This window comes from Micromonospora sp. CA-263727, from assembly GCF_050942455.1.
Lineage (GTDB): Bacteria > Actinomycetota > Actinomycetes > Mycobacteriales > Micromonosporaceae > Micromonospora.
Genome location: NZ_CP192031.1, coordinates 6157080 through 6272158 on the forward strand (window position 1 = coordinate 6157080; position 115079 = coordinate 6272158).

Here is a 115079-nt window from a genome sequence, read left to right on the forward strand (position 1 = left end):
GTTGTTAGTCACCTTGAGTGACGACTTGTGGAGCTCGACACAGCAAGTCCGGACGCCCGGGCACGAAGAGCCACAATCCGACGATCTTGCTCCGCACCCCCGAGACGGGACCACAGCCGCCGGAGCCGACCCAATAGACCCAAGTTTTACCAGGCCAGGACCGATATTTTCGGGTCGCATAGCACGGGCGAGCAGGCCCAACAAGGAGCAGGGCCCCGTTCTGTTACGCCTTCGCAACCGCTACGTTGCCGAGTCTCGGCACACGACCTACCGTTGCCGATCGTTGCGCAGAGTTACCCATCACCGGGCCCTGATCGCGCAGCGTAAGGAGATGAGGAGGCTCAATGCGTGTTCGTAGGCTCGCCGCCTGGACCGCCCTCCCGCTCGCGGTGACGCTGGGCCTGGTGGCCTGCGGCTCGGGCGGCAGCGGCGGATCCGGCGAGAGCGACCCCGACGCGGCGGTACGGATCGAGATCGCCGAGCCGCAGCACCTGGTGCCGACCAACACCACCGAGACGAGCGGCTCCCAGGTGCTGTCCGCCCTGTTCAGCCCGCTGGTCGACTACGACGAGGCGAACAAGCCGCACGAGGTCGCGGCCGAGTCGGTCACGTCCGAGGACAACACCACCTGGACGATCAAGCTCAAGGACGGCTACACCTTCCACAACGGCGAGCAGGTGACCGCCGACAACTACCTCGACGCCTGGAACTACGGCGCGTACGCCCCCAACGGCCAGAACTCCAGCTACTTCTTCGAGAAGATCGCCGGGTACGACGACCTCCAGGGCGAGAACCCGACGGCCAAGACGCTGGGCGGCCTGAAGAAGGTCGACGACCTGACCTTCACCGTGCGGCTCTCCGAGCCGTACAGCGAGTTCAAGTCGATGCTCGGCTACACCGCCTTCTACCCGCTGCCGAAGGCCGCCTTCTCCGCGCCCGGCGTGCTGGCCGAGGGGTACGAGCAGGCGCCGATCGGCCAGGGCCCGTTCAAGATGAAGGGCACCTGGCAGCACGACGCCAAGGTCGAGGTCGAGAAGTACGACGCCTTCCCCGGCGAGCAGCCGAAGGTGGCCGGCGTCGAGTTCCGCATCTACCAGCAGCTGACCGCGGCGTACGCGGACGTGCTGTCGGACAACCTCGACGTGATCAAGACCATTCCGAGCGAGAACCTCTCGACGGCCGCCACCGATCTGGGTGACCGGTTCCAGCAGAGCCCCGCGTCGACGTTGCAGGTGCTGGCCTTCCCGACGTTCCAGAAGGAGTTCAGCAACCCGGACGTACGCAAGGCCATCTCGATGGCGATCGACCGGGATGAGATCACCCGCTCGATCTTCAAGGACTCGCAGCAGCCGGCCCGCTCCTTCGTCTCGCCGGTGGTCGCCGGCTACCGGGAGAACACCATCGGCGCCGCGGGCGAGTTCGACCCGGCCAGGGCCAAGGCGCTGTACCAGGCCGCGGGTGGCCCGTCGAAGATCACTCTGTCCTACAACGGCGACGGCGGCCACAAGGACTGGGTCGACGCCACCTGCAACCAGCTCAAGGCCAACCTGGGCGTGGACTGCATCGGCAACGCCGAGCCGAAGTTCGCCGACCTGCTGACCAAGGTCAAGGCCAAGCAGCCGGTCGGCCTGTTCCGGATGGGCTGGGTCATGGACTACCCGTCCATGGAGAACTACCTGGGCCCGCTGTACAGCAGCAACGGTTCGTCGAACTACTACGGCTACCGCAACCCGGACTTCGACAAGCTGCTCGCCGAGGGCGCCAGCGCCCCCAGCGAGGACGAGGCGATCAAGAAGTACCAGGCCGCCGAGGACCTGCTGGCGGAGGACCTGCCGGTGATCCCGCTGCGGTTCGGCCAGAACAACTTCGGGCACTCGACCAAGGTCAAGAACGTCGAGGTGGACCTCTTCGACCGGGTCAACCTGCTCAAGATCGAGGCCGTCAAGTAACACCCACGCCAGCGGGTCGGGTCATCGCGAGGGTGACCCGACCCGCCACGTGGTTCGCCCCTTTTCAGAGAGACTGCCAAGTATGTTCCGCTTCATCGTGCGGCGCCTGCTCCAGATGGTCGTGGCCTTCTTCGGGACCACACTGATCGTCTATGCGCTGATGTTCGCCGGCCAGGGTGACCCCATCCAGGCTCTCGCCGGAGAGCGCCCGGTCACCGCCGCGCAGCGGGCCTACCTCACCGAGAAGTACCATCTCGACGCGACCGGGGTCGGCGGCTTCTTCTACCGGTACTTCGACTACATCGCCAACCTGCTCCGGGGCAACCTCGGCGAGTCGCTCACCGGGCGGTCGATCGGCGACATCCTCGCCGCCGCCTGGCCGGTCACCATCAAGCTGGCGCTGATCGCCATCGCGGTCGCCGTCATCTTCGGCGTCACCGCGGGCGTGCTCGCCGGCATCCGGCGGGGCAGCATCTTCGACAACTCGACCCTGCTGCTGACCCTGCTGGTGCTCGGCATCCCGACCATCGTGCTCGCCCCGCTGGCGCAGTACCTCCTGGGCGTCAAGTGGCAGCTCTTCCCGCCCACCGCCGGCGCCGACCCCGACCTCTACGCGCTGCTGCTGCCCGGCATCGTGCTCGGCTCACTCTCCCTGGCCACCGCGCTGCGGCTGACCCGTACCTCGGTGGCCGAGAACCTGCGCGCCGACTACGTGCGTACCGCCCGGTCCAAGGGCCTGCCGCGGCGGCGGGTGGTCAGCGTGCACGTGCTGCGCAACTCGCTCATCCCGGTGATCACCTTCCTCGGCGTCGAGGTGGGCAACCTGATGAGCGGCGCGATCATCACCGAGGGTGTGTTCAACATCCCCGGCGTCGGCTTCAACCTCTTCCGCGGCATCCGCACCGAGGACGGCCCACTGGTGGTGGGCATCGTCAGCGTGCTCGTCGTGGTCTACCTCGTCTCCAACCTGGTGGTGGACATCCTGTACGCCGTACTCGACCCGAGGATCCGCTATGAGTGAGAAGGCGGAAGCATGAGCGACTTCGAGACCGTGGCGGCCACCGAGAACCAGGCCGCGCGGCGCGGGCCGTCGGGCGAGCCAGGGACACCAAACCAGGTGGGCCGGCCCGGCAAGCCACGCAGCCTGGCCGGGGACGCCTGGCGGGACCTGCGCCGCAAGCCGATCTTCTGGATCAGCCTGACGCTGGTGCTGCTGGTCACCGCGATGGCCGCCCTGCCCGGCCTGTTCACCAGCAACGACCCGGCCGACTGCGTCCTCTCCCGGCAGCACGCCGCGCCCTCCGGCGGGGCCATCTTCGGGTACGACTTCCAGGGCTGCGACACGTACGCCCGCGCGGTCTACGGAGCTCACGCGTCGCTGCTGGTCGGCGCCTTATCGGCGCTGTTCACCGGCGTGATCGCGCTGGTCGTGGGGATGCTCGCCGGATACTTCGGCGGCTGGGTCGACTCGGTGCTGTCCCGGGTGATCGACGTCGTCCTCGGCATCCCGCTGCTGCTGGCCGCCATCGTCCTGCTCAAGCGGGTCGCCAGCGACAGCGCCACGGTACGCGTCGGCGCGGTCATCTTCGTGCTGGCGGTGCTCGGCTGGACGACCGCCGCCCGGGTGGTCCGCTCCTCGGTGATCACCGCCCGGGAGCAGGACTACGTCGCCGCGGCCCGGATGCTGGGCGCCGGCAACGGCCGGATCATGTGGCGGCACATCCTGCCGAACGCGCTCGCCCCGGCGATCGTGGTGCTGACCATCGCGCTCGGCTCGTTCATCGCCGCCGAGGCGACCCTGTCGTTCCTCGGCATCGGGCTGAAGGAGCCGACCATCTCCTGGGGCATCGACATCAACAACGGGCGGGTGCACATGCGGGAGGCGGCCACCCCGCTGGTGGTCCCGTCGACCTTCCTCGCGTTGACCGTGCTGGCGTTCATCATGCTCGGCGACGCGATCCGTGACGCCTTCGACCCGAAGCTCCGGTGAGCCACCCATGCGAGTGCGAGGAGTGAGCGCAGCGAGCCCCGCAGTCGCGAGCGAAAAGCAGACACCGCGAGCGCGAGGAGTGAGCGCCGCGGAGCCCCGCAGTCGCGAGCGAAAGGCAGGCACCGTGACCAGAGACGCCGGCCGGCCCACGCCGGCCTCCGCCACCCCGCCCGGCGGGCACCTGCTCGACCTGCGCGACCTGCACATCGAGTTCCGCACCGGCGAGGGGGTGGCCAAGGTGATCAACGGGGTCAGCTACCACCTCGACCCGGGCGAGACGCTCGCCGTGCTGGGCGAATCCGGCTCGGGCAAGTCCGTCACCGCCCAGGCCATCATGGGCATCCTGGACACCCCGCCGGCCCACATCAGCGCCGGCCAGATCCTCTACCAGGGCCGGGATCTGCTGGGCCAGTCGGAGGAGCAGCGCCGGCAGGTGCGCGGCAAGGAGATCGCAATGATCTTCCAGGACGCCCTCTCCGCGCTGAACCCCGTCTTCCCGGTCGGCTGGCAGATCGGCGAGACGCTGCGTCAGCGACTCGGGATGTCCCGCGCCGACGCCCGCCGCCGTGCCGTGGAGTTGATGGACCTGGTGCAGATTCCGGGCGCGGGCAAGCGCCTCGGTGACTACCCGCACCAGTTCTCCGGCGGGATGCGCCAGCGCGTGATGATCGCCATGGCGCTGGCCATGGAGCCGAAGGTGCTCATCGCCGACGAGCCGACCACCGCGCTCGACGTCACCGTGCAGGCCCAGATCATGGACCTCCTCGCCGAGCTGCGGCGCGACCTGAACATGGCGATGATCCTGATCACCCACGACCTCGGCGTGGTCGCCGACGTCGCGGACCGGATCGCGGTCATGTACGCGGGTCGGATCGTCGAGCACGCCGACGTCCGCTCGCTGTACCGGGCGCCCGCCCACCCGTACACCAAGGGGCTGCTGGCCTCGATCCCGCGCCTGGACCAGCGGGGCGGGAAGCTGTCCACGATCCAGGGCCTGCCCCCCAACCTGATGCGGATTCCCAGCGGCTGCCCCTTCCACCCCCGGTGCCCGTACGCGCAGCAGGTCTGCGTGGACGTGGTGCCGCACGACCTGGTCCTCGGCGACGGCCGGACCAGCGCGTGCCACTTCGCGCAGGAGGTACGTGATGACCGCACCCGCTAGCTCCACCAAGGTGCGCGGCGAGACGATCCTCTCGGTCAACCACCTGGTCAAGCACTTCCCGATCATGCAGGGGGTGCTGTTCCAGAAGCAGGTCGGCGCGGTGAAGGCCGTCGACGGGGTGAGCTTCGAGCTGCGCCGGGGCGAGACGCTGGGCATCGTCGGCGAGTCCGGCTGCGGCAAGTCGACCCTGGCCCGGCTGCTGATGCGGCTGGAGAAGCCGACCGCCGGGCGGGCCACCCTCGGCGCGCAGGACCTCTTCGCCGCCTCGGGCGCGCAGCTACGTCGGATCCGGCGCAACATGCAGATGGTCATGCAGGACCCGTACACCTCGCTGAACCCGCGGATGACCGTCGGCGACATCATCGGCGAGCCGTTCGAGATCCACCCCGAGGTGGCCCCGAAGGGCAGCCGCCAGCGCCGGATCCAGGAACTGCTCGACGTGGTCGGGCTCAACCCGGAGCACGTCAACCGCTACCCGCACCAGTTCTCCGGCGGCCAGCGGCAGCGCATCGGCATCGCCCGGGCGCTCGCGCTGCGCCCCGAGGTGATCGTCTGCGACGAGCCGGTCTCCGCGCTGGACGTCTCCATCCAGGCTCAGGTGATCAACCTGCTGGAGCAGCTCCAGGACGAGTTCGGCCTGTCGTACATCTTCATCGCCCACGACCTGTCGGTGGTCCGGCACATCTCGGACCGGATCGCGGTCATGTACCTGGGCCGGATCGTGGAGATCGGCACCGAGGACGAGATCTACCAGCGGGCCACCCACCCGTACACCCAGGCGCTGCTCTCCGCCGCGCCGGTGCCCGACCCGGACGCCCGCGGGCACCGCGCCGTTATCCGGCTCACCGGCGACGTGCCCAGCCCGGCCGACCCGCCGAGCGGCTGCCACTTCCGCACCCGCTGCTGGAAGGCCCAGGACATCTGCGCCACCCAGGACCCGCAGACCGTCCTGCGGGCCGCCGACCCCCACCCCTCCGCCTGCCACTTCGCCGAGCTACGCCCCAGGCTGTAAGGAGGGGCCCCTTCTTAACGCCTCAGGTAGTAAAGGGGCCCCCTTTTAACACCTAGTGGAAGAAGTGGCGGGTGCCGGTGAGGTACATGGTGACGCCGGCCTGCTTGCAGGCAGCGATCACTTCCTCGTCGCGGATCGAGCCGCCGGGCTGGACGATCGCCCGGATGCCGGCGTCAACGAGGATCTGCGGCCCGTCGGCGAAGGGGAAGAAGGCGTCCGAGGCGGCGACCGCGTCCCGGGCCCGGTCAGCGCCGGCCCGGCTGACCGCCAGCCGGGCCGAGTCGACCCGGTTGACCTGGCCCATGCCGACGCCGACGGTCGCGCCGTCCGCCGCCAGCAGGATCGCGTTGCTCTTCACCGCGCGTACCGCCCGCCAGGCGAAGGCCAGGTCGGCGAGGGTGGCGGGGTCGGCCGCCTCGCCGGTGGCCAGCCGCCAGGTCGCCGGGTCGTCGCCCGGGGCGTCGATCGCGTCCCGCAGCTGCACCAGTACGCCGCCGGTGACCTGCCGCCACTCGGCCGGGCGTGGACGATACTCCGGCGCCCGCAGCAGCCGGATGTTCTTCTTGGCCTGGAGCGCCTCGGCTGCACCGGGCTCGTAGCCGGGCGCCACCACGACCTCGGTGAAGATCTCGGCGATCTGCCCGGCCAGCTCGACCGTGACCGGCCGGTTCACCGCGATGACGCCGCCGAAGGCGGAGACCGGGTCGCAGGCGTGCGCCTTGCGGTGCGCCTCCGCCACATCCGCGCCGACCGCGATACCGCACGGGTTGGCGTGCTTGATGATGGCCACCGCCGGCTGGCCGGCGAAGTCGTTGGCGGCCCGCCAGGCGGCGTCCGCGTCGACGTAGTTGTTGTAGGACATCTCCTTGCCGTGCAACTGCTCGGCCTGCGCCAGGCCGGGCGGGCTGGCCGGGTCGGCGTAGAGCGCGGCATCCTGGTGCGGGTTCTCGCCGTAGCGCAGCACCGCCTGCCGGCGCAGCGCCAGCCCGGCGAACTCCGGCCAGCCGTCGGCGGCCGGCGCGAGGGACGCGGCGAACCAGTCGGCGACCGCCACGTCGTACTCGGCGATGTCGGCGAAGGCGCGAGCGGCGAGGGCCTGACGCTGCGCCAGCGTGAAGCCACCGTCGAGCGCGGCCAGCAGCATCGGGTACGCGGCCGGGTCGGTCACCACCGCCACCGAGGCGTGGTTCTTGGCGGCGGCCCGCACCATCGCCGGCCCGCCGATGTCGATCTGCTCGACGCACTCGTCCTGGCTCGCCCCGGAGGCGACCGTCTGCTGGAACGGGTACAGGTTGGAGACCAGCAGGTCGATGCCGGCGATGCCGTGCTCGGCGAGCTGGCCGGCGTGGGCGTCCTTGCGCAGGTCGGCGAGGAGCCCGCCGTGGATCTTCGGGTGCAGGGTCTTCACCCGGCCGTCCAGGATCTCCGGGAAGCCGGTCACCTGCTCCACGGCGGTCACCGGCACGCCGGCGCCGGCGATCGTCGAGGCGGTGCTGCCGGTGGAAACGATCTCCACACCGGCGGCGTCCAGGGCGCGGGCCAGCTCGACCAGGCCGGTCTTGTCGTAGACGCTGACCAGTGCCCGCCGGATCGGGCGACGCCCGTCCTGAGTGGAACTCACGGAACTGTGACCTTTCTCCCGGTGACCGTCCAGCCTTCGCGGACCAGCCGGCCCACCTGCTCGACGAGTTGCTGCCGCTCGGCTTCCTTGATGCGCTCGGTGAGCGTGTCGACATCGTCGTCGTCGCGGACCGGCACCGCCACCTGCGCGACGATCGGGCCGGTGTCCATCCCGGCGTCCACGAAGAAGAGGGTCGCCCCGGTGATCTTCACCCCGTAGGCGAGGGCGTCATGCGGGCCGTGGATGCCGGGGAACGCCGGCAGCAGGGTGTTGTGCGTGTTGAGGTAGCGGTCGCCGAACGCGGCGAGGAAGTGCGGGCCGACCAGCTTCAGGAAGCCGGCGGAGATGACCAGGTCGGGCCGGTGCTCGGCGACCCGCGCGGTGAGCGCGGCGTCCCACTGCCCGCGGTCCGGATGGTCCTTCACCCGCTCCACGAAGGTCGGCACGCCCGCGGCGCCGGCCCGCTCCAGGCCGGCGATGCCGTCCCGGTCCGCGCCCACCGCGACCACCCGTGCCCCGTACGCCGGGTCGACGGTCGCGTCCAGCAGGGCCTGCAGGTTGCTCCCGGAGCCGGAGACGAGTACGACGATGCGGGCTGGCTCGGTCACCGGCACACCCTATCCGGCAGCAGGTCGACGCCGGTCCGGTGCCCACCCGCTGGACGGCACGCGGTTCGGCGACTGCCGGAGTCGCACGAACCGGGTACGCTGCCGGTCGCTTGGGACCGGCGCATACCCGGCCCCGCACCCATCAGCGAAACGTACGTGAGGAGCACAAAACCATGCAGCCCGACTTCCCGCCCCAGCAGCCCCAGCAGATCGACAACAACATGACAATGTCGATCGTCGCGATCTTCCTCTTCTGGCCGCTGGCGATCCCCGCGATCATCAACGCGTCGAAGGTCAACCCGCTGCTCCAGCAGGGCGACTTCGCCGGTGCCCAGGCCGCGGCGGCCGAGTCGAAGAAGTGGTCCAAGTGGGCCCTGATCGTCGGCATCGCCTGGATCGCCATCGTCCTGGTGTGCTGCGTGGGCGGCAGCCTGCTCGGCGCGCTCAGCAACAACACCGCGCTGAGCTACTGAGCCGGATGCAGCCCGGCAACCCTGGTCAGGACCCGTACGGCGAGCAACCGCCGTACGGGGACCCGACCGCTCCGCCTGCGGCCAACCCGTACGCGCCGCCTCCGGCCAACCCGTACGCCCCGCCACCGGCCAACCCGTACGCCCCGCCGGCAGATCCGTACGCACCGGCAGCCGATCCGTACGCACAAACGGCCGACCCGAACACGCCACCGGCTGACCCGTACGGCCAGCCGCCGCCCACCTCGGCGCAGCCGCACGCCCAGCCCCCGACGTACGACCAGCCGGCCTACGGGCAACCGGCATACGGACAGCCAACGTACGGACAGCCGGCCTACGGGCAGCCACCGACGTCGGGCCAGCCGTACGGCCAGCCCTACCCGGACCCGTACGCCCCGGCGCAGCCATACGGCGGCACGCCGATGTACCCGAACGCGGGCTTCACCGGCGCGCCGGCACCGCAGAACACGCTTGCCCTGGTGGCAATGATCCTCGGGATCGCGTCGATCCCGCTGGGCTGCTGCCACCTCGGCATCCCGCTGGGTGTGGCCGCGGTCATCACCGGCTGGCTGGGCAAGCAGAAGGCCGACCAGGGCCTCGCCGGCAACTCCGGTCAGGCGCTGGCGGGCCTGATCTGCGGCGCGATCGGCGCGCTGCTGGGCCTGCTCTACCTCGTGCTGCTGGTGGTGAGCAGCCAGTACCCCTGAGCAAGGCCGGCACGAGGGGCGTTCCCGGAGCACCGGGACGCCCCTCGACCATTCGCGAGACCGTTCGCGAGACCTGTCGGGAAATCGCGCGGGCCCCCGATGTTCTCTCAGCGGGGCAGGCCGATCAGGTCGGCCATCCGGCGCAGCTGGTGGTCGAAGAACTCCTCCCGCGCCTCGACCACGCCGTTGAGCTGGCCGAAAAGCTCGAAGCTGACGGCGCCGAAGCAGTGGATCCAGGCGGTGGCGCCCCGGGCCAGCAGGGCCTCGGGGAGCCCGGCGAACTCGGGGTGCCCGGCGAAGAGTTCGCGGAGGGCGGCGAGGTCGGCCTGGACCGGGCCGGGCAGTCCATCGGGGCCGGGATCGGTCAGGATGCCGGCGGCGAAGCCCTCGATGAGGATGCCGATCAGGGCCGTCGGGGTTCGGGCAGCCGCCACGGTGGTCTCCTGCGGGGCGGCGTAGCCGGGCACCGGGCTGCCGAAGAGCAGGGCGTACTCGGCGGGGTGGGCCAGCGCCCAGCGGCGTATGGCGTGGCAGACGGCGAGCCACCGACCGCGCAGGTCGGCGCGGTCGGTGACCTGCGCGTCGCCGGCCTCGACGGCGTCGCCGAGGGCGTGGTAGCCGTCCACGATCAGCGCGGTGAGCAGTTCGTCCCGGCTGGGGAAGTAGCGGTAGATCGCCGAGGAGACCATTCCCATGTCCCGGGCGACGGCGCGCAGCGAGAGGTTCGCCCCCTCCGCGGCGAGGTGGCGGCGGGCGATCGCCTTGATCTCGTTGATCATCTCGGCCCGGGCCCGGGCCCGGATGCTGGCGGCAGGCATGCCAGAGAGTGTTGCACACCTTCGAGAGCAGTGCTCTTGACAGCACGGCACCGGAGGGTGAGCATAGATCTCATAAGAGAGCGATGCTCTCGCCTCTGAGGGGAGACAACTCCGATGGCCGTACACCTCATCGTCGGCGCCGGCATGGTCGGCTCGACCACCGCGCGACTGCTCGCCGAGCGCGGCGAGCAGGTCCGGATCGTCAGCCGCTCCGGCCGCGGCCCGGCTCACCCCCGGGTCGAGCGGATCGCCGCCGACGCCACCGACGCCGACCGGCTCAGCGAACTCGGCCAGGGCACCGCCGCGATCTACAACTGCCTCAACCCGGCCTACCACCGCTGGCTCACCGACTGGCCGCCGATGGCCACCGCGCTGCTCACCGCCGCCGAGCGCGCCGGCGCGCCCCTGGTGATCGCCGGCTGCCTCTACGGGTACGGCGAGGTCACCGGCCCGATGACCGAGCAGAACCCGCTCGCCGCCACCCACCCCAAGCTGAAGATGCGCGCCGACATGTGGCGCGACGCTTACGCCGCGCAGCGCGCCGGCCGGATCCGCGCCGTCACCGAGGTACGCGGCAGCGACTACCTCCAGGCGCAATCGATCTTCAGCTTCTTCCTGGGAAAGCCGCTGCTCGCCGGGCGGCGCGCCGTCGTCCCCGCCCCGCTCGACGTGCCGCACACCTGGACCTCGATCAACGACATGGCCGCCATGCTGGTCACCGCCGCCACCGAGCAGCGGGCGTGGAACCGCGCCTGGCACGCGCCGAGCAACGCGCCGCTGACCATCCGGCAGCTCGCCACCCGCTTCACCGCAGCGAACGGAGCACCAGCGCCGAAGCTCGCCACCGTTCCCCGCCCGATCCTCCGCGCCATCCGCCCGCTCATCCCGATGCTGCGCGAGTTCCGGACCACGGCGTACCAGTTCGAGCGGCCGTTCGTGATGGACTCCAGGGCGGCCACCAGCACCTTCGACCTGCGTCCCCAACCGATCGACGAGGCGCTGCGCGAGACGGCCGCGCTACTCGGCCAGGGCAGCGCTCCGGAAGCCGCGGTCAGCCGGCAAGCTGGGTGAGCCAGCGGGTGGCCGCGGCGCCGAGCAGCGCCCCACCGCTGGTGACCAGGGTGGCCACCAGCGCCACCTGCCAGCCGACCGGGCCGACCTCCGCCAGCCGACCGGCGCCCAGCGGGCCACCGGAGGCCGCCGCGGCGACGCCCAGCAACAGCCCGGCGACCGGCCCGGCGAGCACCGCCGGGGCGAGCAACTGTCGCCAGGGCAGTGGCGTCCGCTCGGCGGCGGCCACCCCGCCCAGCCGGCGGGCGAGCAGCCAGCCGGCGGCCATCCCCACCAGGACCGGCACCGCCAGGACCGCCGCCGAGCCGAGCCCGTCGATCGGCCCGCTCGGCAGCCCGGCGAAGAGCGGTAGGGCCGGCAGCGCGCCGACGGAGACCTCGCTGGTGCGTACCGCCGTGTCGGTGCCGACGGCGAAGCCGGGGCCGAGTAGATAGCTGGTCGACCAGACGGTGGCGTTGGGCGCGTAGGCCAGGCTGACCAGGGTGATGCCGGCCTGTCCGGCGACCCCGGTGCGGTACGCGCCGATCAGGTCGGCCGCGTCGCCACCGCCGGTCGCCACCGCCAGTCCCGCCACGGCCGCCCCCGCGCCGAGCAGCACCAGCCCGGCCACCACGCCGGCCCGGACCCCTTCGCGCAGCGGCACCGGCGCCTGTGTGGTGAACACCTCGCCCAGTCCGGTGGTACGGGCCGCGCCCACGCCGGCGGCGAGCGTGCCGACGACGGCGAGCGTCAGCCCGGCGCGCACCGGCGACACGCCGGGACCACCGGCCCCGACCAGCAGCGCGGCGAGCACGCCCAGCAGGGCGTACACGATGCCGACCGCGGTGGCGGCGACGAGCGTACGCCCCGGCGACCGGCTGCCCCGGGCACCGATCGCGCGGCTGGCGTGCACGCCGGCCCGGGTGAGCCGCCAGATGGCCAGCGCCGTCACCGCGAGCGGGGCCAGGCCCAGCGGGCCGGCGGCGGTGGCCAGTGGCACCCCGTGCCCGAGCAGCCAACCGGCCGCCCCGGCACGTACGGCGCCGAGCAGGCTGGCGGCACCCTCGCTGAGCTGGAACAGCCAGAGCACGAACGCCACGGGCAGCCAGGAGGTGAGCGCGGCGCCACCGGCGGCGACCAGCGCGGCGACCGCGAGCGGCGGATGGCTGCGGTTCGGCGTCCCGGCCCGCGGCACCGGTGCCCGGCGCGGCGGGCCGGCACGGCCGGGTGGCCGGGCGCCCGCGCCGCGGGCATCGGTGGCCCGGCGAGGCTGGTCAGGGGTGACAAAGGACATCGGCTCTACTCTGGCATGCCGCGTCGCCGTCGGCTCTCCGACACCACCGTGCCCGGCCGCCCCACGGAGAGGAGATGTTTTCGCGATTCCCGGTGCGCCCGCATTTGTCCCGGCCTAGCCTCGGCACAGGGCCGCGTCCACGTCGCGGCAGCAAGCGCCGGGAGGGCAGCCGTGAACGCTCCTTATCCACCGCCTCCGCCGGCACCCGCCGGCCGGGACCGCAGCACCCTCTGGGGTGTGCTGGGCATCGTGACCGGCCTGCTCTGCTGCGGCATCCTCGGCATCGTCTTCGGCTGGCTGTCGATGCGCGACGCGAAGCGGTACGGCAAGTCACCGGTGCTCGGCTACGTGGCCATCGCCCTCGGCGTGCTCAACATCGTGGTCAGCCTGATCCTGCGCTCCACCGGGAACTACCCGTACTGGAACCGCTGAGACTGAGGGGCCGACCTTCCGGTCGGCCCCTCAGCGGCTTTCGGCGTCCGTTCAGCCGGCGGACATGATCTCCCGCATCAGCTTGGCGGTCTCGGTCGGCGTCTTGCCGACCTTGACACCGACCGCCTCCAGCGCCGCCTTCTTCGCGTCGGCGGTGCCCGCCGAGCCCGAGATGATCGCGCCAGCGTGTCCCATGGTCTTGCCGGGCGGCGCGGTGAAGCCGGCGATGTAGCCGACCACCGGCTTGGTGACGTTGGCCTTGATGAACTCCGCGGCCCGCTCCTCGGCGTCGCCGCCGATCTCACCGATCATGACGATGGCGTCGGTGTCCGGGTCGGCCTCGAACGCGGCCAGCGCGTCGATGTGGGTGGTCCCGATGATCGGGTCACCGCCGATGCCGACACAGGTCGAGAAGCCGATGTCACGCAGCTCGTACATCATCTGGTAGGTCAGCGTGCCGCTCTTGCTGACCAGGCCGATCCGGCCGGTGCCGGTGATGTCGGCCGGGATGATGCCGGCGTTGGAGGCGCCCGGCGAGGCGATGCCGGGACAGTTCGGCCCGACGATCCGGGTCCGCTCCCCCTTCGCCACGTTGTACGCCCAGAAGGCGGCGGTGTCGTGCACCGGCACCCCCTCGGTGATCACCACGGCCAGCGGGATCTCGGCGTCGATCGCCTCGATGACCGCGCCCTTGGTGAACTGCGGCGGCACGAAGATGACCGTGACGTCCGCGCCGGTGTCCTTCATCGCGTCCGCGACGCTGGCGAAGACCGGCAGCTCGCTGCCGTCGAAGTCGACCGTGGTGCCCGCCTTGCGCGGGTTCACGCCGCCCACCACGTTGGTGCCGGCGGCGAGCATCCGCCGGGTGTGCTTGGAACCCTCGGAACCGGTCATCCCCTGGACGATGACCTTCGAGTCCTTGGTGAGCCAGATAGCCATCGTCAGACCCCCGCAGCTGCCAGCTCGGCGGCCCGCTCGGCCGCGCCGTCCATGGTGTCGACCCGCTCGATCAGCGGGTTGTTCGCGCCGTCCAGGATCGCCCGTCCGGCCTCCGCGTTGTTGCCGTCGAGTCGGACGACGAGCGGCTTGCTGACCTGCTCGCCCCGCTGCTCCAGCAGCGCCAGCGCCTGCACGATGCCGTTGGCGACCGCGTCGCAGGCGGTGATGCCGCCGAAGACGTTGACGAAGACGCTCTTGACCGACGGGTCGGAGAGCACGATCTCCAGACCGTTGGCCATCACCGCGGCGCTCGCGCCACCGCCGATGTCGAGGAAGTTGGCCGGCTTGACGTTGCCGTGCCGCTCCCCGGCGTACGCGACCACGTCGAGCGTGGACATGACCAGGCCCGCGCCGTTGCCGATGATGCCGACCTCGCCGTCGAGCTTGACGTAGTTGAGGTCCTTCTCCTTGGCGGCCTGCTCCAGCGGGTCCACGGTCGCCTGGTCGACCAGGGCCTCGTGGTCCGGGTGCCGGAAGCCGGCGTTCTCGTCCAGCGAGATCTTGGCGTCCAGCAGCAGCAGCTTGCCGTCCTTGGTCTTGGCCAGCGGGTTCACCTCGACCAGGGTGGCGTCCTCGGCGACGAACGCCCGCCACAGCCCCACCGCGATGTCGACCACCTGGTCGGCGACCTCGGCCGGGAAGCCCGCGGCCTCGACGATCTCCCGCGCCTGGGCCTCGTCCACGCCCTTGACGGCGTCGATCGGGGCCTTGACGACCTTCTCCGGGGTCTCGGCGGCGACCTGCTCGATGTCCATGCCGCCGGCCACGCTGGCGATGCAGAGGAAGGTGCGGTTCGCCCGGTCGAGCAGGTACGAGAAGTAGTACTCCTCGGCCACGTCCGCGGTCACCGTGATCATGACCTTGTGGACCGTGTGACCCTTGATGTCCATGCCGAGGATGTCGGTGGCCCGGGCCACCGTCTCCTCCGCGCCCTCGGCGAGCTTGACGCCGCCGGCCTTGCCTCGCCCGCCGACCTTCACCTGCGCCTTGACGACCACCCGGCCGCCGAGGCGCTCGGCGATCGCGCGGGCCTCCTCCGGGGTCGTCGCGACGCCGCCGGCGAGCACGGGCAGGCCGTGCCGCTCGAACAGGTCCCGCCCCTGGTATTCGTACAGGTCCACGATTGCGCGTCCCGTCCCGTCTCCGCGGCGCACCGTCGCGCCGCCACCAGCGTATGGAAAGAAAACAGTGCGATGCCTGACATCAGTTGAAGTTGACGCAGGCCGTCGAACCCTTCACCACCTGCACCGCGCGGTGCTCGCGCCCCGCGTCCGCCCTCGCGACCCGACGGGCCGCGAGCGGAGGTGGTAGAGGGTTCATTGGGCGCAGCCTAGCGATGCCGGCACGGCGGGCAACCGAGCGGGCGCGCGGTGTGCGGTAATCCACAGCCGCGGCCGACGCTGCGTCACCGACCCGCCGCGCACCGGGCCGGTGTCACCCGTTCGGGCGATCTCGCCGTGCCGGCCCTGGAGTTCCGCGGTCGTGCGTAACCCCGCCGGAGGGACGTCGTTGAGTCAGATGTCGGAACGCTGGAGCGCGCGAAGACACAGGAACGGCCGATGCCCTGTCGGTCGAGGGGTGGCGGCGGGGCATCGTGCATAGAGGGGCCGGACGTGTGAGGGGTGCGTCCGGCCCCTCCCCCTGTGTCCCCAGGCACCGCCTGTCCCCAGACACCCGCCTGCCCCCTGGCGCTGCCGGCCGGCGGCCCGCTGTCCGCGTGGGTTGTCCGCGTGTGGCGGTCAGCCCACCGGCTGAGCGACGTTCTCCCGGACCCACTCCACGATGGACTGCGTGGTCGCACCCGGCGTGAAGATCTTGGCCACCCCGAGCTGCTCCAGCTCCGGAATGTCGCCGTCCGGGATGATGCCCCCGCCGAAGACCACGATGTCCCGGGCGTCGCGCTCGTCGAGCAGTTCGAGCACCCGACGGAAGAGCGTCATGTGCGCCCCGGAGAGCACCGAGAGGCCGACCGCGTCGGCGTCCTCCTGGATCGCGGTCTCCACGATCTGCTCCGGTGTCTGGTGCAGCCCGGTGTAGATGACCTCCATGCCGGCGTCCCGGAGGGCGCGGGCCACCACCTTCGCGCCCCGGTCGTGGCCATCCAGGCCCGGCTTGGCGACGACGACCCGAACACGAGAGCTCATCTGCGCATCCCTTTCACCGACTCCGCGGCATTCACCTGAACGAACGGTAACCCGCCCGACCAGGGCCGGGGAACCGGGGCCGGCGGAACCCACCGCCACCGCGACCTCACGCAATGGCGTAATCGTGCGGGCGGCGTCAAGGAGGACGACTCAGCCGATCGGTCACGGTACGCGACGAACGGACGATAACGAGGGCAGCTCTCCAGGGCCGCGAGGCATGACAATAATGGACGGATTGGGACAGAACGTGGCAACGAGTTCGGCGCTTCGGCTTGTGACTCGACTGACGGTTGGCTACCGTGTCCACGGTTGTCATCAGGTCTACGGACGGGTGACGACGCGAGCAGCCGACGTTCGGTCCCAATCCGGACGACGGTCAGACCGCATCGGAACCCCGACAACGGAGGGTATGCGTGCGCCAGCGCCTGTCGTCTGAGCCGGATCGATATCGCGGCCGCCGCCGCGTACCCACCCCTCCACGTAGCCGCTACGCCGCAGTCGTCACCACCGCCTTCGTCGGTGCCGGCGTGGTCGCGCTGGGCGCCGGCGCCCTGCCGGACGCCAAGAGCGTCAGCCCGACGGTGCTCGACGAGCTGAAGCAGGCGTCGATCAGCAGCCAGGGCGTCGCGGATCGCGCCGACGCCGCCGAGCGGACTTCCCGCGACAGCCGCGGCGGCGCGGAGAGCGCGACCGACAACGGAGTCTGGCTGCTGCCCCTACAGGGCTACGACTTCAACTTCCCGTACGGGATGCGCTGGGGCAAGCTGCACACCGGCATCGACCTGGTCGCCCCGGAGGGCACCCCGTACGTCGCGATCCACGAGGGCACGGTCACCAAGGCCGGCTGGTTCGGCGGGTACGGCTACGCCGTCATCGTGCAGCACGCCGACGGCAGCGAGGCGATCTACGGCCACTCCTCCGCGCTCAGCGTCCGCGAGGGCCAGCAGGTCAAGGCCGGCGACCAACTCGGCCTGGTCGGCAACACCGGCCACTCGTACGGCTCCCACCTGCACCTGGAGATCCATGTCAAGGGCGAGCCCCTCGACCCGGTGCCGTGGTTGCAGGACCGCGGAGTGGACATCAAGCTACAAGTCGAGGCAATCTACAGCGAGGTAGCGGAGTCCTGACGCCGCGTAAGGCCCGTTGACCGCCCGGATCGATCGATCCGGGCGGTTTTGCTTGCCGCACCGTCCAGAAAAGTATCCCAGCTCACAGCAGAGACTGTGACCGGCACCACACTCAGCCTCCGTCATCGGGCCGGTCAGTCGGCGGCAGCGACGGACAGACCCGGACAACGCGCTGGCTTCCCGCGGGCTGCCGCCGGACCCCCGGCACCCACCCTGAGCTGGACCGACACCAGGATTTCGAGGTCACGTGCCACTCGATCCAGTGAGGTCCGCCGTGCAGGACGACAGCTCCACCCCGTACCGGAAGATCCCCGACGCCCCGGCCCGACACCGGCGCCGGGTCGGCCGGCGCCGCCACCTGGCCATCGGTGCGGTCGCCCTGGTCGGGCTCGGCCTCGGCGGTGTCGCCCTGGCCACCCGCGACGACCGCCCCACCCGGAGCCCGGTCTCGCTCGAAGCGCAGTCCCGGGCCGAGGCCGCCGCCCGGGCCGACCGCGCGGCCCGCGAGCCGGTCGCCCTGGCGACCCCGGCCACGCCGACGCCGTCGACGACCCCGACCGCGAGCGCCAGCCCCACCGCTAAGCCCAGCCCGAAGGCCGCCAAGACCACACAGGCCACGAAGGCCGCCAAGGCCACGACCACGCCGACGCCGACCAGGAGCGCGACGCCGAAGTCGTCATGGGTGATCCCGATGGCCGGCGCCACCATCACCTCGTGCTACGGCCCGCGCGGGGGCACCCAGCACGCCGGCATCGACTTCGCGTTGCCCGCCGGCACCCCGGTCCACGCCGCCTTCGGCGGCACCGTGACGAAGGCCGGCGACGTCGGCGACGGCTACGGCATCTCCGTCTTCATCGACCACGGCAACGGCTACCTCACCCACTACGCCCACCTCAGCACGGCCAAGGTGAGCGTGGGCACGAAGGTCAGCACCGGGCAGACCATCGGCCTGGAGGGCTCCACCGGCGACTCGACCGGGCCGCACCTGCACTTCGAGGTGCACCAGGGCCAGATGTGGAACCAGATCGACCCGGCGCCCTTCCTCCGGGCCCGCGGCATCGACGTGGCCTGCTGAACGGAGTCGACCTTCAGATCTTCTCGATCGGGGCGTGCCGCAGCACCAGCCAGAGCGTCTGGTCGCCGAAGTCGATCTGTGCCCGGGCGCCGGGGCCATGCCCCTCCACCGCCACCACCCGGCCCAGACCGTAGCGCTGGTGGTTGACCCGGTCCCCCGTGCTGACCTTCGGCCCCTGCGGCAGCTCACTGGCGGTGGCCAGCCGGCGGCCGTCCACGCCGAGCTTCCGGGCCAACTGGACGGCTCGGGGCGTACCCCCGGCAAAGCCGCCGGTGACCCGCTCCGCGCGGCCACCCACCCCGCCGCCACCACCGCCCCACGAGGTGTACGCCCCCTCGGTCCGCTCCCAGCGGACCAGTTCGGTCGGCAACTCCTCGACGAACCGCGACGGCGGATTGTAAGCCGGTTGACCCCAGGCCGAGCGGGTCACCGCCCGGGACAGGTAGAGACGCTGCCGGGCCCGGGTGATGCCGACGTAGGCCAACCGCCGCTCCTCCTCCAACTCCCGGGTGTCGCCCAGCGAGCGCAGGTGCGGGAAGACGCCGTCCTCCAGGCCGGTCAGGAAGACCACCGGGAACTCCAGGCCCTTTGCGGTGTGCAGGGTCATCAGGGTGACCACGCCCTGGTGTTCCGGGTCGTCGGTGGGCACCTGGTCGGCGTCGGCGACCAGCGCGACCTGCTCCAGGAAGCCGGCCAGGCTGGCCCGCTCCCCCTCCGCTCCGGTCGCCTCGATCCGCTCGGTGTACTCGCGGGCGACGCTGACCAGCTCCTGGAGGTTGTCGACCCGGCCGGCGTCCTGCGGGTCGAGGCTCTCCTCCAGCTCGGTCAGGTAGCCCGAACGGGTCAGCACCGCCTCCAGCACCTCCTCGGGAGTGCCCTCGGCGGCCAACTCCCGGGCGGAGTCGAGCAGCGCGACGAACTCGGCGATGCCGTTGGCCGCCCGGGTGGAGATGCCCGGCGCCTCCCTGGCCCGGCGCAGCGCCGCGCCGAAGGAGATGCGGTCCCGGCTGGCCAGTGCCTCCACGCACGCCTCGGCGCGGTCCCCGATGCCCCGGCGCGGAGTGTTGAGGACCCGGCGGAGGCTGACCGTGTCGTCGTCGTTGACCACCGCGCGCAGGTAGGCCAGCGCGTCCCGGACCTCCTTGCGCTCGTAGAAGCGCACCCCGCCGACGACCTTGTACGGCAGGCCGACCCGGATGAACACCTCCTCGAAGACCCGGGACTGGGCGTTGGTGCGGTAGAAGACCGCCACGTCGCCCGGACGGGCATCGTCGGCGTCGACCAACCGGTCGATCTCCCGGGCCACCCAGTCCGCCTCGGCGTGCTCGGTGTCGGCGACGTAGGCGACGATCGGCTCGCCCGTCCCGGCGTCGCTCCACAGCCGCTTCGGCTTGCGAGAGGTGTTGCGGTCGATCACCGCGTTGGCGGCGTTCAGGATGGTCTGGGTGGAGCGGTAGTTCTGCTCCAGCAGGATGGTGCGGGCGTCGGTGAAGTCGCGCTCGAACTCCAGGATGTTGCGGATCGTCGCGCCCCGGAAGGCGTAGATCGACTGGTCCGCGTCGCCGACCACGCACAGCTCCGCTGGATCGAGGCCCTCGGTGCCGGCGACCAGCTCCTTGATCAGGACATACTGCGCGTGGTTGGTGTCCTGGTACTCGTCGACCAGGACGTGCCGGAACCGGCGGCGGTAGGTCTCCGCGACGTGCGGGTGCGACTGGAACAGGTGCACCGTCGTCATGATCAGGTCGTCGAAGTCGAGCGCGTGCGCCTCGCGCAGCCGCCGCTGGTAGAGCGTGTACGCCTCGGCCAGCGCGCGCTCGTTGGGCCCGCTGGCCCGGGCGGCGAAGGACTCCGGGTCGACCAGCTCGTTCTTCAGGTTGGAGACCTGGGCGGCCAGGCCCCGCGCCGGGTAGCGCTTCGGATCAAGATCCAGCTCGCGGGTGACCATCTGCATCAGCCGGCGGGAGTCGTCGGCGTCGTAGATCGAGAAGGTGGACTTCAGGCCGGCGTGCTCGTGCTCGGAGCGCAGGATCCGTACGCAGGCGGAGTGGAAGGTGGAGACCCACATCAGCCGGGCGCGCGGGCCGACCAGGGCGGTCACCCGCTCCTTCATCTCCCCGGCGGCCTTGTTGGTGAAGGTGATCGCGACGATCTCGCCGGGGTGCACGTCCCGCGCGGCAAGCAGGTACGCGATCCGGTGGGTCAGCACCCGGGTCTTGCCGGAGCCGGCACCGGCGACGATCAGCAGCGGCGAGCCGGCGTGGGTGACCGCGTCCCGCTGCGGGCCGTTGAGCCCCTCCACCAGCTGCGACGGGTCCAGCCGGCCGGCGGGCCGATGCGGCGACCGCACCCGGGCAGGCTCGGGTGCGGACGGGGACGCGGGGATATCGAAGAGAGGATGCATCGCCCAGCGAGTCTATGCCGCCCGCCGGACATCCCCGCCCACGGCTCGGCTACACCGTAAGGAGGGGTCCCTTCTTAACGCCTACGGTAGAGGAAGGGTCCCTTCTTAACACTTTCCCTTGCCCGCCGCCGGGTGGGGCAGGCATACTCGACGGCGTGTTCGACCAGCGCTTCTACTTTTACTACGGCACCGGGAGTCCGGCAGCCGTAGGTCGCGTCTGATCGATCAGACCTACGAAAAGCCCCGGGCTCTCGGAGCCCGGGGCTTTCGTCGTCCCGGGATCCGGGCACCGGGCACCACACCGTGAGAGGTACCCGAAGATGACAGACGTGATGGAACAGAACGGCGTCCCCGCCGACTCCGGCGTGACCTCGAACGGCACCGGCCCCGAGGCGGGCACCCCGGGCACCGGTACCGCGGAGCCGGGGGCCGCCGCCCGGATCGCCGAGATCCGGGTACGGATCGACGAGATCGACCGGGCGCTCGTCGAGCTGTGGCAGGAGCGGGCCGCCCTGTCCCGGGAGGTCGGCGCGACCCGGATGGCCTCTGGCGGCACCCGGCTCGTGCTCTCCCGCGAGCAGGAGATCCTGGAGCGGTTCCGGGCGGCCCTCGGTGCCGACGGCACCCAGCTCGCCCTGCTGCTGCTGCGGGCCGGGCGCGGGCCGCTCTGACCGGCGGACGACGCCCGCCGAACCGCTGGCCCCCGGCGAACGCTGAGGGCACCCGGACCCTGCCCCCACCCGAACGCTGGGGTCGCCCGAACCGGGACCGGGGCGCCGGCCGCTGGTGACGGCCGACGCCCCGGATCACTGAGGAGGCACTACCTTCACCGCCGCTCCCGGTGGATGGTCGGGCCCGGCGGCGTCTCTGCGGCTACTCCGTCGCGTGCACCACGTCGCGCACCTCGGCGAAGTGGCAGGCGCTCGGGTGGCCGGACTTGTCCCGGATTTGCAGCACCGGCTCCTGCTCGGCGCAGATGTCCTGGGCCTTCCAGCAACGGGTGCGGAACCGGCAACCCGACGGCGGGTTGGCCGGCGACGGCACGTCGCCGGTCAGCACGATCTGGTCCCGGTGCCCGCGCAGCTTCGGGTCCGGCACCGGCACCGCCGACAGCAGCGCCTGGGTGTAGGGGTGCGTCGGGCTCTCGTAGATCTCGTCCTCGGTGCCGATCTCGACGACCTTGCCGAGGTACATGACCGCGACCCGGTCGGCGATGTGCCGGACCACCGACAGGTCGTGGGCGATGAAGATGTACGACAGGCCCAGCTCGTTCTGGAGCTTCTCCAGCAGGTTGATCACCTGAGCCTGGATGGAGACGTCCAGCGCCGACACCGGCTCGTCACAGAGGATGATCTCCGGGTTGAGCGCCAGCGCCCGGGCGATGCCGATGCGCTGCCGCTGACCGCCCGAGAACTGGTGCGGGTAGCGGTTGATGTGGTCCGGGTTGAGACCGACCAGCTCCAGCAGCTCCTGCACCTTGGCCCGCCGGTTGCCCTTGGGCAGCACGTCCGGGTGCACCTCGAACGGCTCACCGATGATGTCGCCGACGGGCATCCGCGGGTTCAGCGAGGTGTACGGGTCCTGCATCACCAGCTGGATGTTGCGCCGGCCCCGCCGCCGCTCCTCGGCGCTGACCTTCGACATGTTCCTGCCCTGCACGAACAGGTCGCCGGAGGTCGGCGTCTCCAGCCCGACCAGCATCCGGGCCAGCGTCGACTTACCGCAGCCGGACTCACCCACCACGCCGAGCGTCTCGCCCCGGCGCAGTTCGAGGTCGACCCCGTCGACCGCCCGGACCGCACCGTACTGCCTCTTGAAGACGATGCCCCGGGTGAGCGGGAAGTGCTTGACCAGGTTCCGGGTCTCCAGCACGAGATCACTCATCGCCCTTGACCTCCTTCCAGAAGTGGCAGGCGGCCGTCCGACCCGGCGACACCTGGAACAGCGCCGGCACCGGGTCCTTCTTGCAGACGTCCTGCGTGTAGCGGCACCGCGGGTTGAAGGCGCAGCCCGGCGGAACGTTGGTCAGCGCCGGAGGTAGGCCCTTGATCGCGCTGAGTTCCTGGCCCTTGAGGTCCAGGCGCGGGATCGACTCCAGCAGGCCCTTGGTGTACGGGTGCGCCGGGCTGGCGTAGATGTCGTCCACGCCGGCTTCCTCGATGACCCGGCCGGCGTACATGACCGAGATCCGGTCCGCCACGTCGGCCACCACGCCCATGTCGTGCGTGATCAGCACCAAGGCCATGTTCCGTTCCCGCTGGAGCTCGGCGAGCAGCGCCATGATCTGGGCCTGCACGGTCACGTCGAGCGCGGTGGTCGGCTCGTCGGCGATCAGCACCTCGGGGTCGAGCGCCAGCGCCATGGCGATCATGACGCGCTGCCGCATGCCACCGGAGAACTGGTGCGGGTAGTCGTTCACCCGCTGCCGGGCAGCCGGGATCTTGACCAGGTCGAGCAGCTCGATGGCGCGCGCCTTGGCGTCCTGGCGGGACATGCCGCGATGCTTGCGGAACAGCTCGGCGAGCTGGAACCCGACGGTGAAGACCGGGTTCAGCGCGGAGAGCGCGTCCTGGAAGATCATCGCGATCCGGTTCGCCCGAACCTTGCGGCGCTCCGACTCCGGCAGCTTGAGCAGGTCGACGCCGCGGTAGAGGATCTTCCCACCGGTGACGAAGCCGGGCGGGGTGTCCAGGATGCCCATGATCGCCTGGGCGGTCACGCTCTTGCCGCAGCCCGACTCGCCGAGAATGGCCCGGGTCTCGCCCGGCCGCACCTCGAAGCTGACGCCGTTGACCGCGTGGGCGATGCCGTTGCGGGTGCGGAACTCGACATGCAGGTCCTTGACCTCGAGCGGCAACGCGTTCGAGTCGAGGCCGGGCAGCGCGTCCAACTTGACGTTCACATCAGTCATGGGACTCACCGGAACTTCGGGTCGAGGGCGTCACGCAGGGCGTCACCCATGAGGATGAAGGACAGCACCGTGCCGACCAGCAGACCGCAGGGGAAGAGCAGCAGCCACGGGTCCTCCAGGAAGTAGACCTGGTGGACCGAGATCATGATGCCCCAGGACTGCGCGGGCGGCTGGAGCCCGACGCCGAGGAAGGTCAGCGTGGCCTCCGCGGCGACGAAGGAACCGAGCACGATGGTCGCGTACACCAGCATCGGCGCGATCGCGTTCGGCAGGATGTGCCGGAACATGATCCGTCCGTTGCGGGCGCCGACCGCTCTTGCGGCGTGCACGTAGTCCAGGTCCTTCGAGGAGATCACGCTGCCCCGGATGATCCGGGCGATGACCGGCCAGGTCAGCAGGAACAGCACCAGCGCGATCGTCACGGGGTTCTGCCGCTTGATGACGGTGAGGAACACGATCGCGCCGAGCAGGAACGGCAGCGAGAGGAAGATGTCCATCACCCGGGAGATGATCGTGTCGACCCAGCCGCCGTAGTAGCCGGCGAGCAGGCCGAGACCGCCGCCGATCGCGATCATCGCACCGGTGGCCATGATCGCGATGATCATCGAGGGACGGGCCCCGTAGATGGCATGCGAGTAGTAGTCGCAGCCGAGGATGTCGAAGCCGAACGGGTGATCGCCACTCGGGGAGATCCGAGAACGGTCGGTGGTGCAGTCCCGGGGATCCTGGCTCGTCCACAGCCAGGGGAAGGCTGCCATCGAGCCCACGACGAGGATGTAGAGGGACGCGAGGACGAAGACCGGGTCGCGGACCAGCTGACGCCGCGCGTCCGCCCACAGGCTCGCGCTGCGCTCCTTGCCGCCGACGGCCGGCTGGTCCGCCATCGGGCCGTCACCGCCTACCGGGGCGCCGCCGACGGCGGCACCGGCACTGGTCAGGTCGCTCATGCCGACACTCCGCTTCGCTCCGTGCCACCATGAGGCACCACCGCGCTGAGCCTGATGACTCGCTCGCAACGCTCGCTCATGCCGACACTCCGCTTCGCTCCGTGCCACCATGAGGCACCACCGCACGGCGCTGGTGATTCGCTCGCTGGCGCTCGCTCATGTCCACACCTCGTTTCGCTCTACCCTGCCGCTGGCGGCGTGGATCTCCCGCCGCCGTTCGCTCACCACGATCCGGTCACTCATAGCGGATCCTCGGGTCGAGCACGGCGTACAGGATGTCGACCAGCAGGTTGGCGAGCAGGACGACCAGCACCAGCATGGTCACCACGCCGATGACCACAGAGGACTCGCCGCCACGGGCCGCGAGGGTCACCAGCCGGCCGATGCCGGGGACGTTGAAGATCGACTCGGTGACCACCGCGCCGGCCATCGCCGCGCCGATGTCGACGCCCAGGAAGGTGATCACGGGGATCAGCGAGTTGCGCAGCGTGTGTACGCCGATGACGCGCCGGTTGGTGAGGCCCTTGGCCCGCGCGGTCCGGACGTAGTCGGCCCGGATGTTCTCCATGATGCTGGTCCGGGTGAGGCGCGCCGTGGTGGCGAGCGAGACCGCGCCGAGCACCATGCCGGGAATGAGCAGGCTGGCGAAGGGATAGTCGGGCTTGAAGCCGGGCGTGAACACGCCAACCGAGATCACATCGGGGATCCAGTCCTGCCCCCGCAGCACGTTGCCGAACTTGACGCCGACGAACTCCCGCACCACCAGGCCGAGCACGAAGATCGGCACCGAGATGACGAAAACCGTGCTGATCTTGACGATGTAGTCAGCGATGCTGCCGCCCCGCAGTCCGGCCCAGACGCCGGCCGCGATGCCGATCACCGCCTCGAAGAGGATCGCGATCACCAGCAGCTTGAGGGTGAACGGGAGAGCATCGGCCACCAGCTCGGTGACCTCCCGCTGACGCAGGTTGATGCCGAAGTCGAAGTGGAAGAAGATGTTGCCCAGCCGGTCGAAGAACAGACCCGGCTCGAAGCCCGTACCCAGCCAGCCGCCGCCACTCTCGGCAGCCCGGAAGACGCAGGGGTCGAACTTGCGGCTGAGGCAGGGGTCGCCAAACCCGAGCCGCTCGGTGATCGCTTCCAGCAACGCGGGCGGCGGAGTCCGGTCTCCGAACAGCGCCCGGGCCGGATTTCCGCTGAACTGGATAGCCAGCGAGGTCATGTAGTGAAGCAGGAACATGGTGCCCAGCATGGTGGGAATGAACTGGAGCAACCGTCGGATGACGTAGCGCCCCATCTCGGGGTCTCCTCTCGGCGCTGACGTGGCGGCAACGATCACCCTGGTGGGGTGACCGTTGCCGCCACGTCGTGTTACGGCTGGATCAGGAGCCTGAAGCTCAGTTCTGCTTCAGAGAGGTCGCGCCGTAGTCGGCGTCCGCGACGGCGTTCCAGACGAACTGGTCCACGTTCTCGCTGTAGATCGCCGCCTCCTTCCGCCACCACATCGGGATGACCGGCAGCTCCTCGGCCAGGATGTCCTCCGCCTGCTGGTAGAACGGGATGGCGGCCTGCACCGAGTCGGCCGAGTCACCCTGCTTCAACAGCGCGTCGAATTCGGCGTTGCTGTACAGCGAGTTGTTGCTGCCCGCGCCCGTGCCGTAGAGCGGGTACAGGAAGGTCTCCAGGAACGGGTAGTCCGGGCCCCAGCCGAGACGGTACGGACCGGTGAACTTCTTCTTGTCCGCGGTCTCGAGGTACTCGGCGAACTGCAGGTTGACCTTCAGCTCGTAGTCGATGCCCAGCGCGGCCTTGATCTGGTCGCCGACCGCCTGGAGCCACTGGTCGTGACCGGCACCGGCGTTGGCCCACAGGGTCAGCTTCTTGCCGGCCGGCCAGCCGCCGGCCTCGGCGAGCAGCTGCTTGGCCTTCTCGACGTCCTTGGTGGCGTACGGGGTGACGTTCTCCCGGCCACCCTCGAAGCTCGGCGCGACGAAGCCGGAAGCCGGGGCGAACCGGCCGTCGAAGACGGCGTCGATGATGGACTGGCGGTCGATCGCCAGGGAGAGGGCTTGGCGGACCCTCTTGTCCTTGAACTCGTCCATGTACAGCGGGAAGCCGACGTAGGTGAAGCTGTCACCGGCCAGCTCGAACATCCGGTCGCCGTAGGTGGCCTTGGCCTCCTTGTAGCGGGCCGGCGGCACGGTGTACATCACGTCCAGCTCGCCGGCCTGGAAGGCGGCGTAGCCGGCGTCGACGTCGGCGAAGATGCGGTACTCGATCCGGTCCGGCTTGCCGGCGTCGCCCTTCCAGCTGTCGCTGCGGACCAGGTTGATGGCGACGTTGTGCTGCCAGCTGCCGTCGACCTTGTACGGGCCGTTGCCGATCGGCGTCTCGTTGCACTTCGCGATGTCGGCGACACACGCCTCGGCCATCGGGAAGAAGCCCGGGTAGCCGATCGTGGTCGGGAAGCCCGAGAACGGCGCCTCCAGCTCGACGGTGAAGGTGAGGTCGTCGACCTTCTTCAGGCCGGCGAGCTCCTTCGCCTTCGGCTCCGGGGCCTTCTGCGGGCCGTCGCCGTCCGGGTCCGAGGACTGGACGTCCGCGATGCCGGCGATCCGCTTCATGAAGTAGCCGTTGTTCTGGGCGTTCGGCGAGTAGGCGGCGAAGTTCCAGGACCGGATGAAGGAGTCGGCGTTGACCGGCTCGCCGTTGTCGAAGGTGTAGCCGCTCTTGATCTTGATCGTCCAGAGCTTCTGGTCGGTCGACTCGACCGACTCGGCCAGGTCGTTCTCGACCGCGGAGGTCTGGGCGTTGTACTTGACCAGGCCGCGATAGAGCTGACGGATCACGTAGAGCGACGGCTCGTCGTCACCGCCGGAGGGCGTCAGGAACGCCGGCTCCGCGTTGTAGACGCGCAGCGTGCCGCCGGACTTGCCGGCCGCATCGTCGTCGCCGCTGCCGCCACCGCAGGCGGTGGCCAGCATGGCGGTGGCGGTCGCCGCGACCGCCACCTTCAGGAATTTCCCGCGCATGGGAGTGCCTCCTCAGGGCGCTCGGCTCACGAGGGGGTTGTGAGGTGCCTGCCACTGTGACACCCGATGCGCCCAGGCGGGAAGGCGTGTTATCAACCCGATATCCGCCCGGGACGGTGCCGACACCGACCCAGAGCCGGATTCACTTCGCGCCGGATACGTGGTACGACCTGCCCGGCAACGGCTTTTTCGCGCCCGATTGGCCGATTGACGACACGGACACCGAGCGCTGCGGAACCGCACGGCGCCCTGGCGTGAATCCAGCCACTCAGGTCATGATGCTACCCGAAAGGACTATGTCGATTCCAGACGGGCAGCCACCCCGGCCAGTCGAGTTGGTCATACCAGCCGTCGGTCCGCAGCCCACCGGGACAACTCGTACCGATTGGACATTTGGAGCTTGCGCAACACGTTGGAAACGTGTGTCTCGACGGTCTTGATCGAGATGTAGAGCTCCCGGGCGATCTCCTTGTACGCGTAGCCCCGGGCCAGCAATCGAAGCACCTCTCGCTCACGGTTGGTGAGCTGATCCAGCTCCGGATCGGCGACCGGGGCGTCCGGCCGGGCCGCGAAGGCGTCCAGCACGAACCCGGCCAGCCGGGGGCTGAACACGGCGTCGCCGTCGGCCACCCGACGGATCGCCGCGGCCAACTCGTCCGGTGAGATGGTCTTGGTCACGTAGCCCCGGGCACCGGCCCGGATCAGCCCGATCACGTCCTCCGCCGCGTCGGAGACGCTGAGCGCCAGGAAGCGCACCTGGGGGTGGCTGCGCCGCATCGCCTCCAGCACCGCCCGGCCGCCGCCGTCGGGCATGTGCACGTCGAGCAGGACCACGTCCGGTTCGGTGGCCGCGATCCGGCTGACCGCCTCGGCCACCGTGCTCGCCTCGCCCACCACCTCGACGTGCGCGCCCAACTCGGCGCGTACGCCCGCGCGGAACATGGCGTGGTCGTCGACCAGGAACACCCGCAGCCGCTCGGGCCCGGCACCCGCCGGCTCGACCGGTCGCGTCGACTGCTCGGCCATCATCTGTCCCTCTCCGCCGTGGCCGAATCCCGGGAGATCGGCAGGATCAACCGGACCTCGGTCCCCTCTCCCGGCCGGGAGCGGATCTCCGCCCGGCCGCCGTGCCGCTTCATCCGCCCCACGATCGAGCCTCGGACACCATGCCGGTGATCCTCCACCGTATCCGGGTCGAACCCCACCCCCCGGTCCCGTACGAAGACACTGACCTGGTCGGGCTCGACCTCGGCGTAGAGCGAGACGGTCTGCACCCCGGCGTGGCGGGCGGCGTTCACCAGCGCCTCCCGGGCGGCGGCGACCAGCGCGCCGACCCGCTCGTCGGTCTCCCGGTCGCCGACCACCACGGGCTCCACGGTGATCGCGAAGGTGTCCTCGACCTCGGCCGCGGCCTGCTCCAGCGCGGCGGCGAAGCGCTCGGTGGGCGATGCGGTGGGCTTGTAGAGCCAGTTGCGCAGCGACCGCTCCTGGCCGCGGGCGAGCCGCTGCACGGTCTTGACGTCGCTGGCGTTGCGCTGGATCAACGCGAGGGTGTGCAGCACCTGGTCGTGCACCATGGCCGCCAACTCGGCCCGCTCCTGCTCCCGGATGCGGCCCTCCCGCTCCGAGCGGAGCTGGTTCCACGTCCGCCAGAGCACCGGCGCGGCCACCACCCCGACGCCCGCCAGCCCGACCAGCGCGAAGATCACCCCGTTCACTACGGCATCCAGGTTCTGCGCCGGGGAGTAGACCGCGGCGACCCCGATGATGCCGACCGCGACCAGCACCCCGCCGCCGACGAAACGGAGCACGAAGGCCCGCCGGTCGCTCTCCTCCACCACCGCGCCCAGCCAGGGCACCGGCAGCGACTCGCCCCACTGACGCCGCCGCTCCGGCCCCGACTGGTGCCAGATCACCCCGGCGCCCACCGCGATGATCGCCACCAGCCAGCCCGCCGTGCCGGCCGCGCCCACCGAGTCGAAGACCATCATCTGGATCAGCAGCACGCCGAGGCCGATGGCCACGAACGGCAGCAACTGGCCGACGTCGCGGCGGGGCGGTACGGCGCTGTCGCCGGGCCGCAGCGGCACGACGGCCCAGAAGGCCGCGTAGAGGAGCAGGCCGAGCCCGCTCAGCCCGAGCAGCACCATGAAGGCGACCCGGACCCGGACCACCGGGACGCCGAGATGCTCGGCGATGCCGGCGGCCACCCCGGCGGCCATCCGGTGCTCCGGGGCGCGGTAGAGGCGGGGTGGCTGGCTGACGGTGCTGATCACGGGCTCCCTGGTCAGGACGGGTCGGGCTGGTGGGTGGTCGAATTCCCGGCGCCGATCCGATCGTCACACGCGGCGTGGTGCTCCGACCACGGGGACGCCCCGGACATTGGGGGGTGACCGATCTCAGGGTGGGGTCAGGGTCGCCTCCGGAGGTCGCTCGGGCCTCCGGAGCAGCAGGATCGACGTATGACCGACGATCCTGCCCAGCCGCACCGGCCCGGGCCGACGGAGCCGGAGCCGACGACCTCGGCCGCCGCGGCCTCCGCCGGACCGGCCGCGCCCGAACCGCCCATCACGGGCGACCCCACGGCGACGCCGGCCGGGGGCCGGGCACCCGCCGGGGAGACCGCGTGGGACGGGACGGCACCGCCGATCGCCACACCACCACCCGCCGGGCCGGGGGGGCCGGGCGGGCCGTGGTACGGGGGTGGCCCCTCGGCCACCACCCCGCCGCCGGGCGGCGGCTCGCCACCACCGGAGGGCGGCCCGGGTACGCCCTTCAACGGGGCCGGCTTCACCTCGCGGTACGGACTGGTCCGCCCCCGCGACGGTCGCTACCTGGCCGGCGTCTGCGCCGCGGTCGGCCGGGCCACCAACACCGATCCGGTGCTCTGGCGGGTGCTGCTCGCGGTGCTCGGCTTCTTCGGCGGCATCGGCATCCTGGTCTATGTCACCGCCTGGTTGATCATCCCGGGCGAGGGTGACAGCGCGTCGCCGGTCGAATCGATGCTGGGCCGGGGCCGGTCCAGCATGTCCCCGGTGACCGTGATCGTGCTCAGCATCCTGGTGGCGGTGAGCTTCGGCTTCATCGTCACCGACGCGTTCCGCGCGGTGCTGCTCGGCGCGGCCATCCTGGTCGGCGGCGCGCTGCTGCTCAACCGCCAGCAACGCGGCCCGCAGCCCACCGTGCCGACCACGCCACCGCCGACGGCGCCTCCCGGCCCGGTGCCGCCGGTCAGCTATCCCGGCCCGGCCGGGTACCCGCCGCCCTCTCCGGGCTTCGGCCGCACCCCGCCGGCCACCGCCGCACCAGCCGCCTTCCACCCGTACGCGCCGGCCCCCGTCACCCCGGCGGCACCGCCGGGGACCCCGATCGTCGAGGAGCCCACCCTGAACCCGCCTCCCGGCCCGGCGTGGCCAACGGCCGGCGCCCCGGCCGCCCCGCTCGGCCCACCGGTCACCCCACCGACCTACCGTCCCCCGTTCGCCCCGCACGGCCCGTACGCCGGCCAGACGACGGTGACGCCGCCACCCCCGGCCCGGCCCAAGCCGCCGAAGAAGCCACGGGAGCGATCCGCCCTCGGCGCGGTGACCTTCTCGCTGATCTTCATCGCGCTGGGCGTGGTCTGCCTCCTCGACGTGCTGGGCGTCTTCGGCATCGGCGCCTCGGCCTACTTCGCGGCGGCGCTCGCCGTGATCGGCCTCGGCCTGCTGGTGGGCACCTGGTTCGGCCGGGCCCGCTGGCTGATCGCGCTCGGCCTGGTGACCGCCGCCGCGCTGGGCATGGCCACCATCGCCGAGTCGTACGACCGGGTGCGCGGGGTGGACGGCTCGGTCACCTGGGCACCCACCGACCACCGCGACCTCGCGGTCCGGTACGAGCAGAGCTTCGCCGACGCGGTGCTCGACCTGCGCGCGATCGACTTCAGCCAGCAGGACACCGAGATCACCGTGGTCATCAACTTCGGCGAGGCCACTGTGGTGGTACCGCCGAACGTGGACGTGACCGCCACGGCACAGCTCACCGCCGGTGACGCGAACATCTTCGGCACCCAGCGCGCCTGGGGCATGGACAACCAGCCCAGAGAGACCGTCGACCTCGGCGCGGACGGCCCGGGCGGCGGGAAGCTGCGCCTCAACCTGCACGTCAACGCCGGACACATGGAGGTGACCCGGTGAAGGCCCACCGCACCGACGTGGTCTCGTTCGCCTTCGGGCTGCTCTTTCTCGCGCTCACCGCCTGGTGGCTGCTCGCCCAGGTGCTCGGCCTCGTCCTGCCGCCGGTCGGTTGGTTCCTGGCCGGCGGGTTGATCCTGATCGGCGCGCTCGGCCTGATCGGCGCGCTGCGGTCCAGCCGGCACACCAGCAGGCCCGAACCCTCCGGCAGCCCGTGGACCGACCCGACCGAGGACGGGCGAACCATCGTGGACCCCACCTCCGGTCCGGGTGCCGCGGGTGAGGCCGGGCCGGGTGCCGCGGGTGAGCCTGCCGAGGAGCGTCCCGCCGACGGCGACCGTACGCTCGACCTTCCGTTCGAGGACGAACCGTCGCCGGGGAAACGCGGGTCGGCGGGCTGACCATGCAGCGCGGCTTCCGCGCCGCATATGCTGGCCGGTGTGCTCCCGCCGTCGCCGGCCAGCCCACGCCGCGGGGCATCCTTCGCGGGCCACCGGCCCGCGCGGGCCGTCCGCCGCCGGGCCGACCTCGCCGCCGAGCGGTGATCTCGCGCCCGTCGTCTCTACCCCGTCAGGAGCCCGTTCGACATGACCCAGTCCCCCGCCGTGGGTGCCACCGGCCAGTCCGGTCCGGCCCGCCTCGGCGAGCGTGCCGCCCGTACTCTCGTCTCCGAACTCGCCCGGATCAACGACCCCAAGGCCGCCCTGCTGGTCGGCGTGGCCCCGGAGTCCGCGGTGCTGGCCGCGGCGATCGACGCCCTGCTGCCCGGCGACACCCTCACGGTGGTACCAGCCGAGCGGGTCAGCACCACGGCGCTCCGGGAGCACGTCACCGCCCAGGGCCGCTGGGTCGCCGACCGGGTCCGGGTCGTGGAGAGCCTCGCCGAGGCCGAGCCGGCCGCGGTCGTCGTCGCCGGTGAGGCGTTCGTCGGCACTGCGGAGGAGACCCGTGCCGCCATCGAGGCGCTGACCAAGTACCTGACCGAGGGTGCGGTGCTCAGCCTGGCCACCGCCGTCGGCCGGACCGCCGGCGCGGCGGCCGAGTTGGACCGGCAGGGCGCGCTGTACGGCGTCGGCACCGACCTGGTGCTGCTCAACTCACCGCCGGTCCGGGTGTACCGGCTGCGCTTCACTCCGGCGGACGCCGCGACGGCGGAGCGGCTCGCCCCGGCCTACCGCCCGTCGAGCGTGCCGCTGACCCGCGACATGCACATCGACTCCAACGGGGTGGCCGCGGCCGGCATCGCCCTCGGGCTGGCCGCGCTGACCCGGCTGGCGCGGCCGAGGTCGAAGCTTTGGCTGCTGCCCGCGCTGGCCGCCGCGCCGGTGGCCGCCTTCTTCCGTGACCCGCAGCGGGACGTGCCGGAGGACCCGTCGGCCGTGGTGGCCGCCGCCGACGGTCAGGTGCTGTCGGTGCAGCGCCTGCACGACGAGCGCTTCGGTGACGGCGAGTTCCTGCGGATCGCGGTCTTCCTGTCGGTGCTCGACGTACACGTCAACCGCGCCCCGGTCGCCGGCAAGGTGGTCGACTACTTCGTCGCCGACGGCGGGTTCGTCAACGCGATGAAGCCGGACGCCGAGCACAACGTGGCCGCGTACACGGTGCTGGACACCACGCACGGCACGGTGGTGGTGGCGCAGCGGACCGGCCTGATCGCCCGGCGGATCGTGCAGCGTGCCCCGATCGGCGCGCTGCTGGCCCGGGGCGAACGGTTCGGGCTGATCCGTTTCGGCTCGCGTACCGACGTCTACCTGCCGGTGGAGGCCGCGGAGCCGCTGGTCGGGCCGGGCGACAAGGTCGTCGGCGGGTCGACCGTCATCGCCCGCTGGCGCTGATCGCAGACAGACAGCAGCACGGGCGCCGCGGAGAACCGCGGCGCCCGTGCTGCGTACGGGGATCAGATGGTGCGACGCTGGCGCAGCCAGAGCACCGGGCCGCTGATCAGGTATCCGACCACGATCAGGCCGAAGGTGAGCCGGACGTCGATCAGCGCGCCGACCACCGGGGCGAGCCAGACCCACGCCGGCAGCCTGACCAACCGGGCGAGCTTGGCGTACGGGAAGCTGCTGACCATCGTGAAGGCGAGCAGCGCCACCCCGGCGATCTGCACCGCCCCCGGCACCGGCAGGCCGATCACCACCATCAGGGCGAGTACGGCCGCCGCCATCGTGGTGGGCACCCCGCTGAAGAACCGGCCGTCCTGCGGCGAGACGTTGAACCGGGCCAGCCGGATCGCGGCGCAGGCCGCGACGAGCGCGGCAGCCACCCCGGCGGCGGCCGTCGGCACCTCGCCGGCCAGCGAGGCGTAGACCACCACGGGCGCGGCGAGGCCGAAGGAGCACATGTCGGCCAGCGAGTCCATCTGGGCACCGAACGGGCTGGCGACCCCGAGCTTGCGGGCCAGCGCGCCGTCCAGGCCGTCGAAGGCCACGCAGGCGATGAGGAGGAGGGCGGCGAGCCGCACGTCGCCCCGCATGGCGACGAAGATCGCGTTGATGCCGAGCAGCAGGCTGGCCAGGGTGCAGGCGTTGACCAGCGCGAACTTCATCCGCCGGGCCATTGTCCGCTCGCCGGGCAGCAGCGGGACGGGTGCCGTCGCCGGCTCGTCCGCCACCAGCGCCGGCCGGACTGTCACCGGGGTCGGTTGGTCTGTCGCCAGCGCCAGCTGGTCTGTCACCGGGGCCGGCGCGACCGCCGGGCTGACCGGGGCGATCGTCTCGATCCGGGCGCGGTTGAACCGCTGCAACCCGTACCGGCGGCGCGGGCGGTCCGGGTACCTCGGCTCGGGCAGCGTCTCCGTCGAACCGTGCAGCTCCGCACCTCGGCGTCCGACGCGGACCAGCAGGACCTGACGAGCGAGGGTGCCGCTGCGGCGCAGCGGGCCCGTCCAGCTTCGCCCTGCGGGACGCGGGCTGTCAGTCGTACGACGCCGGCGCCATGGGGCTCTCGGCACGTTCCCTCCATCACCGGCAGGCCGCCGTGATGGCGGCTGTCCGGCTGTCTCGTGCCGGACCCTTTCCGGCCCGGCAGCCGTTTTGCGGAGTACACCATCGCACAGGGGGATGGGGATTGGCGATAGCTACCGGCGGCACTTATATCTCCCTTAACCGCGCGAACCGCCGTCTTTACCCATCTCGGGCATCATCGCCCGTTTCACCATCAGCCCCGCCTCGACTGTACCGGAGCAGGGCACCACCAACCGGCGAGCGGGCGCCGGTCGACCCGGAGCCGGCCGATCGGGCCGGCACCTGCAACGTCGCGGCGGCGATCTCGGTCAGCGGAAGTTCTCGCAGCTCGACCGGGGTGAACCAGCTCGCGCGGGCGGTGGAGCCGCCGGCCAGTTCGGTCACTTCCGGCTCGGTCGGGACGTCGACCGCGACCCGGTAGACGACCCGGATGCCATGCCAGTCGAGGGGGCGGCCCTCCGGGCCGAGCGCCGCCGGATTGTGCAGATTGTCCACCCCGATCAGATCGATCACCCTGCCGAGTTGGCCGGACTCCTCGACCAGTTCCCGTAGCAGCGCGGTGACCGGCTGTTCACCATGATCCGTCCCGCCGCCGGGCAGGTGCCACCGCCCGGCGCCCGGGTAGCCCTCCGCGATCAACGACAGCAGGACCCGCCCGGCGGGATCGGTGACCAACCCGTACGCCCCGAAGCGCTGCCGCCGGTCGGTTCCGGGTTGGCCGAACGGCGTTCGGCGTCGCAGCGCACCGGAGGGCAACGGGACGACGGGCAGGCCGAGCGCCTCGGCGGTGAAGGCCAGCAGTGGCAGCCCGGCCGCCTCGGCAAGGGTCGACCAGCGGGCCAGGTCCGTGCTGCCGTGCCGCTCGGCGCGCAGCGCCCCGCCCACCGCCGCCACCTCGAACAGCACCCGGTCGGTGTGCAGGGCCACCCCCAGGTCCGGGTACGGCACCACGTCGGCGACCACCGCGCGCAGCCCGGTCAGCTCGACGGCCAGCCCGGTCTCCTCGGCGACCTCACGGACCACCGCGTCCGCGGGATGCTCGGCGTGCTCCAGGCCCCCGCCCGGCAGCGACCACACCCCCGGAAAGTCATCCCGTTCGGAGCCCCGCACCAGCAGCACCCGCTGCTCGCCATCGCGCAGGACCCCGTAGGCCCCGACCCGCCGCACCTGCCGCGCCACTTCCACTCCCCGTCCCACCCGACCCCGCCGCGTTGATCACGAAGTTGTCGCCCGCCACACGACTCGGGCCGTGTCTCGACAATAACTTCATGATCAACGCGGCAGGAGGGGTGCGGGTGGATCAGGTGAGGCGGGCGGCCTGCACGGCTTCGGCGGTGACCTCGGTGAGGCGGTCGGTGGGGAGAGCGCCGAGTTCCTCGCGGGCGAACCAGCGGGCCTCGCAGGTGGAGCCGCCGACGTCAGCGACGGTGGGTGGGGCGGGCTGGTCCACCACGACGCGGTAGAAGGCACGTACGCCGTGCCAGTCGATCGGGTAGCCCTCGGGGCCGAGCGAGGCGGCGTCCCGGTGGCTGGCGACCCCGAGCAGCTCGACGAGGCGTCCGGTCTGACCGGTCTCCTCGACCAGTTCCCGGATCAGCGCCGCGCCCGGCTGCTCGCCGTAGTCGGTGCCACCGCCGGGCAGGTGCCAGCAGCCCGCGCCCGGGTAGCCGTCGGAGACCCGGGTCAGCAGCACCCGCCCGGCCGGGTCGGTGACCACGGCGTACGCGGCGAAGCGCTGTGCCCGGTGCAGCCCGTCGGGACCGGGCACCGCGTAGAAGGAGGGGAACTCCGGGGGCTCGTCGGGCACGATGTCCGCCGAGGAGGCGGGCAGCCCGAGGGCCCGTGCGGTGAACGAGCGCAGCGGCAGCTGCCGCGCCTCGTCCAGGGTGAACCAGCGGGCCAGGTCGGTCGGCCGGTCGACCCGGTCGGTCAACGAACCACCCCGGATCGAGACCCGGTAGACCAAGCGGTCGGTGTGGATGGTGATGCCGCGCTCGGGCAACGCCCGCATGTCGGCCAGCACGTCGTGCAGGCCGGCGACGGCCACCGACAGGCCGGTCTCGGCGGCGGTCTCGCGGACGACGGTGTGGTTGGGATCCTCGCCGTGGTCGACCGCCCCGCCGGGCAGGGACCACGTCCCGGGTGTGCCGGAGCGCTCCGATGCGCGGACCAGCAACACTCGGTCTACCGAATCAGTACAGACTGCGTATGCCGCGATCCTGCGCAGCGGCTCCAGCATGGTGGTCACGGAGGCAAATTCTCCCTGTGCCCCGTTACCGACGCGGAAAAGAGTCGGATTCCTGACTGATCACTCCCCCCTGAGGGATAGGTCAGGGTATGGATCCGGGCGGTCACCGAGGTCGATGCGCGCCGGAACGAGGACCGTGGAGTCATGACTTCCACACCTCAGGCCCCGTACAAGCAGCTACGCCGCCCGACCACCGACCGGATGGTGGCCGGCGTGGCCAGCGGCATCGGCCGCTACTTCGCCGTCGACCCCACCCTGGTGCGGGTCGTGTTCGCGGTCACCACGCTGCTCACCGGCGGCATCGCCGCGCTCGCGTACCCGATCATGTGGTTCCTGATGCCCGAGGAGCCGGCCGGCACGCCGGCCTGGCCGCACGCGCCGGGCGCCGCGCCGTACGGGCCGGGCAGCGGCCCGCCGCCCACCGGCCCCACGGTCACCCCGCACCCCGCCTGGCCGTTCCCCGCACCAGGCGGCCCCGCGCCGCACTCCGGCCCGGTGGGCACGCCGCCGGCATCGGCTGCCCAGCCGGCTCCGGCCGCGCAGCCCGCACCGCCGGCGGCCGACGCCGCGTCCGAGCCGGTGACCGTGCCCCACACCGTGGGTACGCCGGAGCCCGGACCGCAGCCGGAGCCCGTGGCCACGCCGGAGCCGGAGAGCCGGCCGGCGCCTCAGCCGCTGGCCGGACCGGCGGCGTGAGTCGGGGTCACTCCCACTCGATGGTGCCCGGCGGCTTGCTGGTGACGTCCAGGACCACCCGGTTCACCTCGGCGACCTCGTTGGTGATCCGGGTGGAGATCTTGGCGATCACGTCGTAGGGCAGCCGGGACCAGTCGGCCGTCATCGCGTCCTCGCTGGAGACCGGGCGCAGCACCACGGGGTGACCGTAGCTGCGCCCGTCGCCCTGCACGCCGACGCTGCGCACGTCGGCGAGCAGCACCACCGGGAACTGCCACACGTCCCGGTCCAGACCGGCGGCGGTGAGCTCCTGGCGGGCGATGAAGTCGGCCCGGCGGAGCACGTCGAGCCGATCCCGGTCCACCGCGCCGATGATCCTGATGGCCAGCCCGGGGCCCGGGAACGGGTGCCGCCAGACCATCGCCTCGGGCAGGCCGAGCTGGAGACCGAGCGTACGGACCTCGTCCTTGAAGAGCGTGCGCAGCGGCTCGACCAGGGCGAACTTCAGGTCCTCGGGCAGCCCGCCGACGTTGTGGTGGCTCTTGATGTTGGCGGTGCCGGTGCCGCCGCCCGACTCGACCACGTCCGGGTAGAGGGTGCCCTGCACCAGGAACTCGACGTCACCGTGCGAGGCGATCTCCCGGGCGGCGGCCTCGAAGACCCGGATGAACTCCCGGCCGATGATCTTGCGCTTCTGCTCCGGGTCGGTCACCCCGGCCAGCGCGTCGAGGAACCGGTCGGCTGCGTCGACCACCTTCAGCTTGATGCCGGTGGCGGCGACGTAGTCCTTCTCCACCTGCTCGGCCTCGCCCGCGCGCAGCAGGCCGTGGTCGACGAAGACGCAGGTGAGCTGGTCGCCGACGGCCTTGTGGACGAGCGCGGCGGCGACCGCGGAGTCGACCCCGCCGCTGAGGCCGCAGATGACCTCCTTCTCGCCCACCTGCGCGCGGATCCGGGCCACCTGCTCGTCGATGATGTTCTCGGGCGTCCAGGTCGGCTCGATCTCGGCGATCTCGTACAGGAAGCGGGTCAGCATCTCCTGCCCGTACGCGGTGTGCCCCACCTCGGGGTGGAACTGCACGCCGGCCCGCCGGCCGGCCAGGTCCTCGAAGGCGGCGACCGGAGCGCCGGCCGACTCGGCGGTCACCGTGAAGCCCTCGGGGGCCTCGGTCACGCAGTCGCCGTGGCTCATCCAGACCGACAGGTCCGCCGGCAGGTCGCGGAGCAGCACGCCGGGGGCGAGCAGGCGGGGGCGCAGCGGGGTGCCGCCGTACTCGCGATTGCCGGTGTGGGCCACCGTGCCGCCGAGCGAGCGGGCCATCGCCTGGAACCCGTAACAGATGCCGAAGACCGGCACGCCCGTGGTGAACAGACCGTCGTCGACCTGCGGGGCGTCCGGCGCGTAGACGCTGGCCGGGCCGCCGGAGAGGATGATCGCGGCCGGATTCTTGGCCAGCATCTCGGCCACGGGCATGGTGTGCGGGACGATCTCGGAGTAGACCCGAGCCTCACGCACCCGGCGCGCGATCAGCTGGGCGTACTGGGCTCCGAAGTCGACCACGAGGACAGGACGCGGCAGGCTCATAATCGGCAATCCTACCCAGCGTGACGACGCCTCCCCGCGCGCACCGTCCCTCCCCCCACGCTCCGCCGATCATGCGCTTTCGGGCGCGCGTACGCGTCTCATGCACCTTTCACCCCCACCAGAACTGCAAGATCGGCGGGGGTCAGTGGGGTGGGCGGAGGGCGGCGGGGGCGTGCGGGGGCACGGCGGGGTGGAGTGGGGGGACGGGGGGTAGGGGGCGGTAGGGGGCGCCGAGGGGTGGGCGGGGGTCGGGGTGGCCCCGGTTGGGCCAGAGGGACATGGCCCGCTCGGCCTGGGCGGTGATGGTGAGGGAGGGGTTGACGCCGAGGTTGGCGGAGACCGCCGCGCCGTCGACAACGTGCAGGCCGGGGTGGCCGTAGAGCCGGTGGTACGGGTCGATCACCCCGTCGGCCGGGGAGGCGCCGATCACCGCTCCGCCGAGGATGTGCGCGGTCAGCGGGATGTCGAACGGCTCGGTCAGCGCGCCGCCCGGCGTACCGTCGATCTCCTCGGCGAGCAGCCGGGCCGCCCGATTGCCGGCCGGGATCCAGGTCGGGTTCGGGACGCCGTGGCCAGGGCCGGAGACCAGCCGGCGGCCGAGCCGACCACGCCGCAGCCGGGTGGTCAACGAGTTGTCCGCCGACTGCATCACCAGGGCGATCACCGTACGCTCCGACCAACCGCGCACGGAGAGCATCCGGGCGGCCCGGCCGGGATGCCGGACGAGCAGCGCCAGCCAGCGGCGCACCCGGTGCGGCCCGCCGTCGACCAGCAGCGACTGGAGCAGCCCCATCGCGTTCGAGCCCCGCCCGTAGCGGACCGGCTCGATGTGGGTCTGCGGTTCGGGGTGGAACGAGCTGGTGATCGCCACCCCCTCGGTGAAGTCCAGCCCCCGCTCGCGGGCCCGCCGGTGCGGCACCGAGGCGCCGAGGATCGCCTCCGAGTTGGTCCGGGTCAGCTCACCGAGCCGGGGCGAGAGACCGGGCAGGGCACCGCAGTCACGCATCTCGTGCAGCAGCCGCTGGGTGCCCAGCGCCCCGGCCGCGAAGACCACCTGATCGGCGTGGATCACCTGCCGGCCCCTGCGCAGCCAGGCGCCGGTGCGCTCGGTGTGCACCGCGTACCCGCCGCCGGCCGGCCGGACCGCGGTCACCGTGGTCAGCGGATGCACCTCGACGCCGAGCCGCTCGGCCAGCCAGAGATAGTTCTTGACCAGCGTGTTCTTCGCGCCCTGGCGGCAGCCGGTCATGCAGGCGCCGCAGTGCGTGCAGCCGGTGCGCTCCGGCCCGACGCCGCCGAAGTACGGGTCGGCGACCCGCTCCCCCGGCCGGCCGATGTGCACCCCGACCGGGGTGGCGTGAAAGGTGTGCCCCGCGCCCATCCGCTCGGCCACCCGCCGCATCGCCCGGTCCGCGCCGGTGACGATCGGGTACGCGGTCACTCCGAGCATCCGCTTCGCCTGGTCGTAGTGCCGAGCCAACTCGGCCCGCCAGTCGGTGATGTCCCGCCACTGCGGGTCGGCGTAGAAGGCGTCCAGCGGCTCGTAGAGCGTGTTGGCGTAGACCAGCGAGCCGCCGCCGACCCCCGCGCCGGAGAGCACCAGCACCCCGCCGCCGGCCCGCCGGTCGGCCGCCCGGAGCAGGGTGATCCGCTGGAGGCCGAAACAGCCGAGCCGCGGCGCCCAGAGGAACCGACGCAGCTGCCACGAGGTCCGCGGAAACTCGTCGTCGACGAAGCGCCGACCAGCCTCCAGCACGCCGACCGAGTAGCCCTTCTCGGCCAGCCGCAACGCGGCGACGCTGCCGCCGAAGCCCGACCCGATGACGACCACGTCGTACCGCATGAACGCATCATTACTCGCGAGTAGATCTCGCGCCAGGAGCAGTTTCCGCGCGATCATGCAGCGCGTCGCCGTCGCCGGCGACGCAGGGCCGGCCGGCAATCCCGAGCCCGTTCGGGTCGGTACGGCAGAAGGAGGCGGGGATGGTGTTCGGAGGAAATCGGCGACGGCTGACGCTGGTGCTGGCCGGTCTGGTCACGGTGGCCGTGGTGGCCGTCGGCGCGGTGGTGGTCGGCCGGACGGTCAGCGGCGACCGGGCGGCGCCGGCCGCCGGGTCCACCACGACGCCCGTGTCACCGAGCACGCAGCCGAGCCCGAGCCCGAGCACCCCGCCGCCGGGGGCGGACATCACCGGCCCGCTCAACCTGCTGCTGGTCGGCGTCGACACCCGGGTCAGTGTGCCCGGCTGGGAGCCGCACGCCGACGCCGTACTCATCCTGCACGTGCCGGCCGGGCTGTCCCGGGCGTACCTCTTCGCCCTCCCCCGCGATCTGGTGGTGGACGTTCCGGCGTTCAAGCCCGCCAGCTACTCCGGCGGGCGGACCAAGCTCACCAACGTGATGAGCTACGGCAGCCGGGTGCCGGAGCGGCCGAAGCAACCGGACCCGGCCCAGGGGTACGACCTGCTGCGCCGGGTCGTCAGCGACTACACCGGCCTGCGCATCGATGCCGGCGCGGTGCTCACCTTCGGCGGCTTCGACAGGCTGGTGGACAGCCTGGGCGGGGTCGACATCCACGTGGACCAGCGGGTGGTCTCGCGGCACCGCCGCCCGGACGGCAAGCACCGGGAGCCGGGCCCCGGAGTCGGCGGCTACACCGGGCCGCAGATGGTCTACGAACCCGGCGACCAGCATCTCAACGGCTGGCAGGCGCTGGACTTCGCCCGCCAGCGTTACCTGCCCGGCGGCGCCTACACCCGGCAGCGCCACCAGCAACAACTGATCCACGCGCTGGTCGTGAAGATGCTCGACGACAACCTGGCCCGGCAACCCGAGCGGGTCGAACAGGTGGTCGGGGCGCTCGGGGACATGCTGGTCTACGTCGGCGGGCGGCGGATCGTGGAGTTCGCGTACGCCCTCGGCGGGCTCTCGCCGGAGGCGCTCACGCTGGTCGGCCTGCCGGGCGCGGCGGTCGGCCAGGGCAACTCCTACCGGGGCGAGGAGCTGACCAGGACCAGCCGCGACTTCCTCAGCGAGCTGCGCGCCGGTCGGGTCGACGCCTTCCTCGCCAAGAACCCGAAGCTCAAGCTGCCGGCCTGACCGGCCCGCCGCCGGGCGATCGAACTCCGGCCCGGCGGCGGCATTCCGGCTGGGCCGGGCCTAGAGCCGCTTGGGGGCGGCGGGCTTCTTCTTGCCGTAGAGCCAGGCGTCGAAGAGCTTGTCCAGCTTCTTGCCGGAGATCCGCTCCGCCAGCGCCACGAACTCCTCCGTGGTGGCGTTCGCGTCGCGCTTCTCCTTGGCCCAGGTCCTGAGGATCTCGAAGAACGCCTTGTCGCCGACGGAGACCCGCAGCGCGTGCACGGTCATCGCCCCGCGCTCGTAGACCGACTCGCTGAACAGGTTCTTCACCCCCGGCTTGCCGGGCGGGGTCCGCCAGACCTCCGCCGGCACCCGCGCCAGCCGGATGTCGAACGCCTCCTTCGCGGTGGACTCACCGCTGTGCTCGGCCCACAGCCACTGCGCGTACGACGCCAGACCCTCGTTGAGCCAGATGTCCTGCCACCGGCTCAGCGCCACACTGTTGCCGAACCACTGGTGGGCGACCTCGTGCGCGACCACATTGGTGTTCTCGCCCCGGCGGAAGAAACCCGCCGAGTAGACCGACCGGCTCTGCGTCTCCAGCGCGTACCGGATCCGCTCGTCGGAGACGACCACTCCCCCGTACGCCTCGACGGGGTACGGGCCGAAGACGCTCTCCAGGTAGTCGGCCACCTTGACGGTCTTGGCCATCGAGGCATCCGCGGCGCCCTTGGGCACCTTCGTGGTGACCGCGTGGAACACCGGCCGTCCCTTGTGCTTCCCCTCGGTCAGCCGGAACTTCCCGATCGCCACCATGCTCAGGTAGCTCGCCATCGGCGTGTTCTCGGCCCAGCGCCAGGTGGTCCAGCCGTCCGCGCTGGTCTTGCCGCCCGGCACGCCGTTGCTGACCGCGGTCAGGCCGTCCGGGACGGTGATCTCGAACCGGTAGGTGGCCTTGTCCGACGGGTGGTCGTTGACCGGGAACCAGGTGCTGGCCGACTCGGGCTGCCCGAGGGCGATCGCGCCGTCGGAGGTGTGCAGCCAGCCGCCCTCGCCGACCGCCTGATTCTTCAGCGCCTTCGGCTGGCCCGCGTAGGTGATCTCCGCGGTGAAGTCCCGGCCCGACACCAGGCCCTCGGTCGGCGCGATGACCAGTTCGTTCTTCTCCTGGTGATGCTTGGCCGGCGCACCGTCCACGGTCACCGCGCTCACCTTCAGGTGGGCCAGGTCGAGGTTGAACGAGGAGAGGTCGGCGGTCGCCCGGCCCTGCACCGTGGTCACACCGCTCAGCTGGTCCTTCGCCGGGTCGTAGCGGACCTTCACCGTGTAGCCGGCGACGTCGTAGCCGCCGTTGCCGTACCCGGGGAAGTAGGGGTCGCCGGCCCCCGCGGCGCCCGGCTGGAAGTCCGGCGCCGGCGCCGCCGACTCGCTCGGTGACGCCGACGGCGACGCCGTCTGCTCCGGCGCGGCCGCCTCGCAGCCGGTCAGCCCCAGGGCCCCCACCAGCAGCGCGGCCACGCCCCGCCGCAGCCGTACCCGCTCACCTGTCATCGTCCGTCCTCTCCCCGTGACTGGTGACCGGTCGATGGCCGGCCACCACGACCAGCCTCGATCCGATCGCAGGCGGCAGCCTACCGACACATGATCACCGAGAGAACGTGAATACGACGCCGGCGGCGGGCCGGCTCCGGTCGAGGAGGGCAGGGCGGCGGAGGAGGCCGAGGTCAGGGCAGGGTGGGCGGGGTGGTGCCGGTCAGCCAGGCGGCGAAGAACGGACCCAACGAGCGCCCGGAGACCCGTTCGGCCAGGGTGACGAGATCGTCGGTGGTCGCGGTGCCGTCCCGCCGCTCGGTGGTCCACGCACGCAGGATCTCGAAGAAGGCGTCGTCGCCCACGGTACGCCGCAACGCGTGCACGGTGAGCGCCCCGCGCTTGTAGACGGCGTTGCCGAACATCTGCCCCGGGCCGGGATCGAGGGTGGGCCGGGACCAGTCCGTGGCCGCGTACTGGAGGTCGAAGTTGCGCTGGGCGGAGCGCCCGCCGTCGTGCTCCTCCCACAGCCACTCGGCGTAGCTGGCGAAGCCCTCGTTGAGCCAGATGTCGCCCCAGCGGGCCAGCGCCACGCTGTTGCCGAACCACTGGTGGGCCAGCTCGTGGGCGACCACGCCGTAGTTCGGCTCACCGGTGCGGAAGAAGCCCGGCCCGTAGACCGGGCGGGACTGCGTCTCCAGCGCGTAGCCGATCCGGGCGTCGGCGACCACCACGCCGCCGTACGCCTCGAACGGGTACGGCCCGAAACGGGTGGCCAGGAAGTCGGCGATCTCGCCGGTGCGGGCCAGCGAGGCGGCCTCCGCCCCGGTGGCGGGCAGCCCGGCCGGCACGGCGGTGACCAGCGGCTTGCCCGCGTGGCTGCCGTTCTCCACCCGGTAGTTTCCGATCACCAGCGTGGTCAGGTAACTGGCCATCGGCGACCGCTCGGCCCAGCGCCAGGTGGTCCAGCCGTCGGCGCTGGTCCGCTCCCCCGGCACCCCGTTGCTCAGCGCGGCGAGACCGTCGGGAACGGTCACCTCGATGTCGTACGTGGCCTTGTCGGAGGGGTGATCGTTGACCGGGTACCAGGTCGCCGCCGAGTGGGGCTGACCGAGCGCGATCGCGCCGTCGTCGGTGTGCTGGAACCCGCCGTTGCCGAGCACGCCGTCGGCGACCGCCCCGGGCACGCCCGCGTACGCCACCTCGACGGTGAACCGACTGCCGTTTCCGAGCCCCCGGGCCGGGGTGACGACCAGCTCGCCGCCGTCCTGCCGGTGCCGGGCCCGCGCACCGTCCACGGTGACCGAGCTGACCTCCAGACCGGCCAGGTCGAGGTTGAACCGGGACAGCCCCTGGGTCGCCGTCGCGGTGACCTCGGCCCGGCCGGTGAGCCGATCGTCGGCCGGGTCGTAGCGCACCGCCAACCGGTAGTGGTCGACGTCGTACCCGCCGTTGCCGCTACCCGGCACGTACGGGTCCCCGAGATCCACACTGCCCGCCCGAAACCCGTCCCGCTCCGCCGCCTCCCGCTCCCCGGTACAGCTGACCAGCGCAATGGCGGCGACCACCGCCACCGCAACCCCCCGCCCCATACGCCCAAAAGCCCCACTCACCCGCCCGAGCCTACCGCCGCCCGCCCCGCCGATCATGGACTTGTGGTGGGTGACAGGCCGGGGCGATTCCACCTGACCCGGGCACCACAAGTCCATGATCGGCGCGGTCGGGGGTGGGGGCGGGGGGCTGGGACGGGGTGGGTGGGGTTAGCGGTCGAGGATTAGGCTTACTTTTTGGAATTCCTTGAGGTCGCGGTAGCCGCACTTGGCCATGGCGCGGCGGAGGCCGCCGAAGAGGTTGAGCTGGCCGTCGGGCTCGTCGGCGGGGCCGAAGAGGAGGCGCTCCATCGAGCCGAGGGGTTCGCCGGACACCTCGAACGCGCCGCGGGGCAGCGACGGGTGGCTGGCGGCCGAGTGCCACCAGGCCCCGCCGGCCGGTGCCTCCTCGCAGAGGGAGAGCGGCTCGCCGAGCATCACCGCGTCCGCGCCGCAACCGAGGGCCTTGGCGATGTCGCCGGAGGTACGGATGTCACCGTCGGCGATCAGGTGGACGTACCGGCCGCCCGTCTCGTCCAGGTAGTCCCGCCGGGCCGCGGCGGCGTCGGCGATCGCGGTGGCCATCGGCACCCGGATGCCGAGCACCGACTCGGTGGTGGACCACTCGTCGCCACCGATGCCGATGATCACGCCGGCCGCGCCGGTCCGCATCAGGTGCAGCGCCGTCTTGTAGTCGGTGCAGCCGCCGACGATCACCGGCAGGTCGAGGTCGGCGATGAACTCCTTGAGGTTCAGCGGCTCGTCGGTGGTGGAGACGTGCTCGGCCGAGACGATCGTGCCCTGGATGACCAGGATGTCGACGCCCGCGTCGAGGATGACCGGGGCCAGCGCCAGGGTGTGCTGCGGGGAGACCCGCACCGCCACCGTGCCGCCGCCCTCGCGCAGCTCGCGGACCCGCTCGCTGATCAGATCCGGCCGGATAGGCTCGGCGTACACCTCCTGGAGCCGCTTGGTGGCGCGGGCGTCCTCGTCCAGACCGGCCAGCTCCTCCAGCACCTTGGTCGGGTTCTCGTAGCGGGTCCAGAGCCCCTCGACGTTGAGGACGCCGAGACCACCGAGCTGCCCGAGCCGGACCGCCGAGGCCGGGCTCATCGTCGCGTCGGAGGGGTGCCCGACGCAGGGAATGCCGAACTGGTACGCGTCGAGCTGCCAGCCGGTGGAGACGTCGTCGACGTCCCGGGTGCGGCGGCTCGGCACGATCGCGATGTCGTCCAGGTGGTAGCCGCGCTGCGCGGTCTTGCCCAGCCCGATCTCGACCACGTCACGCATGGGGGACTCCAGGTGTGTTCGGGGATGGTGGGGGGGTGTCAGCGGGTGTGGTAGTTCGGCGCCTCGACGGTCATCTGGATGTCGTGCGGGTGGCTCTCCTTGAGCCCGGCCGCGGTGATCCGGATCAGCTGGCCGCGCTGGTGCAGCTCGGAGATGCTCTCCGCGCCGGCGTACCCCATCGCCAGCCGCAGGCCACCGACCAGCTGGTGGGCGACCCGGGACAGCGGCCCACGGTACGGCACCTGACCCTCGACGCCCTCCGGGACCAGCTTCTCGTCGCTGGTCACGTCCTGCTGGAAGTAGCGGTCCTTGGAGTACGACTTGGCCTGCCCACGGGACTGCATCGCGCCGAGCGAACCCATCCCGCGGTACGCCTTGAACTGCTTGCCGTTCACGAAGATCAGCTCGCCGGGGCTCTCCTCGCAACCGGCCAGCAGACTGCCGAGCATCACCGTGTCGGCGCCCGCGACCAGCGCCTTGGCGATGTCGCCCGAATACTGGATGCCGCCGTCACCGATCACCGGCACGCCGGCCGGGCGGGCCGCCCGGGCGGCTTCCATGATCGCCGTGATCTGCGGCACGCCGACGCCGGCCACGATCCGGGTGGTGCAGATGGCACCCGGGCCGACACCGACCTTCACCCCGTCGGCACCGGCGTCGACCAGCGCCTTCGTGCCGGCGTAGGTGGCCACGTTGCCGCCGACGATGTCGATGGCAACGTCCTTCTTGAGCCGGCTGACCATGTCCAGCACGGCCCGCTGGTGGCCGTGCGCGGTGTCCACGATGATCACGTCGACACCCGCGTCGACCAGCGTCCGGGCCCGCTTGTACGCGTCCTCGCCGACGCCGATCGCCGCCGCCACCCGCAGCCGGCCCGCGTCGTCCTTGGTGGCGTTCGGGTACTGCTCGCTCTTGGTGAAGTCCTTGACCGTGATCAACCCGCGCAGCTTGCCGGCGCCGTCGACGATCGGCAGCTTCTCGACCTTGTGCTGGCGCAGCAGGCCCAGCGCCTCGTCCTTGCTCACCCCGACCGACGCGGTGACCAGTGGCGCCCGGGTCATGATCTCGTGAACCTTCGTGTCCGGATCGGAGACGAAGCGCATGTCCCGGTTGGTGACGATGCCGACGAGCTGCCCCTGGGCGTCCACCACCGGCACCCCGGAGATGCGGTAGCGACCGCAGAGCTGGTCGACCTCGCGCAGCGTGTCGTCCGGGCTGGCGGTGACCGGGTTGGTGATCATGCCGGACTCGGAGCGCTTCACCAGGTCGACCTGGAGCGCCTGGTCCTCCACGGAGAGGTTGCGGTGCAGTACGCCGATGCCGCCCTGCCGGGCCATCGCGATCGCCATCCGCGCCTCGGTCACCGTGTCCATCGCGCTGGAGAGCAGCGGAATCGAGAGGGTGACGTTGCGGGTCAGCCGGGTGACGGTGTTGACCCGGCTGGGCACCACATCCGACTCGCCGGGCTGAAGCAGCACGTCGTCGAAGGTCAGCCCCAGCGGCACCACCCTCGCCGAGCCGGCGGGCAGCTCGGGCAGATGGCCGCCCACTTCGCCACCCTCGCTGCCGGCGGAAAGGTCGGTACGGGGCGAATTCTCCACGATTGCTCCCCTGAGCTGCTCGAACGGGCTTCAGTGAGGTGGCGCGGGTGGGCACCGGCGAACGCCGGGCGAGGATGCGTCGGCCCCATCGTACCCAGTGGCCCGGTTGACACCGGCGTCCGGCGCGTACGCGCGGCGGCGGTCACACCCGACGCTCCCGTCGCCCATCGACTTGCGCGACGGGGACAGGCATCAACGAGGGCTTGGGTCTACGGTGAGGGGGTGCAAGACGAGCCCATCGACCCGTTCAACGGCGACCCGACCGATCCGGCGGCCGACCTGGACGACCCCGGCCGCGCGGAACCGCTCGACCCACTGACCGACGTCGAGCGCCAGGACGTGCTGGAGGACCTCGCCGACCTGGAGATCTACCAGGCGCTGCTCGCACCGATCGGCGTACGCGGGCTCGTCATCGAGTGCGAGGACTGTCGGGAGCCACACTTCTTCGACTGGGACCTGCTCCGCGGCAACCTGCGCCACCTGCTCACCTCCGGGCGGCCCCGGGTGCACGAGCCGGCCTACGACCCCGATCCCGACCACTACGTCACCTGGGACTACGCCCGGGGCTACGCCGACGGCGTGCACGACACCCTGAGCGACGGCACCGAAGACGAACCCGAGCCCCGCCCCCGAGGCTGACCCCGCCCGACGCCCCGGCTGGCCCGGCCCCGCGGCCCCAACCGGGCGTCCGGATCAGGCGACCAGACCGGCGCGGAAGCCGGCGGCGACGGCGTGCGCCCGATCGCGGGCGCCGAGCTTGCGGAACAGCCGCCGGGCGTGGGTCTTCACGGTGTCCTCGGAGACGAACAGCTCGCGGCCGATCTCGGCGTTGCTCTTGCCTTCGGCCATGCCGAGCAGCACCTGCAACTCCCGCTCGGTGAGCCCGATCGCGGACCGTTCGGGCCGGGCCGGCGTGGACTTGCCCGGCTCGGGCTCGGCGCCCGGCTCGGCCGGGTCGTCACCACGCTGCACCGGCACCATCGCCGGGCCACCGGCGGCGTCGACACCGTTGGCCGGCCAGGGTGGTACGGGTTCGCCGGTGGTCCGGCCACCCTGCGCCGGCCGCACCGGGCTACCGACCGCTGCGGCGTCCCGGGCCGGGTCCGCGATCCGGTGGCGGTTGGCCCGGCCGGGCGCGGCCAGCAGCAGCAACGCCTTGGCGACCGCGCTGGTCAGATCGTGATCCACGCCCTGGATCAGCCCGCGCGCCCCGGCACTGATGGTCGCCGCCGCCGCCTCGGACTCCTCCGCGCCGAGCAACAGGACGGCGGCCTGCGGCGCGCGGGCCAGCACCCGGCGGACGAAGCCGGCGCTGTCGGGCCGGGTCAGCGCCGTGTCGGCGAGCACCACGTCAGCGGGACGCTCGGCCAACCGCAGCATCACCTCGGGATCGGAGACGGCCGTCCGGACGGCACCCGACAGTCCCAGCCGCGCCGCCGCGGAGGTCAGGTGCTGCGCCGCGAGCGGCGTCCGAACGCACACAAGAACCGTACGCACAGTCATCTCCTCTCCGCAGACGAGCAGACCATGACCGGACAGGCCCGGGAGGAGGTTCCGGGCAATCCTCCTAATTTTTCCGGCAGATAGGGCATATGCCCCAAGCTGTCCGAGGCTCTGGATCAAAGACGTGTGAGCCGAGCACGGTCCGGGTACGGAGGGGGCCAGGCCGGGAACGGTGCGCCTGCGCGGCCCGCCACCCGGACAGCCGGCCACAAGCATCTCGCGGTGCCGCGCGAGAGGAGGGGTGCTGATGTCGAACGTACGTAGACTGCCCGGACCCATCATCGACCTCTGGGACTGGCAGCGGCTCGGCGCCTGCCGGGGCCGGGACAGCGCGCAGTTCTTCCACCCCGACGGTGAACGGGGCTCCTCGCGGCTACGCCGGGAGTCCGCCGCCAAGACCGTCTGCCGCACCTGCCCGGTACGCGCGGAGTGCGCCGCGCACGCCCTCGCCGTCCGTGAGCCGTACGGGGTGTGGGGCGGCTTCAGCGAGGCGGAACGGCTGCGGCTGCTCGCGATCGGCTGGGAGGATCTCGCCGACCGCCGGCAGACCCGGGTCGACGTCACCCGGCTGGAAGCCCGGCTGGGCAGTGCACACAAGTCGACCGTCCCCACCCAGCGCAACGTCGCCTGACCGCGCCAACGCTCCAGACCAGATCTTGGACAGTTCCCGTCCGGTCCGGACGGGAACTGTCCAAGATCTGCAAAGCGACGAGCCCTCGGGTCAGGTGACCGTCACGGTGACGGTGTGCCAGCCGGTCGCGCCGTCGGGGGCCACGTGCTGCCGCTGGCCGGTCTGCGTCTCGCCGGTGCTCTCCGTCGCCCGCACCTGGAGGGTGTGCTCGCCGGAGGTAGCCTGCCACCGCCACGACCACTGCACCCAGGTGTCCACCGAGACCGTCGGGGCCAGCTCCGCCTCCTGCCAGGGGCCGCCGTCGACGCGTACCTCGACCCGACGGATGCCCCGATGCTGCGCCCAGGCGACGCCGGCCACCGTGACCGGGCCGGCGGCCGGTCGGTTGCGTGGGCGGGGCGTGTCGATCCGCGACTGCGTCTTCACCGGCCCCTGGGCGGACCAGCCTCGCGGCACCCAGTACGCGTCGAAGTCGGCGAAGCTGGTCAGCTCCAGCTCGGTGATCCACTTGCATGCCGACACGTAGCCGTAGAGGCCGGGCACCACCATCCGGGCCGGAAAGCCGTGCGCGATCGGCAGCGGCTCGCCGTTCATCCCGACGGCGAGCAGGGCATCCCGCCCGTCGCGCAACACGGCGGTCGGGGTGCCGCAGGTCCAGCCGTCGACCGAGCGCCCGACCACCTGGTCCGCGCCGTCCAACGGCTCCACCTCGTCGAGCAGTTCGCGGATCGGTACGCCCAGCCACCGCGCGTTGCCGATCAGGTCACCGCCGACCTCGTTGGAGACACAGGCCAGGGTGACGTACCGCTCGACCATCGGCCGGGCCAACAGGTCGGCATAGCTCAGCGTCATCGGGTTGCCCACCCGGCCGTGGATGCGCAACCGCCAGGACTCCGGGTCCACCTGCGGCGCCACCAGCGCCGTGTCGATCCGGTAGAAACTCTGGTTCGAGGTGACGTAGCTGGCGAGGCCGGGCTGCGCCAGGTCGGCCCCGGGCGGCACGGGTCGCGCGGCGGAGACCGGAGCGGGCAGGGTGATCGCCTCGCGGGCGGCCGACACCCCGCGCCGCCCGGCCAGCCACCGCCCGGCGACGCCCCCGACCACGGCCACCCCGAACACCGTGCCGACACCGGTGAGAAATCGCCGCCGCGACTCCGAATCAGGCGCCGACGCCGAGTCGGCGGGCACACCCGACGGCGCAGGCACCCCCGACGGCGCGGGGGTGGGTGGCGGCGCGGGGGTGGGTGGGGACCAGGGCCACGGGTCGAGTTCCAGCGGGCCGGCGACGAAGGCCCAGAGCGCCGCCCCGCCGACCACCGCCGCGACCAGCGACGGCAGCGCGTCGGCGAGGTCGGCGTCGGCCCGGGTCAGCGCCGCCGCCACGCCGAGCGCGGCGAAGGCCGCGATGCCGGCCAGGCCGACCGCCAGCCGGCGGGCGGCGAGGGCCCCGAGCAGGGCGGCGAAGCCGCCGAGCAGCAGCGCCGTCCCGACCAGCAGGGCAATTTTGTCGTACGTGCCGAAGATCGCGATGCCGAGCCGCTTGACCGGTTCGGGGGCGGTCTCCACGACCAGCCCGCCGACCGCGACCAGTGGCGATGATCGGGGGCCGGTCAGGGCGGCCACCAGTTCGCCGGTGCCGATGGCCGCCGCGGCGGCGGTGACGCCGGCCAGGGCGGCGTACCGGGGTGTCGTGCTGCTCACCGGCCCAGTGTTTCCGACCGGACGGCCCGTCCGGTAGCCAGGTAAGCGGTACGTGAGCGTCCGCTCCCGTACCGGTGGCCGAAGGCAGGAGCACCGATCGCGCCGCCGTGCCCGGCGTGGCGGGGCTGACAGCGCGTGGGGCGCACCGTCGACGACGGTGCGCCCCACGTCCGGCGTGCTACGCCAGGGTCAGAAACCCGGCCCGTGCTGGTGGCCGTGCCCGTGCCCGTGGCCATGACCACCGGCGGCGGCGGGCTCCGGCTCCTTCGGCTTGTCCACCACGAGGCTCTCCGTGGTGAGCAGCAGACCGGCGATCGACGCGGCGTTGGTGACCGCGTTGCGGGTCACCTTGACCGGGTCGAGGATGCCGGCGGCGGCCAGGTCGACGTACGCACCGACGGCGGCGTCGAGGCCGTGGCCCCACTCGGCGGCGACGACCTTCTGCACCACGACGTAGCCGTCGTGCCCGGCGTTCTGGGCGATCCAGCGCAGCGGCTCGACCAGCGCCTTACGCACGATCGACACGCCGACCTTCTCGTCCCCGGTGAAGCCGAGGTCGTCGTCGAGCACCGGCAGGATCTGCGCCAGGGCGGCACCGCCACCGGGCACCGTGCCCTCCTCGACCGCGGCCTTGGTCGCGGCGATGGCGTCCTCGATGCGGTGCTTGCGCTCCTTCATCTCGACCTCGGTGGCCGCGCCGGCCTTGACCACCGCGATGCCCCCGGAGAGCTTGGCCAGTCGCTCGGCGAGCTTCTCCCGGTCCCACTCGGAGTCCGAAGCCTCGATCTCCTTGCGGATCTGGGCGACCCGGTCGGCGACCTCGCTGCTCTGGCCGCCACCGTCGACGATCGTGGTGTTCTCCTTGTCGACCACGATGCGCCGGGCGCTGCCCAGCACCTCCAGGCCGACCTGGTCGAGCTTGTAGCCCAGCTCGGGCGCGACCAGCTCGGCGCCGGTGAGGATCGCCATGTCCTGGAGCATGGCCTTGCGGCGTTCGCCGAAGCCGGGGGCCTTGACCGCGCAGACCTTGAGGGTCTTGCGGATCGCGTTGACCACCAGGGTGGAGAGCGCCTGGCCTTCGACGTCCTCGGCGATGATCAGCAGCGGCTTGTTGTTCTGGAGGACCTTCTCCAGCAGCGGCAGCAGCTCCTCGATCGCCGAGATCTTCTGCGTGGTGATCAGGATGTACGCGTCCTCCAGGACGGACTCCTGCGCCTCCACGTCGGTGACGAAGTTCGGCGAGATGAAGCCCTTGTCGAACTGGAGTCCCTCGGTGACGTCCAGCTCGGTCTGGAGGGCAGAGCCCTCCTCGACGGTGATCACACCGTCGCGGCCGACCTTCTCCATCGCCTCGGCGATCAGCTCGCCGATAGTGGCGTCCTGCGCGGAGATCGTCGCGACGTGCGCGACGGCCTTCTTGTCGGCGACCTCGACGGCCTTGCCGAGCAGCGCCTCGGAGACCTTGGCGGAGGCGGCATCGATGCCCCGCTTGAGGCCGGCCGGGTTGGCGCCCGCGGTGACGTTGCGCAGGCCCTCGCGGACCATGGCCTGGGCGAGCACGGTCGCGGTGGTGGTCCCGTCGCCGGCGACGTCGTTGGTCTTGGTCGCCACCTCCTTGACCAACTGCGCGCCGAGGTTCTCGTACGGGTTGGTGAGCTCGATCTCCTTGGCGATGGTCACGCCATCGTTGGTGATCGTCGGCGCACCGAATTTCTTGTCCAGGACGACGTTGCGCCCGCGCGGTCCGAGGGTGACCTTGACCGTGTCCGCGAGCGCGTTGACACCGTGCTCCAGCTGGTGCCGGGCGTCGTCCGAGAAGCTCAGGATCTTCGCCATGAATGTCCCTTCGAAGCGTCGTTGCCCCGGCCCGGCGAGCCGGACCGGGGCAACGACACTGATCGGTTGCTTACTTCTCGATGACCGCGAGGACGTCGCGGGCGGAGAGCACCAGGTACTCCTCGCCGGCGTACTTGACCTCGGTGCCGCCGTACTTCGAGTAGAGAACGGTGTCGCCGACGGAGACGTCGATCGGCACGCGGTTGCCCTTGTCGTCGATCCGGCCCGGGCCGACAGCGAGGACGGTGCCCTCCTGCGGCTTCTCCTTGGCGGTGTCGGGGATCACGATGCCCGAGGCGGTGGTGGTCTCGGCCTCGTTCGCCTGGACCACGATGCGGTCCTCAAGCGGCTTGATCGCAACCTTGGTCGCGGTAGTCACGGGCATACCCTCCTGGGGTACTTGGTTTCGTTGCCGGTCGGCGCGCCGACCGGCGTCAATCTGCCACATGCCACCGGGCGGAACCGTCGTCGCGGGTGCCGGTCCGCCTGGCGTTCAACCCTCGGGCACCAGGGCCCGAGCGTTGGCACCCTCAGGGTGAGAGTGCTAATCGCAGGTTATTCCTCGGCTAGCACTCCGTCAAGGAGAGTGCCAACGCAGCCGCCTCGTGTCGCCACTCTTACGCCAGGGTCGACCGCAACACGCCGACAGCCCCTTCCCGCCAGGTGACCGCCTCCCCACTCTCCGGCGCGACACATCCCGGAGGGGCGGACGGATGGCGGCGCCGGCGTCGAGGCTGCGCCGCCCGGCGGGCGGGGGCGCTGGCCCGGGGGTGGGGTGTCGAGGTGGGGGCGGGAGGATGGGCGGGTGGATCTGGATCGGCTGGGCGCGTTGCGTACTGCGGAGGGGGTGGCGGCGCTCGACGCGGCGGCGCGGGTGGCCGGCGGCGATCCGCTGAGCGCGGCGAGCGCGCTCCGCTCGGCCGGGGTGCCGGCCGGGTTGGCGGCGGCGGCGCTGACCCAGGTGGAGCTGCGGCGCAGGGCGGCCGGCAAGTTCGGGCCGGCGGCGGACGGGATGTTCTTCACCCGGCCGGGCCTGGAGCAGGCCACCCGGCAGGTCGTCGCCCGGCGACGGGCCCGGCGGCTGCGCGCCGCCGGGGTGACCAGCCTGGCCGATCTCGGCTGCGGGCTGGGGGCCGACGCCCTCGCCGCCGCCCGCGAGGGCATCCGGGTGTACGGCGTGGAGGCCGACCCGCTCACCGCCGCGCTGGCGCAGGCGAACGCGCAGGCGGCGGGGCTGGCCGAGCTCTTCACCGTCGAATGTGGCGAGGCGAGCGCCTTCGACGTGACCCGGGTCGGGGCGGTCTTCTGCGATCCGGCCCGCCGCCGGGCCGGCACCGGCCGCCGGATCTTCGACCCCAACTCGTACTCGCCGCCGTGGGACTTCGTCACCGGGCTGGCCGAGCGGGTGCCGTACACGGTGCTGAAGGTCGCGCCCGGCCTCGACCACGCCCTCATCCCGGCCGGCGCCGAGGCCGAGTGGGTCAGCGTCAACGGCGACCTGGTCGAGGCCACTCTCTGGTGCGGCCCCCTCGCCAAAACCCCCCGCCGCGCGACCGTGTTGAAGGAAGGGCCCCCTGTTAACGCCTCCGGTAGAGCAGGGGCCCCCTCTTATCACCTCGCCGACGGGGGAACCCTCCACCCGGCCGACGGGGAAACTGTCCACCAGCTCATCGGGTCGGGGGAGGCCGAGGCGCCGGTCGGGCCGGTGCGTCGCTTCGTCTACGACCCGGATCCGGCGGTGGTCCGCGCCCACCTGGTCGCCGAGCTGGCCACCGAGCTGGACGCCACGCTGGCCGACCCGGCCATCGCGTACCTCTACGCCGACCAGGCGGCGCCGACGCCGTACGCCCGCTGCCTGGAGGTGACCGACGTGCTGCCGTTCTCGCTCAAGCGGCTGCGTGCGCTGCTACGGGAGCGCCGGGTCGGCCGGGTGGAGATCCTCAAGCGCGGCTCCGCGCTGGAACCCGAGCGGCTCCGGCGTGACCTGCGGCTCGGCGGCGACCAGCCGGCGAGTCTGGTGCTGACCCGGGTGGCCGATGCCCCGACGGTACTCGTCTGCCAGCCGGTGAGCTGAGCCGGGCCGGGAAAGCCGCTGGCCTCGGGCCGGGCCGGGGATTAGGTTGGCGGGCATGGCGGGACGGGGTACGCCGGCGACCGCGCTGCTGGCGAAGCGGAAGATCACCCATCGCACCCACCCGTACGACGTCCCGGCGGACGCCCCCAACTATGGCGCGCTGGTCGCCGCCGTGCTCGGTGTGGCGCCGGAGCGGGTCTTCAAGACCCTGGTGACCGAGGTGGACGGCGCACTCACCGTGGCGGTGGTGCCGGTCACCGGCGAGCTGGACCTCAAGGCCCTCGCCGCGGCGGCCGGCGGCAAGCGGGCCGCGCTGGCCGAGCGCGTGGCGGCCGAACGCGCCACCGGGTACGTACGCGGCGGCATCAGCCCGCTCGGGCAGCGCAAACGCCTGCCCACGGTGCTCGACGTGTCCGCCCTGGGCCATCCCACCGTGTACATCTCGGCGGGCCGCCGTGGGCTCCAGGTCGAACTGGCCCCGGCGGACCTGGTCGCCCTCACCGACGCCCGCACCGCTCCCCTCGCCACCGCCTGACCAGCCCGTTCGGCCCGTTGAGAGGGCCGCCGTGACCGGGGCGTGCCGGCAGGGTGTCGGGGGCGTTGCTGAATTGTTACCGCCGACAACAAACTCGTGGCCACCGCACTCTTGTGCTGGCGTGTGACGCGGAATACGTTGCCGGGCACAACAAAACAACACCGACACCCTTCCCCACCATCGAAAGGACCCTGCACATGCGCAAGGGCTTCCTCGCTGTCGGCGCCGTGGGCCTGCTGGCCCTCGGCAGCCTGACGGCCTGTGGTAACGAATCCGATGGCGACCAGGCCGGCTCCGGCAAGACTCCGAAGATCGGCGTGATCCTGCCGGACAGCAAGTCCTCGGTCCGCTGGGAGAGCGCCGACCGCAAGTTCCTCAAGGAGGCGTTCGACGCGGCCGGCGTCGAATCGGACATCCAGAACGCGCAGGGTGACAAGAACGCCTTCCAGACCATCGCCGACCAGATGATCACGAGCGGTGTCACCGTGCTGATGATCGTCAACCTGGACTCCGGCACCGGCAAGGCCGTCCTCGACAAGGCCAAGTCACAGGGCGTCGCCACCATCGACTACGACCGCCTCACCCTCGGCGGCTCGGCGGAGTACTACGTCAGCTTCGACAACGAGGCCGTCGGCCGGCTCCAGGGCGAGGGCCTGGTCAAGTGCCTCACCGAGGCCAACGTGCAGAAGCCGGCGATCGCCTACCTGAACGGCTCGCCGACCGACAACAACGCCACCCTGTTCAAGAACGGCTACGACTCGGTGCTCAAGCCGAAGTTCGACGCCGGCGAGTACACCAAGGTCGCCGACGACTCGGTGCCGGACTGGGACAATGCGCAGGCCGCGACCATCTTCGAGCAGCAGCTCACCAAGGCCGGCGGCAAGATCGACGGAGTGCTGTCCGCGAACGACGGCCTCGGCAACGCCGCCATCTCCGTGCTGAAGAAGAACAACCTCAACGGCAAGGTCCCGGTGACCGGGCAGGACGCCGACCCGCAGGCGTTGCAGAACATCCTCGCCGGCGACCAGTGCATGACCGTCTACAAGGCGGTCAAGAAGGAGGCGGACGCCGCCGCCGAGCTGGCCATCGCGCTGGCCAAGGGCGAGCGCAAGGAGACCGGCCAGACGGTGAAGGACCCGGAGGGCGGCCGTGACGTGCCGTCCGTCCTGCTCACCCCGGCGGCGATCTACAAGGAGAACGTCAAGGACGTCATCGCCGACGGCTACGTGACCAAGGACGAGCTCTGCACCGGCAACTACGCCAAGCTCTGCACCGACGCGGGCATCAGCTGACCCGACCCGCCAAGGCGGCGCCGCCCGGCACGGCAACCCGTGCCGGGCGGCGCGACGCCGCTGGACGGGCCCCGATCTCCCTCCGTGAATAGGAGAACCCCGTGTCCGCGACCCCACTGCTGGAGCTACGCGGGATCGACAAGAGCTTCGGTCCCGTCCAGGTGCTGCGCGACGTCGCCCTGTCCGCCTATCCGGGCGAGGTGACCGCGCTCGTCGGCGACAACGGCGCCGGCAAGTCGACCCTGGTCAAGTGCATCAGCGGCATCCACCCCACCGACGCCGGTGAGTTCGTCTTCGACGGCCGTCCGGTGAGCATCAACAACCCGCGGGACGCCGCCGGACTCGGCATCGAGGTCGTCTACCAGGACCTCGCGCTCTGCGACAACCTCGACATCGTGCAGAACATGTTCCTCGGCCGCGAGAAGCGCAACGGCATCGTCCTCGACGAGCCGACGATGGAACAGATGGCCGCGGAGACCCTGGCCGGGCTCTCCGTACGCACCGTCAAGTCGCTGCGCCAGCACGTCTCCAGCCTCTCCGGCGGTCAGCGGCAGACCGTGGCGATCGCCAAGGCGGTGCTCTGGAACAGCAAGCTGGTGATCCTGGACGAGCCGACCGCCGCGCTCGGCGTCGCGCAGACCGCCCAGGTACTCGAACTGGTCCGCCGGCTGGCCGACAACGGTCTGGCCGTCGTCCTCATCTCGCACAACATGAACGATGTCTTCGCCGTCTCCGACCGGATCGCCGCGCTCTATCTCGGCCAGATGGTCGCCCAGGTGAGGACCACCGACATCACCCACGCCCAGGTGGTCGAGCTGATCACCGCCGGTCGTTCCGGCGGGCTCGGACTCGCCGCCGACCCGGGCACCAACGGCAACGGCGCGGCGCCGTCCGACAGCACCACGGGAGGCGTCTCATGAGCGAGCCGCAGCGAGCGAATCATCAACGCCGGACGGATGCCGGCACGCAGCGCAGCGGAGGGTTGGCATGAGCACCACGGCCGTCACACAGGAGGGGCCGGCCGCCGTCGCTCCGGCCGCCACCATCGGCAGCCACATCCGCGACTACTGGCGGCGGGTACGCGGCGGAGACATCGGCGCCCTGCCCGCCGTCGCCGGGCTGCTCGTCCTCTGCACGATCTTCTCGATCATGCGGCCCTCGTTCCTCACCGCCGGCAACTTCGCCAACCTGTTCACCCAGGGCGCGGCGGTCACCCTGATCGCGATGGGGCTGGTCTTCGTCCTGTTGCTCGGGGAGATCGACCTGTCGGCCGGCTTCGCCAGTGGCGTCTGCGCCGCGGTGCTGGCCAACGTGGTCACCGTCCTGGGCTACCCGTGGTACGTCGCGGTGCTCGCCGCGGTGCTCACCGGCATGGTGATCGGTACCGCGTTGGGCTTCCTGGTCGCCAAGGTCGGCATCCCGTCGTTCGTGGTCACCCTCGCCGGCTTCCTCGCCTTCCAGGGCGTGGTGCTGCTGCTGATGGAGGAGGGCCGGAACATCTCGGTCCGCGACCCGGTGCTGGTGGCGATCGCCAACCGCAACCTGCCGGTGGCGCTCGGCTGGGCGCTGGCCGCGTTCGCCGTCGGCGGGTTCGCCGCGGTGCAACTGCTCCGCTACCGCAAGCGTGCGGCGCGTGGCCTGATCAATGACCCGCTGACCGTGGTCCTGGGCCGCATCGCCGTGCTGGCTCTCGTCCTCGGCCTCGCCGTCTACGTGCTCAACCTCGAACGCAGTCGCAACGTGCTGATCACCTCGCTCAAGGGCGTGCCGATCGTGGTGCCGATCATCGCCGTACTGCTGGTGGCCTGGACCTTCGTGCTCAAGCGCACCAGCTACGGCCGGCACATCTACGCGGTCGGCGGCAACCGGGAGGCCGCCCGTCGAGCCGGCATCGACGTGGACCGGATCCGCATCTCGGTCTTCGTGATCTGCTCCACGATGGCCGCCATCGGCGGCATCGTCGCCGCCAGCCGGGCCAACTCCGTCGACCCGAACACCGGTGGCAGTAACGTGCTGCTCTACGCCGTCGGCGCGGCGGTGATCGGTGGCACCAGCCTCTTCGGCGGCAAGGGCCGGGTGCTGGACGCGGTCCTCGGCGGCGCCGTGGTGGCGGTGATCGACAATGGCATGGGCCTGATGGGCTACAGCTCGGGCGTCAAGTACGTGGTCACCGGTGTGGTGCTGCTGCTCGCCGCCAGCGTCGACGCGCTGTCCCGACGACGAGCCTCCGCCACCGGCAACCGCTGAGAACCGCGCCACCGAAAGTAGTAACGCCCTGATGCGCGTAGGACCAAGCCAGGACGAGATCCGCCGGCAGAACCTCGGCGCCCTGCTGCGCCACGTGCACGTGCACGGCGCCACCACACGCGCCGAGCTGACGAACACGCTGGGGCTGAACCGGAGCACCATCGGCGCGCTCACCGCCGACCTCGCCGCGGCCGGCCTGGTGACCGAGGGCGCACCGAAGGAGACCGGCCGGGCCGGACGACCGTCGCTGGTCGTCCGGCCCGAGTCGGAGCGGATCTTCGCGTACGCGTACAGCATCGAGGTGGACCGGCTGCGCGCCGCGCGGGTCGGCCTCGGCGGCGCGGTGCTCGACCGCCGGGAACTGGACCGGCCGCGCGGTCTCACCGCCGCGGAGGCCGCGCCGCTGCTGGCCGGCGCGGTCAAGGAGATGCGGTACGCGCTGCCGGCGGGCGCCGTCTGCGTCGGTGCCGGGGTGGCGGTCTGCGGCATGGTGCGCCGCGACGACGGGCTGGTCCGGCTCGGCCCGACCACCGGTTGGGTGGACGAGCCGATCGGCACGGCGCTCGGCGCGGAACTCGGCGTCGACGTGCCGGTCACGGTCGGGAACGTGGCCGACGTGGCGGCCTTCGCCGAGCACGCCCGGGGCGTGGCGGCCGGCTGCGACAACGTCATCTACCTCTACGGCGACGTCGGCGTGGGTGCCGGGATCATCGCCGGCGGGCGGCGGCTGACCGGGCACGGCGGGTACAGCGGCGAGGTCGGGCACATGGTGGTGGCCCGCGACGGGGTGCGCTGCGAGTGCGGCAACCGGGGCTGCTGGGAAACCGAGATCGGCGAGCACGCGCTGCTCCGGGCCGCCGACCGATCCGACGCCCGGGGCCGGGAGGCGATGCTGGCCGTCTTCGACGCCGCCGGCCGGGGCGACGCCCGCGCCCAGACCGCGGTACGCCAGGCCGGCGACTGGCTCGGTTTCGGCGTGGCCAACCTGGTCAACATCTTCAACCCGGAGATGGTCATCTTCGGTGGCACGATGCGCGACCTGTACCTGGCCGCCGCCGCCCAGGTGCGCAGCCGGCTCAACTCCAACGGGCTGCCCGCCTGCCTGGAGCACGTACGACTGCGCACGCCGAAACTGGGCGACGACGCCGCCCTGATCGGCGCCGCCGAACTGGCCTTCGAACGGCTGCTCGCCGACCCCCTCGACGTGGGCTGAGAGCCGCCGACAGCAACGCCGTGAGCCGGTCTCGCGAACGGTGAACTGATCGACCGAAAATTCCGTACCAGTGTGCGGACGGGCGGCCGGCGTGGAGCGGGGCGCCCGTCGCTCGAACGATCGGTTCCCGACCGAGGAGGCACCGCAGACATGGCACCGCTGGATTCCGCTCGTCGCCGGCAGGGCAATCGGTCCCGTCGCTTGGCGGTGCTGCTCACCACGATCGCCGCCGCCCTCGTCGTGCTGCCCGGCGCGGCATTGGCCGCGCCCACCGGCCAGCAGCTCGCCGCCGCCGACCAGGCGCTGCTCGACGGGGTACGGCTGGCCGGGCTCTGGGAGATGCCGGCCGGACAGATGGCCGCCGAGAAGGGGCAGTCGCGGGTGGTCCGCGAGATCGGCGCCGAGATCGCCCGTCAGCACGAGGAGCTCGACCGGCTCACCGTGGAGGCGGCCAACAAGCTCGGCGCCACCATCCCGAACCAGCCGACCGCCGAGCAGCAGCAGTGGCTGGCCGAGATGAAGGACGCCAACGGCGCCCGCTTCGACCAGATCTTCGTCACCCGTCTCCGGGTCGCCCACGGCAAGATCTTCCCGGTGGTCAGCGCGGTCCGGGCCAGCACCCGCAACGCGGTCATCCGGGACCTGGCCAACGCGACCAACAAGTTCGTCGGCGACCACATGCTGATGCTGGAGAGCACCGGCCTGGTCCGCTATGCCGAGCTGCCGCCGGCGGCGCTGCCCGCACCGGGCAACGACGGCCTGATCGCCGCCGCGTCGGCCAACACCGGCCCGCAGATCGGCATCAGCAACAGCCTGATCTGGGCGATCTTCCTCGGCGCGCTCGGCACCGGCGGCTTCCTCTCGTACCGCATGCTCCGCCGCAGCTAGCCGCAGCCGATGACGACCCGCGCCCGAGCCGTTGCCCTGCTCGGGCTGATCCTGGCCACCCTGTGCGCCGCCCTGGGCCCCACCAGCCCAGCGGCGGCGCACGCCGTCGTGGTCGCCACCACGCCGCAGCGCGACGAGGTCCTCGGTTACGCGCCGCGCGAGGTGCTGGTGACCTTCAGCGAGCCGATCGCCGCCGTTCCCGGCCGGGTGCAGGTCCTCGCTCCCGACGGCAAGCGGATCAACGTCGGTGAGCCGGAGGTCCGGGACGGGACAATGCGGATCGGGCTGCGCGCCGCCGACCGGCCGCTCGGCACCTACCTGGTCAGCTACCGCGTCGTTTCGGCGGACAGCCATCCGGTGGCCGGCAGCTTCACCTTCTCCTCCGGAGCACCGTCGGCGACGCCGCCCCTGCCGGCCGACGCGGGCACCGAGTCGCCCGCCGGGACGCTGATGCCGGTGACGAAGTACGTCGGGTACCTGGGCCTGCTCCTGGCGGTCGGCCCGCCGCTGCTCACGGCGACCATGTGGCCCCGCCGCCGGTCCCGGCGGGGCGCGACCATCGTGGCGCTGGTCGGGCTCGGCCTGGTCGCGGCCGGCACGGTGGGCACCTGGGTCGGGCAGGCGGCGCAGGTGGTGGGCGCACCGGTCGGGCAGCTCTCCGTCGCCGACCTGCGCGCGGTCGCCGACACCGACATCGGGCTGGTGCTTGCCGTACGGCTAGCGTTGGTCTGCCTCGCCGCGGCGCTGCTGCCGGCGGTCACCAGGGGCACGGCGGGCCGCCGGTGGATCGGCGCGCTGGCGGTGACAGGGGTGGCCGGGCTGGTCACCTGGCCGATCGCCGGGCATCCGGTCGCCTCGCCGGTGCCGCCGGTGAGCATCGTGCTGACCACCGTGCACATCGCCGGGGTCACCGTCTGGCTGGGCGGGCTGCTCGCCCTCACCGTGTTCCTGCTCCGGGGCACCCACGAGCGGCTCCTCGCCCGGATCCTGCCGGCCTGGTCCAGGTGGGCCACGCTGGCCGTGGCCTGGCTGGTCACCGCCGGGGTCCTCCAGGCGGCGATCGAGCTCGGCCGGCCGTCGGCCCTCTTCGGCAGCGCGTACGGCCTGCTGCTCTGCGCCAAGGCCGCACTGCTGGCCGGGATCCTGGCCGTGGCGGCCGGGCAGCGGCGGCTGATCCGGCGGCAGGTCGCCGCCGGGCAACCTCGGCGGGTCGCCCGGGCGGCCGGTGTCGAACTCGCCGTGACCGCCGTGGTCCTGGCGCTGACCGCGATGCTGGTGCAGACCCCGCCCGGGCGTACCGCCGGCACGGCCGCGACCGGGGTGAGCCGGGAGGGCGTCGCCCAGTCGCTCACCACCGACCTCTTCACGCTCCAGTTCGACGTCTACCCGGCGGCCGCCGGCACCACCAACAGCCTGCACGCCTACGTCTACACCCCGCAGGCGAAGGAGTTGCCGGTCGCGGAGTGGACCGTCACCGCGGCCCTGCCCGCGGCCGGCATCGAACCGATCACCGTCGAGGTCTTCGCGCTGGAACCGCACCACGGCAGCGCCGAGATCCACTTCCCGGTCGCCGGGGACTGGACGCTGCGGATCAGCGCCCGGACCAGCGAGATCGACCGGTCCACGGCCACCACCACGGTGACCATCCGCTGAGGTTCAGCGGTCAACCTGGGTGAAGTCCCAGGAGTGCGGCGGCCGGGCTAGGAGCATCACCGGCGGGTCGGGCAGCGGCCGGGGGCTGCTGCGCCATTTGGAGATCACCACCACCCGGTGGTCGGTGGACGAGAAGACCTCGCTGGACAGGTGCAGCGGGTCATGCTCGAACTCGGGCAGGGCGGTGTCGCAGACCCAGGTGATCAGGTCGGCGAGGCCGTACGACTCCGCCCGCGCCTCCCACATCCGTACGATCACGTCGCCGTCCTCCCTCAGACGCTGACCGTGGTCAGCGGCATGGCCGAATCCGCCGGCAGGTCGAGCCGGCTCGCCGCGACCCCCGCAGCGACCAGGTGCGAGCCGAGCGCCGCCACCATCGCGCCGTTGTCGGTGCACAGGCCGGGTCGGGGGATGCGTACCCGGATGCCGTGCCGGGCGGCCCGCTGCTCGGCCATCGCCCGCAACCGCGAGTTGGCCGCCACTCCCCCGCCGATGACCAGAGTCTCGATGCCGCTGGTACGGCAGGCGTCCAGCGCCTTGCCGACCAGCACGTCGCAGACCGCCTCCTGGAAGGACGCGGCGACGTCGGCGACCGGGACCGGCTCGCCGGCCCGCTGCCGCGCCTCCACCCAGCGGGCCACCGCGGTCTTCAGCCCGGAGAAGGAGAAGTCGTAGCGATGGGCGGCGAGATCCTTGGCGGCGGTCAACCCGCGCGGGAAGGCGACGGCCGCCGGATCACCGGCCCGGGCCTCCCGGTCGATGTACGGCCCGCCCGGAAAGGGCAGCCCGAGCAGCCGGGCGACCTTGTCGAACGCCTCGCCGGCCGCGTCGTCGATGGTGGCGCCGAGTGGCGTCACGCCGCGGGCCAGGTTGTCGACCCGGAGCAGGGACGAGTGCCCGCCGGAGACCAGCAGCGCGATCGCCGGTTCGGGTAGCGGACCGTGCTCCAGGGTGTCCACGGCGACGTGCGCGGCCAGGTGGTTGACGCCGTAGACGGGCTTCTCGGCGGCCACCGCGTATCCCTTGGCCGCCGCCACGCCGACCAGCAGCGCGCCGGCCAGGCCGGGGCCGGCGGTGACCGCGATCGCGTCGACGTCGGCGAGGGTGACACCCGCCCTGGTCAGCGCCCGTTCCATGGTCGGCACGATGGCCTCAAGGTGGGCCCGGCTGGCCACCTCGGGCACCACCCCACCGAACCGCGCGTGCTGGTCCACGCTGGACGCGAGCGCGTCGGCGAGCAGGGTGTGCCCGCGTACGACGCCGACACCGGTCTCGTCGCACGAGGTCTCGATGCCGAGGATCAGTGGTTCGTCAGCCATGGCGGTCTCAGTCCTGGATGCGCTGCATCACCAGCGCGTCGGTGTTGCTCGGTTGGTAGTAGCCGCGCCGCACGCCGATCGGCTCGAACCCGTACATCGCGTAGAGCCGTTGGGCCGGCGCGTTGTCCGCCGCGACCTCCAGCAACACCGCGCGTACGGCACGCCGGGCGGCCTCGGCCAGCAGGGCCTCCAACAGCACCCGCCCGATTCCCCGGCGCTGGACGTCCCGCCGGACCGCGACGTTCTGCACCCACGCCTCGTCGGGCGGGGCGACGGCGAGCCCGGCATAGCCGAGCACCTCGCCGTCGTCGTCGGTCACGACCAGGTAGAAGTGTCCGTGGGACAGTTCGTTCCAGAACATCGCGGCGGACCACTGCTCGGCGCCGAAGAGATCCGCCTCGATCGGCAGCACCTCGCCGATGTGCCACCAGCGGAACCGGGCGAGGTGCACCGCGCCCGCCGGTTGCCGCTCGCTCACGGCAGGACCGGTTTACGCGCGGTGGCCGCCACCGCGTCCGGGCGGCGCAGATAGAGCGGGGTCAGCGGCTCGCCGGGCGCGCCGGCGCGGATCCGCTCGGCGGCCAGGGTGGCGAGCGCGTGCGCGTCCGGGTATCGCGGCTCGGCCCGCAGGGGCAGACCGAGCGTGTCGGCGTACCGGTGCGCGCCGTCGCCGACCGCAGCGGTGACGGCCAGCGCACGGGCCCGCCCGGCGACGGCCGCGGGCGCGCCGACCTCCGGCCCGACCAGGCGCTGCCCGGCACCGTCGTAGACCGCCCAGTAGATCTCCCGACGGCGCGCGTCGCTCGCCGCCAGCACCGGCTCGCCGGCCGCCGCCGGGTAGCCGATGGCGTCGAGCGAGCAGACGCCGTACGTGGGCACGCCGAGCACCTGGCCCATGGTGGCGGCGGTGACCAGCCCCACCCGCAGCCCGGTGAACGGGCCGGGGCCGAGCCCGGCGACGATCGCACCCAGGCCGGCAGGACGGCTGCCGGTGTCGGCGAGAACCGCATCGACCTGCGGCGCGAGCAGTTCGCCATGGGCGCGGGCGTCGACCGTGCGCCGGTACGCCCGGGTCGTGACGCCGCTCGCGGTGACCTCGACCAGCGCCGCCGTCACCGCCGGGGTCGAGCTGTCCACCACGAGTACGAGCACGGTGAACTAGCCTAGCCGCACGCCCATCCACCCGACGACGCCCCGCCACGCGTCACGCGACGCCGACGCCGACACCGACACCGACACCGACACCGACACCGACACATAGCCTCGCGGCCCTGATTTCACCGAGCAATATTTATTTCGCTGTGAAATCAAGCTCCCTGGACAAAGCATGGGTCCGCCTGACCCGCGCGCGGCCGGACCGAACTGACATGAATACGTCCCAGCTACCTCAGGCACCGCCGGAATGCGCCACCATCCCGGGATGACCGGGAGCCGTTGGCCGACCGGGTCAAGGAGCTGAGCCTCGACCGAGATCGCGGTGCGCTGGCGCGACTCCGCCGCCTTCACCGCATGGCTGGAATCCGCCTACGCCCAACGGTGGAGCGAGCGGTGGGGCGGGTACGGCGGGCTGCGGGTGGACCCGGAGGAGCCTGGCGCGCACCGATGGTTGACCCGTTTCGGGGAGATCCGGGCCACCATGTGCGACGAACTGCCCGAGCACATCGAGGTCCGCCACGGTGACCGGACCTACCAGGTGGCGCCGCTGGTCGCGGTGGAGCTCGCCGACCCGCGCGCCGCCGACCTGCTGCGCCGCTACCGGCGCCGCTCCACCGCCTGACCAGCGTTAGCCGCCGCTCCACCATCTGACCAGCGTTGCCGCCGCTCAGCCGGCTGGGCGCTCCCACTCGATGGGGGGCAGGCCGGCGTCGGCGAGCGCCTTGTTGGCGGCGCTGAACGGACGGCTGCCGAGGAAGCCCCGGGGGTTCATCGGGCTGGGGTGGCCCGCCTCCAGCACCACGTGCTGCGGGTTGGTGACCAGCGCCGCCTTCTTGCGCGCGTAGCCGCCCCAGAGCAGGAACACCACCCGCGACTCCAGGGCGTCGAGCGCCCGGATGGTGGCGTCGGTGAACTCCTCCCAACCACGGTTGCCGTGCGAACCGGGGGTGCCCTGCCGCACGGTGAGCACCGAGTTGAGCAGCAGCACACCCTGCGCGGCCCAGCCGTCGAGGTTGCCACCGCGCGGCTTCGGCACGCCCAGGTCCTCGCCCAACTCCTTGAAGACGTTGCGCAGCGACGGCGGGGCCGAGACCCCCTCGCGCACGCTGAAGCTCAGCCCGTGCGCCTGCCCCGCGCGGTGGTAGGGGTCCTGCCCGAGGATCAGCACCCGGCAGGCCGACGGCGCGCAGAGCCGGTAGGCGGAGAAGAGGTCCTCCACCGGCGGGAAGACCGTGGCTGTCGCGTATTCCTGGGCGACGAACTCGCCCAGCGCGGCCGTGCGGGCCGGATCGAGGTGTGGGGTCAGCACCCCCCGCCAGGCCTCCGGCAGCAGCGCCAGCAGGTCGAGGGGAGCAACGTCGTCGGGCATCGGCAGCCTTTCACCGGTCGGATCGTCTCCGGGCACTGTAGGCAGTGGGTACGACAGCCGTCAGCCCAGGGCGGCCAGCCGCTGCGCCCAGTCGCCGTCGACCGGCTCCAGTTCGGCGACCCGGGTGTCGTCGTCCCGCCGGTCGAGCCGGATCCGCAGGTGCGCCTCGGCCAGTTGCTCGACCAGCCCCTCGCCCCACTCGACCACGGTCACCGAGGCGTCGACCGAGGCGTCCAGGTCGAGGTCGTCGATCTCGGCCCGGGGGTCGGTCGCGCCGCCCAACCGGTACGCGTCGGCGTGCACCAGCGCCACGCCGCGCCCGCCCGCCGGATCCGGCCGGTGCACCCGGGCGATCACGAACGTCGGCGAGGTGATGCCGCCGAGCACCCCCAGCCCGGCCCCGATCCCCTGGGCCAGCGCGGTCTTGCCGGCCCCCAGCGGGCCGGTGAGCAGCACCAGATCACCAGCGCGCAGCAGCCCGGCCAGCCGCCGGCCGAAGGTGTGCGTGTCCGCGACGGTCGGCAGCACGAACCGGGTCACGAGCCGTCCCGGCCGCAGGTGTCGAGGAACCGGGTCAGCGCCGCGTTGACCTCGTCGGCGTGCTCCAGCATCACCACGTGTCCACTGTCCTGGATCTTGACGAACTCGGCGTGCGGCAGCCGCCGGACGATCTCCTCCGAATGGGTCACCGGCGTGATCATGTCCTTGTCTCCGACGATCACCAGAACCGGCGTGCCGGCGAGCGCGGCGAGCGCCGGGATCCGGGAGTGCGTCGCGATCGTGCGCAGGTAACGGGTCACCGTGTCGGCCGAGGTACGCGAGTTCATCTGCTCCACGTACGACACCAGCGCCGGGCTCGGCTTGCGGGTGCCGAAGCCGTACCGGCGGGTGAGCAGCCAGGCCACGTTGGTGGTCGACTTGCGGGCCCGGTCGATCACCGCGCCGCCGTACCGGGTCACGTTGCCGGCCATGTAGAGCATCGGCGCGCCGACCCGGCCGAGCAGGGCGGGCGCGACCAGCCTCGTCTCCGCCAGCAGCCCGCCCGAGGTGGCCATCAGCACGGTGCCCACCACCCGATCGTCGAACATCTCCGGGTACAGCTCGGCCAGCGCCATGATGGTCATGCCGCCCATCGAGTGACCGATCAGCACCAGCGGCCCCTCCGGGGCGACCTCGTCTATCACCCGGCGCAGCGTCCGCCCCAGCGCGACCAGGTCGTACTCGCCGCTCTCCAGCCGGCCGGAACGGCCGTGACCGGGCTGGTCGTACGCGACGAGCCGGTGCTCGCCCCGCTCGGTCAGCAGCTTGCGCTGGAAGTGGAAGGTACCCATGTCCAGGCAGAACCCGTGTACCAGCAGCACGGTCGGGTTGCCCCCGACCGGCCGGGTCGGCTCGACCACCTCGACGTGGATGTCGGTGCCGTCGGGCATCTCCAGCTGGTACGCCGCGTCGTACCACGACTCGCCGAAGGGCTCGCGGGCGTACGGGTCGGCGGGGTCGGCCTTGAGTCGACGGACCAGGACGCGCTCGGTGGCCACGCCGGCGGCGGTCACCGCGGCGGCCACGCCGAGCGCGGCACCGACCAGGCCGGCGGCCCGGCCGGCCGTGGTGCGGGGCCGGGGGATCTGCATCACGGCACCGGGTCGTAGACGCGGGGGACCCGGGTGCTGCCGAACCGGGTGACGATCTCGTAGTTGATGGTGCCGACCGCCTCGGCCCAGTCGTCGGCGGTGGGCTCGCCGTCGGCGCCGCTGCCGAAGAGGGTGACCACGTCGCCGGCCGCCACCGGGTCGTCGCCGCAGTCGAGCACGAACTGGTCCATGCAGACCCGGCCGGCGATGATCCGCCGACGCCCGCCGAGCTGGACCGGACCGGAGTTCGAGGCGTGCCGCGGCACCCCGTCGGCGTATCCGAGCGGCACCACGGCCAGGTTCGTCTCGTTCCCGGTGGTGTACGTGTGGCCGTACGAGACACCGGAGCCAGCCGGGACCCGCTTGGTCAGCATCACCCGGGCCCGGGCGGTCATCGCCGGGCGCAGCCCGTAGCTCTCTCCCGCCACCGGGGAGAGTCCGTAGACCGCCAGCCCCGGGCGGACCAGGTCGAAGTGGGTGTCGGGGCGGGTCAGCGTGGCCGCCGAGTTGGCCAGGTGCCGGTAGCGCGGGCGCAGCCCGGCCTCCTCGACCATGGCCAGCCCCTCGTGGAAGACGGCCAACTGCCGGTCGGTGGTCGGGTGGCCGGGCATGTCCGCGTACACGAAGTGGCTCCACACCCCGACCACCTCGACCAGCCCGTCGGCCTGCGCCTTGGCGGCGGCGTCGAGCAGGGCCGGCCAGTCGGCGACGGTCGCGCCGCCCCGGGCCAGCCCGGTGTCGATCTTGAGGTGCAGCCGGGCCGGACGGTCCGCGCGCCGGGCCGCCTCGACCGTCTCGTCGAGCTGTGGCCGGCTCGCCACCCCGAGGTCGACGCCGGCCGTGACGCCGGTGTGCAGCGGCAGCCCCGGCGCGAGCAGCCAGGCCAGCACCGGGGCGTCGATGCCGGCCGCGCGCAGGGCCAGCGCCTCGTCCAGGGTGCAGACGCCGAGCCAGTCCGCCCCGGCCTCCAGCGCGGCGCGGGCGACCGGGACCATGCCGTGGCCGTAGCCGTCGGCCTTGACCACCGCCATCAGCTCGGCGCTGGTGCCGGCGCGCAACCGGCTCACGTTCTCCCGGATCGCGTCAAGATCCACGCGTACCTCGGCCTGCCACATACCCCCAGCCTACTTTCCGCGCTGATCACCACGGGGCGCCCTGGCCAGGTCCGTTCGGGGAGGCCGCGGCGAGCCGACCCCGGAAGCCGGCGCTCAGGGCAGGCGGGAGAGCACCGGACGCAGCGCGGTGACCACGTCCGGCGCGGTGACCGGGCCGCCCCGGGCCGCCTCCCGGCCGGCCAGCCCGTGCAGGTACGCCGCCGCCGCGGCGGCCCGCTCCGCCGGCAACCCGGCCGCGAGCAGCGAGCCGAGCAGCCCGGCCAGCACGTCACCGGTCCCACCGGTGGCCAGCGCCGGGGTACCGGTCGGGTTGACGTACGCCCGGCCGTCCGGCGTGCCGATCACCGTGCGGTCCCCCTTGAGCAGCACCACGGCGTTCATCCAGGCGGCCAGCCGCAGCGTGGCGGCGACCCGGTCGGCACCGGGTTCCTCGCCGCAGAGCCGGGTGAACTCCCGGTCGTGCGGGGTGACCACGATGGGGGCGTCGCGGCGGCGCAGCTGGTCGGCGAGGGAGCCGTCCACCAGCAGGGTCAGCGCGTCGGCGTCCAGCACCACCGGCACCGGCGCGGCGAGCACGGTACGCAGCTCGGCGCCCGCCCGCTCGTCGGTGCCCAGCCCCGAACCGCACACCCAGGCCTGCACCCGCCCCGCGTCGGCCACCCGGCCGGTGGCGATCACCGACGGGTGCTCGCGCACCACCTCGTCCCGGGCACTTCCGGCGTAGCGCACCAGGCCGGTCGGCCCGGCCAGCGCGCCGCCGACGGAGAGCACCGCCGCACCCGGGTACGTCGCCGAGCCGGTGGCCACCCCGACCACGCCCCGGGTGTACTTCTCCGAGGCGGCGCCGGGCCGGGGCCACCAGTCGGCCACGTCCACCCCCTCGACGACGTGCAACGCCGGGCTGCCCCGCAGCCACGGTTGCAGCCCGATGTCGACCACCTCCACCTGCCCGGCCAGCGCGGCGGCGGGACCGACCACCAGCGCCGGCTTCAACGCGCCGAAGGCCACCGTGACGTCGGCGCGTACCGCGTTGGGCTGGCCGGACGCGGTCAGCGGCAGCGCGCCGGTCTCCACCGCGACACCGCTGGGCAGATCCACCGCGACCACAGTGGCCCGGGCACCGTCCCGCCCATGCTGGCCCGCCAGGCTCGCGGCCAACTGCTCGGCGGTCGTCCGCAGCCCGCCCTGGCCACCGATGCCGACGATCCCGTCCAGGACCAGGTCGACCACGGCCGGTGGGCGGTCCACGATCCGCCCGCCGGAGGCCCGCAACGCGGCCAGCCCCCCGGCGTGGGCGCGGCCCGGGGTGAGCAGCAGCGCCGACACCGCCGCGCCGCGCCGGGCGAGGCGGGCACCGGCGTACAGCGTGTCGCCGCCGTTGTCCCCGGAGCCGACGAGCAGCAGCACCGGCGCGGCGTACACCCCGCCCCGCCCGGCGAGCAGCAGCGCGCAGCGGCGGGCCAGCCCGGCGGCGGCACGCTGCATCAGCGTGCCGGGCGGCAGCGTGGCCATCAGTTCCTTCTCCGCCGCGCGTACGTCCGCCACCCGCCATACCGGCCGCATGTCACACCCCGTTCCCGCGCCCCGGGGCGCGTCCGACGCAACGCGGCCCACCCTACCGGCGCGGAGGCCGCAAGATAGCCGCTGATCGCGCACCGGGCAACGCCTGTGGAAAACCTCGGTGCACGGCCCCCGCCGGTTGTCCACAGGGGCGGGTCACGGGGCTCGGCGCCGCCTAGCGTCGGCCGGGTCGGATGGTGCCGGGTACGGGGAGAGGTCGATGACCGAGGACGAGTTGACCGTACGGCCGGAGGTGCTGCACCGGGTCGGGTGGTCGTTGGGCGACGCCGGCCACCGGCTGGCCCACGGGCTGGCCGGTGTGCCCGGGTTGACGGCGCCGGCCCCGCTGTGGTCGACGGCGGAGGCGCTGGCCACCCTGGAGGCGGCGGTGCACGCCTGGTCCGGGCGGCTGGGCGCCCGGGTGGCGGAGACCGGCGACGCGGTGCGCGCCGCCGCTTCGGCGTACGAGTCGGTGGACGTCCGCACCGCCGCCCGGCTCTCCGCGCTGCCCCGATGACCGGCCCGGGACAGGCCGCGGCACCTGAGCAGGCCGCACCCGGACAGGCCACCCAGGGCCGGGCCGCGCCCGCCGCCGGGCAGGTCGGGCCCGGGCAGGTCGGGTACGCCCAGCTCTGGACGGTCGATCCGGCTGCCTGGCGGGCCACCGGGGTGGCCTGGGCGAGCCTGGCCGGTCTGGGCGAGCGGCGGGCGGGCGAACTCGCGGACGGCGCGACGGTGCTGCGCTCCGGCTGGTCGGGGCAGGCCGCCGGAGCAGCCGAGGTGCGACTGGCCGAGCTGCGGGCCGAGCTGCTCACGCTCGCCCCGGCCGCGATCGAGGCCGACCAGACACTCGCCGAGTTCGCCGCGCGGCTGACCGCCGCGCGGGCCCGGCTCTCGGCGGCGGTGACCCTGGCCGACACCGCCGGGGTGCTGGTCGACCGCTGGGGGCAGGTGCGCCCCGATCCCGGTCGGCTGCCGGCCGACCGGGCCGGACCGCCGGTGGTCGCGGTGGCGTCGGCCATCCGGGGCGCGCTCGACCTGGCGGCGGCGGCCGACCGGGAGGCCGCCGACCGCCTCGGGCAGCTGGCGGAGGCCGCCGGATCCGGCTGGTCCGCCCGGCCACCGCCGGGCCGGCCCGCGCCGGGCACCGATCCCAATCTGGTCAACCTCTGGTGGACGGGGCTCACCCCGGCGGAGCGACGCTGGCTGGTGGGGCACGAGCCCGACCTCGTCGGCCGGCTGGACGGAATCCCCGCCGTCGCCCGCGACCAGGCCAACCGGTTGCTGCTGGGAGCGCGGCGGGAGGCGCTGCTCGCGCAGTGGGGACAGCTGCTGGCCCGGGTGCCGCGCGGGCCGGTCGAGTTGGCCGGGCTGCGCCGGATCGACGCCGCCCTGGCCGGCCTGGACGCGCTAGCCGCTCGGCTGGCCGCGCCGGAGACGCCCCGGGCGTACCTGCTCGGGCTGGAGGTCGGCGGCGAGGGGCGCGCGGTGGTGGCGCTGGGCAACCCGGATCGCGCCACCGGCATCCTCACCTACGTGCCGGGCATGACCGCCGGGCTCGACGACGCCACCGGCGAGCTGGGCCGGGCCGCCCGGGTGCTGTCCCGCTGCGCCGAGTTGGCGCCGGGCGAGGAGACCTCGGCGGTGCTCTGGCTGGACTACGACGCCCCGGATTTCCTGCACGAGGCGGCCCTGGACTGGCAGGCCCGCGCGGCCGGCGACGGACTGCACCGGTTCCAGGAGGGGCTGCGGGCCAGCCACGACGGGCCGGCGGCCCGGCAGACCGTGCTCGGGCACAGCTACGGGTCGCTGGTGGTGGGCACCGCTGCCCGAGACCACGGGCTCGCCGCGGACGCGCTGGTCTTCGTCGGCTCACCCGGGGTCGGCGTGGCGCACGCGTCCGAGCTGGGCGTACCGCCCGGCCAGGTGTGGGCCAGCACCGCGCCGGACGACGTGATCCGGCTGACCCGCCCGCCGGGCGAGCTGATCCGACCGGCGATCAACGGCATCTCGCCGCTCGGCGCGCTCACGGATCTGCTGGCCGGGCCGGGCGACGAGCGCTGGTTCGGGCGTGACCCGGCCAACCCCGCCCTCGACGGCATGGCGAAGATCGTCCTCGGCAGATGACCGGCCAGGGGCTACTCCACCGTGACGGACTTGGCGAGGTTGCGCGGCTGGTCGACATCGTGTCCCCGGGCGGCGGCGATCTCGGCCGCGAAGACCTGCAACGGCACGGTGGTCACCAGCGGGGCGAGCAGCGTCGGCGTACGCGGCACGTAGATCAGGTGGTCGGCGTAACGGACAACGGACTCGTCGCCCTCCTCGGCGATCACGATGGTGCGGGCGCCCCGCGCGCGTACCTCCTGGATGTTGGAGACGACCTTGTCGTGCAGCAGCCCGCGGCCGACCGGCGACGGCACCACGCAGATCACCGGGGTGCCCTGGTCGACGAGCGAGATCGGGCCGTGCTTCAGCTCGCCCGCGGCGAAGCCCTCGGCGTGCATGTACGCCAACTCCTTGAGCTTCAGCGCGCCCTCCAGCGCCACCGGGTAGCCGACGTGCCGGCCGATGAACAGCACCGTCGGCTCGGCGCGCAGCTCGCGGGCCAGCTCGCGGACCGGCTCGATCCGGGCCAGCAGGTCGCGCAGCTTGCCCGGCACCTGGTGCAGTTGCTCGACCACGGCCGCCACCTCGTCGGCGAACTTGACGCCGCGCACCTGCGCGAGGTGCAGGCCGATCAGGTAGCAGGCGACCAGCTGGGTGAGGAACGCCTTGGTGGAGGCGACGGCGATCTCCGGCCCGCCGTGGGTGTAGAGGACCGCGTCGGACTCGCGGGGGATGGTGGAGCCGTTGGTGTTGCAGATGGCCAACACCCGGGCCTTCTGCTCCTTGGCGTGCCGCAGCGCCATCAGGGTGTCCATGGTCTCGCCGGACTGCGAGATCACCACGATCAGGGTGGACCGGTCGAGCACCGGGTCGCGGTAGCGGAACTCGCTGGCCAACTCCACCTCGCAGGGGATCCGGGTCCAGTGCTCGATCGCGTACTTGGCCACCATCCCGGCGTGATAGGAAGTGCCGCAGGCGACGATGAAGACCTTGTCGACGTCGCGCAGGTCCTGGTCGCTGAGGCGGACCTCGTCGAGGGCGATCTCTCCGGATTCGGTCAGCCGGCCGAGCAGCGTGTCCGCGACGGCCGCCGGCTGCTCAGCGATCTCCTTGAGCATGAACCAGTCGTAGCCGCCCTTCTCCGCGGCCGAGGAGTCCCAGTCGATGTGGAAGTCCTTGCCGCTGGCGGGCTGGCCGGCGAAGTCGGTGATCTCGATGCTGTCGCCGGTGATCAGGACGATCTGGTCCTGGCCCAGCTCGACCGCCTCGCGGGTGTGCTCGATGAACGCGGCGACATCGCTGGCCAGGTAGTTCTCCCCGTCCCCCCGGCCGACCACCAGCGGCGAGTTGCGACGCGCGCCGACCACCGCGCCGGGCACCGCGGAGTCCACGGCGAGCAGCGTGAACGCGCCCTCCAGCCGTTGGCAGACCACCCGCATGGCGGCGGCGAGCAGCTGGGGCCCGTCCGGCTGGCCGGCCGCCCGCAGCTCGGCCAGGGCCTTGGCGAGCAGGTGCGCGGCGCACTCGGTGTCGGTGTCGCTGGCGAACTGGACGCCGTCGTCCTCCAGTTCGGCACGGAGCCGGGCGAAGTTCTCGATGATGCCGTTGTGGATCACCGCGACCCGGCCGTCGGGCGACAGGTGCGGGTGGGCGTTGCGGTCCGTGGGGCCGCCGTGCGTGGCCCACCGGGTGTGCCCGATGCCGGTGGTGCCGTCGCCGATGCCGATCGGGCTGGCGCCACAGCCGGACGGGTCCTCGGCGGCCCGCTCGGAGAGCACCTTCTCCAGGTTGGCCAGCTTGCCGGCCTTCTTTTCGGTCAGCAGCTCCCCTTCGCAGACGACGGCGACGCCGGCCGAGTCGTAGCCCCGGTACTCCAGCCGCCGCAGGCCATCGAGCACGATGCCGAGTGCCGGTCGGGCGCCGGCGTACCCCACGATTCCACACATGAGTGGCAGCCTAACCAGCATCGCTCACGTTGTCTGCGCGAAAGCCGGGTAAACAATCACTGAATTTGAGCGATCTGGGCCGCACCGGTGATCGGGGTCGCATAGCACGTGACCACGGCCGGGCGGGATGACCGCGAACACCCGTACCCTGACGGGCGTGAAAAGCACCGACGTCGACCCACTGGTGAGCCGGATGCGCCCGTTCGGCACGACGATCTTCGCCGAGATGTCCGCCCTCGCCGTACGGACCGGTGCGGTCAACCTCGGGCAGGGCTTTCCGGACACCGACGGCCCGCCGGAGATGCTCGCCGCCGCGGCCGAGGCACTGCGCTCCGGCCGCAACCAGTACCCGCCGGGTCCCGGCATCCCGGAACTGCGGGCGGCCGTGGCCGGGCACCAGCGCCGCTTCTGGGGTCTGGAGTACGACCCGGAGGGCGAGGTGGTGGTGACCGCCGGTGCCACCGAGGCGGTCGCCGCGGCGATCCTCGCCCTCTGCGAGCCGGGCGACGAGGTGGTCTGCTTCGAGCCGTACTACGACTCGTACGCCGCCTCGATCACGCTGGCCGGCGCGGTGCGGCGGCCCGTCACGCTGCACCCCGGCCCCGACGGGCGGTACGCCTTCGACCCGGCCGCCCTGCGCACCGCGTTCGGCCCCCGCACCCGCCTGGTGCTGCTGAACTCCCCGCACAACCCGACCGGCAAGGTGTTCACCCCGGCCGAGCTCGCCCTGATCGCCGAGCTGTGCCAGGAGCACGGCGCGTACGCGGTCACCGACGAGGTGTACGAGCACCTGGTCTTCACCGACGCCGCGAGCGGGCACGTGCCGCTGGCGACGCTGCCCGGGATGCGCGAGCGGACGCTGCGAATCTCCTCGGCCGGCAAGACCTTCTCCTGCACCGGTTGGAAGGTGGGCTGGGCCAGCGGGCCGGCGGCGCTGGTCGCCGCGGTGCTGCGGGTCAAGCAGTTCCTCACCTTCGTCAACGCCGCGCCCCTGCAACCGGCGGTCGCGGTGGCGCTCGGGCTGCCCGACGCCTACTTCACCGACTTCCGCGCCGGCCTCCAGGCCCGACGGGACCAGCTGGTCGGCGGGCTCACCGACGCCGGTTTCGAGGTGCTCACGCCGGAGGGGACATACTTCGTCACCGCCGACATCACCGCCCTCGGCGGCTCCGACGGAGTCGAGTTCTGCCGCTCGCTGCCCGAACGCTGCGGCGTGGTGGCCGTACCCACCCAGGTCTTCTACGACGACCCCGAGGCTGGCCGGCGACTGGTCCGGTTCGCCTTCTGCAAACGCCCCGAGGTGCTCACCGAGGCGGTGTCCCGGCTGCGCCGAGCGGAGAAGACCCGATGACCGACCCGTACGCCGAGCGGGTACGCCGGCTGACCGCGCAGCGTGGCTGCGACACCATGCTCTCCGGGGTCCGGCCGGTCTCGGTCACCGAGCAGCTCGACGCGATCCGGGCGGCGGCCGGCGACGACCTGCTGCCCGACTTCTACGGCGAGGGCGGGGCGGTGGCGGCGCTGGAGCAGCGGGTCGCCGAACTGCTCGGCACCGAGGCGGCAGCCTTCTTCCCCACCGGCACCATGGCCCAGCAGGTGGCCATGCGCCACGGCGCCGAGCTGACCGGCCGGAACGTCGTCGGCCTGCACCCGCTCAGCCATCCGCTCGTGCACGAGCGGGACGCGTACGCCGTGCTCGGCGGCCTGCGCGCGGTCCGCACCACGGCTGCGCCGCGTAACCCGACCGCCGGGGAGGTTGCCGCGCTCGACGAGCCGATCGGCACCCTGCTGCTCGAACTGCCGCTGCGCGAGGTCGGATTCGTCCTGCCGAGCTGGGACGAGTTGGTCGACACGGTCGAGGCGGCCCGGGACCGGGGTGCCCGGGTGCACCTGGACGGCGCCCGGCTCTGGGAATCGACCGTCCACCTGGGCCGCTCGACGGCCGAGATCGCCGCCCTCGCCGACAGCACCTACGTCTCGTTCTACAAGTCGCTCGGCGGCATCTCGGGCGCGGCGCTGGCCGGCGACTCCGACCTGGTCCGATACGCCCGCGCCTGGCGGCACCGTCACGGCGGCACCCTGTTCCAGCAGTGGCCCGCCGCCCTCACCGCGCTCTACGGGCTGGACCACGAGCTACCCCGGCTGGGCGGCTACGTGGCGCACGCGAAAGCGGTGGCGGAGGCGCTGGCTGCCCTGCCCGGCGCGCGGGTGCATCCGGCGCCGCCGCACACCCACCAGTTCCGGCTCTGGCTGCCGCACCCGGCGGACACCCTCAACGCCGCCAACCTCGCCCTCGCCGAGGAGGAGAAGGCGTGGTTCGCCGGCGGCTGGCAGCCGACCGAGTTGCCCGGCCTGGCGGTCACCGAGATCACCGTGGCCACCCCGGCCCTCGGCTTGGACGCCGACCAGGTGGCCGAGCTGGGTGCCCGCTTCCTGCGCCGCCTCACGGCGAGCAGCGGTGGTTAATAAGGGGCCCCGCCTATACACCAGGCGTTAAGAGGGGGCCCTTCCTTACACCGGGCTGGCGGTGCGGACCTGGGTGGCGATGCGTTCGGCGATCTCGCGGGCGGTCTGCTCGGTGGCGGCCTCGACCATCACCCGGACCAGTGGCTCGGTGCCGGAAGGGCGCAGCAGCACCCGGCCCGTCTCGCCCAGCTCGGCCTCGGCCCGCTCGACCTCGGCGCGTACGGCCGGGGCGGCGGCGCCGACGGTACGGTCACCGACCGGCACGTTGATCAGCACCTGGGGCAGCTTGGTCAGCACGGCTGCCAGGTCGGCCAGCGTACGGCCGGTGTCCGCCATCCGGGCCATCAGGTGCAGCCCGGTCAGCACCCCGTCGCCGGTGGTGGCGTACGCCGGCATGACGATGTGCCCGCTCTGCTCGCCGCCGAGGGCAAGCCCGGAGCCGCGCAGCTCCTCCAGCACGTACCGGTCGCCGACCTTGGTCTCGACCAGCCGGATGCCCTCGGCGGACATGGCCAGCCGCAGGCCGAGGTTGCTCATCACGGTGGCCACCAGGGTGTCCCCGGTCAGCGTGCCGGCCTCCCGCATGGCCAGGGCCAGGATGGCCATCACCTGGTCACCGTCGACCTCGTCGCCGTCGGCGGTCACCGCGACGCAACGGTCGGCGTCGCCGTCGTGCGCGATGCCGAGCTGCGCGCCGTGCTCCACCACGGCCTGGCACAGGGCGGCGATGTGGTTCGACCCGCACTCGTCGTTGATGTTGAGCCCGTCCGGCTCGGCGTTGATCGCGATCACCTCGGCGCCGGCCTCCCGGTAGGCGGCCGGCGCCACCTCGGCGGCGGCGCCGTTGGCGCAGTCGACCACCACCTTGATCCCGTCGAGGCGGTGCGGCACGGTGCCGACGAGGTGCTGCACGTAGTGGTCGGCGCCGTCGAGCAGGTCGTGCACCCGACCCACCCCCGCGCCGACCGGCCGCTTCCAGGCGGTGGTGGCGTTGGCCTCGATGGCCGCCTCGATCCGCATCTCGATCTCGTCCGGCAGCTTGTGCCCGCCCGCCGCGAAGAGCTTGATCCCGTTGTCCGGCATCGGGTTGTGCGAGGCCGACAGCATCACCCCGAGGTCCGCCTTGGCCTCCCCGGTGAGGAACGCCACGGCCGGGGTGGGCAGCACGCCGACCCGGATCACCGTGGCGCCGGCGCTGGTCAGCCCGGCCACCACGGCCGCCTCCAGCATCTCGCCGCTGGCCCGGGTGTCCCGGCCGACCACGGCCAGCGGCGGATGGCTGCGATCCGACTCGGCAAGGGTGTGGGCGGCCGCGACGGCCACCGAGAGCGCCAACTCCGGGGTGAGATCGGCGTTCGCCCGTCCGCGTACCCCGTCTGTGCCGAACAACCGGCCCATACCCGCCAACCTCCGATGAAGCTGCTGATGAAGGAGAAAGCGAAACGGCCGGCCCACCTCCCGGATCGAGGGGAGGCGGACCGGCCGTCCGTCAGAAGTACAAGGTGCGGCTGAGGATCAGCGCTTCGAGTACTGGGGAGCCTTACGGGCCTTCTTGAGGCCGTACTTCTTGCTCTCCTTGACCCGGGCGTCACGGGTCAGGAAGCCGGCCTTCTTCAGGGCCGGGCGATCGTCCGGCTCGTTGACGATCAGCGCCCGGGCGATGGCCAGCCGCAGCGCACCGGCCTGGCCGGTGGTGCCGCCGCCACGCAGGTTGGCGATGACGTCGAACGCCTCGGCCTTCTCCGCGGTGACCAGCGGATCCTTGATCAGCTGCTGGTGCACCTTGCTCGGGAAGTAGGCCTCCAGGTCCCGCCCGTTGCAGGTGATCTTGCCGGAGCCCGGCACGATGCGGACCCGGACGATGGCCTCCTTGCGCCGGCCCACGGTCTGGATCGGGCGGTCACCACGAGGCGCGCGGGCGACGGGCGCCGGCGCCTCGGTGGCCTCGGGGGCGACCTCGGTGGCGGTGATGTCGGTCATGCTGATTCCTTCGCCCGCGCTCACTGCGCGATCTGCTTGATCTCGAACGGCACCGGCTGCTGCGCGCCGTGCGGGTGCTCGGCACCGGCGTAGACCTTCAGCTTCTTGATCAGCTGACGGCCGAGCTTGTTGTGCGGGAGCATCCCCTTCACGGCCAGCTCGATGGCCCGCTCGGGGCGCTTGGTGAGCAGCTCGTCGTAGCCGACCTGCTTCAGGCCGCCCGGGTAGCCGGAGTGCCGGTAGGCGATCTTCTGCTGGCGCTTGTTGCCGGTCAGCGCGACCTTGCCCGCGTTCACGACGACGACGAAGTCGCCCGTGTCGACGTGCGGCGCGAAAGTCGGCTTGTGCTTGCCCCGCAGCAGCGTGGCGGCGTGGGTGGCCAGGCGGCCCAGCACGACATCAGAGGCGTCGATGACGTGCCACTGACGCTCGATCTCACCCGGCTTCGGGCTGTACGTACGCACAGGTCTACCTTGTCTCGTCGTCGGTCTGGGGTAGCGCGCCGAAGTGACCAGATGTTCCAGCCGGACCAGCGCGCACGAACGACCAAGCGTACCTCAGGCGGCACGCCCACAGATGTCGTACAACAGCAGGCAACGATACCCGCAGCCCTACCGGCCGGTCAAAACGGGGTCCGGTAGACGCGCCGGCGGGATCCGGACGGCCCGAGCCCACCGCCGAGCAGGCAACGGGAATCGCACCAGCGGCCGGCGGAGATGGCAAGGCACGCGCCGGGTCAGAGCTGCTGGAGGATGCGCAGCGCCCGGTCGATCCGCCGCATGGTCTCGGCGTCGGCCACGTCCACGCACTCGGTGAACCACTTCTTCATCGGCGAGGAGATCCGGTCGGGCATCACCACCCAGCCGCCCATCGGCACCGCCAGGGGCGAGTCGCGCAGCAACGCCGCCTCGACCACCTCGGCGACGATCACGATGGGCACCGCGGTGGAGTTGTAGACATCCGAGCTGATCACCAACCCGAGCCGCTCCCGGGCCCCCTCGATCCGCCAGACCTCACCCCTACGCAGCACGCGGGCGACCGCCGAAGAGCAGGTCGTCGACCATGCCGACCTCCTGCGCGTCGGCCAGCGAGGCGGATTCCAGGTCCAGCCCGGCCCGGCCGACCGCGGCGGCGTGCGCCGCGAAGACCTCGCGCAGCGCCTTCTCTCTCGCCGCCTGGTCCATCCAGGCCGAGAGGGTGAGCCCCTCGCGCTTGGCGAACTGCCGGGCGTCCGCGATCGTCTCGTCCGAGAACGACAGAGTCACCTTGGCTGTCATGCCGGACAGACTACCCGCTGGTATGACCGTCAGTCATCCCGCGAGCCCACCGAGGGAGCGCGACCGCCGAAGACGGCGAAGCGCCACGCCTTGAAAAAGCAGTCCACGTCCACCAGACCCGCCTCGGTCAGCCAGCGGCACTGCTCCCCCGTCGGCGCCGGCCGGTCGTACGCCATCCGCTGCTCGGCGGCGGCGATCTCGGCGGCATCCGAGCCGAGCGCGCTGATCTGCGCCAGCCAGACCTGGTGGTAGCGGTGGTCCAGTTCCGGCGTCGGGCCGGCGACCTGCTCGGCATTGACGAAGATGCCACCCGGCACGAGAACCTCGGCGACCCGCCGGTAGAGGTCCCGCTTGCCGGCGTCGTCCAGGTGGTGGATGGCCAGCGCGCTGACCACCGCGTCGTACCGCCCGGCGGACAACGGGTCGGCCAGGTCGGCCACGACCACCCGGTGCGGTACGTCACGCGCGGTGAGCTGCTCGGCGGCGACGGCCAGCATCTTCGGCGCGGCGTCGACCAGGGTCAGCCGGACGCCGGGCACGGCGGCGGCGAGCAGCGACGACAGCAGGCCGGTCCCGGCGCCCAGATCCAGCACCTCGGGCGTACGCCCGGCCGCGAGGGCGGCGCGCAGGGGTGGCTCGGCCACCTCGACCGCGGTCCCGTAGAACCCGTCGAAGCAGGGCACCAGCCGCCGCCGGGCCGCGTCGTAACTGCCGGCCACCGCGTCGAACGCCTCAGCCACGGTCATCTCGATCCGCCAATCCACGACCTCGATGCTCCCAAATTTCGGGAAAGTTGTTCCACATTCTAGACCGCGCGATCCGGCTCGTCAGTACCGTGCGGTGTGAGCGGCTCTTGACAGGACCGAAACAAAAGGGACGCGGACCGGAAACTGCCCAACGGCACGCTTTGCCGACATGACAGACGGTGCACGGCCGGCGACACCGCCGGAGGCGCGGCGATGAGCACCGCGACGACCCTGCGCTGGCACACCGTCTCTCCGCTGGACCGGCTCGACCCGGACCGGGGCGTCGCCGCCCTCGTCGACGGGGTGCAGGTGGCGCTCTTCCGGACCCGGGACGGGCTGTACGCGATCGACAACCGAGACCCGGTTGCCGGGGCGTACGTGCTGTCCCGCGGGATCGTGGGCAGCCGCGCGGGGGCGCCGGCGGTCGCTTCGCCGCTGCACGAGCAGGTGTACGACCTGCGTACGGGGGATTGTCTCGACCTGCCTGGAGTCGCCGTGACCCGGCACGAGATCCGTTGCCGGGACGGCATGGTCGAGGTGCGGCTGCGACAGGAGGGGTGAATGCGCGAGGAATTGGCCGGCTTCACCATCGGGGTGACCGCCGACCGGCGGCGGGACGAACTCGCCGCGCTGCTCCAACAGCGCGGTGCCCGAGTGGTGCTCGCTCCCGCCCTGCGGATCGTGCCGCTCGCGGACGACACCGAGCTACGCGAGGCCACCCGCGCCTGCCTGGACCGGCCACCGGACGTGCTGATGGCCAACACCGGGATCGGCATGCGTGGCTGGCTGGAGGCGGCCGAGGGGTGGGGGCTGGCCGAGCCGCTGCGCTCGGTGCTCAGCGGCGCGTACGTGGTGGCGCGGGGCCCGAAGGCGCGCAGCGCGATCCGTGCGGCCGGCCTGCACGACCAGTGGTCTCCCTACTCGGAGAGCTGCGACGAGGTGGTCGACCACCTGCGTCGGCGGGGCGTGGCCGGGCAGGTGATCGCGGTGCAGCTGCACGGCGAGCGGCAGCCCGAGTGCACCCGCGCGCTGGAGGAGGCCGGGGCCACCGTGATCGAGGTCCCGGTCTACCGCTGGGCACCACCGACCGACCCGGCACCGTTGCACCGGCTGGTCGATCTGGTGGCCGGTCGGCTGGTGGACGCGGTCACCTTCACCTCGGCACCGGCGGTCGAGGCGCTGCTGCGGGCCGCCGGCGACCGCACGGAGACGGTCCTGGAGGCGCTCCGCGGTGACGTGCTGGCCAGCTGTGTCGGCCCGGTCACCGCGGCGCCGCTGGTCCGGCGCGGGGTGCCGGTGAGCGCGCCGAGCCGGGCGCGGCTGGGCGCCCTGGTCCGCACCATCGTCGACGAGCTGCCCCGGCGGACGGTCACCATCAAGGTCGCCGGGCACCTGCTCACCCTGCGCGGTCACGCGGCGGTGCTGGACGGTGAGCTGCATCCACTGGCACCGGCGCCGATGGCGGTGCTGCGGGCGCTGGCCCAGACGCCGGGGCGGGTGCTTTCGCGTACCGCCCTGTTGCGGACGCTGCCACGGGGCGCCGACGAGCACGCTGTGGAGATGGCGGTGGCCCGGCTGCGGGCGGGCCTGAAGGCCCCGCGCGTGGTGCAGACCGTGGTCAAGCGCGGCTACCGCCTCCGGATCGACTGAGGCGTTAGGAAGGGGCCCTTCCTAACGCCTCAGGTAGAGGAGGGGGCCCCTCCTAACACCAGCCGGAGCCGGCCGGAACGCAAGCGCCGGCCGGCACAAGCGCCGAACTCAGCCGACCGGGGTCGGGAAGCCCCGATCGTGCTCGGCCTGAAGTCGAGCCATCGCGTGTTCGACGACGGTCACCAGCACCCGCTTGACCGGCTCACGCTGCCGGGCGTCGGTCATCACCAGCGGCACGTCCGGCGAGATGGCGAGCGCCTCGCGCACCTCTTCCAGCTCGTACTGCGGTGCGCCGTCGAACCGGTTCAACGCGACCACGTACGGCAGCCTGCGGTTCTCGAAGTAGTCCAGCGGGGCGAACGCGTCGGTGATCCGGCGGGTGTCCACCAGGACGGCAGCGCCCACCGCACCCCGGATGATCTCGTCCCACATGAACCAGAACCGGGTCTGCCCGGGTGTGCCGAAGAGGTACAGGATCAGGTCCTGCGCCATGGTGATCCGGCCGAAGTCCATGGCGACGGTGGTGGTCTCCTTGCCCGGCACCTTGGACGGATCGTCGATGCCGACGCCCGCCGCGGTCATCACCGCCTCGGTGGTCAGCGGTGTGATCTCGGAGATCGCACCGACCAGCGTCGTCTTGCCGACACCGAAGCCCCCCGCGACAACAATCTTCGCGGAGATGATTCCCCTCTGGCGGGCCCCGGCGGGGTCATAGCTCGCGAAGTCCACTCAGCACCCTTCCCAGCATTTCCATCCGCTCCTCGTAACCTGTGGCGGGAGCGGCCGTCTGTAGCGTCAACAGGTTCTCGGCCACCATGTCGGCGACCAGCACCCGGGCGACACCCAGCGGCAACCGGGTGTACGCGGCGATCTCCGCCAGCGACTCGGGCCGACCCTCGCAGACCATGGCGATGCGATGTTTGTCGTGCCCGGCGAAGCGCGACTCGGCGATCTGGGTGGGACTGGCCACCAGCACCGCTTCCAGGGCGATGTCCTGGAGCGGCTCGGTTCGGCCCCGGGTGACCGCGTACGGCCGGACCAGCGCACCACGTGGGTCACGCCGATGTTCCATTCGCGATCACCTTCTCTCCCGTCCGCCGGCGTACCCCGCCGGTCCACCTGTCGCCCGGCGCGGTCGCGCCGGACCTGTTATGACCTCACTGCGTCGCGGGGCAGCGGCACCAGCGCGGCACCGACCCGCTCCACCAGCAGCGCCATCTCGTAACCCACCTGGCCGACGTCGCAGCTGCGCGCCGCGAGCACCGCCATCGACGAGCCGTCGCTGATCGACATCAGGAACAGGTAACCGCTGTCCATCTCGATGACCGTCTGCAACACCCCGCCGGCGCTGAACATCCGCGCCGCACCCTCGGTCAGGCTGACCACACCGGAGGTGATCGCGGCAAGCTGGTCCGCTCGGTCCGTCGGCAGGTCGCGGGAGCAGGCGAGCAACAGCCCGTCCGCGGACACCGCCACCACGTGGGCGATGCCCGCCACGCTGTCGGCGAAGTTGGTGAGCAGCCAACCCATGTCCTGAATGGCCGCTGGCCTGTTCATCGGCTCGTCTCCTTGGTCGAGGTGCTGTTCTGACTCGCGCCGGCCGTCCGCCCACGCTGGACGCCGCGGTGGTATGCCGACAGCAGACCGCGTACTTCGTCCGGGGTACGGCGGCTGTGCTCCCGCCCGCTGCGGGGTTCGATCCCGCCGGGTACGAGTTGCGCCTGCGGCACCCGCTTCGGCAGGCCGGAGCGGGTCGTGCCGGCGGGCATGGGCTCGGCCGCCTGGCTGGCCCGCGACCAGCCCTCGTCGGCCGCCGTCCGCCAGGCGTCGTCCTGCGGCCCGCCGGAGGACGGGGGCGCGGGGCGTGGTGGCGCGGCCGGCGGTGCCACGCTGGGCGGCGGCGGGCTGGGCGGCGCGGCCGGCGACGGGCGGTACGACGGTGGTGGCGGCTGCACCGGCTGTACGGGCTGCACCGGCTGCACCGGCTGTGCGGGTGCCCCGCCGGCCGCCGCACCGGGTGTGCGGGTGGGCAGCGGGCTGCGCCCCCTCGTCGGTTCGACTGCGGGCGCCGACGGGCTGGCAGCGACCGGTGGCGCCGGCGGCTCGTCGAACTGCGGCCGGCTGAAGATGGCGGTCGCGTCGTTGCCGTGCGACCGGAACCAGACCGCCTCCATCTCGCGGAAGATCGGCGCCTCGACCGGCGGGTCGGGTGGGGCGGTGATCGGCCCGGTCGCGAGCGGGGTGGTGGCGGCCAGGCTGGCGCCCAGACCGGCGAAGGTGGGGCCATCGATGCTCCCACCGCCGGGGTTCTGGGCGGCGCCCGACCCGTAGGCGCCCGGGGTGAAGGCGCTCGGGGCGCTCATCGCCGCGCCGGCGACCGGGCCCACCGGCAGTACGGGTGCGGCTGGCGCGGTGTGGCCACCGACGTTTGCACCTCGGTACGGCATCGGTTCGACGGTCGGTTGGGAGACGGTGGGCGTACCCGCGTTGAACCCGCCGGCGTAGGCCGGTGGCTGAGTGTGGGCCGGCGGGATGTGGGCCGGTGGGGTGTGGGCCGGCGGCATGTGGGCTGGCGGCGTGGGTTCCGCGGCCGGCCAGGGCACCGAGGACGGCGTGCTGTTACGCCACCGGTCACTCAGCGTGGCGGTGCTCAGCCCCGCACCGCCGACCGACTCGCTGACCGCGGCCGGGGCCGACGGGGTCTGCTCGACCGCGAGCGGCTGCCGCGGGCGGGTGATCGCCTGGTCGCGGCCACGCAGGCTCGGCAGCACCACCGTGGGGTTGGGCAGGGTGATCTGCGCGACGGTGCCGCCCTCGACGTTGCGGCGCAGCTCGACCCGGATCCCGTAGCGGGCCGCGAGCCGGCTGACCACCGCGAGGCCCATCAGCCGGAACGCCGCCACGTCCACGTTGGAGGGCGCGGCGAGCCGCCGGTTGAGTGCGTCCATCTGCTCGTCGGTCAGGCCGAGGCCACGGTCCTCGATCTGGATGAGCACGTAGTCCCGGATCCGCCGGCCGTCGGCGACCACGGTCGTGTTCGGCGGCGAGAAGCGGGTGGCGTTGTCGAGCAGCTCGGCCACCAGCCGCACGACGTCGTTGACCGCGTGCGCGGCCACCGAGACGTCGGTGTCGACGGTGCCGAACTCGATCCGGTTGTAGAGCTCGACCTCGGACTGCGCGGCCCGCAGCACGTCCACCAGCAGGGCGTCGTCCCGGCGCGGCACGGCCGAGTCCGCCCCGGCGAGCACGAGCAGGTTCTCGTCGTTGCGGCGCATCCGGGTGGCGAGGTGGTCGAGCTCGAACAGCTGGGCGAGGCGCTTCGGGTCCTCCTCGCCACGCTCGATCGCGTCGAGTTCGCCGATCATGCGGTCGACCAGGGTCTGACTGCGCCGGGCCAGGTTGAGGAACATCGCCGAGACGCTGGTCCGCAGGGCCGCCTGTTCGGCCGCGACCCGGACCGCCTCCCGGTGTACGACGTTGAAGGCCAGGGCCACCTGGCCCACCTCGTCGCGGTTGGTGAGCTGGATCGGGTCCCGCACCTCGCGGACGATCTCGTCGACGCTGCCGTCGCTGACGTTGCCCATGCCCTGTAGCCGGCGCACCGCCTCGGGCAGGTCGTGGTTGGCCACCGAGAGCGCGCCCTCACGGAGCCGGCGCAGCGAGTGGTTGAGCGAGCGGGCCAGCACCACGGCCAGGGTCACCGCGATGATCAGGGTGAGCAGCACCAGCGTCGTCTCGACGACGGCCTGCCGGATGACGTCCGCGCGAGCCTGCTCGGCCTGGGCGTAGAGGCGGTTCTGCAACTCGACCTCGGCCCACCGCATCAGCTCGTTCACCGCGCCGATCGCGGCGGTGGCGTCCTGCGCGGTGATCGGTGAGCGCTGCCCCACCGAGCGGCTGATGTCGGTGGCGATCCGGTCGGCCAGCACCACGGCGTCGCCGGAGACAGTGCTCTCGACCAGGGCGCGCTGCTCCGGGTCGGCGGCCAACGAGAAGGCCAGCAGGGCCTCCTGCTGGCCGGTCAGGGTGGCCACGAAGGCGGAGAACTGCTCGCTGTCGAGCCGGCCGGCGCTCAGCGCCGTGAACGCGACCGACTCCTCCTCGGCGACGGCCGCCTTGGCGCGGGCGAAGGCGGCGACCGCGCGCCGGGTGTCCGCGAGCCGCTCCTCGCCGGGCAGCTGGGCCAGCCCGTCACCGTAGGCAACCAGGTCGGCCAGCACGACGCCGTAGCGCAGGGCGGCCTCGGCGACCTCCATCTGCTGCCGGTCGAGCATTTCCTGCCGGGTGCCGTCCAGGGTGTCCAGGTGCGCGTCGATGGCCGCCAGGCGGTCGCGGACCGCGGCGGGAGGCTCCCCGACCCGGGCCCGCTCCGCGCGGTACTCGTCGATCCGCTCCTGGGTCCGCCGGACCCGCAGGTTGTACGCGTCGGCCTGCCGCTGCGGCGCGGCGAGGTAGGCGGCCGCCGCCATCCGTTCGGCGTGCAGGTCGTTTGCCAGCGCGGCGACGTCGATCGAGAGCGCGGTCAGCGCCCTGGCCTGGGTCGCGTCGTAGGCGCCCTCACCGACGGCGACCAGGCGGACCGTGGCCAGCGCGATCACCGCGGCGACCGGAACGACCAGGATCAGCGCCAGCTTGGACCGGATCCGGGCGTCACGCAGCCGAGGTAGCCGGCGAGGTCCCTTCTGCAGGGTGTTGCCGCGGGCGGGCAGGGTCGTCGATCCGGTGCTCACGACATCGCCTCCGTCGTCTTCTCCACGCCTGACCCGTCGACCCGTGCGTGGGGCGGCGGCCGGCGCCACGCGCGGCACGGCCGCGATTTCATCAGACGAGATCGTGTTTGGGAAGCCACAGCGGGGAACGAAACGGTCGGACGGAGCGCATCCCGTGTTCCGGTCAACTAATACCTACATTTCCACAGTGCCCTGAACAGGGCATGTGACTCCAGAGTGGTCATTCATGTCGCCACAGTGAGCATTTGAAAACATCTGGTAACCCCAACATGTGGGATTCGTGTCCCGAAACGCCTCCGGTGGCCTCGCTTGACCGCAGCGCCCGGCATTGGCAAGGTTTTGCAGGCTTCGCGCATACCGTACGACAGACCCATCCCAATATCCACTGTGGATGGTCGAGTCGGCCGGTGACCGGGTTCCGCCCGCGCCGCATCAGGAGGACTAGAGTTGACCCCCTTCCGCTCCGCGACCGCCATGGCGGTCGCGTCGACCCTGCTGGCCACCACACTCACCGGCTGCCAGTTCGGAGGGCAGGCGCAGGACACAAGTCCGATCGTCATCGCCGCCGACCTGGAACTCTCCGGTGCCGCGGCCGGCGTCGGCAAGGCCTACCGGCAGGCACTGACTCTGAAGGTCGAGCAGTTGAACGCCTCCGGCGCCCTGAACGGCCGAACGATCGACCTGCGGGTGAAGGACAACCGTTCCGACGCCAGCGAGTCGCTCCGCAACATCGTCGACTTCAGCAACGATTCGTCGGTCAGCGCCATCATCATGGGCGGCTGCAACGAATGCGCGGTCGGCGCGGTCCGTACCGTCAATGAGAAGCAGATTCCCACCGTCGCGCTGGCCGCCGCCGGCGCCGTGGCCAGCCCGGTCGCCGAGCGCCGGTACATGTTCAAGCTGGCCCCCAACGCCGCCGACAACGCCGGCGCGATCACCGTCGAGCTGCGGCGCCGCAGCATCAGCACGGTCGGCGTCCTGCGCAGCGACGACGCCTACGGGCGCGAGGGCGTCCAGGCGCTACGTGGCGAGTTCAACAAGGTCGGCATCGACATCCTGGCCGAGGCGTCGGTCCGGGGTACGGACACCGAGGTGGACCGGCAGGCCGGGACGCTGGTCAGCGCCGAACCCCAGGCGATGGTCCTCTGGACCGCACCCGAGCAGGCGATGCTCGGTGCCACCGCGGTCAAGCGGGCCGGTTTCCGGGGATCCCTGTTCCTGGACGCCGCCGCCGCCGGCGACCTCTTCCTCGGCACCGCGGGCCGGGCGGCGGATCGGGCGACCATGGTCTTCACCCAGACCATGGTGATCGACGATGTGATTGCCACCACTCCGGCGAAGGCCGCGCGCCGCCAGTGGTTCCAGGACTACACCGCCCGATTCGGCGGGTACCACGGCTCGTCCTCCTTTGCCGCGGACGCCGTCCAGCTCATCGTCGACGCCGAACTGCGCGCCGGGGGCCCGGCCGGGAAGGTCGACCGGGACGGCCTCCGGGACGTGCTGGAGACGTCCCAGCTGGACGGCCTGTCGGGGCCGATCCGGATGACGCCGGACAACCACTCCGGGCTGATGCCTCAGGCGCTGACGACCCTGGTCGCCCGTAACGGCCGCTGGCGGCTGGCGAGCTGACCTGTCCGGGGCCGGTTGCGGTGGGTCTGGCCACACCGCAACCGGCTCCGGATGGTCATGCCCGGCCCCTCCGCCGGTCGCGGTGCGGCCACCCGCACCCGACGGTCGCTGGGTTCAGCGGCTGGAGGTGGTTTCCCGCAGCCAGGGCAGGCTGCGCCGCTCGACGACCACGAGCGCGGAGTAGAGCAGGATGCTGACCAGGGCGACCAGGATGATCGCCGCCCAGGCGGTGGCGGTGTCGCCGATCCCCGCGTACTGCTGGATGACGTAGCCGAGACCACCCTCGCCGGCCTGGAACTCACCGATCACCGCGCCGATCGCGGCCAGCGGCATGGCGACCTTGAGGCCCACGAAGATCTGCGGCAGCGCGGCCGGGAAGCGGACCTTGCGGAACGCCTGCCAGCGGGAGGCGTTGTAGGACCGGACCAGCTCGGCCAGCTCGGCCGGGGTAGTGGTCAGGCCGGTCGCGGTGGAGAGCACGATCGGGAAGAAGCAGAGCAGGAACACCATGGTCAGGATGGGTTTCTGACCCCAGCCGAGAGCCACCACCAGGAGCGGGCCGAGGGTGATCTTCGGCACCGCGTTGACCGCGACCAGCAGCGGGGTGAACATCCGCTCGACCGTCCGCGAGACGGCCAGCGCCAGGCCGATCAGCACCCCCGCCACGACGGAGAGCGCGAAGCCGATCAGGATCTCCCCGGTGGTGGCAGCGGTGTGCTCCAGCAGCCGCGCCGGCCGTTCGGCGAACGCGGCCAGGACGTCACCGGGCGGCGGCAGGGCGGCCGGGTGAATCAACTCCAGCCGGGCGACCAGCCACCAGAGACCGAGGGCGACCAGCAGGCCGGCGGCCGGCGGCAGCGCCGAGGCAGTCGCACCCCGCAGGTCGCCCGGCCGCCACCGCCGGCCCCGCGGGGCGACCGGGGACGGCCCGGGTACGAAAGTCGCCTCCGGCCGCCGTGTGCGGACATCGGTCATCGGATCCTCCTGCGGTTGGCGTTTCCGGGAAAAGCAGAGCGGGGCACGCCGCACCGGCTGCCCGGTGCGGCGTACCCGTGGGTGGAGCGGTCGACCTCAGGCCTTCGGCGCGAGGTTGAAGTCGATGATCTGGTCGGGGGTGAGGTCCGACTTCAGGGCGCCCGCACCGCGCAGGATCGCGATGCTCTTGGCGACCCGGCCGCTGTCCAGCGTGCCGACCGCGGTGCCGGAGTTGCTGGACCGGACGTACCCGGCCATCAGCTGAAGCTCGGCGGCAGCCGCGGCAGGGTTGACCGCCTCGGCGTTCTTCGCCAGGATCTCGGCCGCCTCGTCCGGGTGGGCAAGGGCGTACTCCAGGCCCTTGAGCAGCGCCTCGGTGAACTTCTTGACCGACTCCGGCTTCTCGCTGGCGTACTGCTTGGAGGTGATCAGCACGTTGCCGTAGAGGTCCTGCATCACGTTGCTGTACGGCAGCAGGACAGCCTTCTTCTTGGTCACCGCCTCGATGGTCGGCTGGCCGACGACGAACTGGCCGATGCCGTCCACCGAGCCGGCGGCGAGCGTGCCCATCAGGGTCTGCGCCTCACCGTTGACCCAGGTCACCTTGGTGTAGTCGATGCCGGCCATCCGCGCGTACGTCGGGAAGAGGTTGCGGACCACCGAGCCGGGGGTGTCGGCGAGCTTCTTGCCCTCCAGGTCCTTCGGGGTGTTGATCCCGGTGCCCTCGACGGTGGCGATGGCAGCCATCGTGCGCTGCTGGATCGCGGCCACCGCGACGAAGTCCTTGGCGTCGCCGTTGCCGAGTTGCAGCAGGCCACCGGTCAGGTCGATCGGGCCGAAGTGCGCCTGGCCGCCGACGATCGTCTGGATCACCGCGCCGGTGCCCTGCCCGGGCTTGATTTCGACGTCGAATCCGGCGTCCTTGAAGAAGCCCTTCTCCTTCGCCACCCAGGCGTAGGAGTCGCGCCCGAAGTTGCCGAACGACGTGAGATACGTCACCTGCTCCAGGGACGCCCCCACGCCGCTGCTGTCGTCGGCCTTGTCCGCATCGCTGCTGCATGCGGAAACCAGGGCGAGAGCGGTGGCCAGCGTGGCCGCGGCGACCGTACGGGTCAGCCTTCTCATCAGTGCACCTTGTCCTTTCCAACCGGGGCGTCGGCCACCGGGAGGGAGTTGTCGGGCGGCACCGGCCAGCTGGGATGGAAGCCGACACCGCGTATCGAGGGGACTCTTCGCGGGCACAGCGTACGAGAACCCCACCTTTGCGACGCCAGGCGTATCGGGTTTCGGAACGGATACAAAGTCGCGTCCACCCCGGACGGTGCGATACGGACCGCGCGGGATAGCCTCTGACGGATTATTGACCGCCCACTCAGCGGAGGCCGCCGGAGATGATCCGACTGTCCGAGGTGTCGCGCACCTTCGACGGCCGCACCGGCCGGGTCGAGGCGCTGCGTGGCATCGACCTCGACGTGGCCGAGGGCGAGTTCGTCGCGGTGCTCGGCCGCTCCGGGTGCGGCAAGTCCACCCTGTTGCGGCTGATCGCCGGCCTGATCCCGGTCAGCTCCGGGACGGTCACCGTGGGTGGCGCGCCGGTCACCGGGCCACGCCCGGACATCGCCATGCTGTTCCAGCGACCGGCCCTGCTCCCGTGGCGCACCGTGCTCGACAACGTGCTGCTGCCGGTGGAGATCTTCGGCTGGAAGCGCGCCGACCACCGGGACCGGGCGCGGGACCTGCTCGACGTCGCCGGGCTGGCCGGCTTCGAGAAGCGGCTGCCACACGAGCTCTCCGGCGGCATGCAACAGCGGGTGTCGCTGTGCCGGTCGCTGATCGGCGATCCCCGGGTGATGCTGATGGACGAGCCCTTCTCCGCGCTCGACGCGCTCACCCGCGAGGAACTGTCCGGGGAGTTGCAGCGGGTGCACATGCGCAACGGCGCGACCGTCGTCTTCGTCACCCACTCCATCGACGAGGCGGTGCTGCTCGCCGACCGGGTGGTCGTGCTCAGTCCACGCCCCGGCCGGGTCCGCAAGGTCGTCGACGTGACCATTCCCCGGCCCCGGACCCTCGGCCGCAACGCCCATCTCGCGGACGTCGCCCGGGTCAGCGCCGACCTGCACGAGCTGCTGATGGAACGCGACCAGCCGGCCACCGCCGGCACGGAGGGACGATGACCGTGCGGGTTTCCGTCTTCACCGAGCCGCACCGGGGCGCCAGCTACGACGACCAGCTCCGGTTCGCCCGGCTCGCCGAGGACGGCGGGTTCGAGGGCTTCCTCCGCGCCGACCACTACCAGGCGATGGGCGACGAGGCGGCGCTGCCCGGGCCGACCGACGCCTGGCTGACGCTGGCGGCGCTGGCCCGGGAAACCAGTCGGATCCGGCTGGGCACGCTGGTCACGTCGGCAACCTTCCGGCTGCCGGGCCCGCTGGCCGTGATGGTGGCCCAGGTGGACCAGATGAGCGGCGGCCGGGTCGAACTGGGCATCGGCGCCGGCTGGTACGCCCGCGAGCACCTCTCGTACGGCATCCCGTTCCCCGGCGCCGGCCAGCGTTTCGACCGGCTCGCCGAGCAGCTCGAAGTCATCACCGGACTCTGGGCCACCCCGTCGGGCGGGAGGTACAGCTACACCGGGGACCACTACCGGCTCGCCGACTGCCCCGCCCTACCCAAGCCGGTGCAGCACCCCGGGCCGCCGGTCATCGTCGGCGGGCGCGGCCCCAAGCGCACCCCGGAGCTGGCCGCCCGGTACGCCGACGAGTTCAACGTGCCGTTCACCAGCATCGAGCAGACGGCCGAGGCGTACGAGCGGGTACGGGAGGCCTCGAACGGTGTCGACCGCACCGGCAGCGGGCGTGAGCCGCTGGTGCTCTCCGCCGGCATCGTGGTGGCGATCGGGCGTACCGATGCGGAGGCCCGACGGCGGGCCGCGCCGCTGCACGTCAAGAGCGCTTTGCCACCCGAGGACCCGGTGGTCGGGTCACCGGAGCAGCTGGTCGACCGGATCGGCGAGTTCGCCGCGATCGGTACCGAGCGGGTGCACCTGCGCCTGATCGACCTCGCCGACCTTGACCACCTGGAGCTGATCGCCGCCGAGGTGCTCCCCCGACTGGACGGAACCCGATGACCGAAACGCCGCTCGATCCTCACTCGTCCGGGCAGGAACTCACCCTCGGTCCGGTCGGCCAGGAGATCGTCTTCGAGAACGACCGGGTCCGGGTCTGGCACATCCGGCTGGAGCCGGGCGAACGGCAGCCGCTGCACCGGCACGACCACCCCTACCTGGTGGTGGCCATCCAGGGCGCGAAGAACGTCGTACAGACCATCGACGGCACCCGGATCGACGCCGACGAGCCAACCGGCGGAGTGGTCTACCGCGATCCGGGTGCCGTGCACATGCTCACCAACGTCGGCGACACGACATATTTGGCTCGACTGGTCGAGTTCAAGTAGACCCGCCGCGAGCAGGTACTCCCTCCTCACACGGCGTGCCGGTGGCGATCGGTGGCAACGGACCGTAACGTGCCGTTCATGGCCCATCGGACCTTGAGCCGCCTACTGCTCACGGCGTTCGGCGTCAGCCTGCTGGCCGGGGCCGGTCAGCTCGGCCTCGCCTTCGGCTTCGGCATCGTACGGCTCACCGGCGCCTTCACCGGCGCCACCGTCAACCAGTGGCCGGCCCAGCTCGTCTGGGCCGGCTGGTTCGCCGCGAACGCGGCCGTGGTCGGTGCCGTGCTCACCGAACGCATGGCCCGCCACGACGGACAGCTCACCGGCACCGGCCGGCAGCTCGCCGTCGCGGGCAGTGCCGCCCTGGGCGCCACCGTCGTGGCACCCCTGTGCATGCAACCGGCCCGCAGCGCCGAACTCATCTCGGTCGACCCGGTCTGGGCCGTGGCCATCTGCGCCGTCCTCGGCGCGGTGGTCGGTGCCGGCGCCGCGCTGGCGGTACTGGTCCGGCCACCCTTCGCCTGGAACATGGCTGCGGTGGCCGGCGTGGTGTGGCTGGTGGCGCTGCTGTCGGTCGTACCGTCACTCGGTGCGGACGGGCCGCTGAACCCGGTACGCCTCGGCGTGCTGGAGCCGGCATGGCTCACCGCCGACGCGGCGCAACGGCTGGGCCTGCTGATCCTGCCGATGGTGACCCTGCTGGCCGGTGCGGCGACCGGGGCGCTGGCCCGATGGCGCGGCCACCCTCCGCTGGTCAGCGGCCCGGCCGGGGTAGCCGGCCCGGTGCTGGTGGCGTTCGCATACCTCTCCGCCGGGCCGGGCGACACGGGCGACCGCTACCAGCTCGCCCCCTACTACGGCGCCCTGATCGCAGTCGCCGTAGGCGCCCTGGGCTCCGCCGCCACCACCCTCCTCCCCAGTGCAAGGAAGGGCCCCCTATTAACGCCTGCGGTAGAGGAAGGGCCCCCTCTTAACACCCCGTCGACCGCCGCGAGCAGCCCGGGCACCGCGGCGTCGGGCGGGCCGGCGACCGCCGAGGCAGACGAGTCGGAGGTCGACCTGGCCGCCACGCCGGAGCCCGTTGCGGCAGACACACCGCAGACCGACCGGACAGGCACACCCGAGGCCGACCGGACAGGCACGCCGGAGAGAGCAGAGGCGGCGCCGGAGAGAGCAGAGGCGGCCAGGCCGAAGACCGACCGGGCAGCCGGATCGGAGGCCGACCGGGCGGCCAGGCCGGAGACCGACCGGACGGGCGGGCCGGAGACCGACCGGGCAGCCTGGCCGGAGGTTGCCAGCGCAGCCGGATCGAAGGCTGATCGGACGAGCCGGCCGGCGGCTGATCGGTCGATGGTGGAGGCGGCGATCGGAGCCGACACCGATACCGCTGCTACCACTGAGGAACCAGCGGGCGGCGGACGCGCTGGGAAGGTGGCAGTTCACACCGACGCGAGCATGCCGACGGCGGACGCCGTCGCCACCAGTGCGCAGGCCGAAGCCGCCCCGCTCGCCGCCGACGCACCGGCAGACGTAACGGGGGCCGACGACCGGACGGGCGACGATCCGGGACCGGCGGACGATCAGGCCACGAAGGCGGCCGGCCCGGCTCCGGAGCCGGTGGTCGAGCCAGCGCCGGTCGGCGACGGTAGCGACATCCCGCCGGTGGTACGAGCCACGGAGCCGCCCGACGGCCCGGTGGTCGAGTCGTCCCGAAAGGCACCGGCACCTCGACGTACGCGCAAACCACGGACACCTGCCGTGCCCGCGGACCCGGCGGGCCCGCCGCCCCGACAGACGCGCGCCACCGCGTCCGACGCCGACACGACAGCTCCAGCTCCAGCTCCAGCTCCAGCTCCAGCTCCAGCTCCAGCTCCAGCTCCAGCTCCAGCTCCAGCTGAGCGTGCCGCCTCGGCGAGCGCCCGACCAGATTCTGGAACTGCGATTCGCGCCAACACCGCTCCCACCAACATCGAGGCCACGGGCGAGAGCGATCCGGCTGTCCACGCCGACGTGAGCAGCTCCGGCGTGAGCAGCGCCGACGTGACCGGTGCCGTTGCGTCGGGCGGAGCATCGGATTGGTGGACGGCCGCCAACGAGGGTACGACCACCGGGGCGGCCACGCCGGAGCCGGCGCCACGGCCACGGCACCGCCTTCCGATGCCCGACCTGAACCGGGCAACGCCCTGGAACGCCTTCACGCCCGCCCGCCGGCCCGGTCCGCCGCCATCCGACGACACCACGGCCACGGGCCAACCCGGCACCACCGGCCCGACCAGCCCCAGCACCACCGGCTCAACCAGCCCCAGCACCACCGGCCCCAGCACCACCGGCTCAACCAGTTTCAGCATCACCGGCCCGGCAGGCACCGACCCGGCAGGCACCGACCCGGCAGGCACCGACCCGGCCAGCCCCGGCACCAATGGCCCGGCCGGCACCGGACCGGGCCGCCGCGACGTGCCGGCCGCGTACACCACATCGCCAGCGGTAGCCGAGCGCACACCGGCGGTCGGGCCGGGCCGGGCCACCGGCGGGGTCACGCCGCCGCCCTCAGCAGACCCGGGCGACAACGATCCGGCGCGTGCGGACGGACCTGACCCGGCGATCATGGCGCGGGAGGTGTCGGCGGCCTACGGTGACGTGCCGGGCGTCGGCACCGACCCGGCGGCCACCGCCCGTGACCTGTCGGCCGCCTTCACCAAACCGCCCGTCACCCGGGTCGAGGACGTGCAGCCGGGCGGAGACCGCGACAAGGGCCGGCGCGGCCTGTTCCGCCGCGGCAGGCCACGCTCGGCGGACGGTGGTGCGGCAGGCGAGCGCGAGGAGGCGCTGGCGGCTCAGGACGAGGAGTACGTCGACTGGGTGGCCGGGCTCAGCCAGCCCCTCGGCGACGACGACGTGCCCGCGCGGAAGGAGCCCCGACGCAAGCTGCGTTCGACCGGGCGGCACCACCGGGACTGACGGCGGGCGAGAGAACGGCGGCTACCGCACCGGCGGCGGAGGCCGGTTCCGCCGGCCTCCGCCCCGCCCCGTTGCCACAGACAGGGCCACAGGTGTGGCGCGGATCGGGACCGCAGATCGGGGCGGTCAGGCCTGCGGCAGGTAGACCCGCCCGCCGGCGGCGACGAACTCGTCGGACTTCTCCTTCATGCCGCGGGCGGCGTACTCCTGGAGATCCTGGGTGATTTTCATGGAGCAGAACTTCGGCCCGCACATCGAGCAGAAGTGCGCGGTCTTTGCCGGCTCGGCCGGCAGCGTCGCGTCGTGGTACGACCGCGCGGTCTCCGGGTCGAGCGAGAGATTGAACTGGTCGGACCAGCGGAATTCGAACCGCGCCTTGGAGAGCGCATCGTCCCAGGCCTGCGCGCCCGGGTGTCCCTTCGCCAGGTCCGCCGCGTGCGCCGCGATCTTGTACGCGATGACACCCGCCTTCACGTCGTCCCGATCCGGCAGCCCCAGGTGCTCCTTCGGGGTGACGTAGCAGAGCATGGCGGTGCCGAACATGCCGATCATCGCCGCCCCGATGGCCGAGGTGATGTGGTCGTACGCGGGCGCGATGTCCGTGGTCAGCGGGCCGAGCGTGTAGAACGGGGCCTCGTGGCACCACTCCTGCTGGAGGTCCACGTTCTCCTTGATCTTGTGCATCGGCACGTGGCCCGGACCCTCGATCATCACCTGCACGTCGTACTCCCAGGCGATTCTCGTCAGCTCGCCCAGGGTCCGCAGCTCGGCGAACTGCGCCTCGTCGTTGGCGTCCGCGATCGAGCCGGGCCGCAGCCCGTCGCCGAGGGAGAACGTCACGTCGTACCGGGCCAGGATCTCGCACAGCTCCCGGAAGTTGGTGTAGAGGAAGTTCTCCTCGTGGTGTGCCAGGCACCAGGCCGCCATGATCGAGCCGCCCCGGGACACGATGCCGGTCACCCGGCCCACCGCCAGCGGCACGTACGGCAGCAGCACCCCGGCGTGCACCGTCATGTAGTCCACGCCCTGCTCGGCCTGCTCGATCACGGTCTCCCGGAACACCTCCCAGCTCAGCTTCACCGGGTCGCCGCCGACCTTCTCCAACGCCTGGTAGATCGGCACCGTGCCGATCGGCACCGGCGAGTTGCGCACGATCGCCTCGCGGGTCTCGTGGATCCGCTTGCCGGTGGAGAGGTCCATCACGGTGTCCGCGCCCCACCGGGTGGCCCAGGTGAGCTTCTCCACCTCCTCGGCCACCGAGGAGGTCACGGCCGAGGTGCCGATGTTGGCGTTGACCTTGACCAGGAACGCCTTGCCGATGATCGCCGGTTCGCATTCGGGGTGGTTGACGTTGAGCGGCAGCACCGCCCGCCCGGCCGCGATCTCGTCCCGGACGAACTCGGGCGTCATCCCCTCCCGGATCGCCACGAACTCCATCTCCGGCGTGACGATCCCGGCCCGTGCGTACGCGAGCTGCGTCGGCCGCTTCCCGTCCGCCCCGGCCAGCGGCGTCCCGGCGCCACGTGCCGGTGCCACGTCGCCCCGTTCGGCGATCCACGGCCCCCGCAGCGGTGGCAGTCCGGCCTTCGGCTCGGAGCCGGGGCCGGAGGTGTCGTAGAGCCGCACCGGCGGGTTGTCCCCGGTCAACTCCACCTCCGCGAACGGCACCCGGAGGTTTGGTCGCGACCCCTCGACGTACACCTTGCGACGTGCCTGCATGACAGCCTCCCTGTCGGCTAAGCGGACCAGCCGAAGTGGTCCATCGGGCCGCGTCCCGCGCCCAACTCCCAGTTCCGCGCGCCGGCCAGCGCACGGTTGACGTACTCCTTGGCGGCGGCGACCGCCGCCGGCACCGGATCGCCCAGCGCCAGCCGCACGGCGGTGGCCGCCGAGAACGAACATCCGGTCCCATGGGTGTGCCGCGTCGGCACCCGTGGCGCGCGCAGCACGGTCGTCCCGTCCGGGCCGTGCAGCACGTCCACCGCCTCGTCCCCGGTGTCCACATCGCCGCCGGTCACGATCACCCACTCCGGCCCGCCGGCGGCCAGGGCCCGCGCGGCCGCCGCCATCTCCGCCACCCCGGTCACCGGAGCACCGGTCAGGGCCGCGGCCTCCGCGCTGTTCGGCGTCGCCACCCGGGCGTACGGCAGCAGCCGCTCCACCGCCTCCACCACCCCGAGCCGGTGTCCACTGGTGGCGACGAGCACCGGATCGACGACCAGTTGCGGCAGTCGGCCGGACGCCGCCGCGTCGGCGATCGCCCCCGCCACCGCCGGGGTACCGAGCATCCCGGTCTTGACCGCCCGCACCGCGAAGTCCGACAGCACGCTGTCGAGCTGGTCGGTGACCGTCTGCGGCGGCAGCGGCAGCACGGCGTCCACGCCCCGGGTGTTCTGCGCGGTGACCGCGGTGAGCACGCTCGTGCCGTACGCGCCGAGCGCGGCGAAGACCTTGAGGTCGGCCTGGATCCCGGCGCCGCCGCCGGAGTCCGAGCCGGCCACGGTGAGCACGGTCGTGGGGGTCACGTCTCTCCCTCGGTTGCCGTCGTGGTTGCGGTGTCGGGTTCCGATGTCGTGGTTGCGGTGTCGGGCTGCGGCTGGGCCTGGGGGGTGGGCGCGGTGCAGGGCTGCGGCGGACCGTGCCCGCTCCGGGCGGTCAGGCTCGATCCCTGCGTGGGCACGGCCGGCCGCAGTCCCGTCGTGGTCGATCCCGCTCGCCGGTGGCGGGTTCGGCGCTCGGGGGTTGCCGTGGCTGGCGGCTTCGGGGTGGCCGCCTCTCGGAAGGCTCTGGTGAGGGTGGCGGCTGTCCGGTGTGGGTTCTCGGCGCGCATGATCGCGCCGAGGACGGCCACTCCGGCGGCGCCCGCCTCGACGCAGGCGTGTACCTGGGCCGGGGTCTCGATGCCGCCGAGGGCTACCGCCGGCACGGGGCTCAGCCGGATCAACTCGGCGAGTCCCTCGGGTAGCAGCTGCGGGCCGTATCCGGGCTTGGTGCGGGTGGGGAAGACCGGCGAGAGGGTGACGTAGTCCTCGGTGGTGAGTCGGCGCAGTTCCGCCGCGTCGTGGCAGGACCGGCCGACCAGGTCGGCCGCGGGCGGCGGGTAGGGGCCGGCCGCCGGCAGGTGGAGCGCGACCGGCAACCGGTCGACGGCGGTGGCCCGGCCCCGGGTGTCGGGACCAGGCGCGTCGGCGGCGCCATCGGGGAGCAGCGGGTCGGAGCCGGCAGGGAGCAGGGCGTCCGTGCTGTCGGGGAGCAGCGGGTCGGGGCCGGCGACGATCAGGGTGCCGCCGGTCCGGGCCAGGATGGGGCGCAGCTCGGTGGCGAGGGCCAGGCGCTCGGCGCGCGGCAGGTCCTTCTCGCGCAGCACCACCCAGCGCACTCCCCCGGCCACGGCAGCCGATACCACGTCCACCAACCGCCCCCGCGCCACCCGCCGATCCGTCAACAGCACGACGCCCGAGATCGTGTGGATCCTGGTCCGAACCGGCCCCCGGAGGTGCGGTGTCGTACCAAGATCGGCAGGGTGTCTGGTCATAGGTCGGGGCGGCCTTCGTGGGGGGTGGAGGGGAGGGCGTGGCGGCGCTGCGGGATGCGGCCAGCGCCGTGGGCGAGGCGGCCGGCGGCTACCGCGTGGCGCATCGCGGTGGCCATCGCCACCGGATCCGCGGCCCGGGTCACCGCGCTGGCCAGCAGCACGCCGTCGCAGCCCAGCTCCATGGCCAGGGCCGCGTCGGAGGCGGTGCCGATGCCGGCGTCCAGGATCACCGGCACGTCGACGCTCTGCCGGATGAGCCGGATGTGGTGCTGGTTGGACACGCCGAGCCCCGACCCGATCGGTGACCCGGCCGGCATCACCGCCGCGCAGCCGACATCGGCGAGCCGGCGGGCCAGGATCGGATCATCCGAGGTGTACGGCAACACGGTGAACCCCTCGGCGACCAGTTCCTCCGCCGCGCGCAGCAGCTCCACCCCGTCGGGCAGCAGGGTCCGCTCGTCGCCGATCACCTCCAGCTTGACCCAGTCGGTCTCGAACGCGTCCCGGGCCAGCCGGGCCACCTTCACCGCCTCGCCGGCCGTGTAGCAGCCGGCCGTGTTCGGCAGCAGGCGTACGCCGCACCGGTCGATCAGGTCCAGCAGACCGCCGGGGCGACCCGGGACGGTGTCCACCCGGCGCAGCGCCAGCGTGACCAACTCGGTGCCGGAAGCCCGGATCGCCTGCTCCAACACGTGCAGGTTGGCGGCCCCACCCGTGCCGAGGATCAGCCGGGATCCGAACCGCACTCCACCCACCTCGAAGCGGTCCACCCGGCTCACCCGCCCTGGGCGGCGCTGAGCACCTCGACCCGGTCGCCGCCGCGCAGCACCGTCGCCGGCCAGCCGGCACGCGGCACGACCTCGCCGTTCACCGCCACCGCCACGCCACGCTGCTGCGGGGTGACGTCCCGGACCAGCTCGGCGACCGTGACTCCGTCCGGCACGCTGCGCCGGACACCGTTCACCGTCAGTTCCATGGGGCATCCTCCGGGCACTTCTCGGACCTGGTGAAAGCGCCGGCCGCGCCGACGAAGCGGTCCGGGCGGAAGGGGGTGAGCAGCGGGTCGGGGGCGGCCCCGGCGAGCAGGTCGGTGATCAGATCCGCGGTGACCGGGGTGAGCACGATCCCGTGCCGGTGATGGCCGGTGGCCACCAGCACGTCGGGACGGCCGGGCAGCGGTCCCAGGATCGGGGCGTTGTCCGGCGTACCCGGGCGCAGTCCGGCCATCGTCTCCACCAGGTCGTACTCGGCCAGCTCGGGCACCAGGTCGACCGCGGCACGCAGCAGCCGCAGCACCGCTCCGGCGGAGACGTCCCGGTCGGAGCGTTCCTCGACGGTCGCGCCGACCACCACCTCACCGCTGTCCCGCGGGACCAGATAGACGTGCTCGCCGTCGGCGTACCCCCGGATGACGTGCCGGAAGCCCGGCGGGCCGCCGTCGGGCGCGCGCAGCCGGAGCACCTGGCCCTTCACCGGGCGGACCGGCAGCCCGGTGAGGGCAGCGGTCCCGCAGCCGGCGGCGACCACGGTGATCCCGGCGCTCACGTCGCGGAGCCGGCGCACCGGTTCGGCGACCAGCACCGCGCCGGCCCGCTCGGCGGCGATCCGCAGCGCCGGCACCAGCCGCCGCGGGTCGACCTGGTGGTCGGTGGCGGCGAACGCGCCGCCGCGCACCCGGGGTGCCAGCGCCGGCTCGCGGTCGCGCAGCTGCGAGGGGCGCAGCGCCGTCACCGGCAGCCCCAGCTCCCGCTGGTACGCCCAGAGCCGCCGCGCCTCGGCGAGGTCGTCGGCGGTGAGCCCGACCATCAGCGTGCCCTCGGTCCGGTAGCCGATGTCGACGCCGGCCGCCTCGATCAGCTCGGCGGCGAACCCCGGCCACCGCGCGGCCGACTCGGCGAGCAGCCCGGTCAGCTCCCGCTCACCGAAGTACGCCTCGGCCACCGGCGCCAGCATCCCGGCCGCGACGTGCGAGGCACCCGACCCGGGCGCGGGATCGTGCACCACGACCCGCAGTCCCCGCGCCGCACACCGCCAAGCGATCGCCAACCCGACCGGCCCCGCCCCCACCACCGCAAGGAAGGGCCCCCTCTTAACGCCTGCGGTAGTAGAAGGGCCCCCTCTTAACACGAGAGCCCCCGGAGCAGTTCGCCAGCGGCGCGGGCGGGGTCGGCGGCTCCGGACAGCGCGCCGACCACCGCCACCCCGTACGCGCCGGCGGCCCGCAGCGCGGGCACCTCCGCCGCCGTCACTCCCCCGATGGCGATCACCGGCACCCCGACCGCCTCGGCCACCGCCCGGACGCCGGCCGCGCCGATGGCCGCCGGCAGTGCCTCCTTTGTCGAGGTCGGGCGGTACGGCCCCACCCCGAGATAGGTCGCCCCGGCGGCGACCGCCTCGACGGCCGTCCCCGGTGCCCGGGCGGTGGCACCCAGCACGGCGGTCGGGCCGAGCACCCGCCGGGCCGCCCCGACCGGCAGGTCGTCCGCGCCGACGTGGCCGCCCGCCGCGCCCGCCGCCAGGGCCACGTGCAGCCGGTCGTTGACCAGGCAGGTCACCGCGTACGGCATGCAGAGCGTGACCACCCGCCGGGTCAGGTCGTACGCCTGGCGGTCGGTCGCGGTGTCCTCGACCCGGACCTGCACCACCAACTCGTCACGGGCCACCGGCAGCACGGCCCGGAGCACGGCGAGCGGATCCCGCCCGGGTCGGGTGTCGGTGATCAGATGCAGTCGCCCCAGGGACGGCACGGCAACACTCCTCCCTGCGCCGGCATTACCCGGATCAGGTTCGACGGTCGGGGGCTCGCAGCCCCCCTCTCAGCCCGGTCAACCGGGCTCCCGTGGGTCACTTGGGTGTCACCGTACGACAGATCCGCCGGGCTGCCAAGGCGCGCTCCCCGACGAGGGCTCCGCGGTGGAGTTGTTAAGAGGAGGCCCTTCCTATACCGGAGGCGTTAACAGGGGACCCCTCCTTACACCGATGCGAAAACGTTACCTATCGAGGGGTTGCCATGAATCGATTCAGTTACATTAATTTGTTCAACGATTCGACATAATGCCGCAACGGGCGCCCCCGGCAGGGCGTACCCGCTGGGCTCCATCTGGGACGGTCTTCGGCGAACCGGCCCCCGCGCCCCCTGTCCAGTAAGGACAAAGGAGACCGGAGTGTCCCGACCTCGCCGTGCCCGCGTACCGGTAACCGCCACCCTCCTCACCCTCGGCCTGGCCACGAGCATGCTCGTCGGCGTACCCGCCGCACAGGCCGCGCCCTTCCCCCAGACCGCCGCACCGGCCGCGTCCACCACCCAGGCCGCCACACCGGCCAGCGCCAAGACCGCCACACCGGCCAGCGCCAAGACCGCCGCACCGGCCAGCGCCCAGGCCGCGCCCGCGCCGAAGGCCGCCGCCGACGAGCCGTTCTCGGTCCTGGTCTTCTCCAAGACCGCCGGATTCCGGCACGGCTCCATCCCGGCCGGCATCGCCGCGATCCGGCAGCTCGGCGCGGCCCACGGCTTCACCGTCGACAGCACCGAGGACGGCGCCGCCTTCACCGACGAGAACCTCGCCCGCTACCAGGCGGTGGTCTGGCTCTCCACCACCAGTGACGTGCTCAACGCCGACCAGCAGGCGGCGTTCGAGCGCTACATCCAGGCTGGCGGCGGCTACGCCGGCATCCACGCCGCCTCCGACACCGAGTACAGCTGGGCCTGGTACGGCGAGTTGGTCGGCGCGTACTTCGCCAGCCACCCGGCCAACCAGCAGGCCACGATCAAGGTGGAGGACCACGCGCACGAGTCCACCGCCCATCTGCCGGAGCGCTGGTCCCGGTTCGACGAGTGGTACAACTACCAGTCCAACCCGCGCGGCGACGTGCACGTGCTGGCCACGCTCGACGAGCGGAGCTACTCCCCCGGCACCGGAGCGATGGGGCACGACCACCCGATCGCCTGGTGCCAGGACTACGACGGCGGCCGGGCCTGGTACACCGGTGGTGGCCACACCGACGAGTCGTTCGCCGAGCCGGAGTTCCTCGCCCACCTGCTCGGCGGCATCCGGACCGCGGCCGGGGTGAGCGGTGCCGACTGTGGTGCCTCGCTGACCGCGAGCTTCGAGAAGGTGACGCTGGACAGCAACACCAGCAACCCGATGGAGCTGGACATCGCCGCCGACGGCCGGGTCTTCTACATCGAACGCGACGGCCGGGTGCAGATCGTCAAGCCGGACACCGGCACCACGGTCACCGCCGTCCAGCTCGACGTCTTCACCGGCAACGAGGACGGCCTGATCGGCATCCGCCTCGACCCGGACTTCGCCAGCAACGGCTGGGTATACCTCTACTACGCCCCGGTCAGCGGCGGCCCCCGCAACCACCTTTCCCGGTTCACCGTCACCGGTGACACCATCGACAAGGCCAGCGAGAAGGTCGTCCTCCCGGTCGAGACGCAGCGCAACACCTGCTGCCACGCGGGCGGCACGATGGTCTTCGACTCCGCCGGCAACCTCTACCTGGCCACCGGGGACAACACCAACCCGTTCTCGTCCGACGCGTTCACCCCGATCGACGAGCGGCCGGGGCGGCAGGACTACGACGCGCAGCGCACCTCCGGCAACACCAACGACCTGCGCGGCAAGGTGATCCGGATCCACCCGGAGGAGGACGGCACGTACACCGTCCCGTCCGGGAACCTCTTCCCGCCGGGCACCGAGAAGACCCGTCCGGAGATCTACGCGATGGGCTTCCGGAACCCGTTCCGGATGGGCATCGACCCGGCCACCGACGTGCTCTACGTGGCCGATTACGGGCCGGACGCCGCCTCGGCCAACCCGAACCGGGGCCCCGAGGGCCTGGTGGAGTGGAACATCGTCGACCAGCCCGGCAACTTCGGCTGGCCGTACTGCACCGGGGCGAACCGGGCGTACAACGACTACCAGTTCCCCTCCGGTCCGTCCGGCCCGAAGTTCGACTGCGCCGCCGTGGTGAACGACTCGCCGCACAACACCGGCCTGACCAATCTGCCGCCGGCGATCCCGGCCACCGTCGACTACGGCTACGCCGGCAACCCGCTCTTCCCGGAGATCGGTGGCGGCGGCGCGCCGATGGGCGGCCCGGTCTACCGGTACGACGCCGACCTCGCCTCGGAGCGCAAGTGGCCGGCGTACTACGACGGCAAGGCCATGTTCGGCGAGTGGAACCAGTCGCGGATGTACACCATGCAGGTCACCCGGGACGGCCGGTCCCTGGTGGACATCAACCGCCTGCTGGAGGGGATGACCTTCATCCGGCCGATGGACTTCGAGTTCGGCCCGGACGGCGCGCTGTACCTGATCGAGTGGGGCAGCGGCTTCGGCGGCAACAACGACAACTCCGGCATCTACCGGATCGACTACGTCGCCGGTGACCGGGCGCCGATCGCGGTGGCCAGCGCCGAGCCGACCTCCGGGCCGGCCCCGCTCACGGTGCGGTTCTCCAGCACCGGCTCCCGCGACCCCGACGGCGGGACCCTCACCTACGCCTGGACGTTCGGCGACGGGCAGACCTCCACCGAGGCCAGCCCGGCGCACACCTACGCCGAGGCGGGCAACTACAGCGCCCAGCTCACCGTGACCAACCCGAAGGGGCGGACCGCGGTGGCCAACGTCCGGGTCACCGTCGGCAACACCGCGCCGACCGTCACCATCGAGTTCCCGCCGGACGGCGGCTTCTTCAACTGGGGTGACCAGGTCAGGTACACGGTCACGGTGACCGACCCGGAGGACGGGGAGATCGACTGCGACCGGGTGCAGCTCCAGGTGCTGCTCGGCCACGACGAGCACGCCCACCCGCTGGAGCAGCACACCGGCTGCACCGGCGTGGTGCAGACCCAGCTCGCCGCCGGGCACGGCGCCGAGGCCAATGTCTTCACCGTCCTGGAGGCGACCTACACCGACGGGGGCGGGGCCGGCGGCGCCGAGCCGCTCACCGGCCGCGCGCTGGAGATCCTCCAGCCCAAGCGGAAGGAAGCCGAGTACCACTCGGCCACCGGCCGGGTGCCCGGCAGCACCGGCGGCGGCGACCCCGGGGTCGGCAAGGAGGAGACCGGTGACAGCACCGGCGGCGGCCAGAACATCGGTTGGATCGAGGACGGCGACTGGTGGTCGGTGGATCCGGCGAACCTGACCGGTATCGACGCGATCCGGTTCCGGGCCGCCTCCGCCACCTCCGGCGGCCGGTTGGAGGTCCGGGCCGGTGCCGCCGACGGACCGCTGATCACCTCCGTCGACGTGCCGGGCACCGGGGCGTGGCAGACGTACACCGACGTCACCGCCGAGGTGCCGGCGAACGCCGACGCCCGCGGCGCGCTGTACTTCGTGGCCCGGGATCCCGCGGGCGGGGCCGGCAACCTGTTCAACGTCAACTGGGTGGACTTCCTCGGCAGGGGCGTCACCGACAACGCGCCGCCGGTGGTGACCGCGACGGCCACCCCGACCACCGGCATCGCGCCGGTCACGGTGGCCTTCTCGGGTACGGCCACTGACGCCGAGGAGGACACCCCGTTCACGTACGCCTGGGACTTCGGCGACGGCGGTACGGCGGACACGCTGAACGCCAGCCACACGTACACCGTCCCGGGCACCTTCACCGCCACCCTGACGGTGACCGACAAGCGGGGCGCGAGGGCGTACGCCACCGTCCAGGTGAAGGTGGACGCGCCGAACACCTCCTGCTTCGGGGCCCGCTCGGACGACTTCACCGGCAACACCCTCGACCGTGACCGGTGGGGCGTGGTGCGGGAGAACCAGCTCCTGTCGGTCTCCGGCGGGGCGCTGCGCCTGCCCACCTCGGTCGGCGACCTCTACGGCAACCGCAACGACGCCACCAACCTGGTGCTCCAGCCGGCGCCCTCGGGAGCCTGGCAGGCCACCACCAAGGTCACGCTCCCGGTGACCGCCAACTACCAGCAGGCCGGCCTGCTGGTCTACGGCGACGACGACAACTACGCCAAGCTGGACCTGCTCTACAACGGCAGCCGGCGGGTGGAGTTCATCCGGGAGAGCGCCGGCACTCCCCGCAACGAGGGTGCCGACAGTGCCGCCGCGCCGACGGGCGACACCGTCCACCTGCGACTGGCCAGCGACGGGACGAGCCTGACCGCGGCGATGTCCGCCGACGGGCAGAACTTCACCCCGGTCGGCCGGTCGGCCGTGCTCGCCGGTATCACGAACCCGCGGATCGGCCTGTTCGCCCTCAACGGCGGCACCGACGCACCCATCGTCGAGGCGGCGTTCGACTGGTTCCAGGTGACGCCGGACACCCCGGCCGAGCCGGTCGGCCCGTCGGACGAGTTCACCGGTGACACGCTGGACAAGTGCCGGTGGAACGCGATCGTCCGGGAGGACCCGGCCGGCTACCGGGTGTCCGGTGGGTCGCTGCGGATCGACGTGCCGAACGGTGACATCTACGGCACCGGCAACTCCGGGCCGACGAACTTCATCCTGCAAACCGCGCCGAGCGGCGACTGGACCCTGGAGACGAAGGTCGACGGGAGCCTGCTGGACGAGCAGTACCAGCAGGCCGGCCTGATCGTGTACGCCGACGACGACAACTACCTGAAGTTCGACTACATCGTGGACAACCAGGCCGGTCAGCCGGTGACGCGACGGGTCGAGTTCCGCAGCGAGATCGGCGGGGCGGTGCAGGACCCGCAGCCGCAGGCGGCGGACCTGACCGCTTCGGTGTGGCACCTGCGGCTGGCCCGCAGCGGCAACGTCTACACCGCGTCGTACTCGGCGGACGGCGCGACCTGGACGGCGCTGCCGGCGCTGACCAACACGGCGGTCGGGGCGACGCCGAAGGTGGGTCTGTTCACCCTCGGCGCCAACCAGACCGCGTCGAAGGCGGCGTCGTTCGACTACTTCCGGCTCTCCATCGGCACGGTCGACGACACCGCACCGGTGACCACCGCCCAGGTCGCCGGCACGCCGGTCGAGGGCTGGCACACCGGCCCGACGACCGTCACGCTCACCGCCACCGACGAGCCTGGCGGTAGCGGGGTGGCCCGGACCGAGTACCAGCTCGGCAGCGCCACCACCTGGACCAGCTACGCCGGGCCGGTGCAGGTGACCGGGGACGGCTCACACGAGCTGCGGTTCCGTTCCGTCGACGAGGCCGGCAACGTGGAGGAGACGAAGACGGTCACCGTTAGGATCGACGCCACGGCACCGCTCAGCATCGCGGCGTTCGCCCCGGCCAACGACGAGGGCTGGCACAACGGCCGGGTCCCGGTGGTGCTCACCGCGACCGACGCCGGTTCCGGGGTGAAGCGGCTGGAGTGGGCGCTGGACGGCGGCGCCTGGACGCCGTACACCGAGCCGGTCGAGATCAGCGGTGACGGGGCCCACGAACTGCTCTACCGGGCCACCGACAACGCGGGCAACGCCGAGACGCTGAAGTCGGCGGTGGTCCGGATCGACGGCACCAAGCCGACCCTGCTCGTCTCCGGCCTCGCCGACGGCCAGCTCTACGGCGACAGCCAGGACGTCCGGGTGTCCTGGCAGGCGGTCGACCCGACCTCGGGCATCGCCGGGGTGGTCGGCCAGCTCAACGGCCGGCCGTACGCCAACGGCACGCTTCAGGCGATGTACGAGCTGCCGCTGGGCCTGCACGAGCTGACCGTGACCGCGACCGACAAGGCGGGCAACGCCACCACCACGAACGTGCGCTTCTTCGTCACCACCTCGTTCCGGGACATGCAGAACCTGCTGGACCGGTTCAAGGCGACCGGGCGGCTGTCGAACGGCGCGTACGACCGGATGTCGACCCGGCTCTCCAACGCCCGTACGGCGGAGGCGGCCGGTAACGACACCCGGGCGATCAACCAGCTCACCACGTTCCGCACCCTCGCCACCAACCCGTCCCTGGTGGCCGAGGCGGAGATCCGGGACGTGCTGGTCCGGGACGCCGACGCGATGATCGTCCGGCTCGGCGGCACGGCCAGCAGGGCGGGCGCACGGGCCAACGACGGTGCATCGGTGACCGGCGCCGGCCGGCTCGGTGGCGATCCCACCCGGCTCGCGCCCGGTCGTCGCCTGTGATCCCAGGGACCCCGTCCGGCAGCCGCCGGGCGGGGTCCCGCCGGGGCGACGCCAACGGCCCGGTACCCACCGTCACACCGTCGACGGGGTGCCGGGCCGTTCGGCTGCTACCGGTCGAGCACCGCGCGCAGGGCCTTGAGGTCCTCGGCGGTGGGCTGCCAGGCGCCGGCCTCGGCGTTGGCGCGCACCTGGTCGGGCGTGGTGGCGCCGGCGATCACCGAGGTCACCGACGGCTGGGCGGCCAGCCCGGCGATGGCCACGTGCAGCACCGACACCCCGCGCTCGGCGGCGTACGCCTCGATGGCCTCGATGGTGTCCCAGTCGGCGGCGGCGAGGCGCTGGGCGTACCGGCCGCCGCCGGCGAGCCGGCTGCCCGTGGGCGGCGCCTCGCCGCGCTTGTACTTGCCGGTGAGCAGGCCGTTGGCCAGCGGGAAGAACGGCAGCATGCCGAGGCCGAACCGCTCGCACGCGGGCAGCACCTCGATCTCGGCGTCCCGGTTGAGCAGGCTGTAGTGGTTCTGCGCGCTGATGAACCGGGTCAGGCCCCGGGTCTTCGCGGTCCACTCGGCGTCGGCGATCTGCCAGCCGGCGAAGTTGGAGTTGCCCAGGTAGCGCACCTTGCCGTCGCGGACCAGGTCGTCCAGGGCGGAGAGCGTCTCGTCGATCGGCGTGCCCGGGTCCGGCTCGTGGAGCTGATACAGGTCGATGTAGTCGGTGTCCAGGCGGCGCAGCGACGCCTCCACCGCCCGCACGACGTACCGCCGCGAGCCGCGTACCCCGAAGTCGCGCCCGTTGCCACCGCCCATCGACATGCCGAACTTGGTCGCCACCACCACGTCGTCCCGGCGCCCCTTGAGGGCCGCGCCGAGTTGTGCCTCCGACGCCCCGTGCGGCTCGCCGTAGATGTCGGCGGTGTCGAAGAAGTTGATCCCGGCGTCGAGGGCGGCGTCGACCACGGCCTGGGTGCCGTCCAGGTCGAGTTTGCGGCCGAAGTTGTTGCAGCCGATCCCCACGACGGACACCACGAGCCCGGAGTCGCCCAGCCGGCGATAGGTCATCTCAGTCACGAGATCAACTGTATGCCGACGGGCGGGGTGCCGGCCGCAGAGTCCGGCACGCCGGCCACTATCGGTAAACGGCCGATCACCCCACATCCCACACCGGCTCGGCCGTCTCCACCACCTCGCCGTCGCCGCCGAAGAGCAGGAACCGGTCGAAGGTCCGGGTGAACCAGCGGTCGTGGGTCACCGCCAGCACTGTCCCGGCGAACGCGGCGAGTCCCGCCTCCAACGCCTCGGCCGAGGCCAGGTCGAGGTTGTCGGTCGGCTCGTCGAGCAGCAGCAGGGTCGCGCCGGAGAGCTCCAGCAGCAGCACCAGGAAACGGGCCTGCTGCCCGCCGGAGAGGGTGCCGAACCGCTGGTCACCCTGCGCGGCCAGCTCGTACCGGCTCAGCGCGGCCATCGCCGCGTGCCGATCCATGCCGGCCCGGTGCTCGTCGCCCCGCCAGAGGATCTCGACCAGCGTCCTCGCCGTCAGCTCCGGCCGGTCATGGGTCTGCGAGAAGTGGCCGGGGCGGACCCGCGCCCCGAGCCGCGCCGTCCCGCCGTGCGCCACCGGCGCGAGCGCCGCCGCACCGTCGACCGGGCCGTTCGCCGGATCCGGATCCGTCCCGCCACGCGCCAGCAGGCGCAGGAAGTGCGACTTGCCGGTGCCGTTGGCCCCGAGCACGGCGACCCGGTCGCCGTACCACACCTCCAGGTCGAACGGGTAGGTCAGGCCGTCGAGCTCCAGCTGCTCGCAGATGAGCGCGCGCTTGCCGGTCCGCCCGCCGGTCAGCCGCATCCGGATGTCCTGCTCCTTCGGCGGTACGGGCGGCGGACCGGCCTCCTCGAACCGGCGCAGCCGGGTCTGCGCCGACTGGTACCGGGAGGCCATGTCGGAGTTGTACGCGGCCTTCTGCTTGTACATCAGCATCTGCTCGCGCAGCTTCTGGTGCTCCTCGTCCCACCGTTTCCGCAGCTCGTCGAGGCGGGCATGACGGGCCACCCGGGCCGCGTGCCAACTGGCGAAGCCGCCGGGGTGCACCCAGGCGCTGCCCCCCTCCACGGCGACCACCCGGTCGGCGGTGTGCGCCAGCAACTCCCGGTCGTGCGAGACGTAGAGCACCGACTTGGCCGACTCCCGCAGCCGCGACTCCAGCCAGCGCTTGCCGGGCACGTCGAGGAAGTTGTCCGGCTCGTCGAGCAGCAGCACCTCGTCGGTGCCGCGCAGCAGCAGTTCCAGTGCGAAACGCTTCTGCTGTCCACCGGAGAGGGTCCGCACCGGACGGTGCCGGGCGGTGTCCCAGGGCAGGTCGAGGACGATGGTGGCAACGGTGTCGAAGAGCACCTCGGCGTCGTATCCGCCGGTCTCGCCCCAGGCGGCGAGGGCGTCCGCGTACGCCAGCTGGGCCTTGCCGGCGGCGGTGCTGTACTTGCCGCGCACCTCGGCCGCCCGCATCGCCGCCTCGGTTTCGGCCAGCCGGCGGCCGGCGTCGCGCAACCCCGGCGGTGCCAGTGACAGCGCCAGGTCGGCGAGCGTCGACTCGTCGCCGATCATGCCGATGAACTGCCGCATCACGCCCAACCCGCCGGTCCGCGCGATGGCGCCGGTCGGCACCGGCAGGTCACCGGCGACCATCCGCAGCAGCGTCGTCTTGCCGGCGCCGTTCGGCCCGACCAGCGCCACCTTGGCACCCTCACCGACCCGGAACGACACGTCGGCGAAGAGTTCCCGCCCGTCCGGCAGGACGTACCCGACCGCCGCCACGTCCACGTATCCCACGCCGGCATCCTGCCGTAGCCCAGCTGGCGGGCCAACCAATTACCCGGGCCGAGCAGTCGCCGGGGGCGCGGAACCGCTCACCGGGTGACGCGGAGCACCCGGAAGCCCTTCTGGCTGGCGTGCCGCCCCACCTGCCAGCCCTGCTCGACCAGCCAGCGGTGCAGCGAGTCGCCGCCGAGGTGGCGGGCCACCACCAGCCAGGCCACCCCGTCCGGCGCGAGCCGGGGCAGCCAGCGCCGCAACAGCTCGTGCAGCTCGTCCTTGCCGACCCGGATCGGCGGGTTCGCCCAGATCTGGGCGAAGTCGAGGTCGGCCGGCACCTCTGCGGGTGCCGCCACCCGCACCCGGCCCTCGACGCCGAGCCGGGCCGCGTTGGCCGCGGTGAGTTCGCGCGCCCGCTCGTTGACGTCGATCGCCCAGACGGTCGCCGCGGGCGCGACGGTCGCCAGCACGCCGGCGATCGGACCGAAGCCGCAGCCGAGGTCGAGCAGCGCGCCGGTGCTGGCGGGCCCCGGCAACTCGGCCTTGCGCAGCAGCACGGCAGTGCCCGGGTCGAGGCGGGTCGCCGAGAAGACCCCGGCCGAGGAGGCCAGGGTGTAGTCGCGGCCAGCGACGGTGAACTGCACCTCGCGCGGCTGGGCGGGCGCGCTGGGCTCGGCGGTGAAGTAGTGGTCCCCGGTCACGCCGGCCATTCTCGCATCGGGGCGGGTCGACCCGGCGGGACGGGAGTCGCAGGACGGCGCGACACGACAGACGCCGGGTTTCCCCGAATTTACCTACTAAAGGGATAAACATCCCTACTCTGGACGGCATGGTGTATCGGTACGACTCCGATGAGGACGCATCCGTCCAGTACCGGCCGGACGAGCCCGAGGGACTCTCGCCCCGGCCCGGCCCGCCGCCCCCGGCCGGGCCGTCCCCGTCGCGCTTTCCCACGCCGTCGCTGCCGCGTCCCAACCAGCTCATGCTGCCCTCGGCGGCCCCGGCCCCGGCGACGCCTGCCGAAACGCCACAGGAGTCGGTACCGCCCGAGCCCGCGCCGCCGGCACCCGCATACGACCCGGCATCGCAATACGACCCGGCAGCGTCATACGAGCCGGGATCGCTGTACGGGCCGGCATCGGATGCCGCGCAGGAGTCGGCCACCACGACTCCGGCACCGCCGTCGCGTCGCGGCGGTGGCCGGGCCTGGCAGGTGATGATCGGTGCTGCCGCCGTGCTGGTACTGCTCGCCCTCTGCGGCCTCACCGCCGCCGCCCTGCTCGACGGGCGGCAGCTGATCGGCACGCAGGCGGCGCCCAGCGCCGCGCCGGAAACCACCCGCGGCGTCGCACCCGCCGACGCGAGCGACCTCGACTCCCGGGACACCGACCAGGCGCCGCTGACCGCCCGGGAGGTCTTCCCCGGCACCCGGCTGACGGTCGGCGACGGCCAGTCCGGGTACGAGGTGCTCCGCAGCCAGTCCAGCGCCAGTTGCGCGGTGGCCGCCACCGGTGAGGTCTCGGACCTGCTGGTACGGCTCGGCT

100 protein-coding genes, 1 pseudogene and 1 riboswitch (1 of these 102 only partly in view) are annotated in these 115079 nt (G+C 72.3%); of the genes and pseudogenes, 41 read left to right on the forward strand and 60 right to left on the reverse strand.

Features of this window, described 5'->3' with window-relative positions; genetic code table 11:
• Positions 1 to 344 precede the first annotated feature (344 nt).
• From ACQPYA_RS26930 to ACQPYA_RS26950, 5 genes are all read left to right on the forward strand, one after another.
• Positions 345 to 1949, forward strand: coding sequence for a peptide ABC transporter substrate-binding protein (locus ACQPYA_RS26930; RefSeq protein ID WP_433529843.1), 1605 nt, complete (start codon positions 345 to 347; stop codon positions 1947 to 1949).
• A gap of 82 nt (positions 1950 to 2031) precedes the next feature.
• Positions 2032 to 2970, forward strand: coding sequence for an ABC transporter permease (locus ACQPYA_RS26935; protein ID WP_433529844.1), 939 nt, complete (start codon positions 2032 to 2034; stop codon positions 2968 to 2970).
• 12 nt (positions 2971 to 2982) lie between these two features.
• On the forward strand, positions 2983 to 3939 hold the full coding sequence (locus ACQPYA_RS26940) for an ABC transporter permease (protein WP_433529845.1): 957 nt from the start codon (positions 2983 to 2985) through the stop codon (positions 3937 to 3939).
• A 124-nt stretch (positions 3940 to 4063) separates the two neighbouring features.
• Positions 4064 to 5101 carry an ABC transporter ATP-binding protein gene (locus tag ACQPYA_RS26945; protein ID WP_433529846.1) on the forward strand — a complete coding sequence of 346 codons (1038 nt, stop codon included), beginning with the start codon at positions 4064 to 4066 and terminating at the stop codon, positions 5099 to 5101.
• Positions 5085 to 6113 carry an ABC transporter ATP-binding protein gene (locus ACQPYA_RS26950; RefSeq protein ID WP_433529847.1) on the forward strand — a complete coding sequence of 343 codons (1029 nt, stop codon included), beginning with the start codon at positions 5085 to 5087 and terminating at the stop codon, positions 6111 to 6113. The genes ACQPYA_RS26945 and ACQPYA_RS26950 overlap by 17 nt, the downstream gene beginning before the upstream one ends.
• A 52-nt stretch (positions 6114 to 6165) precedes the next feature.
• On the opposite strand, the gene purH is transcribed toward ACQPYA_RS26950, so the two are convergent.
• Together purH and purN are read right to left on the reverse strand one after the other, a co-directional pair.
• A complete protein-coding gene (purH, locus tag ACQPYA_RS26955) occupies positions 6166 to 7734 on the reverse strand; it encodes a bifunctional phosphoribosylaminoimidazolecarboxamide formyltransferase/IMP cyclohydrolase (protein WP_433529848.1) in 1569 nt (522 codons plus the stop codon).
• On the reverse strand, positions 7731 to 8342 hold the full coding sequence (gene purN / locus ACQPYA_RS26960) for a phosphoribosylglycinamide formyltransferase (RefSeq protein ID WP_433529849.1): 612 nt from the start codon (positions 8340 to 8342) through the stop codon (positions 7731 to 7733). Before purN ends, purH begins: the two co-directional genes overlap by 4 nt.
• Before the next feature lie 173 nt (positions 8343 to 8515).
• Here purN and ACQPYA_RS26965 point away from each other — a divergent pair, with 173 nt between their 5' ends.
• Complete coding sequence (locus ACQPYA_RS26965; protein WP_433529850.1) at positions 8516 to 8815, forward strand: CD225/dispanin family protein; 300 nt, start codon at positions 8516 to 8518, stop codon at positions 8813 to 8815.
• 5 nt (positions 8816 to 8820) lie between these two features.
• Entirely contained in the window at positions 8821 to 9519 is a 699-nt protein-coding gene (locus ACQPYA_RS26970) for a DUF4190 domain-containing protein (RefSeq protein ID WP_433529851.1), read from the forward strand.
• A 107-nt stretch (positions 9520 to 9626) separates the two neighbouring features.
• Here the strand turns inward: ACQPYA_RS26970 and ACQPYA_RS26975 are convergent, their stop codons facing one another.
• The gene (locus ACQPYA_RS26975; RefSeq protein ID WP_433529852.1) at positions 9627 to 10337 is read right to left on the reverse strand and encodes a TetR/AcrR family transcriptional regulator; all 711 of its coding nucleotides are present in this window, start codon (positions 10335 to 10337) and stop codon (positions 9627 to 9629) included.
• A 114-nt stretch (positions 10338 to 10451) separates the two neighbouring features.
• Between ACQPYA_RS26975 and ACQPYA_RS26980 the strand changes: the two genes are divergently transcribed.
• Positions 10452 to 11408 (forward strand): NAD-dependent epimerase/dehydratase family protein, encoded by a 957-nt coding sequence (locus ACQPYA_RS26980; protein WP_433529853.1) that lies wholly within the window; start codon positions 10452 to 10454, stop codon positions 11406 to 11408.
• On the opposite strand, the gene ACQPYA_RS26985 is transcribed toward ACQPYA_RS26980, so the two are convergent.
• On the reverse strand, positions 11389 to 12681 hold the full coding sequence (locus ACQPYA_RS26985; RefSeq protein WP_433529854.1) for a cell division protein PerM: 1293 nt from the start codon (positions 12679 to 12681) through the stop codon (positions 11389 to 11391). The two genes, ACQPYA_RS26980 and ACQPYA_RS26985, sit on opposite strands and share 20 nt — an antisense overlap.
• Positions 12682 to 12852: 171 nt before the next feature.
• On the opposite strand from ACQPYA_RS26985, the gene ACQPYA_RS26990 reads away from it, so the two are divergent.
• The gene (locus tag ACQPYA_RS26990; RefSeq protein ID WP_433529855.1) at positions 12853 to 13113 is read left to right on the forward strand and encodes a DUF4190 domain-containing protein; all 261 of its coding nucleotides are present in this window, start codon (positions 12853 to 12855) and stop codon (positions 13111 to 13113) included.
• A gap of 51 nt (positions 13114 to 13164) precedes the next feature.
• Here ACQPYA_RS26990 and sucD read toward each other — a convergent pair whose 3' ends face one another.
• From sucD to ACQPYA_RS27005, 3 genes are all read right to left on the reverse strand, one after another.
• Positions 13165 to 14052 carry a succinate--CoA ligase subunit alpha gene (gene sucD, locus ACQPYA_RS26995; RefSeq protein WP_433529856.1) on the reverse strand — a complete coding sequence of 296 codons (888 nt, stop codon included), beginning with the start codon at positions 14050 to 14052 and terminating at the stop codon, positions 13165 to 13167.
• A gap of 2 nt (positions 14053 to 14054) precedes the next feature.
• The gene (sucC, locus tag ACQPYA_RS27000; protein ID WP_433529857.1) at positions 14055 to 15233 is read right to left on the reverse strand and encodes an ADP-forming succinate--CoA ligase subunit beta; all 1179 of its coding nucleotides are present in this window, start codon (positions 15231 to 15233) and stop codon (positions 14055 to 14057) included.
• A 618-nt stretch (positions 15234 to 15851) separates the two neighbouring features.
• Complete coding sequence (locus tag ACQPYA_RS27005) at positions 15852 to 16256, reverse strand: cobalamin B12-binding domain-containing protein (RefSeq protein WP_433529858.1); 405 nt, start codon at positions 16254 to 16256, stop codon at positions 15852 to 15854.
• Between the two features lie 413 nt (positions 16257 to 16669).
• Here ACQPYA_RS27005 and ACQPYA_RS27010 point away from each other — a divergent pair, with 413 nt between their 5' ends.
• Both ACQPYA_RS27010 and ACQPYA_RS27015 read left to right on the forward strand, forming a co-directional pair.
• Positions 16670 to 17383, forward strand: coding sequence for a M23 family metallopeptidase (locus ACQPYA_RS27010; protein ID WP_433529859.1), 714 nt, complete (start codon positions 16670 to 16672; stop codon positions 17381 to 17383).
• Between the two features lie 274 nt (positions 17384 to 17657).
• The gene (locus tag ACQPYA_RS27015; RefSeq protein WP_433529860.1) at positions 17658 to 18458 is read left to right on the forward strand and encodes a M23 family metallopeptidase; all 801 of its coding nucleotides are present in this window, start codon (positions 17658 to 17660) and stop codon (positions 18456 to 18458) included.
• 13 nt (positions 18459 to 18471) lie between these two features.
• On the opposite strand, the gene pcrA is transcribed toward ACQPYA_RS27015, so the two are convergent.
• Positions 18472 to 20862 carry a DNA helicase PcrA gene (pcrA, locus tag ACQPYA_RS27020; protein WP_433529861.1) on the reverse strand — a complete coding sequence of 797 codons (2391 nt, stop codon included), beginning with the start codon at positions 20860 to 20862 and terminating at the stop codon, positions 18472 to 18474.
• 320 nt (positions 20863 to 21182) lie between these two features.
• Here pcrA and ACQPYA_RS27025 point away from each other — a divergent pair, with 320 nt between their 5' ends.
• A complete protein-coding gene (locus ACQPYA_RS27025) occupies positions 21183 to 21533 on the forward strand; it encodes a chorismate mutase (RefSeq protein WP_433529862.1) in 351 nt (116 codons plus the stop codon).
• Between the two features lie 202 nt (positions 21534 to 21735).
• Here the strand turns inward: ACQPYA_RS27025 and ACQPYA_RS27030 are convergent, their stop codons facing one another.
• The 7 genes from ACQPYA_RS27030 to ACQPYA_RS27060 form a co-directional block, all read right to left on the reverse strand.
• Positions 21736 to 22746, reverse strand: coding sequence for an ABC transporter ATP-binding protein (locus ACQPYA_RS27030; RefSeq protein ID WP_433529863.1), 1011 nt, complete (start codon positions 22744 to 22746; stop codon positions 21736 to 21738).
• Positions 22739 to 23773, reverse strand: coding sequence for an ABC transporter ATP-binding protein (locus tag ACQPYA_RS27035; protein ID WP_433529864.1), 1035 nt, complete (start codon positions 23771 to 23773; stop codon positions 22739 to 22741). The genes ACQPYA_RS27030 and ACQPYA_RS27035 overlap by 8 nt, the downstream gene beginning before the upstream one ends.
• A gap of 5 nt (positions 23774 to 23778) precedes the next feature.
• Entirely contained in the window at positions 23779 to 24720 is a 942-nt protein-coding gene (locus ACQPYA_RS27040) for an ABC transporter permease (RefSeq protein ID WP_433529865.1), read from the reverse strand.
• Positions 24721 to 24955: 235 nt separating this feature from the next.
• Positions 24956 to 26017: an ABC transporter permease gene (locus ACQPYA_RS27045; RefSeq protein ID WP_433529866.1), complete on the reverse strand. Its 1062-nt coding sequence runs from the start codon at positions 26015 to 26017 to the stop codon at positions 24956 to 24958.
• Between the two features lie 100 nt (positions 26018 to 26117).
• The gene (locus ACQPYA_RS27050; protein ID WP_433529867.1) at positions 26118 to 27752 is read right to left on the reverse strand and encodes a peptide ABC transporter substrate-binding protein; all 1635 of its coding nucleotides are present in this window, start codon (positions 27750 to 27752) and stop codon (positions 26118 to 26120) included.
• 339 nt (positions 27753 to 28091) lie between these two features.
• Positions 28092 to 28778: a response regulator gene (locus ACQPYA_RS27055; RefSeq protein ID WP_433533642.1), complete on the reverse strand. Its 687-nt coding sequence runs from the start codon at positions 28776 to 28778 to the stop codon at positions 28092 to 28094.
• Positions 28778 to 30043 (reverse strand): PspC domain-containing protein, encoded by a 1266-nt coding sequence (locus ACQPYA_RS27060; RefSeq protein WP_433533643.1) that lies wholly within the window; start codon positions 30041 to 30043, stop codon positions 28778 to 28780. The genes ACQPYA_RS27055 and ACQPYA_RS27060 overlap by 1 nt, the downstream gene beginning before the upstream one ends.
• Before the next feature lie 171 nt (positions 30044 to 30214).
• On the opposite strand from ACQPYA_RS27060, the gene ACQPYA_RS27065 reads away from it, so the two are divergent.
• From ACQPYA_RS27065 to ACQPYA_RS27075, 3 genes are all read left to right on the forward strand, one after another.
• Complete coding sequence (locus ACQPYA_RS27065; RefSeq protein ID WP_433529868.1) at positions 30215 to 31927, forward strand: PspC domain-containing protein; 1713 nt, start codon at positions 30215 to 30217, stop codon at positions 31925 to 31927.
• On the forward strand, positions 31924 to 32325 hold the full coding sequence (locus tag ACQPYA_RS27070; RefSeq protein ID WP_433529869.1) for a hypothetical protein: 402 nt from the start codon (positions 31924 to 31926) through the stop codon (positions 32323 to 32325). Before ACQPYA_RS27065 ends, ACQPYA_RS27070 begins: the two co-directional genes overlap by 4 nt.
• Before the next feature lie 186 nt (positions 32326 to 32511).
• A complete protein-coding gene (locus ACQPYA_RS27075; RefSeq protein ID WP_433529870.1) occupies positions 32512 to 33759 on the forward strand; it encodes a phosphatidylserine decarboxylase in 1248 nt (415 codons plus the stop codon).
• A 62-nt stretch (positions 33760 to 33821) separates the two neighbouring features.
• Here the strand turns inward: ACQPYA_RS27075 and ACQPYA_RS27080 are convergent, their stop codons facing one another.
• From ACQPYA_RS27080 to ACQPYA_RS27090, 3 genes are all read right to left on the reverse strand, one after another.
• Positions 33822 to 34802 (reverse strand): CDP-alcohol phosphatidyltransferase family protein, encoded by a 981-nt coding sequence (locus ACQPYA_RS27080; RefSeq protein WP_433533644.1) that lies wholly within the window; start codon positions 34800 to 34802, stop codon positions 33822 to 33824.
• 247 nt (positions 34803 to 35049) lie between these two features.
• Entirely contained in the window at positions 35050 to 36069 is a 1020-nt protein-coding gene (locus ACQPYA_RS27085) for an NUDIX domain-containing protein (protein ID WP_433529871.1), read from the reverse strand.
• A 121-nt stretch (positions 36070 to 36190) separates the two neighbouring features.
• Positions 36191 to 37138, reverse strand: a complete 948-nt coding sequence (locus ACQPYA_RS27090) for an NUDIX domain-containing protein (protein WP_433529872.1) — start codon at positions 37136 to 37138, stop codon at positions 36191 to 36193.
• 144 nt (positions 37139 to 37282) lie between these two features.
• On the opposite strand from ACQPYA_RS27090, the pseudogene ACQPYA_RS27095 reads away from it, so the two are divergent.
• Positions 37283 to 37630, forward strand: a pseudogene (locus ACQPYA_RS27095) (PspC domain-containing protein); the annotation flags it as partial.
• 211 nt (positions 37631 to 37841) lie between these two features.
• On the opposite strand, the gene guaA reads toward ACQPYA_RS27095, so the two are convergent.
• Both guaA and ACQPYA_RS27105 read right to left on the reverse strand, forming a co-directional pair.
• Positions 37842 to 39398 (reverse strand): glutamine-hydrolyzing GMP synthase, encoded by a 1557-nt coding sequence (guaA, locus tag ACQPYA_RS27100; RefSeq protein ID WP_433529873.1) that lies wholly within the window; start codon positions 39396 to 39398, stop codon positions 37842 to 37844.
• Positions 39399 to 39540: 142 nt separating this feature from the next.
• Entirely contained in the window at positions 39541 to 41241 is a 1701-nt protein-coding gene (locus tag ACQPYA_RS27105) for an FAD-dependent oxidoreductase (RefSeq protein ID WP_433529874.1), read from the reverse strand.
• Positions 41242 to 41381: 140 nt separating this feature from the next.
• Between ACQPYA_RS27105 and ACQPYA_RS27110 the strand changes: the two genes are divergently transcribed.
• On the forward strand, positions 41382 to 42497 hold the full coding sequence (locus ACQPYA_RS27110) for an LCP family protein (protein ID WP_433529875.1): 1116 nt from the start codon (positions 41382 to 41384) through the stop codon (positions 42495 to 42497).
• A 60-nt stretch (positions 42498 to 42557) separates the two neighbouring features.
• Here ACQPYA_RS27110 and ACQPYA_RS27115 read toward each other — a convergent pair whose 3' ends face one another.
• The 4 genes from ACQPYA_RS27115 to guaB form a co-directional block, all read right to left on the reverse strand.
• Positions 42558 to 44027, reverse strand: a complete 1470-nt coding sequence (locus tag ACQPYA_RS27115) for a M1 family metallopeptidase (protein ID WP_433529876.1) — start codon at positions 44025 to 44027, stop codon at positions 42558 to 42560.
• 173 nt (positions 44028 to 44200) lie between these two features.
• Positions 44201 to 45598, reverse strand: a complete 1398-nt coding sequence (locus tag ACQPYA_RS27120; RefSeq protein ID WP_433533645.1) for a M1 family metallopeptidase — start codon at positions 45596 to 45598, stop codon at positions 44201 to 44203.
• 168 nt (positions 45599 to 45766) lie between these two features.
• Positions 45767 to 46885: a GuaB3 family IMP dehydrogenase-related protein gene (locus ACQPYA_RS27125; RefSeq protein WP_433529877.1), complete on the reverse strand. Its 1119-nt coding sequence runs from the start codon at positions 46883 to 46885 to the stop codon at positions 45767 to 45769.
• A 38-nt stretch (positions 46886 to 46923) separates the two neighbouring features.
• Positions 46924 to 48486 (reverse strand): IMP dehydrogenase, encoded by a 1563-nt coding sequence (gene guaB, locus ACQPYA_RS27130; protein ID WP_433529878.1) that lies wholly within the window; start codon positions 48484 to 48486, stop codon positions 46924 to 46926.
• Positions 48487 to 48708: 222 nt separating this feature from the next.
• Between guaB and ACQPYA_RS27135 the strand changes: the two genes are divergently transcribed.
• Positions 48709 to 49125 carry a DUF5319 domain-containing protein gene (locus ACQPYA_RS27135; RefSeq protein WP_433529879.1) on the forward strand — a complete coding sequence of 139 codons (417 nt, stop codon included), beginning with the start codon at positions 48709 to 48711 and terminating at the stop codon, positions 49123 to 49125.
• A 54-nt stretch (positions 49126 to 49179) separates the two neighbouring features.
• Here the strand turns inward: ACQPYA_RS27135 and ACQPYA_RS27140 are convergent, their stop codons facing one another.
• Positions 49180 to 49983, reverse strand: a complete 804-nt coding sequence (locus ACQPYA_RS27140) for a response regulator transcription factor (protein WP_433529880.1) — start codon at positions 49981 to 49983, stop codon at positions 49180 to 49182.
• 253 nt (positions 49984 to 50236) lie between these two features.
• On the opposite strand from ACQPYA_RS27140, the gene ACQPYA_RS27145 reads away from it, so the two are divergent.
• A complete protein-coding gene (locus tag ACQPYA_RS27145; protein WP_433529881.1) occupies positions 50237 to 50620 on the forward strand; it encodes a WhiB family transcriptional regulator in 384 nt (127 codons plus the stop codon).
• A 90-nt stretch (positions 50621 to 50710) separates the two neighbouring features.
• On the opposite strand, the gene ACQPYA_RS27150 is transcribed toward ACQPYA_RS27145, so the two are convergent.
• The 3 genes from ACQPYA_RS27150 to groES form a co-directional block, all read right to left on the reverse strand.
• On the reverse strand, positions 50711 to 52321 hold the full coding sequence (locus tag ACQPYA_RS27150; RefSeq protein WP_433529882.1) for a molybdopterin-dependent oxidoreductase: 1611 nt from the start codon (positions 52319 to 52321) through the stop codon (positions 50711 to 50713).
• A 189-nt stretch (positions 52322 to 52510) separates the two neighbouring features.
• Positions 52511 to 54157, reverse strand: coding sequence for a chaperonin GroEL (groL, locus tag ACQPYA_RS27155; protein ID WP_433529883.1), 1647 nt, complete (start codon positions 54155 to 54157; stop codon positions 52511 to 52513).
• Positions 54158 to 54227: 70 nt separating this feature from the next.
• A complete protein-coding gene (groES, locus tag ACQPYA_RS27160; RefSeq protein WP_089155197.1) occupies positions 54228 to 54542 on the reverse strand; it encodes a co-chaperone GroES in 315 nt (104 codons plus the stop codon).
• Positions 54543 to 54962: 420 nt separating this feature from the next.
• Here groES and ACQPYA_RS27165 point away from each other — a divergent pair, with 420 nt between their 5' ends.
• The 8 genes from ACQPYA_RS27165 to ACQPYA_RS27200 all read left to right on the forward strand — a co-directional run bounded on the left by ACQPYA_RS27165 (position 54963) and on the right by ACQPYA_RS27200 (position 64059).
• A complete protein-coding gene (locus ACQPYA_RS27165) occupies positions 54963 to 56231 on the forward strand; it encodes a THUMP-like domain-containing protein (RefSeq protein WP_433529884.1) in 1269 nt (422 codons plus the stop codon).
• A gap of 55 nt (positions 56232 to 56286) precedes the next feature.
• Complete coding sequence (ybaK, locus tag ACQPYA_RS27170) at positions 56287 to 56766, forward strand: Cys-tRNA(Pro) deacylase (protein ID WP_433529885.1); 480 nt, start codon at positions 56287 to 56289, stop codon at positions 56764 to 56766.
• A 197-nt stretch (positions 56767 to 56963) separates the two neighbouring features.
• Positions 56964 to 58058 carry a sugar ABC transporter substrate-binding protein gene (locus ACQPYA_RS27175; RefSeq protein WP_433529886.1) on the forward strand — a complete coding sequence of 365 codons (1095 nt, stop codon included), beginning with the start codon at positions 56964 to 56966 and terminating at the stop codon, positions 58056 to 58058.
• 101 nt (positions 58059 to 58159) lie between these two features.
• On the forward strand, positions 58160 to 58978 hold the full coding sequence (locus ACQPYA_RS27180; protein WP_433529887.1) for an ATP-binding cassette domain-containing protein: 819 nt from the start codon (positions 58160 to 58162) through the stop codon (positions 58976 to 58978).
• A gap of 67 nt (positions 58979 to 59045) precedes the next feature.
• Positions 59046 to 60305 (forward strand): sugar ABC transporter permease, encoded by a 1260-nt coding sequence (locus ACQPYA_RS27185; protein WP_433529888.1) that lies wholly within the window; start codon positions 59046 to 59048, stop codon positions 60303 to 60305.
• A gap of 31 nt (positions 60306 to 60336) precedes the next feature.
• Entirely contained in the window at positions 60337 to 61518 is a 1182-nt protein-coding gene (locus ACQPYA_RS27190) for an ROK family protein (RefSeq protein ID WP_433529889.1), read from the forward strand.
• 150 nt (positions 61519 to 61668) lie between these two features.
• Positions 61669 to 62406: a DUF4142 domain-containing protein gene (locus ACQPYA_RS27195; RefSeq protein WP_433529890.1), complete on the forward strand. Its 738-nt coding sequence runs from the start codon at positions 61669 to 61671 to the stop codon at positions 62404 to 62406.
• Between the two features lie 9 nt (positions 62407 to 62415).
• A complete protein-coding gene (locus tag ACQPYA_RS27200; RefSeq protein WP_433529891.1) occupies positions 62416 to 64059 on the forward strand; it encodes a copper resistance CopC/CopD family protein in 1644 nt (547 codons plus the stop codon).
• Between the two features lie 3 nt (positions 64060 to 64062).
• On the opposite strand, the gene ACQPYA_RS27205 is transcribed toward ACQPYA_RS27200, so the two are convergent.
• From ACQPYA_RS27205 to tsaB, 4 genes are read right to left on the reverse strand one after another with little or no spacing between them, the layout of a single operon-like run.
• A complete protein-coding gene (locus tag ACQPYA_RS27205; protein ID WP_433529892.1) occupies positions 64063 to 64317 on the reverse strand; it encodes a hypothetical protein in 255 nt (84 codons plus the stop codon).
• Between the two features lie 14 nt (positions 64318 to 64331).
• Positions 64332 to 65378 carry a tRNA (adenosine(37)-N6)-threonylcarbamoyltransferase complex transferase subunit TsaD gene (tsaD, locus tag ACQPYA_RS27210; protein WP_433529893.1) on the reverse strand — a complete coding sequence of 349 codons (1047 nt, stop codon included), beginning with the start codon at positions 65376 to 65378 and terminating at the stop codon, positions 64332 to 64334.
• A gap of 7 nt (positions 65379 to 65385) precedes the next feature.
• On the reverse strand, positions 65386 to 65829 hold the full coding sequence (rimI, locus tag ACQPYA_RS27215) for a ribosomal protein S18-alanine N-acetyltransferase (RefSeq protein ID WP_433533646.1): 444 nt from the start codon (positions 65827 to 65829) through the stop codon (positions 65386 to 65388).
• 23 nt (positions 65830 to 65852) lie between these two features.
• Positions 65853 to 66530, reverse strand: a complete 678-nt coding sequence (gene tsaB / locus ACQPYA_RS27220; RefSeq protein ID WP_433529894.1) for a tRNA (adenosine(37)-N6)-threonylcarbamoyltransferase complex dimerization subunit type 1 TsaB — start codon at positions 66528 to 66530, stop codon at positions 65853 to 65855.
• 325 nt (positions 66531 to 66855) lie between these two features.
• Between tsaB and ACQPYA_RS27225 the strand changes: the two genes are divergently transcribed.
• Positions 66856 to 67155, forward strand: a complete 300-nt coding sequence (locus ACQPYA_RS27225) for a hypothetical protein (RefSeq protein WP_433529895.1) — start codon at positions 66856 to 66858, stop codon at positions 67153 to 67155.
• A gap of 45 nt (positions 67156 to 67200) precedes the next feature.
• Here the strand turns inward: ACQPYA_RS27225 and ung are convergent, their stop codons facing one another.
• The 5 genes from ung to ACQPYA_RS27250 all read right to left on the reverse strand — a co-directional run bounded on the left by ung (position 67201) and on the right by ACQPYA_RS27250 (position 72211).
• A complete protein-coding gene (gene ung, locus ACQPYA_RS27230) occupies positions 67201 to 67902 on the reverse strand; it encodes a uracil-DNA glycosylase (protein WP_433529896.1) in 702 nt (233 codons plus the stop codon).
• A gap of 60 nt (positions 67903 to 67962) precedes the next feature.
• On the reverse strand, positions 67963 to 68460 hold the full coding sequence (tsaE, locus tag ACQPYA_RS27235; protein WP_433533647.1) for a tRNA (adenosine(37)-N6)-threonylcarbamoyltransferase complex ATPase subunit type 1 TsaE: 498 nt from the start codon (positions 68458 to 68460) through the stop codon (positions 67963 to 67965).
• A complete protein-coding gene (locus ACQPYA_RS27240; RefSeq protein ID WP_433529897.1) occupies positions 68439 to 69533 on the reverse strand; it encodes an alpha/beta fold hydrolase in 1095 nt (364 codons plus the stop codon). Before ACQPYA_RS27240 ends, tsaE begins: the two co-directional genes overlap by 22 nt.
• Positions 69533 to 70648, reverse strand: a complete 1116-nt coding sequence (gene alr / locus ACQPYA_RS27245; RefSeq protein WP_433529898.1) for an alanine racemase — start codon at positions 70646 to 70648, stop codon at positions 69533 to 69535. The genes ACQPYA_RS27240 and alr overlap by 1 nt, the downstream gene beginning before the upstream one ends.
• A 93-nt stretch (positions 70649 to 70741) precedes the next feature.
• The gene (locus ACQPYA_RS27250) at positions 70742 to 72211 is read right to left on the reverse strand and encodes an NAD(P)H-hydrate dehydratase (RefSeq protein WP_433529899.1); all 1470 of its coding nucleotides are present in this window, start codon (positions 72209 to 72211) and stop codon (positions 70742 to 70744) included.
• A gap of 217 nt (positions 72212 to 72428) precedes the next feature.
• Between ACQPYA_RS27250 and ACQPYA_RS27255 the strand changes: the two genes are divergently transcribed.
• Positions 72429 to 72725: a hypothetical protein gene (locus ACQPYA_RS27255; protein WP_433529900.1), complete on the forward strand. Its 297-nt coding sequence runs from the start codon at positions 72429 to 72431 to the stop codon at positions 72723 to 72725.
• Positions 72722 to 74335 carry an alpha/beta hydrolase gene (locus ACQPYA_RS27260; protein WP_433529901.1) on the forward strand — a complete coding sequence of 538 codons (1614 nt, stop codon included), beginning with the start codon at positions 72722 to 72724 and terminating at the stop codon, positions 74333 to 74335. The genes ACQPYA_RS27255 and ACQPYA_RS27260 overlap by 4 nt, the downstream gene beginning before the upstream one ends.
• A gap of 11 nt (positions 74336 to 74346) precedes the next feature.
• On the opposite strand, the gene glmS is transcribed toward ACQPYA_RS27260, so the two are convergent.
• The gene (gene glmS, locus ACQPYA_RS27265) at positions 74347 to 76260 is read right to left on the reverse strand and encodes a glutamine--fructose-6-phosphate transaminase (isomerizing) (RefSeq protein WP_433529902.1); all 1914 of its coding nucleotides are present in this window, start codon (positions 76258 to 76260) and stop codon (positions 74347 to 74349) included.
• A 157-nt stretch (positions 76261 to 76417) separates the two neighbouring features.
• Here glmS and ACQPYA_RS27270 point away from each other — a divergent pair, with 157 nt between their 5' ends.
• Positions 76418 to 77611 (forward strand): pyridoxal phosphate-dependent aminotransferase, encoded by a 1194-nt coding sequence (locus ACQPYA_RS27270; protein ID WP_433529903.1) that lies wholly within the window; start codon positions 76418 to 76420, stop codon positions 77609 to 77611.
• The gene (locus ACQPYA_RS27275) at positions 77608 to 78726 is read left to right on the forward strand and encodes a threonine aldolase family protein (RefSeq protein ID WP_433529904.1); all 1119 of its coding nucleotides are present in this window, start codon (positions 77608 to 77610) and stop codon (positions 78724 to 78726) included. Before ACQPYA_RS27270 ends, ACQPYA_RS27275 begins: the two co-directional genes overlap by 4 nt.
• Positions 78727 to 78771: 45 nt before the next feature.
• Here the strand turns inward: ACQPYA_RS27275 and glmM are convergent, their stop codons facing one another.
• The 6 genes from glmM to ACQPYA_RS27305 all read right to left on the reverse strand — a co-directional run bounded on the left by glmM (position 78772) and on the right by ACQPYA_RS27305 (position 82747).
• Positions 78772 to 80124, reverse strand: coding sequence for a phosphoglucosamine mutase (glmM, locus tag ACQPYA_RS27280; protein ID WP_433529905.1), 1353 nt, complete (start codon positions 80122 to 80124; stop codon positions 78772 to 78774).
• A 117-nt stretch (positions 80125 to 80241) separates the two neighbouring features.
• Positions 80242 to 80706, reverse strand: a complete 465-nt coding sequence (gene rpsI, locus ACQPYA_RS27285; protein WP_433529906.1) for a 30S ribosomal protein S9 — start codon at positions 80704 to 80706, stop codon at positions 80242 to 80244.
• 20 nt (positions 80707 to 80726) lie between these two features.
• Positions 80727 to 81170, reverse strand: a complete 444-nt coding sequence (gene rplM / locus ACQPYA_RS27290) for a 50S ribosomal protein L13 (RefSeq protein WP_132183743.1) — start codon at positions 81168 to 81170, stop codon at positions 80727 to 80729.
• 272 nt (positions 81171 to 81442) lie between these two features.
• Entirely contained in the window at positions 81443 to 81736 is a 294-nt protein-coding gene (locus ACQPYA_RS27295; RefSeq protein ID WP_433529907.1) for a type II toxin-antitoxin system PemK/MazF family toxin, read from the reverse strand.
• Positions 81726 to 81983, reverse strand: a complete 258-nt coding sequence (locus ACQPYA_RS27300) for a hypothetical protein (RefSeq protein ID WP_433529908.1) — start codon at positions 81981 to 81983, stop codon at positions 81726 to 81728. The genes ACQPYA_RS27295 and ACQPYA_RS27300 overlap by 11 nt, the downstream gene beginning before the upstream one ends.
• 29 nt (positions 81984 to 82012) lie before the next feature.
• On the reverse strand, positions 82013 to 82747 hold the full coding sequence (locus ACQPYA_RS27305; protein WP_433529909.1) for a class I SAM-dependent methyltransferase: 735 nt from the start codon (positions 82745 to 82747) through the stop codon (positions 82013 to 82015).
• A gap of 195 nt (positions 82748 to 82942) precedes the next feature.
• Between ACQPYA_RS27305 and nirD the strand changes: the two genes are divergently transcribed.
• Positions 82943 to 83290: a nitrite reductase small subunit NirD gene (gene nirD, locus ACQPYA_RS27310; protein ID WP_433529910.1), complete on the forward strand. Its 348-nt coding sequence runs from the start codon at positions 82943 to 82945 to the stop codon at positions 83288 to 83290.
• Positions 83291 to 84379: a uroporphyrinogen-III synthase gene (locus ACQPYA_RS27315; RefSeq protein WP_433529911.1), complete on the forward strand. Its 1089-nt coding sequence runs from the start codon at positions 83291 to 83293 to the stop codon at positions 84377 to 84379.
• A 108-nt stretch (positions 84380 to 84487) separates the two neighbouring features.
• On the opposite strand, the gene ACQPYA_RS27320 is transcribed toward ACQPYA_RS27315, so the two are convergent.
• The 4 genes from ACQPYA_RS27320 to ACQPYA_RS27335 all read right to left on the reverse strand — a co-directional run bounded on the left by ACQPYA_RS27320 (position 84488) and on the right by ACQPYA_RS27335 (position 89109).
• Complete coding sequence (locus ACQPYA_RS27320) at positions 84488 to 85108, reverse strand: GTP-binding protein (protein ID WP_433529912.1); 621 nt, start codon at positions 85106 to 85108, stop codon at positions 84488 to 84490.
• Entirely contained in the window at positions 85089 to 85451 is a 363-nt protein-coding gene (locus tag ACQPYA_RS27325; protein WP_433529913.1) for a DUF742 domain-containing protein, read from the reverse strand. Before ACQPYA_RS27325 ends, ACQPYA_RS27320 begins: the two co-directional genes overlap by 20 nt.
• 77 nt (positions 85452 to 85528) lie before the next feature.
• On the reverse strand, positions 85529 to 85936 hold the full coding sequence (locus ACQPYA_RS27330; protein WP_433529914.1) for a roadblock/LC7 domain-containing protein: 408 nt from the start codon (positions 85934 to 85936) through the stop codon (positions 85529 to 85531).
• On the reverse strand, positions 85933 to 89109 hold the full coding sequence (locus tag ACQPYA_RS27335) for a nitrate- and nitrite sensing domain-containing protein (RefSeq protein WP_433529915.1): 3177 nt from the start codon (positions 89107 to 89109) through the stop codon (positions 85933 to 85935). Before ACQPYA_RS27335 ends, ACQPYA_RS27330 begins: the two co-directional genes overlap by 4 nt.
• A gap of 447 nt (positions 89110 to 89556) precedes the next feature.
• Between ACQPYA_RS27335 and ACQPYA_RS27340 the strand changes: the two genes are divergently transcribed.
• Entirely contained in the window at positions 89557 to 90738 is a 1182-nt protein-coding gene (locus tag ACQPYA_RS27340) for an ABC transporter substrate-binding protein (RefSeq protein ID WP_433529916.1), read from the forward strand.
• Positions 90739 to 90852: 114 nt separating this feature from the next.
• Here the strand turns inward: ACQPYA_RS27340 and ACQPYA_RS27345 are convergent, their stop codons facing one another.
• Complete coding sequence (locus ACQPYA_RS27345) at positions 90853 to 91713, reverse strand: ABC transporter permease (protein WP_433529917.1); 861 nt, start codon at positions 91711 to 91713, stop codon at positions 90853 to 90855.
• Positions 91714 to 91809: 96 nt separating this feature from the next.
• The gene (locus tag ACQPYA_RS27350) at positions 91810 to 92838 is read right to left on the reverse strand and encodes an ABC transporter substrate-binding protein (protein ID WP_433529918.1); all 1029 of its coding nucleotides are present in this window, start codon (positions 92836 to 92838) and stop codon (positions 91810 to 91812) included.
• Positions 92839 to 93104: 266 nt separating this feature from the next.
• On the opposite strand from ACQPYA_RS27350, the gene ACQPYA_RS27355 reads away from it, so the two are divergent.
• From ACQPYA_RS27355 to ACQPYA_RS27370, 4 genes are all read left to right on the forward strand, one after another.
• Positions 93105 to 93890, forward strand: a complete 786-nt coding sequence (locus tag ACQPYA_RS27355) for an ABC transporter ATP-binding protein (RefSeq protein ID WP_433529919.1) — start codon at positions 93105 to 93107, stop codon at positions 93888 to 93890.
• 2 nt (positions 93891 to 93892) lie between these two features.
• Positions 93893 to 94843, forward strand: a complete 951-nt coding sequence (locus ACQPYA_RS27360) for an LLM class F420-dependent oxidoreductase (protein WP_433533648.1) — start codon at positions 93893 to 93895, stop codon at positions 94841 to 94843.
• Entirely contained in the window at positions 94840 to 95169 is a 330-nt protein-coding gene (locus ACQPYA_RS27365) for a cupin (RefSeq protein WP_433529920.1), read from the forward strand. Before ACQPYA_RS27360 ends, ACQPYA_RS27365 begins: the two co-directional genes overlap by 4 nt.
• A gap of 78 nt (positions 95170 to 95247) precedes the next feature.
• Positions 95248 to 98124, forward strand: a complete 2877-nt coding sequence (locus ACQPYA_RS27370) for a hypothetical protein (protein WP_433529921.1) — start codon at positions 95248 to 95250, stop codon at positions 98122 to 98124.
• Between the two features lie 126 nt (positions 98125 to 98250).
• Here ACQPYA_RS27370 and thiC read toward each other — a convergent pair whose 3' ends face one another.
• The 7 genes from thiC to ACQPYA_RS27405 form a co-directional block, all read right to left on the reverse strand.
• Positions 98251 to 99843, reverse strand: a complete 1593-nt coding sequence (gene thiC, locus ACQPYA_RS27375; RefSeq protein WP_433529922.1) for a phosphomethylpyrimidine synthase ThiC — start codon at positions 99841 to 99843, stop codon at positions 98251 to 98253.
• Positions 99844 to 99860: 17 nt separating this feature from the next.
• Complete coding sequence (gene thiD / locus ACQPYA_RS27380; RefSeq protein WP_433529923.1) at positions 99861 to 100649, reverse strand: bifunctional hydroxymethylpyrimidine kinase/phosphomethylpyrimidine kinase; 789 nt, start codon at positions 100647 to 100649, stop codon at positions 99861 to 99863.
• Entirely contained in the window at positions 100646 to 101575 is a 930-nt protein-coding gene (locus ACQPYA_RS27385) for a thiamine phosphate synthase (RefSeq protein WP_433529924.1), read from the reverse strand. The genes thiD and ACQPYA_RS27385 overlap by 4 nt, the downstream gene beginning before the upstream one ends.
• An 80-nt stretch (positions 101576 to 101655) precedes the next feature.
• Positions 101656 to 102429, reverse strand: coding sequence for a thiazole synthase (locus tag ACQPYA_RS27390; RefSeq protein WP_433529925.1), 774 nt, complete (start codon positions 102427 to 102429; stop codon positions 101656 to 101658).
• A gap of 5 nt (positions 102430 to 102434) precedes the next feature.
• Positions 102435 to 102635 (reverse strand): sulfur carrier protein ThiS, encoded by a 201-nt coding sequence (thiS, locus tag ACQPYA_RS27395; protein WP_433529926.1) that lies wholly within the window; start codon positions 102633 to 102635, stop codon positions 102435 to 102437.
• Positions 102626 to 103786 carry a glycine oxidase ThiO gene (thiO, locus tag ACQPYA_RS27400; RefSeq protein ID WP_433529927.1) on the reverse strand — a complete coding sequence of 387 codons (1161 nt, stop codon included), beginning with the start codon at positions 103784 to 103786 and terminating at the stop codon, positions 102626 to 102628. Before thiO ends, thiS begins: the two co-directional genes overlap by 10 nt.
• Positions 103780 to 104406, reverse strand: coding sequence for a thiamine phosphate synthase (locus tag ACQPYA_RS27405; protein WP_433529928.1), 627 nt, complete (start codon positions 104404 to 104406; stop codon positions 103780 to 103782). Before ACQPYA_RS27405 ends, thiO begins: the two co-directional genes overlap by 7 nt.
• Positions 104401 to 104509: riboswitch (TPP riboswitch) on the reverse strand. Its footprint overlaps the gene before it by 6 nt.
• Positions 104510 to 104823: 314 nt before the next feature.
• On the opposite strand from ACQPYA_RS27405, the gene ACQPYA_RS27410 reads away from it, so the two are divergent.
• Positions 104824 to 110730, forward strand: a complete 5907-nt coding sequence (locus ACQPYA_RS27410) for a ThuA domain-containing protein (RefSeq protein WP_433529929.1) — start codon at positions 104824 to 104826, stop codon at positions 110728 to 110730.
• Positions 110731 to 110837: 107 nt separating this feature from the next.
• On the opposite strand, the gene ACQPYA_RS27415 is transcribed toward ACQPYA_RS27410, so the two are convergent.
• From ACQPYA_RS27415 to ACQPYA_RS27425, 3 genes are all read right to left on the reverse strand, one after another.
• Positions 110838 to 111788 carry an aldo/keto reductase gene (locus ACQPYA_RS27415; protein WP_433533649.1) on the reverse strand — a complete coding sequence of 317 codons (951 nt, stop codon included), beginning with the start codon at positions 111786 to 111788 and terminating at the stop codon, positions 110838 to 110840.
• A gap of 85 nt (positions 111789 to 111873) precedes the next feature.
• Positions 111874 to 113553 carry an ABC-F family ATP-binding cassette domain-containing protein gene (locus tag ACQPYA_RS27420; RefSeq protein WP_433529930.1) on the reverse strand — a complete coding sequence of 560 codons (1680 nt, stop codon included), beginning with the start codon at positions 113551 to 113553 and terminating at the stop codon, positions 111874 to 111876.
• Between the two features lie 77 nt (positions 113554 to 113630).
• Positions 113631 to 114236 (reverse strand): class I SAM-dependent methyltransferase, encoded by a 606-nt coding sequence (locus ACQPYA_RS27425; protein ID WP_433529931.1) that lies wholly within the window; start codon positions 114234 to 114236, stop codon positions 113631 to 113633.
• A gap of 128 nt (positions 114237 to 114364) precedes the next feature.
• Here ACQPYA_RS27425 and ACQPYA_RS27430 point away from each other — a divergent pair, with 128 nt between their 5' ends.
• Positions 114365 to 115079 carry the 5' portion of a hypothetical protein gene (locus tag ACQPYA_RS27430; protein WP_433529932.1) on the forward strand. Its footprint extends 431 nt past the window's final position, so 715 of the gene's 1146 nt are visible here — the first part of the coding sequence; its start codon is at positions 114365 to 114367; its stop codon lies off the right edge, out of view.

Bases quoted from the DNA above. Each gene is read 5' to 3' on its own strand.
- ACQPYA_RS27145 (WP_433529881.1), top strand. From the start codon at position 50,237: ATGTCGAACGTACGTAGACTGCCCGGACCCATCATCGACCTCTGGGAC.
- ACQPYA_RS27105 (WP_433529874.1), bottom strand. From the start codon at position 41,241: ATGCGGTACGACGTGGTCGTCATCGGGTCGGGCTTCGGCGGCAGCGTC.
- ACQPYA_RS27025 (WP_433529862.1), top strand. From the start codon at position 21,183: ATGACAGACGTGATGGAACAGAACGGCGTCCCCGCCGACTCCGGCGTG.
- ACQPYA_RS27315 (WP_433529911.1), top strand. From the start codon at position 83,291: ATGCGCGAGGAATTGGCCGGCTTCACCATCGGGGTGACCGCCGACCGG.
- ACQPYA_RS27200 (WP_433529891.1), top strand. From the start codon at position 62,416: ATGACGACCCGCGCCCGAGCCGTTGCCCTGCTCGGGCTGATCCTGGCC.
- guaA (WP_433529873.1), bottom strand. From the start codon at position 39,398: ATGAGCCTGCCGCGTCCTGTCCTCGTGGTCGACTTCGGAGCCCAGTAC.
- ACQPYA_RS27030 (WP_433529863.1), bottom strand. From the start codon at position 22,746: ATGAGTGATCTCGTGCTGGAGACCCGGAACCTGGTCAAGCACTTCCCG.
- ACQPYA_RS27195 (WP_433529890.1), top strand. From the start codon at position 61,669: ATGGCACCGCTGGATTCCGCTCGTCGCCGGCAGGGCAATCGGTCCCGT.
- nirD (WP_433529910.1), top strand. From the start codon at position 82,943: ATGAGCACCGCGACGACCCTGCGCTGGCACACCGTCTCTCCGCTGGAC.
- thiS (WP_433529926.1), bottom strand. From the start codon at position 102,635: ATGGAACTGACGGTGAACGGTGTCCGGCGCAGCGTGCCGGACGGAGTC.
- glmM (WP_433529905.1), bottom strand. From the start codon at position 80,124: ATGGGCCGGTTGTTCGGCACAGACGGGGTACGCGGACGGGCGAACGCC.
- ACQPYA_RS26970 (WP_433529851.1), top strand. From the start codon at position 8,821: ATGCAGCCCGGCAACCCTGGTCAGGACCCGTACGGCGAGCAACCGCCG.
- ACQPYA_RS27040 (WP_433529865.1), bottom strand. From the start codon at position 24,720: ATGAGCGACCTGACCAGTGCCGGTGCCGCCGTCGGCGGCGCCCCGGTA.
- ybaK (WP_433529885.1), top strand. From the start codon at position 56,287: ATGGCGGGACGGGGTACGCCGGCGACCGCGCTGCTGGCGAAGCGGAAG.
- ACQPYA_RS26940 (WP_433529845.1), top strand. From the start codon at position 2,983: ATGAGCGACTTCGAGACCGTGGCGGCCACCGAGAACCAGGCCGCGCGG.
- ACQPYA_RS26930 (WP_433529843.1), top strand. From the start codon at position 345: ATGCGTGTTCGTAGGCTCGCCGCCTGGACCGCCCTCCCGCTCGCGGTG.
- ACQPYA_RS27330 (WP_433529914.1), bottom strand. From the start codon at position 85,936: ATGAACAGGCCAGCGGCCATTCAGGACATGGGTTGGCTGCTCACCAAC.
- ACQPYA_RS27125 (WP_433529877.1), bottom strand. From the start codon at position 46,885: ATGCGTGACGTGGTCGAGATCGGGCTGGGCAAGACCGCGCAGCGCGGC.
- ACQPYA_RS27050 (WP_433529867.1), bottom strand. From the start codon at position 27,752: ATGCGCGGGAAATTCCTGAAGGTGGCGGTCGCGGCGACCGCCACCGCC.
- alr (WP_433529898.1), bottom strand. From the start codon at position 70,648: ATGTGGCAGGCCGAGGTACGCGTGGATCTTGACGCGATCCGGGAGAAC.
- ACQPYA_RS27115 (WP_433529876.1), bottom strand. From the start codon at position 44,027: ATGACAGGTGAGCGGGTACGGCTGCGGCGGGGCGTGGCCGCGCTGCTG.
- ACQPYA_RS27110 (WP_433529875.1), top strand. From the start codon at position 41,382: ATGGTGTTCGGAGGAAATCGGCGACGGCTGACGCTGGTGCTGGCCGGT.
- pcrA (WP_433529861.1), bottom strand. From the start codon at position 20,862: ATGCATCCTCTCTTCGATATCCCCGCGTCCCCGTCCGCACCCGAGCCT.
- thiC (WP_433529922.1), bottom strand. From the start codon at position 99,843: ATGCAGGCACGTCGCAAGGTGTACGTCGAGGGGTCGCGACCAAACCTC.
- ACQPYA_RS27300 (WP_433529908.1), bottom strand. From the start codon at position 81,983: ATGACAGCCAAGGTGACTCTGTCGTTCTCGGACGAGACGATCGCGGAC.
- ACQPYA_RS27365 (WP_433529920.1), top strand. From the start codon at position 94,840: ATGACCGAAACGCCGCTCGATCCTCACTCGTCCGGGCAGGAACTCACC.
- ACQPYA_RS27065 (WP_433529868.1), top strand. From the start codon at position 30,215: ATGACCGACGATCCTGCCCAGCCGCACCGGCCCGGGCCGACGGAGCCG.
- ACQPYA_RS27045 (WP_433529866.1), bottom strand. From the start codon at position 26,017: ATGGGGCGCTACGTCATCCGACGGTTGCTCCAGTTCATTCCCACCATG.
- groES (WP_089155197.1), bottom strand. From the start codon at position 54,542: ATGCCCGTGACTACCGCGACCAAGGTTGCGATCAAGCCGCTTGAGGAC.
- ACQPYA_RS27415 (WP_433533649.1), bottom strand. From the start codon at position 111,788: ATGACCTATCGCCGGCTGGGCGACTCCGGGCTCGTGGTGTCCGTCGTG.
- ACQPYA_RS26950 (WP_433529847.1), top strand. From the start codon at position 5,085: ATGACCGCACCCGCTAGCTCCACCAAGGTGCGCGGCGAGACGATCCTC.
- ACQPYA_RS27370 (WP_433529921.1), top strand. From the start codon at position 95,248: ATGGCCCATCGGACCTTGAGCCGCCTACTGCTCACGGCGTTCGGCGTC.
- groL (WP_433529883.1), bottom strand. From the start codon at position 54,157: ATGGCGAAGATCCTGAGCTTCTCGGACGACGCCCGGCACCAGCTGGAG.
- ACQPYA_RS27055 (WP_433533642.1), bottom strand. From the start codon at position 28,778: ATGGCCGAGCAGTCGACGCGACCGGTCGAGCCGGCGGGTGCCGGGCCC.
- ACQPYA_RS26965 (WP_433529850.1), top strand. From the start codon at position 8,516: ATGCAGCCCGACTTCCCGCCCCAGCAGCCCCAGCAGATCGACAACAAC.
- ACQPYA_RS27120 (WP_433533645.1), bottom strand. From the start codon at position 45,598: ATGGGGCGGGGGGTTGCGGTGGCGGTGGTCGCCGCCATTGCGCTGGTC.
- ACQPYA_RS27275 (WP_433529904.1), top strand. From the start codon at position 77,608: ATGACCGACCCGTACGCCGAGCGGGTACGCCGGCTGACCGCGCAGCGT.
- ACQPYA_RS27355 (WP_433529919.1), top strand. From the start codon at position 93,105: ATGATCCGACTGTCCGAGGTGTCGCGCACCTTCGACGGCCGCACCGGC.
- ACQPYA_RS27260 (WP_433529901.1), top strand. From the start codon at position 72,722: ATGACCGGCCCGGGACAGGCCGCGGCACCTGAGCAGGCCGCACCCGGA.
- ACQPYA_RS26975 (WP_433529852.1), bottom strand. From the start codon at position 10,337: ATGCCTGCCGCCAGCATCCGGGCCCGGGCCCGGGCCGAGATGATCAAC.
- ACQPYA_RS27250 (WP_433529899.1), bottom strand. From the start codon at position 72,211: ATGCGGCCGGTATGGCGGGTGGCGGACGTACGCGCGGCGGAGAAGGAA.
- ACQPYA_RS26935 (WP_433529844.1), top strand. From the start codon at position 2,032: ATGTTCCGCTTCATCGTGCGGCGCCTGCTCCAGATGGTCGTGGCCTTC.
- ACQPYA_RS26985 (WP_433529854.1), bottom strand. From the start codon at position 12,681: ATGTCCTTTGTCACCCCTGACCAGCCTCGCCGGGCCACCGATGCCCGC.
- ACQPYA_RS27075 (WP_433529870.1), top strand. From the start codon at position 32,512: ATGACCCAGTCCCCCGCCGTGGGTGCCACCGGCCAGTCCGGTCCGGCC.
- ACQPYA_RS27175 (WP_433529886.1), top strand. From the start codon at position 56,964: ATGCGCAAGGGCTTCCTCGCTGTCGGCGCCGTGGGCCTGCTGGCCCTC.
- ACQPYA_RS27005 (WP_433529858.1), bottom strand. From the start codon at position 16,256: ATGAGCTCTCGTGTTCGGGTCGTCGTCGCCAAGCCGGGCCTGGATGGC.
- sucD (WP_433529856.1), bottom strand. From the start codon at position 14,052: ATGGCTATCTGGCTCACCAAGGACTCGAAGGTCATCGTCCAGGGGATG.
- ung (WP_433529896.1), bottom strand. From the start codon at position 67,902: ATGCCCGACGACGTTGCTCCCCTCGACCTGCTGGCGCTGCTGCCGGAG.
- rpsI (WP_433529906.1), bottom strand. From the start codon at position 80,706: ATGACCGACATCACCGCCACCGAGGTCGCCCCCGAGGCCACCGAGGCG.
- ACQPYA_RS27350 (WP_433529918.1), bottom strand. From the start codon at position 92,838: ATGAGAAGGCTGACCCGTACGGTCGCCGCGGCCACGCTGGCCACCGCT.
- ACQPYA_RS27185 (WP_433529888.1), top strand. From the start codon at position 59,046: ATGAGCACCACGGCCGTCACACAGGAGGGGCCGGCCGCCGTCGCTCCG.
- glmS (WP_433529902.1), bottom strand. From the start codon at position 76,260: ATGTGTGGAATCGTGGGGTACGCCGGCGCCCGACCGGCACTCGGCATC.
- ACQPYA_RS27345 (WP_433529917.1), bottom strand. From the start codon at position 91,713: ATGACCGATGTCCGCACACGGCGGCCGGAGGCGACTTTCGTACCCGGG.
- ACQPYA_RS27190 (WP_433529889.1), top strand. From the start codon at position 60,337: ATGCGCGTAGGACCAAGCCAGGACGAGATCCGCCGGCAGAACCTCGGC.
- ACQPYA_RS27255 (WP_433529900.1), top strand. From the start codon at position 72,429: ATGACCGAGGACGAGTTGACCGTACGGCCGGAGGTGCTGCACCGGGTC.
- ACQPYA_RS27325 (WP_433529913.1), bottom strand. From the start codon at position 85,451: ATGGAACATCGGCGTGACCCACGTGGTGCGCTGGTCCGGCCGTACGCG.
- ACQPYA_RS26980 (WP_433529853.1), top strand. From the start codon at position 10,452: ATGGCCGTACACCTCATCGTCGGCGCCGGCATGGTCGGCTCGACCACC.
- ACQPYA_RS27035 (WP_433529864.1), bottom strand. From the start codon at position 23,773: ATGACTGATGTGAACGTCAAGTTGGACGCGCTGCCCGGCCTCGACTCG.
- ACQPYA_RS27240 (WP_433529897.1), bottom strand. From the start codon at position 69,533: ATGCAGATCCCCCGGCCCCGCACCACGGCCGGCCGGGCCGCCGGCCTG.
- tsaD (WP_433529893.1), bottom strand. From the start codon at position 65,378: ATGGCTGACGAACCACTGATCCTCGGCATCGAGACCTCGTGCGACGAG.